We start from the raw sequence: 112,505 nt of genomic DNA, 5'->3' as shown, positions 1-112,505 counted from the left end.
GCCCCAGCACGGCGCCGAACGACGGCGCGTCGTCGAGTTCGGCGCGCGTGATGCCGTGGACGAGCGCCGGACCGGGTGGGATCCCGGCGCCGGGATCCACCAGCGTCGTCAGCTCGCCGACGATCGAACCGTCGGCGTGGACCCGCACCGCGGCGACCTCCACGACGCGCCCGGGGCGCAACCCGGTCGTCCGGATGTCGACGGCGGTGAAGTCCGTTCCGTGCGCGGGGTGGCCGCCCGCGCCGAGCAGCGAGAGGGATTCGATCACGCCGGCTGGTCGTTTCCCGGCCGCGCGTTGTGACAGCTTTTCCGCACGGAACCGTTGTTCGTGACGCGATCGTGACAGCAACAATCCGTCCGATAACGACTGATGGCCGATCACGAGCCGGTGCGTAACAAGGGCGGGAGTTTTCGCGAGTACACCGTCGGCACGTCGCGTCGAGGAACAAGGAATCCCGGGATGAAACGCTTTCCGAACTGGCTGAAGATCGTCTTGGCCGCCTTCGCCGTCCTGTTCGTACTGGGCGCGATCTTCGGCGAGGCCCCGGAACCGAAGCCCACGGCCGCCGCGTCGCCGGCACCCTCGACGACACCGACGACCTCGGCGACCAGCGCGGCTCCGGTGCCCGTCACCTACACGATCGGCACCGTGACCGACGGCGCGACCGTGGTCGTGAACGGCAGTGACGGCACCAGCAAAACGGTGCACGTCCTCGGTGTCACGGCGCCCGCCGGCACCACCGGGTGCTACTCGGTGGAATCGCTCGCCTGGGCCACCACGACGCTTTCCGGCAAAGCCGTGACGCTCGGCGCGGAAACGGCGCAAGGCATCGCGTTGACCTTGGCCGGCGGCGAGGACTACGCGGCTCTCGCCATTCAAAAGGGCTATCTCAAGTACGCGACGAACGCCGCGCTGCCTGCGCTCGCGGCCGCCGAGAATGCGGCGAAGCAGGCGACCAGCGGCCTGTGGGCGCCGCCGTGCAACGGAACCATCGACGCCCCGGCACCGACGCCCACTCCGACGCCGACGCCGGAACCGCCGGTCACGAAGGCGGCCCCGGTCGCCCCGCCGGTGCGGACCACCGAGGAAGAGCCCGCACCGGAGCCCGATTCCTCCGTGTACTACAAGAACTGCACTGCCGCGAAGGCCGCTGGAGCCGCCCCGCTGCACCGCGGCGAGCCCGGCTACCGCTCCGCTCTCGACCGTGACGGCGACGGCGTGGCCTGCGAACGGTGATCTAACCTGGGCCGATGACCACCGCCGACGAGCTGGTCGGCAGGCTCGCCGCCCTGGACCGCGAAGAGCTGGCGAAACTGCTGACCCACCGGCCCGACGTGCTGCAGGACCCGTGGCCACGGCGGCTCGACGTCGTCGCGGCGCGGCTTGCCTCCGCGGAGTCCGTGAACGAGGCCGTGCTCGGGTTGTCGTTGCCGCAGGTGCAGGTCGTGGGGGCCGTCCAGCTTTGTCACGCGCTCGGGCAGCGGCCGACGCCACTCCCGGAAATCGCGAGGCTTCTCGGCACTGACACCGAAACCGTCGAGTCCTTTGTGGACGAAGTCGTCGAGCGAGCCCTGCTGTGGCGCGACCCCGGCGGCGTCCGGCTCCCGGACCTCCTGCAGAAGAACAACTTCGGCGCCGAAGGCCTCGGTCAGCCCGTCGCGGACTTGCTCGAAGAGATCGGCCGGAGCCGCGCCGCGCAGCTGTCCCACGCCCTCGGGCTACCCGAGGGCCGCCAGGAGCTCCTGCGCTTCTACCGCGACGGCGACCGCGTGCGCGAGCTGTTCCGCACCGCTCCCGAACCGACGCGGAAACTGCTGCGGGACATGGCCGACGGCGTTCCCGAGGCCGAGGGCGTGCTGCCCTTCCACACCGCGGAGGGCTGGGCGTTCGAGCACGGCTTCCTGTTCGGCACCTACTACGGCAGCGCGGCCATGCCGATCGAGGTGTCGCTCGCCCTGCGCGGCCCGGACCACCAGCTGCCGTTCACCCCCGACGAACCGTCGTACGGCGTCACGCACATCGGTGCCGAGTCGGCCGAGGCCACGTCGTCGGCTGCCGCGCTGCGGCTGCTCGACCGCGTCTCGGCCGTCCTCGAACTCGCCGGCGCGGAGCCGCTCCCGCTGCTCAAGGACGGCACGATCGGCGCGCGGCTCGTCAAGAAGGTCGCCAAGGACACCGGCGCGACGCCCGCGGAAATCGAGCTGGCCATCGACCTCGCGGCTCAGGCCGGACTCCTGCTCGCCGACGAGCCGCCCGCGCCGCGCCGCGGCCAGAAGGCACCGCCGCCCACGCTGGCGCCGGACCCCGACCTCGCCCGGCCCGGGCCCGCGCTGCTCTACCGCCTGCTGCTGACGACCTGGTGGGAGCCGGTGCCGCCGGAGTACGGCACGGACGTCGACGCGCTGGTGCGCCGGCTGGTCGTGCGGTTGCTGACGCGGCTCGAGCCCGGCGCCGCGATCGCCGACGTCGACGCGCTGACGCTGCTCGCCGAGTGGCACGCGCCGATGCTGCCGGTCGAGGACTTCGCCGGGCACGTCCGGGACGCGCTCGAAGTGGCCGAGCTCCTCGGCGTCGTCGCGCACGGCGCCGTCACCGCGACCGGCCGCGCTCTCCTCGCCGGCGACGGGCTCGTCGAAGTCACCGACGAGCTGGTCGCCCGTGCGCGGACGACGGCGTTGTTCGGCACCGACCTGACCGCGATCGTGCCCGGGTCGCCGGACGCCCGGCTCGCCGCGTCGCTCGACCGCGTCGCCGACCGCGAGGCCCAGGGCACCGCGACCAGCTGGCGGTTCTCCCCGGCGAGCGTCCGGCGAGCCTTCGACCAGGGCGCGACAGCCGCCGAGCTGCTCGACGAGCTGGGCGCGATCGCCGCGGGCGAGCTGCCGCAACCGCTGGTGTACCTGGTCAACGACGTCGCGCGGCGCCACGGCGAGGCGCAGGTGCTCGACATCGCCAGCGTCGTCGTCGGCGAACCCGCGTTGCTCGCCGAGCTGGCCGCGCACCGCAAGCTGGCGAAACTCGGCCTGCGCGCGGTGGCGCCGACCGTCTTGACGTCCACAGTGGACGCATCGGGCACGCTCGAGGCGTTGCGGAGCGCGGGATACGCGCCGACCCACCACGCCGCCGACGGAACCATCGTGCTGCCCGCCCGCGAACCCGCCGAGCCCACGGTCGCCATCCGCGACGCCGGCCCCGGCGACCGGCCACCCGATCCCCTCGACCACGCGGAGCGGCTGCTCGCGGCGCCGGCGAGCGGCCCGGCCTTGCTGCGCGGGCAGCTCGCGCGGGCGATGAGCGACCGCTACGCCGGGCGTCTCACGCCGAAGCAGCAACAACTCTGCTGGCAGCTGGAAGCCGGCATCCCCGCGGACATCGGCTACCAGGCGCCGGACGGTCTCGCCCGGCTCGTGATCGCCTACCCCGAGCTCGACGGCGACGTCCTGGACGTCTGGTCGCTCGGCGAGCGTGCGTACCGGCGGCTCGAGCTGGCCCGGATCGAGCTCGGTTAGGCCTCGACGCCGGTGAGCCGCGCGTAGACCACGACGTTGTCGAGGTAGTTGCCGCTCGACCGGTCGAACGCCCCGCCGCAGGTGATGAGCCGCAGTTCGGGGTCGGCCGTGTCGCCGTAGACCTGGTCCGTCGGGAACTCCGCCTTGGCGTAGCGGTCGACGCGGTAGACGGTGAAGACCGCCGTCCGGCCGTCCGTGCGGCCGACCCTGGCCTGCTCGCCCGGGCGCAGGTCCTTGAGCCGGGAGAACGCGCCGGGCACGTGCTTGTAGTCGACGTGCGCCGCCAGCACCGCCGGGCCGGCCTCGCCGGGTGACGGCGCGCCGGTGAACCAGCCGACCGTCGTGGCGTCGCCGGGGACCTCGAGCTCACCGCCCGAGGTCAGCCCGAGGTCCTTGATCGCGTCGGCCCGCACGCCGATCACCGGGATGCTCAAGGAGGCCGGTTTCGCCGCCGGGAGCGCGTCGGCGGACGACGTGGTGACGGCCGACGGCGCGATCTCGACAGGCGTGGCGGACGGCGGGGCGACCGGCTCCGGCGGGTGCGGCGAGAAGGCGAGGACGGAGGCCACCACCAGGATCGCGCCGAGCGCGGCGACGACCGCCGTGACCGCCGGCCACAGGCGCGGGTGCCTCAACTCGTGCGCCGGCGCAGGTAGAGCACCATGCCGCCGGACGCCGCCGCGGCGAGCAGCGCGCCGCTCAGCACCAGGAAGGCGGGGACGTCCTCGTCCGGCTCACCGCCGCCGGTGGCGACGCCGCCGACCGGCTTCACCTTGACCTGGTTGCCCGTCGTGGACTTCTTGGCCGTGGTGGATTTCGGGGCGGTGTGGGTCTTCGTCGTGGTCGACGGCTGCTCGGCCGTCGTCGTGTTCTGCTGCGGACGGTGCGGCAGGGATTCGCAGGCGATTCCGTCGTGATCGGAATCGAGGTTGTTCGGGTCGCCCGGCGTCGCGTCGAGGACCGCCTGCGCCTCTTCCTGGTACTGGAAGTTCTTGCAGTTCAGGTCAGCCGCGAGCGGCGTCGCGAGCTGTGCGGAGGCAAGGGAAACGGGGCCGAGGAGAGCGAGCCCGGCGACGGCCGCGGCCGTCGTCAGGGCACGACGAAACAAGGACACCGGAAGGTCCTTTCAGGAAGAATGGGGGCGATTGCGAGGTAACTATCGTGGCTGGCGCGGGGTTGTTACGAACCATTCCAGAATTTCGGAAACGCCAGTGCCCCACCAAAATGCCGCCGGCTCGTGATTCTTCCCCATTCGCCGCTGACCTGCGGGATCAGCGCCGACAATGCATACCGGCGGGTTTGTTACGAGATCCGTGGTCACACTTTGGAGGTATTTGCCGGTGTGACGTGCGGACCAGCCGTCACCTCCGCGCGCGTGTACCCCGTAACCTGGGGATATGCCGATCCAGGTACTGCTCGTCGACGACCACGAACTGGTCCGCCGCGGGCTCCGCGACCTCCTCGGCGACGAGCCCGACATCGAGGTCGTCGCCGAGGCGAGCAGCGTCGAAGAGGCGCTCGCGGTGGCGATGCACGTCGAGCCGGAGGTCGCGGTGGTCGACGTCCGCCTCGGCGACGGTGACGGCATCACGCTCTGCCGCGAACTGCGGTCCAAGCCGAACCCGCCGGCGTGCCTGATGCTGACGGCGTTCGACGACGAAGAGGCGATGGTCGGCGCGATCATGGCCGGCGCCGCGGGATATTTGCTGAAGCAGGTGCGAGGGCAGGACGTCGTGTACGCGGTCCGCGAGGTCGCGGCCGGGCGGTCGCTGCTGGACCCGGTGAGCACGGCGCGGGTGCTGGACAAGATGCGGCACCCGCCGACGGACGAGCTGGCGGCGCTGACCGAGCGCGAGCGGGACGTGCTCGAGCTGATCGGCCAGGGCCTGTCGAACCGCGAGATCGCCGAGCGGCTGTTCCTCGCCGAGAAGACGGTCAAGAACTACGTCACGTCGGTGCTGGCGAAGCTCGGCATGCAGCGCCGGACGCAGGCCGCCGCCTGGATCGCGCGCCGGGAGAAGTAACTCCGCGCAGCCGCCACGTCCGCAAGCCGCCGTTCGCTGCGTCCTTTTCAGCGATCGTCACGGTCCGCCATCTCGATCGGCGGTTTTGCCGTGCCACTTTCACTCGAATGTGAGTCGAATGGGTGTTCGAAAAGCCGGTACGATCTTCGATGAGGGCGAGGAAGGGAGGCGGGATGACCCGAGAAGGGTAGATCGTGCTCAGGCAAGTGGAAGGTCGAACGCGACGAGCGTGCCGAGGCTGGGCGAGGAGTTCAGGAAGAACTTGCCACCGGCGGCGTCCGCGCGTTCGGCAAGATGGCGCAGGCCACGGGTGGCGACGCCTTGGGGGACGCCGGAACCGTTGTCCCGGACGCGGAGTTTCACGCCGACGGAGTCCCTGGTCAGGGTCACGCGGGTTTCGCTCGCGCCGGAGTGTCTGACCACATTGGACAGAGCTTCGCGCAGGGCGGCCCGGATGTGGTCGGCGCGTTCCGCGGGGATGTCGGCGAATTCGCCGGACAGCTCCAGGGTCGGCGGGTACCCGAGTAGCTCGCCGGCGATGCGGACCTCGCCGCGCGCCGACTCGGCGAGGTCGGTGGGCGTGCCGGTGTCGTGGCGAGGTTCGGGCGACCGCAGCGCGCGCACGGTGCCCCGGATCTCCTCGATGGTCTGGTCCAGCTGGTCGATGGCGTCCGAAAGGCGCGCGCCGTCGGCCTGGGCGAACCGCTTGCGCATGTTGCGCCGAACCCGGTCGAGCTGCATCCCGGCGCCGTAGAGGCGTTGGACGATGACGTCGTGGAGTTCGCGAGCGATCCGTTCCCGCTCTTCGTAGAGCGCGACGCGGTGGCGGGCGTTGGCGCCTTCGGCGAGTGCGAGGACGACCCCGGCTTGGGCGGCGAAGGCGACGAGCATCTCGACGGTGCCGGCGGAGAACGGCTCGCGCCCCTGCTTCCGGTAGACGGTGAGCGCCCCGAGAACCCGGCCCCCGGACCCGAACGGCGCGGCGGCGAAGGGCCCATAGCCGTGGAGCTCGGCGGGGACGTAGGGCGCGGTCCGCGGGTCGACGGTGAAGTCGGCGCTGGCGACGGGCTCTCCGCCGCGCGCCACCCGTCCGGCAGCGGAGTCCGCGGGGAGGGCAAGCCCGCGCAGGGTCGCGTCCGTCTCGCCTTCGGGTGTCGCCGGGTGGGCGGTGGCGTAGTGGGCGGCTTCGACCACCACCCGGCCGTCGTCGGCACTGACCATGGCCAGGCCCAGATCGGCGTCGGCGAGCTCGGCCGCGCGGGCGACGACCGTGTCGAGCACCGCTCCCGGGTCGTCGCCGGACAGGGCGGTGCTCGTGATCTCGGTGGCGGCGGACAGTGCCCGCGCGGCAAGCGTCGGATCCATGAGTTCCGTCATTATCGCGCGGCGCCGCGGCGGCGCGCCAAGCACGCTTCGAGAATCGATCACGGCACCGGCACCCGCTCGACAACCCGGCCGTCGCGGACCTCCAGGACCAGGTCCGCGCCGTCGGCTTCTTCCGCGCGGTGGGTCACGTGCACCACGGTCCGGCCGGCGAGCGCCACACGCAGGTGCGCGCGCACGACCTGGGCCGTCGGCTCGTCGAGGTGAGCGGTCGGCTCATCGAGCAGCACAAGCCCCGCCGACGACGCCCCTAGCAACGCCCGAGCCAGCGCGACGCGTTGTGCCTGGCCACCGGAAAGCCCGCTGCCGCCACTGCCCAGCAAGGTCGCCGGATCGAGCTCGGCAAGCCCGGCCTGCCGCAACGCTTCGCGCAGGTCTTCGGCAGTCGCAGTCGGCCGCGCAAGACGCAGGTTCTCGGCAACGGTGGTACCCGCAAGCATCGGCTCCTGCGGCGCCCAGGCAACTCCATCCGGGACGGAGACGACACCGCGCCGGGGAGCGAGAAAGCCCAGCAGAGCGGCAACAAGAGTCGACTTGCCGGCCCCACTCGGCCCCACGACGGCGGCGTAGGTGCCGGGCGCCAGGTCAAGATCGACCGCGCGCAGAACGACGGGCCCACCCGGCCAGCCAAGATCAGCCCCCCGCAAAGTCACGCGGCCCCCAGCCTCAACCGGCGCAGCGCGGCGCCGAACCTCGGCAGACTTGCCACGCGACCCAACCGGCATACGGCTCGGCCTGACCGGCGCATCACGGCGCCGAACTCCGACAGCTGCGCCACGCGAACCAGTCTCGACCGACTCACCCCGCGGCCGGACCCCAGCTTCCTCCGGCGCAGCGAGGTGCCGAGCCTCGACCGGCTCGCCACGCAACCCGACCCCGACCTCAACCGGCACACCGCGCGGCCCGACCCCGACCTCGATCGGCACACCGCGCTGCCGCAGCGCAATTTCCCTCGGCGCAGCGAGGTGCCGAGCCTCGACCAACTCGCCGACTTGCCCGGCCTCTGCCGCGTCCGGCGCGACCTGCTGCCGGTTCTCACCGATCCGCGGGCCCTGCGTTGGCGTGTCGGCCAGGCGTTGCCGAGCGGTCTGGAGCGTGTCCCAGTTCTGCGCTGCCGGCGGGAGGAGTGCCAGCACCTCCGTCAACGCCAGCGGCACCAATGCCAGCAACGGCGCGAGTACCGCGTCGAGCGCGCCAGCCGCGACTGCCTGGGCGGCCAGTGCCGTGCTGACCACCGCGCCCGCTCCGCAGGCCAATGTGATCAGTGCTTCCGCCGCCCCCGCGCCGAACGCCTGGCGGCGTGCCTGGCCCGCCAGGCGCGTGTCCGCCTGCGTGAGCGCCTGGCGGTGGTCGCGATCCGTGCCGAATGCCAGTAGCTCCGCCGCCGCCTCGAACAGCGACAGGACTCGCGTCGCCACTTCGCGACGGCCGTTCGCCAGCGCCGTCGTCGCGCGGCGCTCGGCCTGCAATGCCACCCACGGTGCGCACAACCCCACCGCCACCGCCGCCGCGAGCGCCATGCCCGCCGCAGGCAAGACCCATGTCTGCACGGCGATCGCGCCCGCCGCGACCAGTGCCACCACCAGCGGTGGCGACACCACCCGCGGCAGCAGGTCGCGGACCGTGTCGACGTCGGCGACCAACCGACGCTGCCCCTCGCCCGCGCGCAGGCCCCGGGCGGGACCGAGCCGGACGAGCGCGTTCCACAGCCGCACCCGGAGACGGCCGGCGATGCGGAACGCCGCGTCGTGCGTGGCCAGCCGCTCCACGTACCTCAGCCCGGCGCGCCCCAGGCCGAACGCGCGGACGCCGACCACCGCGACCGTCAACGTCAGGATCGGCGGCTGCTGCGACGCCCTGGCGATCAGCCAGCCCGAAGTCGCCGTCAGCGCCACGCCGGCCAGCAGCGCCAACGCGCCCAGTGCCGCGCCGCCGAAGAGCCGGCCGTCGAGCAGGGCCCGCCACGGGATCGGCGACGCCGGAGCGTCCACAGTGGACTCCGCAGCGAGAGGAGACACCTCGGACGGCAGGTCGACCGCCGCCGTGTGCTCATGGGCCGCGATGATCGCCGCGGCGCCGCCGTCGACCGCTCGCTGGACCGCGTCGAGGACCAGCCGCGCGTTGGCCTCGTCCAGGTGGGCCGTCGGCTCGTCGAGCAGGAGGAGCCAGGCACCGTCCCGAACTCGCTGAAGCGCCCGGGCGACCACCACGCGCTGGCGTTGCCCCAGCGAAAGCCGGGCCACCGGCCGGTCCGCGAGCCCGGTCAGGCCGAGTTCGTCGAGCAACGCGCCGGAGCCGATCTCGTCGCGGACCGTGCCGCCGGTGAACACCGGCGACTGCGGCACCCACGCGACCTGCTCGCGCCAGCGCGTGAGGTCGGCGTCGGCCAGGTTCGTCGAACCGACCGTGATGGCACCGTCGGCGGCCGGGACGAACCCGAGCAGCACCGAAAGCGTCGTCGACTTGCCGCCGCCGCTCGGGGCGCGGAGCCAGACCGTCTCGCCCGGGCGGACCGTGAACGTCTCGCCGTCCGGCGCGAACCCGCCGCGGCGCGCCACCCGCAAAGCGGAAACCCGCAGCTCGCGGCCATCAACGAGCGCGGCGCCGGCGGCAGGCACCGGCTCGGCCAGCAGGTCGGCGACGCGCCGGACCGCTTCCACGCCGTCCTCGCTGGCGTGGAACGCGGCGCCGACCGCGCGCAGCGGCTGGTAGCACTCCGGCGCGAGGATCAGCACGCCGAGCCCGATGGCCAGCGGCAGGTTCCCGCCGGCGAGCCGGACGCCGATCACCACCGCGACCAGCGCGACCGACAGCGTCGCGATCAGTTCGAGCACGAACGCCGAGGAGAACGCGACCTTCAACGTCTTGAGCGTCGCGCGGCGGTGGCGTTCGGACAGCTGCCGGACCGTCTCGCCCTGCGCGGCGGCGCGGCGGAACGCGGTCAGCACCGGCAGCACGCGCACGAGTTCCAGGAGCCGTTCGGACATCCGGTGCGTCGCGTCGGTCGCGCCGGCGACGCGCCCGGCCGTGTACTTGCCGACGAGGATCGCGAACACCGGGAGCAGCGGCACCGTGAGCGCGACGATCACGCCGGACGGCCAGTCGGCGAACAGGATCGCCGCGCCGGCGCCGAGCGGCACGACCGCCGCCGTCACCAGCGCGGGCAGGTATTCGCGGAAGTACGCGTCGAGCGCGTCGAGGCCGCGGGTGGTGAGCGCGGTCAGCTCGCCGTGGCCGCGGCGGGCGATCCACTCGGGGCCGAGGCGCAGCGCGTGCTCGACGGCTTTCGCACGCAGCTCGCGTTGCGCGGTCGCGGCGGCTCGGGCGGAAACCGTGCGCACCGCCCAGCCGGTCAACGCGCGCGTCACGACGAGCGCGAGCAGCGCGGCCAGCTGGGCGGTGCGTCCCCCGGATCCTGCTCCGACGATCGCCGCGAGGACGTCGGCGAGCAGGAATGCCTGGGCCACCAGCGCGGCGGCGTTCAAGAACGACAGGAACCCCACCAGGGCCAGCGCTCGGCGCACGGCCGGCACGAGGGCCGGCAATGCGCCGAGCGGGCCCTTTCCCGGCCGCGCCGAGTCCACTGTGGACTCCGAGGCGGAAAGGGGAGCGTGGCCGGGAAGCTCGGTCATGGCGCGTGCACCGCTGGGATGTGCTGGGTGCCGATGCGCTTGCGGAACACCCAGTACGTCCAGCCCTGGTAGACCAGCACGGCCGGGGCCCCGAAGACGGCGACCCAGGTCATCACGGTCAGCGTGTACGGGCTCGACGCGGCGCCTTCGATGGTCAGGGTGTTGGCGGCGTCGAGCGTCGAGGGCAGCACGTTCGGGAAGAGCGCCCCGAACATCGTGACGGCGACCCCGGCGATGACGACGGCGAGCGCGGCGAAGGCCTGGCCGTCGCGGTCGGCCCGCAGCCGCAGCCACGCGACCGCCGCGGCGAGAGCACTGATCCCGAACGAGAGCAGTGTCCACAGGGTGCCTTCGCGCCACTGGACGACCGACAGGAACGCGACGATCGGCACCATGGCGATCGGCAGGAGCCGCAGCGCCAGTCCGCGCGCACGTTCTCGCAGGTCACCGCTGGTTTTGAGGGCGAGGAACGCCGCGCCGTGCGCGAGGGAGAAGGCAGCGATGGCGACCGCGCCGAGGAGCGTGTCCCAGCGGAACGCGGCGAACGCGGAGCCGACGCGGTTGCCTTCGGCATCGAGGGGCAGGCCGAGGACGGTGGTCGCGAGGATGAGGCCGGCACCCAGCGAAGCGACCCACGAGCCGAGCATGATCACGCGGTCCCAGGTGCGCCGCCAGCGCTCGGAGTCGACCTTGCCGCGGTATTCGAACGCGACGCCGCGGCCGATGAGGGCGAGCAGCACGACCAGGAGCGGCAGGTAGGCGGCCGAGAAGAGGCCGGCGTACCAGGCGGGGAAGGCCGCGAACATGGCTCCACCGGCGACGATGAGCCAGACTTCGTTGCCGTCCCAGACGGGCCCGATGGTGTTGACCATGACGCGGCGCTCGGTGTTGTCGCGCGCGAGAACGGGCAGCAGCATGCCGACGCCGAAGTCGAAGCCTTCGAGGAAGAGGTAGCCGAGCCAGAAGAAGGCGATGACGACGAACCAGACCGTGGCGAGCGTCATCGGGCCCCTCCTCCGGCACGGTAGCCGTGAGTTATCCACAACCTGCCGAGTTGTCCACAGGTCGACTGTGGGTAACTCACGAGAGTGAAGACACCAGCACTGTGGGTGTCCATCGAGTCCACCACCTCAGTACGCGAAGGCGAGCGTGTCGCCTTCGGTCTTGTCGGAGTCCTTCTTCGGCGGCGGCATCACCGCGTCGACCCCGCCGCGGACGTACTTGCGCATCAGGTACAGCTCCACCACGCCCAGCGCCGCGTACACCGTGGTCAGCGCGATCAGGGACGTCCAGACCTCACCCGTCGTCAGCCGCGACACCGCTTGCGCCGTGAACATCCACACCCCGTCGACGCCCGAGGGGTTCGGGACGACCACGAACGGCTGACGGCCCATCTCCGTGAAGATCCAGCCCGCGCTGTTGCCCAGGAACGGCGTCGCGATGCCGCCCAGGACCAGCAGCGGGAACCAGCGGCCGCCGGGAATCCGGCCCCGGCGCGTCAGCCACAGGGCCAGCACGCCGATGCCCGCCGACACCGCGCCGAAGCCGATCATCATCCGGAAGCCCCAGTACGTCACCGGCAGATTCGGCACGTAGTCGATCGGCTTGCCGGCCAGCGACCCGAGCGCGGGGTCGTCCGGGTAGTTCGTGCCGTACTTCGCCTGGTACTCGGTGATCAGGTCCTCGACGCCCTTGACCTCGGTCTTGAAGTCGTTGTGGGCCAGGAACGAGAGCAGCGCGGGCACGTTGAACGTCTTGACGTCCTCGCAGTTCGACCCGGCCACGTCGCCGATCGCGATGATCGAGAAGCTCGCCGGCTTTTCCGTGTGGCACAGCGCTTCCGCCGACGCCATCTTCATCGGCTGCTGCTCGAACATCAGCTTGCCCTGCGTGTCACCCGTGATCGCGAGGACCGCGAACGCCGCGACGCCGACCCAGCCGCCCAGGCGCAGCGACGACCGCCACACGTCGGCGTGGTCGCCGCGGCGCCACAGGTGCCAGCCCGCGACGCCCACCAGGAACGCCGCCGCCACCGAGAACGCGCCGGCCAGGGTGTGCGGGATCGCGGCCAGCGCCGTGTTGTTCGTCAGCACCGCCCAGATCGAGTTCATCGTCGGCTTGCCGTTCTCGAACGTCACGCCGACCGGGTGCTGCATCCACGAGTTCGCGGCCAGGATGAAGTACGCCGACGCCATCGTGGCCAGCGAAAACGCCCACGCGCACGCCAGGTGCACCTTCTTCGGCAGCCGGTCCCAGCCGAAGATCCACAGGCCGAGGAAGGTCGACTCGACGAAGAACGCGACGAGCCCTTCCATCGCGAGCGGCGCGCCGAAGACATCGCCGACGAAGCGCGAGTACGCGCTCCAGTTCATCCCGAACTGGAACTCCTGCACGATGCCGGTCACGACGCCCATCGCGAAGTTGACCAGCAGCAGCTTGCCCCAGAACTTCGTCATCTGCAGGTGCCGCAGCTCGCCGGTGCGGACCCAGCGGGTCTGCACCGCCGCGACCAGGATCGACAGCCCGATGGTCAGCGGGACCATCAGGAAGTGGTAGACGGTGGTGATGCCGAACTGCCACCGCGCTAGCTCTAGGACCTCCACGTGGTCCAGCGTGCTCCGGGGCCGAGGTCACGGCCAGATCAAGTGGTCCCCTCTGGTGCAGGACCAACGTCCTGGGTGACTACAGCTGGTCGAGTGCCTGCCGCGCCTCGTCCGCCACCGTGCGCCGCGGCCCGGCGGAGCCCAGCCCGAGGACGTGCTCCAGCGCCAGCGCGTACGCCGTGTCGAACGCCCGGTCCGCGGCCACCGGCAGGTCCGGGCGGACGCCGGTGCCTTCCCAGTTCTCCCCCGTCTCCGGGTGGAACGAGCGCGCGATCGACACGGTCACGTCGAGGTAGGTGTCCACTTTGTACTGCTCACGCGGGTGGGCGCCGCCGCGGGTGGCCTCCCCGACCGTCTTCGCCCGGCCCTGCTGCTGGAGCGAGAACGCGAGATCCTCACCGCCGGAGAACGTCCGCGGCCCGGTCAGCACCCAGACCGGCTTGGTGCCGCCGAACCGCAGGCCCGGGACGTAGGGCAGCGTCCACATCTGGATGGTCTGGTGGCCCTCGCGCTCGTAGATGTCGAGGTAGTGGACCTGCTCGTCGACGAGGTAGGTCTGCAGCAGCGCGCTCGTGCCGGGGGTGCCGCCGCGGTTGCGGCGCACGTCCAGCAGGAGGGCGTCCGTGGGCGCGAGCAGCGTCATCGCCGCCGCGATCGCGGGGCCGGCCAGCTCCGGCGGGTAGAGCATGGTCGTGTCGAGGTAGCCGACGTTGCCGGCGAGTCTCTTGACCTCGGCGATGCCGAACCCCTCCAGCTCGGCCTCGACCCGGAACCCGTCGGAGTTCACGGCCGCGTCGCCGTCTTCGGCGACCGGGTCGACGTGGTGCCGCAGGCGCAGGTGCTGGTCGCCGTTCACCGACTGCAGGTCGGTTGTGACCAGCGTCGCGAATTCCGCGTCGCCCAGTCCGCTGTACGCGCCTTCGCCGAGACGCTCGCGAAGCACTTCTGCCAGCTTCGCCGCGACGTCCGGGAACACGTAGTGCGCTTCCAACCGGCGGATGACCTCTTCGACCTGCGCAGTACGCGCCTCAGACCCCATGGCCGACAACCTACCGCAGCCCACAATCGAATTTTCGGCATACCGAAGAAAATTGTGCGACGCGGCTTGATGACAAATTCATGACCGCCGATCCGGCAATTTCGCGCAAGCCATCAGCTTGCGCCGTTCTGAATCCCCCCTTTATCGTTGCAGTGAAAGGGGCGACAAATACTCATGACTTCCGCGATGGTGGCGCTGATCAGCGCGTTCGGCCTGGTCCTCGCCGTGGAGCTGCCGGACAAGACGCTGGTCGCGACCCTGGTGCTGACCACCCGTTTCCGAGGTGGCCCGGTATTCGCCGGGGTCTGCGCGGCGTTCGCCGTGCAATGCGTCATCGCGGTCGCGTTCGGCAGTGTGCTGACGCTGTTGCCGGACGTGGTCCTTTCCCTGGTCGTCGCCGCGATGTTCGGCCTCGGCTCTTTCATGCTCCTTCGCGAGGGATTCAGCGAAGCGGACGAAGCAGGCGAAGACGCTTCGCGTGTCGGCCCCGCCCCGCTGTCCTTCCTGCGCTCCGCGATGACGTCGTTCGGGGTGCTCTTCGCCGCCGAGTGGGGCGACGCCTCCCAGCTCGCGACGGCGAGTCTCGCCGCCCGCATCGGCAACCCCGTCGCCGTCGGCGTCGGCGCGTTCGCCGCACTCATCGTCGTGGCCGGGCTCGCGGTGTTCATCGGCGCGAAGATCCGCAGCCGGATCCGCCCGAAGCTGATCCAGCGCTGCGCCGGCTTCGTGTTCGCCGGGTTCGCGGCGTTCGCCCTGCTCCAGCTGGCCTTCTGACCGCTGGTTCACAGGTTCACCAGGTAACCTTTCGGAAACGAAAGGGTGGAAGCCAGGTGAACAAGCCATTGCCCGCGGTCTCGCCGCTGCACGGCCGGATCGCGCTCGGGGGCATCGGCCTCGCCGTGGCCATCTCGATCGACCTGCACCTGCGGCTCTCCGGCCAGGTCAGCCCGATCTGGCAGACGCTGTCGGAGTACGTCTACGGCAAGCTCGGCTCGGCGTCGGCCGCTCCCCTGTTCAGCGTGATGTGCCTGGCCCTGTCGCTCGGCTCGGTCGCCCTGCTCGCCGGCATCGCGAAGGCCCACCGGCCGGGCACCACCGCCGTCTGCGTGCTGGTCGGCGTCTGGTCGGCCGGGCTGCTCGTGTGCGGGCTCGTGCCCGTGGACCCCGACGGGCAGGCGCGTTCGCTCTCCGGACAGGTCCACAACATCGCCGCTCTCACGGCGTTCGTCGCGCTGCCGGCCGCCGCGTTCGTCCTCACGCGGAAAGGCCGCGAGCGCTGCCCGTGGGAGCCGCGCCGGACGACGATCCGGCGGCTCGCCACGGCGAGCTTCGCCGCCATCGGCGTGGTGCTCGCCGGGTTCGTCGTCACGCTGGTCGTCGGCCCCGCTCAGCAGGATGTCACGCTGGGCCTGTTCGAGCGCCTGCTGTTTTCGATCGACGTCGCCCTGCTGCTGACCATGGTCCGGCCGCTGCTGGCGGTTTCGCGCCGCTAAGCACGCAGGATGTCGGCCAGCCGCACGGCGGCCGCGACGACCTGCGGGCCCACCTCGGCGGCCTTGAGCGGCTCCATCGAGACGACGCCGACGCTCGCCTTCAGGCCCGGCACCCCGCGGACCGGCGCCGCGACGCCGGACGCGCCCGCCTCCAGCTCGCCCGTCGACGTCACCCAGCCGTCGCCGCCCGGGCGCAGGGACATCGCCTTGCCGGCCGCACCCGACGTCAGCGAGTGCCTGCTGCCGACGCGGTAAGCGACGTGGAAGCTCGTCCACGACGGCTCGACGACGGCCACCGCAAGCGCTTGCGTCCCCTGCGCGACCGAGAGGTGCGCCGTCGCGCCGACCTTCTCGGCCAGCTCGCGCAGTACCGGCCCCGCCGCGTCCCGCAGCTGCGGGAGCACCTGCCCGGCCAGCCGGAGCAGGCCGACGCCGAGCCGGACCTTGGTGCCGTCCCGCCAGACCAGCCCGCGCTCCGACAACGGCACCAGCAGCCGGTAGACGGCCGCGCGGCTGGCCCCGATGGCCACGGCCAGCTCGGAGATGGTCGCCGCGTCGCCGCCGGCGTCGGCCACTGCCTGCAGCAGCGCCAAGCCCCGGTCGAGCGTCAGCGACCCCTCCCGGCCGGTCACAGCAAGCCGAGTTCGCCCATGTCGGCGACCGGCTGCTCGAACGAAGCAGCCGCGTACGACGCGAAGAGCGCCCGGACGGCCTTCGCGGCCTGCTCGGACAACCCGCGAGCCTCTTCGGCCAGCGCTTCGGCATCGGTCGACTCCAGCGCGGCCCGGACGTCGCCGCCGGAGAGGCTGCGCCCGGAGGCCACGAGGAGGTTGAGGAAGCCGTGGTGCACGAAGCCGGTGTCGGGGTCGGCGTGCCGGACCGCGCGGTGCAGGCTGTTCGTCGCCTTGAACGACGCGCCGGTCGACCCGCTGACGACCGCGAGGAAGTCCGCCACCTCGTCGACGCTCGGGAAGTTCTCGCCCGCCTTGCCGCCGCAGCGAATCTTCGGCCAGCTGCCGTGCTCGATGACCTTCCGCACGCCGTCCAGCCAGCCGACGCCCCGCCGCGGCTCGACCACGCGGATGACGTCCTCCGGGACGAACTCCGAGACGCGCTCCAGCCAGACCTCGTCGACGTCCGACGGCGCCGGCATCTCGACCATCCGCAGCGCGAGCAGCTCGCTGCGCGACTCGACGATCGAGATCGCCTTCGGGACGCCGCCGAGGCCGGTGTCGATGATCAGCGAGAGCGGCAGTGGCTGCTTCGGCTTGATCTTGATCAACTCGGTGATCAGCTCCGGCAGCCGGGAGGCCTGGCAGAGGAAGACCCCCAGTACACCGGCGTGCTCGGACTCCCGGCTCGCGAAGTGCGCGCGCAGGGCTTCGGGCATGGCCGCATCGCCCGGAGGGAACAACGCCGAGTCGTCGACGAGCCTCGCGAACAGGGGAGGAATTCCACGGGGGCCGGGGGGCGTGAGTTCCACAGCGCTTGACACGACTGACACGCTAGTAGCGTACGACATGAGGACAAAATCGTTCGCACAACGGACAGGTCAGAAGGGGTCGGCGATGCCTTACTACCGGCGAGTAGGTGAGATCCCGCACAAGCGGCACACCGCGTTCCGGAAGCCCGGCGGAGGCCTCTACGCCGAGGAGCTGATGGGCGTCGAGGGCTTCTCCGCCGACTCCGCGCTGCTCTACCACCGCGGCCTGCCGACGGCGATCGTCGACGCCGTCGCGGTCGAGGAGGACCGCGGGCGGCTGACCCCGAACCACCCGCTCAAGCCGCGGGCGTTCCAGACCCGGGACCTCAAGTTCGGCGGCGAAGCCGATGCGGTGACCGACCGGCGCCGGCTCTTCGGCAACAACGACGTCACCATCGGGTTCGTCACCGCGACCGCACCGAGCCCGCTCTACCGCAACGCGGCCGGCGACGAGCTGTTCTACGTCCAGGGCGGCTCCGCGACCGTCGAGACGATCTACGGCAGCCTCGAGATCGGCGACGGCGACTACCTCGTGCTCCCGACGTCGTGCACCTACCGCGTCGTCCCGCACGGCGAGGTCGGCCTCTTCATCCTCGAGGCGCGCGGGCACATCGGGCCGCCGAAGCGGTACCTGTCGGCGAAGGGCCAGTTCCTGGAGCACTCGCCGTACTGCGAGCGCGACGTCCGCGGGCCGGCCGAGCCGCTGCTGGCAGACGGCGAGGACGTCGAGGTCCTGGTGCGCCACCGCGCGGGCCTGACCCGCTACACGTACGCGACGCACCCCTTCGACGTCGTCGGCTGGGACGGCTGCCTCTACCCGTGGGCGTTCAACATCGACGACTTCGAGCCGATCACCGGCCGCGTGCACCAGCCACCGCCCGTGCACCAGACGTTCGAGGGCCCGAACTTCGTCGTCTGCTCCTTCTGCCCGCGGAAGGTCGACTACCACGAGGACTCGATCCCGGTGCCGTACAACCACGCGAACGTCGACTCCGACGAGCTGATGTTCTACGTGCGCGGCAACTACGAGGCCCGCAAGGGCTCCGGGATCGGCGTCGGCTCGCTTTCGCTGCACCCGTCCGGCTTCACGCACGGCCCGCAGCCGGGCGCGGCGGAGGCGTCGATCGGCGCGGAGTTCTTCGACGAGACCGCGGTCATGGTCGACACGTTCGCGCCGCTGGAGCTCGGCGAAGCCGCCGACGCGTCCGAAGACCCCGGTTACGCGTGGACGTGGTCGCGCCGCGGCCCTAAGACATAGTCAAGTTTCGGAATTACCGTCCCCGTTCCGTTCCGCTGCCCGATAATGGTATTTCGGCGGTGGAACGGGGAGGGCTCGATGATCAATTCCCAACCAGCACGGCGAAAGAGAAAGATTCTCCCGTTCGTGGCCGCGATCGTGGTCGCCGCCGGCTTGATCATCGGGATCCGCGCCTGGACCAGCGACTCGGGCGACGAGGCGGACGCGCCGAAATGCACCGGCTCGGACGCCATCGCGCTCAACGTCGCGTCGTCCCCGGAAAAGGTCGGAATAGTCCAGGAGGCCGCGAAGGCCTACTCCGGACGGACCGTCGCCGGGCACTGCGTCGACGTCATCGTGAAATCGAAGTCGTCGGGCATCGCGATGCAGGCGCTGGCGAACGGCTGGAACGAGGCCACCGACGGGCCGCGCCCCGACGTCTGGACACCGGCCGCGAGCGGCTGGGTCAACCTGCTGCGCGTCAACGCGAAGGGCGACTCGGCGTCGATCGTGCCGGACGGTGACCCGCAGTCGATCGCGAACTCGCCGCTGACCGTGGCGATGCCGAAGCCGATGGCCGAGGCGCTGGGCTGGCCGGCCAAGCCGATCGGCTGGAAGGACCTCGCCACGCTCGCGACCGACCCGGCGGGCTGGGCGAAGTACGGCCACCCGGAGTGGGGGAAGTTCCGGCTCGGCAAGACGAACCCGAACATCTCCACCGCGGGGCTGAACGCCACCATCGGCGCGTACTACGCGGCCACCGGCACGTCGTCCGACCTCACCGCGGCCGCGCTCGAGAAGCCCGAGGCGAAGCAGTTCGTCACGAACATCGAGCAGGCGATCGTGCACTACGGCGACAACACGCTGACCTTCTTGACGAACCTGCAGAAGGCCGACGACCGCGGCGCGGCGCTGTCCTACATCTCGGCGGTGACCGTCGAGGAGAGCTCGCTGATCGGCTACAACCAGGGGAACCCGACGAACGACCCGGCCAAGGTCGGCCAGCACGCGCCGCCGAAGGTGCCGATCGTCGCGATCTACCCGGCCGACGGCACGCTCAACTCCGACCACCCGTTCGTCACGCTCAACTGGGCCGACCCGACGCGCAAGCAGATCGCCGCGGACTTCCTCGGCTACCTGCGGGGTCCGGAGACGCAGCAGCGGTTCGCCGCGCTCGGCTTCCGGTCGTTCGACGGCAAGCCGGGCCCGCAGGTGACGACGGCGAACGGCACCCAGCCGGACGCGAAGATCAGCTTCCTGCAGCCGCCGTCGCCGACGGTGCTTTCGAAGCTGCTGACCACGTGGACCGAGCTGCGCAAGAAAGCGAACGTGCTGCTGGTCGTGGACGTCTCGGGCTCGATGGGTGACGAGGTGAAGGGCACCGGAAAGAGCAAGATCGACCTGGCCAAGCAGGCCGCGATCGACGCGCTCGGCCAGTTCGTGCCGCGCGACCAGGTCGGGCTCTGGCAGTTCTCCACCCACCTCGACGGCGACAAGGACTACCAGGAGCTGCTGCCGGTCCAGCCGCTCGGCACCAGCGGCAAGGAGACGCTGGCGATGCGGCTGAGCGGGCTGTCACCGCAGGCGGGCACCGGGCTCTACGACTCGGCGCAGGCCGCGTACGAGTACATGAAGGCGCACGTCGACCCGTCGGCGATCAACGCGGTCGTGGTGCTGACCGACGGCCGCAACGAGGACTCCGGCGGCGTCGACCTCGACCACCTGCTGCCGCAGCTGCGGCCGGAGGGCAACGCGGAGACGGTCCGGCTGTTCACGATCGCCTACGGCTCGGACGCCGACCAGGGCGTGCTGAAGCAGATCGCCGAAGCGACCGAGGGATCGGAGTACGATTCGTCCAAACCGGACTCGATCAACCAGGTGTTCACTTCCGTGATTTCGAATTTCTGACATGAAGTTCGCCCGTGAGCTCGCCGAACCGTGGGGGCTGCTGCTGGCCGCCACGTCGGCGGGGGTGGCGTGGGCCGTCCAGCTGCCGGTGCTCCTCGCCCTCTTGATCGGGGTCGCGGTGCTGGCCGCCCGCGCGGGCGTGGCTTCGCTGGGCCGGGAGCCGGCGCCGGAACGCCGTGAGGCGCGCGTGCTCGACGTCGCACCGGGGTCCGACGAGGAGAACTGGCTGCGCCGGGCCGAGGGCGCGGCGGACGGGTTCGCGTCGCTGAGCTCGTCCCTCGACGCCGGCCCGCTGGCCGACCGCGTCGCGGACATGGAACCGGTGGTCCAAGAGACGCTGGCGACGCTGCGGCGGCTCGCGGGCCGCGCGTCGGCGACGGGGAAGGCGCTTTCCCGGGTCGACCTCGACGCCGTGACGCAGGAGCGGCGCCGGCTGGAGAAGTCGCTGAGAACCGCGCGCGAGGAGGTCCGCGGCGACCTCGAACAGGCGTTGACGTCGGTCAAGGCCCAGGCGGACGTGCACGCACGGCTTTCGGGAGCACGCGACAAGCTGCTGGCCCAGCTGCAGTCGGGCGCACTCGGCTTGGACAGCCTGGTGGCGCGCGTCGCGGAGCTGACGGCGGCGACGACGGACGTCGCGGTCGACACCGGCGCGGTGCGGGAGCTGAGCGACCAGCTGGAGGGCATCCGGCAGGGCGTGCTCGAGACCGAGGAGGCGACGCGGAAGTCGCTGGGCTGACGACGTGCTTCACTTTCGTCCCATGAAGGCAGATCCGCGGTCGATCGCGCGCAGTCAGTGGGTCCTCGAAGCGAAGGGGGTCGACGACGAGCCCGTGCCGCCCTCGGTGCTCGCCGAGTGGCAGCGCTACCAGCGGTCCTCGTGGGCCGCACGGCGCTGGCACTCGATCGTCGAGATGACGAGTCTGGTCGTGACGGCCACGATCCCCGCACTGGCGGCGTTCGCCCTCGACGCGCGGCTCATCGCGGCCGTCGGGTCGTTGGCGGTGCTGATCAACGGGATCCGCGCGCTGGGCGGCTACAAGGAGAACTGGACCAGCCGGACCCGGGCGCGCTACGCGATCGAGAAGGAGATCGCGCTGTTCGCCGCCAGGCACGGCAACTACGCGACTTCCGGTGCGGCGGCGGTCCTGGTGGAGACGGTCGAGGAGATCTGCGCGGGAGAACGCGACGGCTGGGTCGCCCTCCGGCTGTCGTACGGCAACAACCGCGAGAAGGCGGTGACGAGCTAGCTCGCCCAGCCGGGACGCCAGGTCGTGGCGGCCCGCGCGCCCGGCCTCAGATGAGCGCGCAGCTTGGCCAGCGCGGGGTGCGAACTGCCCCGGCGCCAAACGAGCGAATGGGGATACACGGGCGTCGGATCCTCGATCGGAACGCGCCGCAAGTCGTGCCCGGCCGGCCACCGGACCCGGCTTTCCGCTCCGACCAGGGTGGCGACCTCCGCCGACTCCGCGAGCATGTCCAGCACCACCTCGGTGCCGAAGTTCGGCCCGGCGGCGTCGATCGACAGTCCGAACGCGGCCATGAACTCGGCGTAGTACGCGCCCCACTCGGTCCCGGGCACCACGCCGGGCATCCAGATCCGATGCCCGGCCAGTACCTCAGGAGTCACCGAAGACGACGCGGCCAGTGGGTGTGCGGGTCCGCACAGCAGCTGGATCGGCTCGTCGAACACCCAGGCCGAATCCACGTCTTCGGGCAGCACGTCGACCGCGCGGAAGGAGGCATCGATGCTGCCTTCCCGGACGGCCGCGATCGCCGAAGCGGCGTCGAAGAGCGTCACCACCTCCAAGGCGATCTCCCGATGAGCCTCGTGGAATCCGCGCAGCAGCGTCGCCGGGCACAGCCGCCGGCCGATCACGTCGACCCGGAACGGCCTGGTGCCTACCGACGCCAGCGCTCGAGCCTCGGCCAGGAGGAGTTCCCGGGCGTGAGGTAGGAAGACCTCACCGTCACCGGTGAGCACGGCTCCACGCGCGATACGGGTGAACAACTGCACACCCAAGGCTTTCTCCAGCGCGGCGATGCGCTTCGAGACGGCTTGCTGCGTGATCGAGAGATGGACCGCGGCGTCCTGGAACCGGCCCGCCTCCGCGGCGGAGACGAACGTACGCACGGCATCGAGGTCCACAGCGGACAACTCTAGGTTCACAACGCGGTGTTGTGGCTCGCCGCCGCGTCGGTTGTTTGCTTCACCGGGCCGATCCCCGCTTTGATCCTCCGGTGATGCGCAGGCGGCTCGGGCGGCGGTTCAGGTGGCTGTGGACGGCTTACGCCGTGAGCGCGTTCGGGACCTGGCTCGGTTTCGGGGCCTTTCCCATGCTGGCGATCCTCGTGCTGCACGCCGGGCCCGCGGCCGTCTCCGCGCTCGCCGCCGTCGGGCCGGCCGTCGGGGCTCTCGTGGCCGTGCCGATGGGGCCTTGGGTCGATCGGCGGCGCAAGCGGCCGGTGCTCGTGGCCATGGACCTCGTCCGGTTCGCCGCATTGATCAGCGTGCCTGCCCTCTACGCGCTCGGGTCGCTGAGTTTCGGGCAGCTCCTCGTCGTGTCCGTGATCGTCGCCGCGGCGGACATCACCTTCACCTCCGCGAGCGGCGCCTACCTCAAAGGCCTGGTAGCGCCCGAAGACCTGCTCGTCGCGAACGGGCGGTTCGAGTCGACGAACTGGACGGCCACCGCGCTCGGCCCGCCGCTCGGCGGGGCGGCGTTCGCGCTCTTCGGCCCGGTGACGTCGGTGGCCGCCAACGCCGTCAGCTTCCTGCTCTCCGCGCTCGGGATCCGGGCCATCGGCGGAGACGAACCGCGCCCGCGGCAGACCACTCGCCTGCGTGCGCGGGACCTGGCCGAGGGGTGGCGCACGATCCTGACGCACCCCGGGCTGCGGCCGCTGTACTTCAACGTCCTGCTGTTCAACGGCCTGATCATGGGCACCGAGCCACTGCTCGCCGTGCTGATGCTGAACCAGCTCGGGTTCACGCCGTGGCAGTACGGACTCGCCTTCGCGGTCCCGTGCCTCGGCGGGCTCGCCGGTTCACGGCTGACGCCGCGGCTCGTCAGGCGGTTCGGCAGGCACCCCGTCTTGGTGGTGGCCGGCGCCGTCCGAGCGTGCTGGTTGCTCGCCTTGGCCTTCCTCCCGGCCGGCGCCGGCGGGCTCGCCTTCGTCATGGTCGTCGAGCTCGGCTTGATCGTCTCCTGCAGCGTGTTCAACCCGGTGCTCGCGACCTACCGGCTCGAGCAGCTGCCGGCCGACCGCGTGGCGAGCACGCTCTCGGCGTGGTCGGTCAGCACCAAGGCGTCGATCGCCACGTTGACGGCGCTCTGGGGCGTGCTCGCGAGCTTCACCGGCACGCGCGTCGCGATCGGCGTCGCCGGGGTGCTGGTGCTGGGGACGCCGCTCCTGCTGCCCCGCCGGGACCGGACGCCCGCTCAGCCCAGCCAGACCGTGCCGAGCACCGGATAACCCGGCACGCCCGTCTTCGCCGCGCCCGGCCGGGGAACTCCCGCGATCCACAGGCGGCCGGTCGCGGCGATGTTCGCTGCCATCGACGGATCGGCCCGGGGCAGGCGGAACCCGATCACCGTCCCGTCGGCGAGCATGGTCAGGCCGCTCAGCCGGGCCGTGCCGTGGCGGCCCATGCGGACCGGGCCGTCGAGGACCGCGCGCAGCTCCGTCCAGTGGTCCGCCGGCAGCGGGCGGCGGTAGGCGAACGCGCGCGCCGCGGTCACGAACGCGCCCAGCAGCGCGCCGGCCGCGAACGTCCACGCGACCCACCCCATGACCGGGAAGTCGAGCCGGACCCAGCTCGCGAAACCCGCGAGCACCAGCAGGAACGCGGCCGTCGCACGCTGCTCGCGGGCGATCTCGCGGCGGTGCGCGGTCAGCACGGGATCGAGCCTCGGCGAGGCGGACCCGGCCGGCTCCGGCACCACCACGGCACCTGCCGGCGGCGAGTCGTGGATGCGCGCGCGGCGGAGCCGCACCACGCCGGAGAAGCCGACGAACACCTTCGGGCCGCGGCCCAGCAGCCAGACCCGCCGGTGCCCGGCCACCAGCAACCGATGCGCCTCGTCGAGCCGGACGCGCAGCCACCGGCCGTCCGGCAGGCGCAGGCCGACCGTCCGCCCCGCCGCGACCAAGGCGTCGGCCGTGAGGTCGACCCGCCGGAACGCCTCCCGCTTCAGCCGCGTTTCGGGCACCCGGACGTACGCGCGGTAGAGCCACCACGCCTCGACCGAGCCGGCCAGGGCGATCGTGCCGATCGCCAGCGCCACCCCGGCCCCGGTGAAGAACTGGGCGACCCCGAACGCCAGGAAGAACCACGCCAGCACCCGCTGGTTCGCGATGTCACGACCGATCCGGTCGAGGTACTCGCCGAAGATCGGCAGCGCGCCGGACGGCATCGCGGGGTCGAGTTCGAACGCGGGCACGCGCTCGGGAACCGGGACGATCTGCACGCTGGCCCCCACCGTGTCGACACTGGTCACCGGTCTTTTCGGAATTTTGCACAGCGGTGTTACCGATACTCCGTTCGGCGGAACGCCCGCGTGACCCGGACCGCAATCGAGCGACTATCCAGACCGCAGGATTCAGGTTAGGCTCACCTAAGTAGGAGGTGAGCCGTGACCGAGGCCCCGACATCCATCCGCCGCCCGCCGGCGCCGAACCCCGCCGAGCGCGCCAAGACGATCGCGACCCGCAACGGTCCCGCGTCCTTGATGCCCACCTGCGAACGCGCCGGACTGGACGGCGAGCGCGTCGTCCCGGTCCTGCACCACGTGCACCACAGCGGCAGCGTGAGCGTGCTGCTGCCCGACGACCACGCGATGGTCCGCGCGGCCAAGGAGACCCAGCGCGGCGAGCTGGCCGTGATGGTCGAGCTCGCCGACCAGGCGCCGGTCGCCCTGCGGGAGCCGATCCGCGGGCTGCTGTGGATCACCGGCTGGCTGCGACCGCTCTCGCCGGTGTCGGCCCGCGCGCGGGCGGTGTCGATTGCCGAGTCGCGGCCGGACGAACGGCTCCTCGACGTCGGCCACGGCGTCACGCTGCTGCGGCTCACCCCGGCGTCGCTCGTGCTCGCGGACGCCGAAGGCACGCACTCGCTGCGCCCGCACACGTTCAGCGCGGCGCCACCCGACCCGTTCCACGACTACGAGGCCCAGTGGCTGCGGCACCTGGAGAGCGACCACTCCGACGTCGTCGAGCAGCTGGCCAAGCACCTGCCGGCGGAGCTGCGCGGCGGCCGGATCCGCCCGCTCGGGCTCGACCGGTTCGGGCTGCGGCTGCGCGTCGAGTCCGACGCCGGTGACCACGACGTCCGGCTGGCGTTCTCGAAGTCCGTCGAGAGCCCGCCGCAGCTCGCGATGGAGCTGCGGCGGCTCGTCGGCTGCCCGTTCCTGCGGGGTGCGTCAGGCTAGTTCGGCGGGGAACCCGCCCTTGGCCAGCGGGCCCCAGCTCTCGATCGTCACGCGGATGATGCTCTTGCCCTGCTTGACCATGGCCTCGCGGTATTCGTCCCAGTCCGGGTGTTCGCCCGAAATGGCACGGAAGTACTCCACGAGCGGCTCGACGGAGTCCGGGATGTCCAGGACTTCGGCGGTCCCGTTGAGCTGCACCCATTGGTCGTTCCACTCGTCGGAGAGGATGCAGGCCGAGACCTTCGGGTTGCGCTTGACGTTCACGACCTTGGCGCGCTTCGGGTAGGTCGAGATGACCAGCCGGCCCTCGGCGTCGACGCCGCAGGTCACCGGCGAGAGCTGCGGGCTCCCGTCGGCCTTCGTGGCCATCAGGATCGCGCGGTGGCGGGTGGACAGGAACTCGACGAGCGCGGCGCGGTCGACGGTTTCGTTGGTGGCGATGCTCCTCGGCATACCCCGAAGGTAGCGTGCGCACATGACGTTCACCGCGCGATCGTGGCTGGCCCCGGCCGCACCGGCGTTCCCGGAACCGGTCGACGACCCGCGGGAGCGCCGCGCGATCAAGCTGGAGCTGCTGATCGTCTTCGGCATCACGCTCGGGTTGTCCGGCGTGCGCAGCCTGCTGTCCCTTGTGGACTCCCTGCTGCAGCCGACGCCGTTGGCCCAGCAACAGGTCCAGCTCAACGTGCCCCAGGCCGCGGCGAGCCTGATCGACCTGCTCAAGCAGCTGCTCTCGGCCGCCCAGCTGGTCGGCTGGGGCGCGCTCGGGCTGTACTTCCTGTGGCGCGCCGGGATCAAGATCGCGCAGGTCGGGCTGGACCGCCGGTCCCCCGGCCGGGACGCGCTGCTGACGCTCGGGCTGGCCGCGCTGATCGGGATCCCCGGCCTCGCGCTGTACTTCATCTCCTACCACCTGGGGTTCAGCCTGGCGGTGCAACCGTCCACTTTGAACGACACGTGGTGGCGCCCGATCACGCTGACGCTGTCGGCGTTCGGCAACGCGTTCGCCGAAGAGGTCCTGGTCATCGGCTACCTGCTGACGCGGCTGCGGCAGCTCGGCGTCCGGGAGAACAACGCGCTGTTCGGCGCCGCCGTGCTGCGCGGGTCGTACCACCTCTACCAGGGCTTCGGCGGGTTCGTCGGCAACCTGATCATGGGCCTGGTGTTCGGGCGGCTGTGGCAGAAGACGAACCGGCTGTGGCCGCTCGTCGCCGCCCACACGCTCTTCGACTTCGTGTCCTTCGTCGGATATGCCCTGTTGAAGGGGCACGTTTCCTGGCTGCCCTGACTAAGCTCGGGGGGTGATCGACGAAACGACACCTCCCCGGGTGGACAGCGAAGTCGGACCCCTGCGCGCGGTGCTGCTGCACCGGCCCGGCAACGAGCTCAAAAGGCTGACGCCCCGCAACAACGACCAGCTCCTGTTCGACTCGATCCCGTGGGTCGACCGGGCCCAGGCCGAGCACGACGCGTTCGCCGACGTGCTGCGCAGCCGCGGCGTCGACGTCCTGCTGCTGGCCGACGCCCTCCGGACGGCCCTCGAAGACGACCGCGCCCACGCGGCCGGCGTCCACGCGGCGGTCGACGACCGGCGGCTCGGCGGCGACCTGGCCGACTCGCTGCGGTCGCACCTGTCCGGCATCACCTCGGCCGGCCTCGCCGAGGTGCTGATGGCCGGGATGACCTTCGAGGAGCTGCCGTCCGCGGAGGGCGCGTCGCTGGTGCGGATGATGAACCACCCGCACGACTTCGCCGTCGACCCGCTGCCGAACCTGCTGTTCACGCGCGACTCGTCGGCGTGGATCGCCGACCGCGTCGCGATCTCGTCGCTGACCATGCCCGCGCGCCGCCGCGAGACCGCGGTGCTCGACCTGATCTACGCCTACCACCCGTACTTCCGGCACGCGGCCCGCGCGTACGGCGCGCATTCGGCGCCGATCGAGGGCGGCGACGTGATGCTGCTGGCGCCGGGCGTGCTCGCCATCGGCGTCGGCGAGCGGACGACCGCGGCCGGCGCGGAGTCGCTCGCGCGCTCGGTGTTCGCCGACGGCATCGCGCACACCGTGCTGGCGGTGCCGATCGAGCAGTCCCGCGCGACCATGCACCTGGACACGGTGTGCACGATGGTCGACGCCGACGCCGTGGTGATGTACCCGCTGGCGCGCGACTCGCTGACGGCGTTCACCATCCGCCCGACCGGCGACGGCGGCGTCAAGGTGGCCGGCCCGACGCCGTTCCTGGTGGCCGCGGCCGAGGCGATGGAGATCGACCGGCTGCGCGTCATCGACACCGGCCTCGACCCCGTGACGGCCGAACGCGAGCAGTGGGACGATGGCAACAACACCTTGGCGCTGGCGCCCGGCGTGGTCGTGGGCTACGAGCGGAACGTCGAGACGAACGAGCGCCTGGAGGCGGCCGGCATCGAGGTGCTGCCGATCGCCGGGTCCGAGCTGGGCTCCGGCCGGGGCGGGCCGCGGTGCATGTCCTGCCCGATCCGCCGGGAACCGTTGCGATAAATAAAGTAAGCCTTCCCTAAATGGTTTCGACAATTTAGGGAAGGCTTACTTAAATTAGGTTCGTCTTCTTTAGGAATGGTAACCCTAATAGGTGGCAGATCACCAGTCCCGAGTGGCTTTCAGGCGAAACTTGATCTATTCTGATTCACATGGCCCTCACCAAGAAGAAAGAACCGCGCTCGAAGTTCTATGAACTGCTGCAGGCGCAGATCCACAACGAGTTCAACGCGTCCCAGCAGTACATCGCGCTCGCGGTCTGGTTCGACGCCGAGGACCTGCCTCAGCTGGCGAAGCACTTCTACAAGCAGTCCGTCGAAGAGCGCAACCACGCGATGGCGCTCGTGCAGTACATGCTCGACCGCGACCACCACGTCGAGATCCCCGGCACGGGTGAGGTCCGCAACGACTTCTCCGGCGTCACCGAGGTCATCGAGCTCGCGCTCGAGCAGGAGAAGGAAGTCGCCACCGACATCTCCGCGATGGCCAAGGCCGCCCGCGCCGAAGAGGACTACATCAGCGAGCAGTTCACGCAGTGGTTCCTCAAGGAGCAGGTCGAAGAGATCTCCCAGATGAGCACGCTGCTGAACGTCGTCAAGCGCGCGAACGGCAACCTGTTCGAGGTCGAGAACCACCTGCACCGCGAGTCCGTCGGCGACGGCGGCTCCGACTCGCAGATGCCGCCGGTGGCCGGCGGGGCACTCTGATACTTCCCACCACGAAGGCAGAAAACCCGGGCTCTCCCCCTGTGGACAGCCCGGGTTTCTGTATGTCGCCGGCGTTCAGCCGGCGCAGTCCTGGTTGACGCTCATCAGGCTGGTCTGCACGACCCCGGAGTCGCCGAGCCGGAAGTGGTAGTCGGCGGCGTCGGTGGCCGGGGCGACGACGCCTCCCGACTCGTCCTTCGCGGCGGGGTAGGTCGCGAGCACCTGCGCCTTGCTCGACCCGGCGCCGATGCCCTCGGCGGTGTGCGCGACCTGTTCGGGGGTGACGACCGTGAGCCCGACCGCCTTCGAGACCACGACGGTCGCGACCGACGGCACCCCGCTGCCCTGCGCGGTGTAGACGGTGCAGCTCGCGCCGGCCTGCGCTTCGGTGAGCGTGACGCCCTGCGCGGCGATCTGGGTCTCGGACATGCCGAGCTTGATGGTGCCGAAGCCGTCCGAGCCGAGCAGCGGCCCGCTCAGCACGGGCGGCAGCTTCGACGGCGGCTGGGCCGACGGCGGCCGGGAGGCCTTCGACGTCGGCGGAGCGGGAGGCGAGGACGCCTCGATGTCCTGGGTGCTGGTCGGTCCCGGGACCGAACTCTGCGCCTGCCGCCCGGCCGTGAGGTTCTCGGGCGGCTTGACGCTGATCGAAGAGCCATCGGCGGACATCACCGCGGTGCCGTCCTCGGCGTGCAGGCGCACCATGGTGAGCCCACCCGAGACGGCCACCACGGCCGCCGCGACCCCGGTCACGGCCAAGACGCCCTGGCGACGGCGACGACGCCGTCGCGCACCGGCGACGATGGTCGTGCCGGCCTCCGGCGGTGGCGGCAAGTCCAGCCGCTCATCGGCGAACAGCTCACGCAGGCGCTGCTCCAGCTCGTCCTCGGAGATGTTCAACCCGCGTCACTCCCTTCGCCTTGGATGTCGGCCACAGTCAGCTTCGACCGCAGTGACGTGATCGCCTTGCTGGCCTGGCTCTTGACGGTGCCCTGCGTGACGCCGAGGGCCCCGGCGATCTCCGCTTCCGAGAGACCTTCGTAGTAACGCAGGACCATGACGGCCCGTTGTCTCGGCGGCAGCGTTCGTAACGCGCGCCACAGTGGTTCGTGCTCGAACGGGTCGTCCGGCACGTGCGGGCTGGTGTCCGGCAGATCGGCCACGAGGTTCTCGCGGCGCGTGCGGCGCCACCGGCTGACGTGCGCGTTCGCCATCGACCGGCGGACGTAGGCCAGCGGGTCGCCGGTCTTCTCGTGCACGTACGTCCAGCGCGAACCGATCTTCTCCAGCACGGTCTGCACCAGGTCGGCCGCGTCGTGCGGGTTGCCGGTGAGCGCGTGGCCGTACCGCAGCAGCCCCGGCAGAGTGGCCTGCACGAAGTCGCCGAAGTCGACCAGCTCACCCGGCAACGTCGCGGCCCTCCCTCGGCCTGCGCTGGTCACCCAGGTATCTCCCCCGGTGAAGACGGGTGCCGCAGCGGTCACCGTATCGCCTCCCCCCGGGCTCGGACAGTCGCTTTCCCCCTGCACACGCATCACAGCCCCCTCAGGTTGCCTGCGTTCCCGCCCGGATTCGTAGACGCCCGGACGGGTGATGAGTTGCCCACGTCAGCGACGCGCGAGCGAGTCCGGCAGCCGGAAGCCACCGTCACCCGCTTCGGCGAACTGGTGCACACCGACGACGGCGGCGTGCGGAATCGGCCCGTAGACGTGCGGAAACCACACACCGGCCGGATGCGGCGGCTCGCCGTCCTCCCACCGGACGGCGACGTCGAGCTTGGCCGGATCGATCTCGAGCAGCACCAGATCGGTACGGCCCCGGTAGAGCGCGTTGGCCGGCAGGTGCGCCGTGCCGAAGTCGGAACAGTGGACGAACCCGACTTCCCCCAGTGAAGGAGGCTTGTACTCGCCGCCTTCGCCCACTTCGGCCCAGTCGGCCGCCCCGCAGATGTGAAGTATCACGCGAAGAATGGTCCCACCACGGCGATCCGGCGGCGGTGTCTCGTGCGCCACATAAGGCCTGGTTGAACGCTCATCGAGCGGTTTCCGGTCACCGGTACGCACCGGTGGTCCGGTGCTTTCCGACAGGGGGGCGCCCCGGTCGCGAAACCGCCGCCGGGCGTGGGCTCGGCGGCGGGCGTTGTTTCGCGCGCGGTCAGCGCAGGGTGAGCTGGCGGCCGATGAGGCCGTCGCGGGCGCGGCGCTCGGCCGCGTTCAGCGGTTCCGCGTCGAGGGACTTCAGGGCCGTCTCGAGGCGGGTGCCGAGGGCGTCCTTGGCGTCCGCCCACTCGCGGGCGTGGGCCTCGGGGTCGAGGTCCCAGACCGGGACCAGCAGGCCGTGCGCCCGGAACGAACCGGCGTAGCGGGAGCCCTCGCCGAGGCCGAGCTCGCCGGCCGCGGACAGCCGCGCCAGCGCCTGGAGCAGCAGGTTCTCCGGCTCCGGACGGACCCAGCGCAGGTGCGCCTTCTCACCGGCGAGGACCCAGTACGCACCCGAGCCCAGCCGTTCGGTCGGCATGATCGCGGCGTTCGCGCGCTCGAGGGACACCGCGACGTCGCCGGTCGCGTCGGCGTCCTCCGGCAGCCACCAGGCGAAGTCCTTGTGGAGCGTGACGTCGAGCTCGGCACCCGGCGTCAGCAAGTCCTGGAGGCGGGCGTTCTCGTCGGCGGACGGCGGGGTCGTCGTGTCCGGCACGCCGAGGACGTCACCCTCCTTGGCGTCCAGCAGCCACTTCAGCGAGCGGCCGAGGTCGCGGCTGATGTCGGAAGAGCGGGTCTGCACCTGCAGGCCGAGGTACCGCTCGCCGTCCGAGCGGACGAACGCGGCCGCGGCCATCGGCAGCACGGTGCCGAGGGTGACGTCGCCACCGTCGGCGAGGGTCAGCTTGGCCGTCGCGGACGGCACGAACTCACGCAGCGCGATCAGCTCGGGCTCCGCCACCAGTCCCTCGAACGGCTGGCCGACGAAGACGTCGCGCACCTTCGGCTTGCGGTCCGTCGCCTGCTTGGGACCCTTCTTGCGCGCGCCCTTGCCCACTGCTGCCTCCTCTGGCTCGGCTTTGAACGCTATCGAAGGGTTAGTCTCGCGACGTGTTCGACCCCCGCGATCCCGCGTTCCTGGAAGACCCGTACCCGGCGTTCGCCGCACTGCGCGAGCAGGGCGACGTCCATTTCCACGACGAGCTCGGCCTCGCCGTGGCCGTGTCGCACGCCGCGTCGTCGGCGGTGCTGCGGCATCGCGGCCTGGGCCGGATCTGGCAGGACGCGCAGCCGCTCGAACGGTTCGCGTCGTTCAACCTGCTCCACCGCAACTCGCTGCTGGAGAACGAGCCTCCGGCTCACACCCGCCTGCGCCGCCTGATCGCGGGCGCGTTCGGCCGCGGCCACGTGCAACGGCTGCGGCCGATGGTCGCGACGCTCGCCGACCGCATGGTCGGCGATCTCGCGGCCGCGATCGCCGCCGACGGCAGCGCGGACCTCCTCGAACACCTGGCCCAGCCACTGCCGGTCGCGGTGATCGCCGAGCTGCTGGGCGTCCCCGGCACCGACGGGCCACGGATGGTCGAACTGTCCAACGCGATCGTGAAGATGTACGAGTACGGCCTGCCCGAGGAGGGCCGCGACGCCGCTGAGCGCGCGGCCGCCGAGTTCGTCGAGTACGTCCGGTCGGTGGCGTCGGCACGCACCGACGCCCTGGGCGACGACATCATCAGCGACCTCCTGCGCAGCGAGCTGACACCGGACGAGCTGGTCGCGACCGCGGTACTGCTGCTGATGGCCGGCCACGAGGCGACGGTCAACGTGCTCGGCAACGGCATCACGGCGCTGCTCACGCACCGGGACCAGTGGGAACGCTTGCTGGCGGCTCCTTCCTTGCTGGATTCCTGCGTCGAGGAACTGATCCGGTTCGACGCGCCCTTGCAGCTGTTCGAGCGGACGGCGACCGAGGACGTGTCGATCTGCGGACATGTCGTCCCGCAGGGCCAGAAGATCGGCGCGTTGCTGGGTGCCGCAGCCCGTGATCCGAAGGTGTTCGACGCGCCGGACACCCTCGACATCGGACGGACGCCGAACGCGCACCTCGGCTTCGGCCTGGGGATCCACTACTGCGTAGGGGCTCCTCTCGCTCGGGTGGAGATCGCCGCGGCGTTGAGTGCGCTGGCCGCGAAGCTGCCGGGGTTGCGGATCGCCGAGACTCCGCGGCGACGGCCCGAGTTCGTGATCCGGGGCCTGCGGGAGCTTCGCGTCACCGTGTGAGCCGGGTCCGGCGTGATCCGGGGCGGCGCTGGGTGCGCCGAGGACGCTGCCGGGGTGCTCGCTCGTCGAAGAGCTGCGGCCGCGGAAACCCGAGCTTCGGTCCTTCGGGTCCGGCGTGATCCGGGGCGGATCTCGCGTGACCGGATGCGGAACTCGCTTGATTGAGGACGGAACTCGCGTGGCCGCATGCGCACGATCGTGTTGGGCAGGGGGCACCGCGGCACGGGGTCGCGCATTGCCGAGACTCCGCGGCGACGGCCGGAGTTCGTGATCCGGGGTCTGCGGGAGCTTCGCGTCACCGTGTGAGCCGGGTCCGGCGTGATCCGGGGCGGATCTCGCGTGATTGGACGGGCATCACGCGTGATTGGGGAGGCATCACGCGTGATTGAAGGGGCGACACGCGGTCTCATGGGGTTACTCCGGTGAAGAGGTCCTCCTCCAGGTTGGGGCCTGGGGTCGGGTGGGCCAGGTGGTAGTCCTCGTGGGGCCAGGCTTTTCGTTCGATTTCGCGGGAGTGGGCGAAGAACGGGTGGGCCGGGTCGACCTGGGTTCGGTGGGCCAGGAGGGCTTGGTCGCGGGTGGCGAAGTGGGACTCGCAGCGGATTCGGGTGGTGACCGGCAACGGGTCTTCGAGCGGGAGTTCGGCCAGGACGTCCGCCATTGCGGACTCCAGGCCGGCGGCCAGGGTCGCGTCGTGCAGGGCTTGGAACCACGCCCGGCTCAGGGTTGCCTGGTAGTACAGCTTTTGGGGCCGCCACGGCTCGCCGGTGCCCGGGTAGCGGGCGGGGTCGGCGGCCGCGGTGAAGGCTTCGAGCGTGACCTCGTGGGTGCGGATGTGGTCCGGGTGGGGGTAGCCGCCGGTTTCGTCGTAGGTGATCACGACGTGCGGGCGGAACTCTCGGATCAGGGCGACCAGCGGAGCGGCCGCTGCCGACAGCGGGAGGGCGGCGAAGCAGCCTTCCGGTAGCGGTTCGCCTTCGCCGGGCAAGCCGGAGTCGACCAGGCCGAGGAATCGCTGCCGGACGCCCAGGATCTCGGCTGCCGCGGCCATCTCGCGACGGCGGATCGCCGGGAGGTCGGCGCGGGTTTCGGGAGTGTCCACGGCCGGGTTGAGGATGTCGCCGCGTTCGCCGCCGGTGCAGGTGGCGACCAGGACGTCGACGCCCTCGGCCGCGTACCGGGCCAGGGTCGCCGCACCCTTGCTGGACTCGTCGTCCGGGTGGGCGTGGACGCTCAAGAGGCGGAAGGTCATCGAGTACTCCTCCGAGGGAAGAAAGCCGCGGGAACCAAGGTCAAGGCGGACAGCGCCAGCGCCCACGTGAACGTCGTGCCGAACGCTGTGGGAGGCGCCGACGACGTGAGAGCGTGGTGCAGGATCGCCGCCAGCAGGGCCGTGCCGAGCGAGCCGCCGACGCGGTTGATCACGTTGAACGCGCTCGTCGCGCGCGGGATGCGGGACCGCTCGAGGGAGCCGTACAGCGTGGTCATTCCCGGTGCCGTCGCCGCACCCAGGCCGGCTCCCCGGATCAGGAGCGAGACCGTCAGCAGGACTCCGCTGGGTGCCGAGCCGAGCTGGGTGAACGCGACCGTGCCCAGCAGGGACAAGCCGATTCCGGCCAGCATCATCCGCCGGGGACCGAACCGGGCCAAGAGCCGGCCGCCCGCGAGCAACACCGCCGCCGAGCCGACGGCCTGAGGAGCCAGCAGCAACCCCGCCTCCCACGGGCTCGCGTGCTCCACCTGCTCGTAGTACAGCGGCAACACCAACATCGAGCTGTACAGCGACGCGCCCAGCAGGAAAGTGCTGACCGAAGCCACCGAGAATCCCCTGTCCCGGAACAGTTTCAGGTCGAGCACCGGCGAGGGCGCCCGGGACGCGTGGATGCCGTACCCCAGGAGCAGCACAGCTCCGGCCACCCAGGCGACGACCACGCCCTCGGCCAGGCCGTAGACGAACGCGGCGAGCCCCGGCGACAGCAGCAGAATCCCGCGGACGTCCAAAGGAGAACGAGCACCGGAAGGCTCGGGGGCCGGGAGCAGCCGGCGCGCGACGGCGAACGTCGCCACGCCCAGCGGGACGACGCCGAAGAACATCCAGCGCCAGCCGAAGTCCGCCACCAGGGCACCACCGAGCAGCGGGCCCAGTACCGGCGCCACCGTGGCCGGCAGCGTGATCACCCCGATCATGCGCCCCAGCGCCGGCCCGGCCTCCTGCGCGAACACCGCCTGCCCGACCGGCTGCATCAGCCCGCCGCCCAGGCCGTGGATCACCCGGAACGCGATCAACGCCGGCGCCGACCAGGCGAAGCCGCACAGCAGCGTGCCCGCCGTGAAGACCGCCACCGCCGTCAGCCACACCGCCCGGCCGCCGAAGCGATCGGTCAACCAGCCCGACAGCGGGATCGCCGCCGACGCCGCGAGCAGGTACGCGCTCGCCACCCACTGCACCGTCGTCACGGGACTGCCCAGGTCACGGGCGATCGAGTCGATCCCGACGGTCACGATCGTCGCGTCGAGGATCGACAGCACCGCGCCCATGATCAGGACGCCGCCGAGCTTCCACAACGCCGCGTCGGGCCGGGCCACTGCCGTCGTCACATCCACCCCCCAGGAGATTAGGTCGAACCTCAGATTAGGTCCGACCCACTCACTGGGTCAAGCACAATCTTGGGTCCGACCCAGTAGAGTGACGCCCATGAGCGAGGGACTCCGGGCCCAGAAGAAGCACGAGACCAGGAAGACCATCTCGGACGTGGCGACGAAGCTGTTCATCCGCAACGGCTTCGAAGACGTGACGATCGCCGAGATCGCCGCCGAGGCGCGGGTCGCCAAGATGACCGTGACCAACCACTTCCCGCGCAAGGAAGACCTGGTCTTCGACATCCGCGTGGACTTCACGGCCTGGCCCGCCACCCTGGTCCGCGACAGCGTCTTCCACGACACCCGCGAGCTCTACTTCGAAGCACTGGGCGCCGAGCACGCGCTGGTCGGCTTCTCGGGTCCCGGCTTCGTGCGGATGATCAAGGAGAGCCCGGTCCTGACGAACGCCCTGCACGAGATGCACCGCGAGCGCGAGGCCGCCCTCACGCACCTCCTGGTCCGGCGCCACCCCGAGCAGGGGCTCGAGCCGGTGCTCGCCGCCGCGCACCTCGCCACCGTGCTGCGGGTGCTCTTCCAGGAGGTCTCCGACCGGACCCTCGAGGACGAGAAGGGGATCGCCGACGCGGTGTGGCCCACCGCCGAACTGGCCTTCGACCAGCTGGAACCGGTGCTCGGCCGGTACTAGCGCGCGGCGCCGGCCGGCCGCGCGTTGCGCAGCTCGGGCTCGGGCGCCCCGGCCACCTTCAGCACGCGCATCGAGCGCACGGCCCGCGCGTCCGACGGCGCCAGCAGCGCCGAGAACCGCCGCACGACCAGCGCCGTGACCACCGCCAGCAGAGCCGCGGCCAGGTCGGTCAGCGCGACGAGCACGACGCTGTCGGCCATCGACTGGACGTCGTCGCGGAAGCGCCAGACGATCGTCACGCCCAGCAGCACCCAGTTCAGCAGCCAGGCGCCCCACCACACGAGCACCTGCCGCGACGGCTTCGGCCGGACGTCGCGCGGGCGGCCCAGCACCGCGTGCTCCAGCTCGCCGGCGACCGACAACGCCATCGGCAGGTTCGCGATCGGGACGAGGACGCCGACCAGCACCTGCCACACCGGCCGCGGCGGGTCGTCGCCCGAGACGTCCGCCGCCGCCCGGCGGGCGACCAGCAGCCACCAGAGCGACAGCCCGGCAGGCAGCAGCGCGAGGATCGAGGCCAGCAGGCCCGCGGTGAGCACGAAGCCGTCGGAGAACGCCACCACCGAGCGGTTCAGCGCGGACTCGCGGCCCTGGACGAGCAGCACGTACCGCCAGACCTCCGCGCCCGCGGCGACCACGGAGAGGACGGCGAACGCGAAGAGGACGCCGATCAGGCTGCGGCTGAGTACCGGCATCCGGTCGATCGGGCGGACCTCGTCGGACGCCGTGCCGGGCACCGACGTCGGGCGGCGCCAGACCAGGTTGGGGAAGCCCCAGCGCGGCGGCACCGGGTACGACGGCGGCCCGAGGTAGCGCTCCGGCGGGGTCACGCGGCGACGCGGCCACGCGCCCGGCGGCGGGGTCGCCACCCAGCGCAGCTTCGGCCGGTGCGCGGGACGGCGGTGGTACGGGTACGACTCCGGCTGGGCGGCCAGCATCCGGCCCTGCTGTTGCTGGGCGTTCGGCAGCGGCGCTTGGCGCGGCCAGTACCCCGGGGGGTACTGCGGAGGCTGACCCGGCTGCAAGGCTAGATCACTTCGGGATCGATGCCGGGGTGCTCGCCGACCATCGGCCGGCCTTCGCGCTGCCACGCGCCCATGCCGCCGGCGACGTTCACCGCGTCCCAGCCGCTCTGGTTGAGCCACGCGGTCGCGCGGGCGGACCGGCCGCCGCTGCGGCAGATCACGTGGATCGGCTGGTCGTCGGGCAGGCCGGTCAGCTCGCCGACGCGGGCGGGCAGCTCCCCCATCGGGATGTGCACCGCGCCGGGCGCGTGTCCGGCGGCCCACTCGTCGTCTTCGCGGACGTCGAGCAGCACGAGGCCGTCCTTGGGCAGGTCGCGGACCTCGGCGGTCGGCAGTTCAGCAGGGCTCACCACGATCTCCATGCTGCCATGCGGGGGCGTTGCCCGCGCGTGAGGTGGACAAGAGAAAGGGCCCCCCGATCACCGGGAGGCCCTTTCGCCGGGAAATCAGTGCGTGACGGCCTTCTCGGCGCCCGCGCCGGTCAGCGCGCGCACCTCCATCTCCGCGTACTTCGCGGCGTTGCGCTCCTTCGACAGGACCGTGCCGAGCCAGCCGAGCAGGAACGCGGCCGGGATCGAGACCAGGCCCGGGTTGTCGAGCGGGAACCAGTGGAAGTCGACGCCCTGGATCATCGAAGCGCTCTTGCCGGTCTTCGCGTCCACCGGCTTGCCCGAGACCGCCGGCGAGAAGACGATCAGCACGATCGTGACGACCAGGCCGCCGTAGATCGACCACAGCGCGCCCTGGGTGTTGAACCGCTTCCAGAACAGCGAATACAGGATCGTCGGCAGGTTCGCCGACGCCGCCACCGCGAACGCCAGGGCCACCAGGAAAGCGACGTTCTGGCTCTTCGCCAGGATGCCGCCCGCGATGGCCAGCGCACCGATCACCAGCGCCGTGATCCGGGCGACGCGGACCTCGCCGCCGGTCGAGATCTGGCCCTTCTTGATCACGTTCGCGTAGACGTCGTGCGCGAAGGACGCCGACGCCGTGATCGTCAGGCCGGCGACCACCGCGAGGATCGTCGCGAACGCGACCGCGGAGATGAACCCCAGCAGCACCGGGCCGCCGAGCTCCAGAGCCAGCAGCGGGGCCGCCGCGTTCGTCGTGCCCGGGGCCTTGGAAATCTTGTCGGGCCCGACGATCGCGCCCGCGCCGTAACCGAGGACCAGCGTGAACAGGTAGAACACGCCGATCAGCACGATGGCCCAGACCACCGAGCGCCGCGCGTCCTTCGCGGTCGGGACCGTGTAGAAGCGCATCAGGACGTGCGGCAGGCCCGCCGTGCCGAGCACCAGCGCGATGCCGAGCGACAGGAAGTCGAGCTTCGTCGTGCCCGTCTTGCCGTACTGCTTGCCCGGGTCGAGCAGCGCCGCGCCGCCCTTGCCGCCCTTGTCGACGGCGGCCTGGAACAGGCTGGACAGGTTGAAGCCGTACTTGCCGAGCACCCACAGCGTCATCGCGAACGCGCCGACGATCAGCAGCGCCGCTTTGATGATCTGCACCCAGGTGGTGCCCTTCATGCCGCCGATCAGCACGTACAGGATCATGATCACGCCGACGACGGCGATCACGACGTCCTGCCCGGCCTCGCCTTCGATGCCCAGCAGCAGGTTGACCAGACCACCGGCGCCCGCCATCTGCGCCAGCAGGTAGAAGAACGAGACGACGAGCGTCGAAATGGCGGCCGCCGCGCGCACCGGTGTCTGCTTCATGCGGAACGCGAGGACGTCGCCCATCGTGAACTTGCCGGTGTTGCGCAGCAGTTCCGCGACCAGCAGCAGCGCGACGAGCCACGCCACCAGGAAACCGATCGAATAGAGGAAACCGTCGTAACCGTTGACGGCGATCGCGCCCGCGATGCCGAGGAACGACGCCGCCGAAAGGTAGTCGCCGGAAATCGCGATGCCGTTCTGGGGACCGGTGAACGCGCGACCTGCGGCGTAGTAGTCCGACGCCGTCTTGGTGTTCCGGCTGGCCCGGAACACGATCACCAGCGTGATCGCGACGAAGACCAGGAAGATGATGATGTTGAGCGTGGAGTTGCTGCCCTCCACGCCCGCCGCGAGGGTCATTTGCCGGGCACTCCTTCGATCTGGGCGCGGATCTCGTCGGAGACCGGGTCGAGCTTGCGGTTGGCGTAGCGGACGTAAAGCCCGGTGATGACGAACGTCGACACGAACTGCAGGAGGCCGAAGACCAGGCCGACGTTGATGTTGCCGACCAGCTTGGTGCTCATGAAGCCGTGCGCGTAGTCGGCGAGGAGCACGTACAGGAGGTACCAAAGCAGGAACAGCGCGGTCATCGGGAACACGAACACCCGCAATCGGCGGCGCAGGTCCGTGAATTCGGGGCTCCCCTGGATGCTCTCCCAGTCGGTCTGCGGCTCCGCGCCACCGACGTCGTGTTCGGTGCTGCTCACAGCGGATCTCCACCTCTTTTCCGTTCTGGTTCTGGCCGTACTGGCAGAAACCAACGGAACGTATGGGGCGACCGTGTTATTCGTAATCCCTCGATCGGGTAATAATTTCTTACTGACGGTCAGCGTGTTACTTGCGGTGCCGGCCCCGGCCGGCGATTCGCGTCTTTTCTTCGGCTTGTCCGAATCGCGCGACCGCCCTGTCCCGCATGAAGCCGAGCGGATCGGGCGCGTGCAGCCGCAGCATGATGTCGTGCACGTGGTCCGGGCGGCCGTACCCGGTCGCGCGGCTGACGAAGTACGTCGTCACGAACGCGGCCGGCACGGTGATCAGGGCCGGCTGGTTGACGAACCACGGCGCCCAGCCGCCGGTGTAGCCGCTCACGACGTTGACGATCAGCGCGGCCAGCACGAGCCCGCCGCCGACGAACATCCCGGCCAGCGCACCCGGCCAGGACAGCTTGCGCCACCAGATGCCCAGCACCAGCAGCGGGCTGAATGTCGACGCGGCGAGCGCGAACGTCAGCCCGATCGACAGCGAGATGTCCTCCGACCGCAGCGCGAGCGCCAGCGCGATCGGGAACAGCGCGACGAGCACGGTCGCGACGCGGAAGTCACGGACCCGGCCGGGCAGCAGGTCGGTCGACACCACCCCGGCGACGCTCACCAGCAACCCGGACGTGCTGGACAGGAACGCCGCGAACGCGCCCGCCGCGGTGACCGCGCCGAGGACCTGGCCCCAGATCCCCGGCAGCATCGCCGAGGGCAACCGCAGGATCGCCGCGTCCGTCTTGCCGGTGACCAGCAGCTCCGGGACGTACATCCGGGACAGCGCGCCCAGCAGCGTCGGGAACAGGTAGAACAGGCCGAGCAGCAGCAGGACGTGCACGGTGGTGCGGCGCGCGGCCTTGCCGTCGGGGTTGGTGTAGAAGCGGACCAGCACGTGCGGCAGGCCCATCGTGCCCAGGAACGTCGCGAACATCAGCGAGTACGTCTGGAGCAGGTCGGTGAAGCTGCCCGACCCCGGGTGCAGCCAGTTCGCGTTGTCCGCGCTCGCGTCGCTGACCACCGGTACCGGCGTGCCGGCCAGGAACTTCAGCGTGGTGCCTTCGGAAACCGTGTGCGGGGCCAGCGGGGTCCAGTGCGTCGGCCCGGCGGCCGGGCCGTTGTCGGTGCGCCCGTAGGCCCAGAGGTAGGTGTCGCTCCGGACGTGCAGGGTGACGTCGGTTTGGACGTCCACTGTGGTGTCGCTGGTGAACACCGGCGGCGCGGGCGCGCCCAGCGGGCGGAAGCCGTCCGGGCCGCCGCCGGCGAAGAAGACCATGCACAGCACGAACGCGGGCACCGAGATCGCGAACAGCTTGAGCCAGTACTGGAAGGCCTGGACGACGGTGATCGCGCGCATGCCGCCGGCGATCACGTTGAACGCCACCAGGATCATCACCACGACCGCGCCGGCCCAGACCGGCACCGGCAGGATCGTCGCCAGCGTCAGGCCGGCGCCCTGCAGCTGCGGGACCATGTAGAGGATCCCGATGAACACGACGAACGCCGTGGAGAACCGGCGCAGGCCCTTCGAGCCGAGCCGCATCTCGACGAAGTCGGGCAGCGTGTACGCGCCGGAGCGCCGCAGCGGCGCCGCGACGAAGAGCATCAGGGCGAGGTAGCCCGCGGTGAAGCCGATCGGGAACCACAGCGCGTCGGCGCCGTCCTTGAGCACGATCCCCGCGATGCCGAGGAACGACGCCGCGGACAGGTACTCACCGGAGATCGCGGCGGCGTTGCGGCGGGACCGCACGGTCCGCCGGGCGACCAGGAAGTCGTGCGTGCTCGTGGCCGAACGCGAAGAGCGGTGGCCGAGGAAGAACGTCACCACGGCGACCAGCACGATGCCGGTCAAGGCCCACGGGTTCAGCTGCACGGGGGAATCCTCGCACGAGTCGTGCGGAAACTAGTTTTCGATCATGTCCACGAACGCGCGCTCGTTGCGTTCGGCCAGGCGGTTGTACCAGATGCCCACGCCGAACAGGAACGGGAACGGCAGGACGCCCAGGATCAGCCAGGCCACCGGGATGCCGACCACGCTCAGCCGGGAGAACCCGGGCAGGAAGTAGAACAGCACCGGCAGCGAACCGAACACGACGACGACGAGGCCGGCCAGCAGCATCGCCGTGCGCAGCTGGACCTTCACCAGGTGGTCCTTCACGAGCAGCTTTCCCCAGCTGGTCTGCTCCTCCAGCTCGACGCGGGCGCGCAGGGTGCCGCTGCCGCGACGCGGGTCGTTGAGGATCACTCGTTCGCGCTTGGGCCGGGCGTGGTGGTCCGGCTTCGGCGCCGGCTCGTTCTCCGGCGCCGGCGGGAGCGACTCGACGACGGCCTGCTCCGACGGCTGGGGCAGCGGCCGCTGCGGGCGGACGCGCCTGCCGAGCGTCGGATCGGGCTCTCGCACGCCGTTCGCGCGGCGGTCGTAGAAGTCGTCGCTCATGACCTGGCCCGGCTCAGCCGTTCCGGCCCGAACCGACCAGCCGGTCCTTCAGCGCGCGGGTGTGCCGCCGGCTGACCGGCAGCACCTTCTCCTCGTTGCCGATGACGACCTGGTAGCCACCCTGGCCCATGCGCAGCTCGGTGATGAGCGGCAGCGCGACCAGGAACGACCGGTGGATCCGGACGAACCCGGCCTTCTCCCAGCGTTCCTCGAGCTGGGCCAGCGGGATGCGGACGAGGTGGCTGCCTTCGGTGGTGAACAACCGCGCGTAGTCACCCTGCGCTTCGACCCAGCGGACCGAGGAACGCGGGATGAGCTTGGTGGTGCCGGCCAGCTCGACCGGGATGACCTCGTCGTCGTTCTTCACGCCCGGCTCGCCGCCGAGCGCGCCGGGCGCCGGCGCCGCGGCCGAAGCCAGCTTCTCGATCACGCGCGTGATCGCGCGGTCCAGGCGATCCTGCTGGTACGGCTTGAGCACGTAGTCCAGTGCGCCGAGGTCGAAGGCGTTGACCGCCTCTTCGGCGTGCCCCGTGACGAACACGAGCGCCGGCGAGGGCCGGAGCGCGGCGAACACGCGGGACATCTCCATCCCGGACAATCCGGGCATGTCGATGTCGGCGAAGACGGCGTCGACGATCGGCAGGCCACGCTCCTTGCGGTCGCGTAGCCTCGGGTCGTCGGTCGACAGCAGCCGCAGGGCCTCCGACGCGTCGATCGCCGGGAACACCTTCGCGACGTGCGGGCTGTTGCGCAGGCAGTGGACTAGTTCGTCCAGACCTCGAGGCTCGTCGTCCACAGCCAGGACCACGAGCTTCCGGGTGTCATCGTGAGCACTCACAGTGAAACGCATCCTGCCCATTGCCGAGTGCAATGTCCAGCCCCCGTCTGCCTGATGTGGCGGGACCCCGCCGGTGACGCCGCCACCAGCGGGGTCCCTCGCTATCAATGCACGAACGTGAACCAGTTGAGGTTCACGAAGTCGGCGGGCTGGCCGCTCGTGAACGTCACGTACACGTTGTGCGTCCCGGTCACCCCGCTGATGTTCGCGGGGACGGTGCGCCAGCTCTGCCAGCCGCCGGTGTTGCCGACCGCGAAGCTGCCGATCGGGGCGTTGGACAGGCTGTCCAGCCGGACCTCGACCAGCCCGCTGACCCCGCCCGCGGCCCCGGACGCCACGCGCGCCTGGAAGTTCGTCGCCGCGCTGCCGCCGAAGTCGACGTTCGGGTAGAGCGCCCAGTCACCGTTGCCGGCCGGGCCGATGTTCTGGCCGCCGCCGGTGTCGCTGGTCGTCTGCTTGGCCAGGCCGTTCTGCTGGGTGTACGACTCGGCCTGGATCGTGCTGTACGCGCTGCTGCCGCCGCCGGGCGGAGTCGTCGTGGTCGGCGGGGTGGTCGTGCCGCCGCCACCTCCGCCGCGGGTGGTGACCGTCACGTAGTCGACGACCATCGGGCGGCCCGGCACGATCCCCGGCCCCGGCGTGGTCGTGCCGGAGTTGTTGTTGGGGAACGCGCCGCCGATCGCGACGTTCAGCAGCACGAAGTACCCGGAGTGGCTGGTCATGTTGGCCCACGTCGTCGCGTCGACCTGGTTCTGGCTGACGGAGTGGAACTGCTGCCCGTCGACGAACCAGCGGAACACCTGCGGGCTGACGCTCGCGTCCCATTCGAAGCGGTAGGTGTGGAAGGCCGACTGGCAGCTGCTGCCGGGGCACGCCCGGTTGGCGACGATGCCGGTGGTCTCGTTGCACGGGCCGCCCGGGTTGACGCCGCAGTGCAGGACGCCCCAGACGGAGTTGATCCCGTTGACGTTCTCCATGATGTCGAACTCGCCGACGGCGGGCCAGTTCCACCAGTTGCCCCGGTAGGGGCCGCCGAGGGCCCAGAACGCCGGCCAGTAGCCGAGCGCGGCCGCGCCGGTGACGTTCGGCATCTGGATCCGGCTTTCGATCCGCAGGACCCCACCGGACGGCGGCTTGAAGTCGGTGCGCTGGGTTTCGATCCGCGCCGACGTCCAGTTGCCGGAGCCGTCCCGCAACGGCGTGATGCGGAGGTTGCCGGCGCCGTCCTGGGAGAGGTTCGACGTGCTCGACGTGTAGTTCTGGATCTCGCCGGTGCCCCAGTTGCCGGGGCCGCCGGGGTAGGCGTGACCGGTGTCGATGATCCAGTTCGAGCCCGACGGCAGGGTGTTCGCACCGCCGGTGAAGTCGTCCGCGAAGACCGTGGTCCAGCCCGATTCGGGCGGCGGGATGGACGCGGCGGCGGGCAAGGTCAGCGGAATGGCGATGAGCGCGGCGCCGAGCACGGCACCGAGGGCGAGTCTTCGGGAGTGGGGCATCGGGTACGACCTCCTCGTCGTCCGGATTTGTTGCCGATCGCAACAAAGCCCGTTCACAAGGACACCCGACGCCCCACGGCAACTCCAGAGGGGTTACGCGGGGAGAGTGATACAGGTCACAAAGTCTGCCCGGAAGTACTCAAACCGGACACCTGGCTTCAGTGCTTCTCGGCTGACCCGTGCTCGCCGAGACGCCCCAGACGATCTGCCTGACCCGACCACCGACTGGCGGCGGTGCTGCGCCACTCCGTGACCGCCTGAGCAAGAACCGACCACTGCCCCAGCTCCGCGGAAGCCTGGAAAGCGCGCGCGAAGTCGTGGACGAACTGCGCCTGCTCGTCCTCGGACAGCACATCCGCCCGCGGAACTCCTCGAGGAGCGCCGCAGCCGCCACGCCCCGCGGCAGGTGGGCCAGCACATTGCGCAGGGCACGAGCCGCCGCGACCGATCCCTCGGAAGCCGAGTGAGCCCGATCCTCCCTGGTCAACAGGAGGGCAGCACCGTCACGGCGACGGACTCGGACGTCGCCCTCGTCAGCGAGGGCAGCGACGCTCGTCAGAGGCCGAAGCGGGACCACGCCGCCTTCTGGGTCACCGCGTCCAGCACCGCCGATGCCGCCGCCGGGGCTCCGACGCCGAGGCGGGCGAGGAGGGGTCGCTTCGGCTCGGCCACCGAGATGTCGGCGTCCGGGTAGCGCTCGGTGATGATCTGGCGGAGGCTGCCCAGGCCGTCGATCAGGCCGAGCTCGTGCGCCTTCGCGCCGAGCCAGACGTCGCCGGTGAACAGGTCCTCGGTGCCGGTCAGGCGGTCGCCGCGGCGTTCCTTCACCCAGCTCACGAACAGCTCGTGGAGCTGGGTGTGCATCTTCTTCAGCCACTCGACGTCTTCGGGCTTCTCGGGCGAGAACGGGTCGAGGCGCGACTTGTTCGCGCCCGCCGTGTGCAGGCGGCGCTCGATGCCGAAGCGCTCCAGCAGGCCGGTGAACCCGAAACCACCGCTGATCACGCCGATCGAGCCGACCATCGACGTGCGGTGCGCGTAGATCTCGTCCGCCGCGCAGGCCAGCCAGTACCCGCCGGAGGCGGCGACGTCCTCGCAGAACGCCAGGACCGGCACGCCCTTCTCGTCGGCCAGCTGCCGGATCCGCTCCGCGACCAGCCCGGACTGCGTCGGCGCGCCGCCCGGCGAGTTGATCAGCAACGCGACCGCCTTCAGCCGCTCGTGGCCGAACGCCCTGGTCAGCGCCGTTTCGACCGCGGCGAGGTTGATCGCGCCCCTGGCCAGCGGCGACGGCGACGGCGTGATCACGCCGTGCAGCTTCACCACGGCCACGACGTCCTTGCGCTCCACGCGGTCGGCGAGGACCGGGATCCGCGAAGCCAGCTTGTCCGTAACGCTCATAACGCCAGGCTAGCCGGGATTCAGCCCATGGGGAGGATGCCCGAACGGGTGCCGTTGACGCCGTTCACCTCGGCGCCGTTGAGCTGGGCCGGACCGCCCTGCGACGGGACCTCGGCGTCTTCCGAGCTGTAGTCCGGCATGTTCGGGCGGACGCCGGGGACGAACTTCGGCACCCGCAGCGTCACCTTCATGCCGGCGCCGGGCGCGGTCTCGACCATCACCGCGTAGTCGTTGCCGAAGACCTGCTGCATGCGCTGGCTGATGTTGCCGAGCCCGACGTGCGCGCCGGTGCTGTGCGCGTTCTTGACGTCCTTCAGGCGCCGCGGGTCCATGCCGATGCCGTCGTCCTCGACGCTGATCAGCGCCTCGGTGCCGTGGTCCTGCGCGATCACCGTGACGCAGCCGCCGCTGGGCTTGCTGGCCAGGCCGTGCTTGACCGCGTTTTCGACGAGCGGCTGGATGATCAGGAACGGCACGACGACGCTGAGCACCTCGGGCGCGATCTTCATCCGCACCTCGAGCCGGCCGCCGAAGCGGGCGTTCTCGATGGTCAGGTAGCGGTCGATGTTGCGCAGCTCCTCGGCGAGCGAGGTGAACATGCCCGACGAGCGGAACGAGTAGCGCGTGAAGTCGGCGAAGTCCTGAAGCAGCTCTCGCGCCTCTTCGGGGTCCGTGCGGATCAGCGCGGAGATCGTGTTGAGCGCGTTGTAGACGAAGTGCGGCGAGATCTGCGCGCGCAGGGCCTTGATCTCGGCCTGCTGGAGCTGCTGCTTCGACTCGTCGAGCCGGGACAGCTCGAACTGCGTGCAGACGAACTGGGCGACGGCGTCGGCCATCTGCACCAGGCGCCCACGGGTGCGGCCGACGACGATCAGCGCCGCCTCGGTCTCGCCCTCGACCAGCAGCGGCACGATGACGGCCGTCTTCATCCGGCAGGTGCCGCGGTGGTTGCACGGCATCCGGTCGTGCGCGACGACCTCACGGCGGTGCTTGCGGATGGCCGCGCCGATCGCGTCGACGAGGTCGACGTAGTGCTCGTTCGCCTCGCCGTCCCACGACAGCAGCGTGCCCTCGCTGTCGGTGATGCCGACGGCGACGCAGTCGAGCATCTGCAGCAGCTGGGTGGTGATCTTGTCGGCGGCGTCCTCGTCCAGGCCGGAGCGGAGGTTCGGCGCGGCCTTCGACATCCGGTGGACGGCCTGCAGCATGGCGTCTTCCACCACGCTGGCCGGCTTGCGCTGCTTGACGAGCAGCACGATCACCACGATGCCGAGCAGGGCCGCGACCCCCCAGGGGACGACCTGCGCAAGCGGAAACCCGGACACGGCGTCCATGCTCTGCGCTCGACCAACCGGGTGCAAGGCCTGATCCCACTTTCTGTCCAACTGTGATGACCGAGGGTTGGGGTGACCCTACTAAGAGTCGGTTGACCGGCCGACCGATCACTGTCCGCAACACGCGGGAGGCGCGTCCTGTTCCACCGGATCCGGGGAAAGTCCCAGGAAGAGGGCGGTTTCGCTGAGGGCGATCGCGGTCCGGCCGGGGTCTGGGCCGCCGGCGGCACAGCACCTGCGGCCGAACGGGGGAATCCCGGTGCGTGACGTGGCAACCACAGGTGTCACCCGGCTACTTGAGCAGCCGAGACATCCGCCGGTCGGCGAGTGGCTTGCCGCCCGTCTGGCAGGTCGGGCAGTACTGGAACGACTTGTCGGCGAACGAGATCTCGCGGATGGTGTCGCCGCAGACCGGGCACGGGAGGCCCGTGCGTGCGTGGACGCGCAGGCCTGAGCGCTTCTCGCCCTTCAGGCGCGCTGCCTTCTGGCCCACCGAGCGCCCGACCGCGTCGGACTCGATCTCGACGATCGCCTCGGCGAGGGTCTCCAGCGCGCCGTCGTCGAGCTTGCCGATCGTCGCGTACGGGGAGAGCTTCGCGCGGTGCATGATCTCGTCGGAGTACGCGTTGCCGATGCCCGCGATCAGCGACTGGTCGGTCAGCGCCCACTTCAACCGGGTGTTCTTCCCGGCGAACAGTTCGCGCAGCTGGACGGCGTCCACCGACAGGGCGTCCGGGCCGAGGCGGGCCACGCTCGCGATCTCCTGCGGGTCCTTCACGATCCACACCGCGAGGCCCTTCTTCGTGCCCGCTTCGGTGAGGTCGAAGCCGGGCCCGGTGGCGGACTCGAGGTGCACGCGCAGCGAGATCGGGCCCTTGCCCGGCTTGAGCGGCGCCGCGGCCAGGCCGTCGGACCAGCGCAGCCAGCCCGCGCGGGCCAGGTGGACGACCAGGTGCAGGTCGCCCGCGACGACGTCGAGGTGCTTGCCGTGCCGGGTCGCGCCGGTGATCTCGCGGCCGTGCAGGTCCGTCCACGGCGGGGTCGCCGTCTTCAGGACGCTCAACGATGCGACATCGATGCGGAAGATCGTCTGGCCGACCGCGTTCTCACGCAGGTGGTGCGCCAGCGCTTCGACCTCGGGTAGCTCGGGCATGCCCCCAGTTTCACCCCTTCGGCCGAATTCCGGTACCGGCTATTCGACCGGGTGCAGCGGCCCGTCGAAGTCCGGCAGCGAGTGGCGCTGGATCGTCTTGGAGATCTTCTTGACCTCGCCCTGCACGGTGAACATGCCGCGGATCGTGCCGACCCAGCGCTCGGACGGCCGGTCGCCGGTCATGTCGCCCTCGGTCTCCGCGACCACCGTCCACGGCCGGCGCAGGATCCACCGCAGCGGGAAGAACAGCACCACGAGCAGCAGCGCCAGCAGCACCCACGCGGGGATGTTCACCTCGTTCGGCGTCCACACGACGAGGATCACGGCCAGCAGCGCGGTGACCACGATCATCGCGATACCGGGGCCGTAGCTGCCGGCGACGTCGTGCTCGAAGTCGTCGGCCGTCGCCGGAGCACGCCATTCCATCTGGGCACGGACCACCCAGTCGCGGCCGTCTTCGCCGCGTACCAGCCGGTTCATTCAGTTGCCTCCCGGGGCGCCCGCAGGGTGAGCCCCACAACGGTACCGTGCGCGGGCTCGCCCGCGCGAGGGAGGAATCGGACATCCCACGCGGCGAAGTTGATCACCGCAGTTCAGGGAGCCGGCGAGTCCGTGGACGCCGAATCCGTCGATTCGCCCGAACCAGTGACGCTCGACGCGCCGCTCGGCCACGGCTTCCCGTACGTCGGCGTCACCGTCGTCGACGACCCGGTGGACGTCGGGTCGTCGCCGGTCGGCTCCGGCTTGCCCGGCGGGGTCGTCGTCGTGGTGCTCTCCGGGCGGCCGGACGGCGACAGCTCGGGGGCGTCCTCCGGCACCGTCTCGGTCGTCATCTCCGTGCTCGTCGAGTCCAGCCGCGGCGACGTCTCCGAGCTGTCGGGCGCACTGAACGTCGACGAGGAGATGTCGTCGCGCGGGGTGTCGCCGTTCGTGCCCTGGTCCGGCCCGGTGCCGACGCTCCCGCCGGGGACCTCGCCCACCGGCACGGACGGCACCTCGTTCGCCGCCACCGGCCGGTCGCCGGTGCGCTGCCGCGCCGGGACGGCGACCCCGGTACCCCGGCCGTTGAGCACGCCGATGCCGATCCGCGGGTCCTGCTGCGGCTGCGGGGGCGGCTGGTGGTGCTCGGTCGGCGGCACCACGACGAGCTCCGGCGCGCCGCCGGTCAGGCTGACGTCCTGCGCCGGGGTCGTCCCGAACAGGACGGGACCGGCCGCGACGCCGACGGCGCCCACGGCCGCGGTCGACGCCAGCGCGAGCCCGACCTTGACCTTCGACCCGACCAGCACGCCCTTGATCGTCGCGCCGAGGCCGGCCAGCACGCCGCTGCCGCTCGCGGCGGCACCCGCCGCCGGCACCAGCAGCACCAGCACCCCGGCGTGCGCGCGCAGCGACGAGCAGACGTCGCGCAGCTCGTCCTGGGTCGCGCGGCACGACGGGCAGCCGTGCAGGTGCGCCTTGATCCGCTCCGCCTCGGCGCCGGTGACGCTGCCCGCGGTGAACCCGCCGAGCTTCTCGACGACCGCGCGGCACGAATCCGGCCCACGGTTCACCGAAAGGTGTGCCTGCAAGTACGCCGCGCGGAGGCCCTGACGGGCACGCCGGGCCAGTGCGGCCGTGGCGTTCGCGCTCAACCCGAAGTGCGTGGCGACCATGGCGGGCTGCTCGCCCTCGACCTCGGTCTGCCACAGGACGGTCCGCCAGCGCTCGGGCAGGCTGGTGAACGCCGTCGTGATCAGGGTGTGCTCGGCCGTGCGGGCGTGCGTGTCGGCACCCGCCCCGGCGCGGAAGGTCAGCTCGTCGTCCGACACGGGGACGTCGCGGCGGGCACCGTGCCACTCCCAGGAGACCCGGCGGGCGACGGTCAGCAGGTAGGCGCGGACGTAGTCCCGGGGGCCGGAGCCGCGGCGAAGGGCCTGGAGCACGCGGAAGAACGTCTCCGCGGTGATGTCCTCGGCCTCGGACCGGTCGGAAGCGAGGCTCTGCGCCAGTCTCCGGACGGCGGCGGCGTGCAGCTCGAACAGCTCCCCGAACGCGGCGTCCTCGCCGTTTCGAAGTCGTTGCAGCAGCGCCTGCTCGTCGGATTCCGAGGCCGCTGGTGGCGGCGCAGTGCCCAGCTCGGTCATCCGGCCCGGCACCTCCTCCCCGAAGGTCTCCCCGTTCGGTCGAATGGGGACACCATACGGAGGGAATCAGCCGTCGTCACCCCTTGTACGCCAGCTGTGACGCCGAAGTACCGGGTCAGGGCACCGGGGGACCCGCTCATCGGAGCAGTTTTCAGTTGGTATAGAGTGCATCTCAACAGCAAGGCAGTGCGGATGTAGCGCAGCTGGTAGCGCATCACCTTGCCAAGGTGAGGGTCGCGGGTTCGAATCCCGTCATCCGCTCAAGATCAAAGAACCGCTGCTCGGGACACCCGGGCAGCGGTTCTTTGTCGTTGGGCCCAAGCTCTCGACGCACGGGTGACTGCCGTCACAGGCGAACGGTTACCTTCTGGCCGGATTCGTGCCGGTTCGGCAATGGTTTTCATCCGGTGTTCCGGCCGCGTTTTCGCGATGCCACCTCTTCGGGTGATGCTCGGACGTGATCGTGCTGAGCATGACCGAACTGACCCGTCGCCGTCTCCTCGGTGGGGCCGCCGGTGCCGCCGCCACCGCCGCTGCCGCCACCCTCATGCCGCCGAACGTCCAGCGGGCGCTCGCCCAGGGCGCCCCCAAGCACGGCTCGCTCGACGACATCGAGCACGTCGTGCTGCTCATGCAGGAGAACCGGTCCTTCGACCACTACTTCGGCACGCTGTCCGGGGTCCGCGGGTTCGGCGACCCGCACGCCGCGCGGCTGCCGAACGGCAAGCCCGTCTTCTACCAGCCCGACGCCGAGAACCCCGCCGGCTACGCGCTGCCGTTCCACCTGGACACGCACGCCACCAACGCGCAGAAGATCCCGTCGACGTCGCACGCGTGGCAGGTCCAGCACGACGCCTGGAACGGCGGGAAGATGGACAGCTGGCTGCCGGCGCACCGCAAGGCCGACGGCAAGAACGGCCCCTACGTCATGGGCTACCACACCCGCGCCGACCTGCCGTTCCAGTTCGCGCTGGCCGAGGCGTTCACCATCTGCGACAGCTACCACTGCTCGGTGTTCGGCCCGACCTGGCCGAACCGGATGATGTGGATGACCGGCACGATCGACCCCGACGGCGAGCACGGCGGCCCGATCCTCGACAACAAGGCCCCGGCCGGCGGCTACACCTGGACGACGTACGCCGAGCGGCTGCAGGCGGCGGGCGTCAGCTGGAAGGTGTACGAGCAGAGCGACACCTACGGCTGCAACATGCTGGAGAACTTCGCGAACTTCAAGAACGCGCCGGCGGACTCGCCGCTCGCGGTCAACGGCCTGACGCACCGGCCCGAAGGCCAGTTCGAGTACGACGCGCGCAACGGCAAGCTGCCGACGGTCTCCTGGATCATCTGCACCTCGACGGCGTCCGAGCACCCGCAGTACACGCCGGCCGAGGGCGCCGCGTTCGTCGCGTCGAAGATCGACGCGATCGCGGCCAACCCCGAGGTCTGGGCCAAGACGGTGTTCATCCTCAACTACGACGAGAACGACGGCCTGTTCGACCACGTCGTCCCGCCGACGCCGCCGGCCGGGACGCCGGGCGAGTTCGTCACGAAGACCTCTCCGGGAGGCACCCCGGGCAACGGCCTCCCGGTCGGCGCGGGCTACCGCGTGCCGGCGATCGTCGTGTCGCCGTGGACCGCGGGTGGCTGGGTGTGCAGCGAGAACTTCGACCACACGTCGACGCTGCAGTTCCTGGAGAAGGTGACGGGCGTGGCCGAGCCGAACATCTCGCAGTGGCGCCGGAAGACGTTCGGCGACCTGACCTCGGCGTTCCGGTTCGACGACCACAAGGCGCAGCCGCCGGTGCTGCCCGACACGTCAGGACCGCTGACGCTGTCCCGCTACGAGCAGGCGAACCTGCCGGCGCCGACGTTCCCGGGCACCGGCCAGAAGCCGCCGAAGCAGGAGCCGGGCGGACGGCCGCGGGTGCCGCGCCACTAGAGCTCGTAAACGTCCAGGACCGTCGGGGCGACCGGGGTCAGGTGCGGGTCTTCGCGTTCCGTGACCTGGCCCCGGGCCATCCGGTAGACGCGGAATTCGTTGTCGTGCTCGGTGTCCTGGTCGTCCCAGACGTGGAGCAGGCCGTACGAGCCCGCGGCCAGTTCGCCGACCCTGGTGAAGAGGTCGAGCAGTTCCAAGCCGGGACCGCCGTGCTTGTCGAAGCCCGCGAGGTGGAGCATCGGCATGCCCGCGCTCCAGCGGAGGTCGACCAGGTCGAAGCCGCCCGCGTCGCGGATGGCGCGCTGTACGCGGTCGACCAGGCGCTCCAGGAGCGCCGCGTCGTCATCGCCGCTCGCGGTCGCCTGGATGGTCACCCAGCCGTGATATTCGTACACCCGGAGAACGGTAGCAAGAGATCAACCGCGAGCTCAGCGGGCCAGCGCGGACGGCTTCCCGTCGCTGCGCAGGACGTTCGTCAGGACGCCTTCGCCGTGCCGCTCGAACGCCGGCACGAGCTTCTCGCCGAACACGCAGAGCGTGCGCTCCCAGGGGTGGCCGAGCGTGCCGAACGAGAAGTCCGCGGCCAGGAACAGGTGGTAGTCCGCACGCGGGAACACCGGCACCGGCCAGCGCGCGCCGGGGGTCATCCGGTGCGGGCGGAGGCGGTAGGACTGGTGCTGCCAGTGCAGTGCCCACATCCAGTCGTCGGGGCCGCAGGCCTCGCGGAACGCGGCCAGCGCGATGGCCGAGACCTGGTGCTCCTCGACCGCGTACGGGCCGAGGCGGAACTCGGCCGAGGCGCGGTCCAGGTCGCCGGGCGAAAGGTCCCAGGTCCGCGACGGCGCCGGCTCGCGGAAGCCCGGCCAGGCGTGCGCGTAGGTGCTCGGCCAGAACCCCAGCTTGTCGTACACCCAGTACCAAGCGGGTTCGTCGGCGACGCGGGAGACGGCTTCCCAGGCAGCATTCACTGTGAGGACCTCTGACTTGGCCGGGCACGAAAGAACACGCGAAAGCTTCGTGTTCGGCTTCCGGTTTGTCCAGCCCTCATTCGCTCGCCGCGAACTGTGTCACTCGACCGGGTGGGTTCGGGCAGATTGTCACCATGCGAGTCATCTTCGTCCACGGCGCGTTCGTCCGAGACGGCGCCTGGTGGTGGCGGCCGACGGCGGACGTCCTCGCCCAGCAGGGTCTGCGCAGTTCAGCCGTGGTGCTGCCGAGCTGCGAGGCCGAGCCGCGCGGCGACCTCCACGACGACGCCGCGGCCGTCCGCGCGCTGCTCGACGCCTCCGACGAGCCCGTTCTGCTCGTCGGACACTCGTACGGCGGGATGGTGATCAGCGAAGCCGGGAACCACCCCGCGGTCCGCCGGCTCGTCTACGTGACGTCGTTCCTGCCGGACGCCGGCGAGGCGCTCGCGGACTTCGGCGGCGCCGAGCCGTCGCCGTGGCACGTCAGCCACGGCGACGGGACGGCCGGGGTGCGGGAGGAGCTGGTGCGGCCGCTCTTCGCCCAGGACTTCGACGACGCCACCTACGCCGGCGCCGCGGTCCGGCTCACGGCCCAGAACGAAGCGGTGTTCGGCCAGCGGACGACGACGGCCGCGTGGCGTGAGGTCCCGTCCACCTACCTCGTGTGCGCCGAGGATCGGGCGACGCTGCCGGAGAAGCAGCGCGAACAAGCGGCGCGCGCGACCGCCGTCGTCGAGCTTCCCGTGGCGCACCACCCGTTCGTCACGCGGCCGGAGCTGGTGGCCGGCGTGCTTCAGGTGATGACGTAGCCCAGCGGAAGCTCCTTGGCCTTCCCCTCGCAGGCGGCGTCGAGCGAGTCGAAGTGGCTCGCGCCCGCGTTGCAGCGGTAGAGCGGCCGCGCGGCCGCCCATGATGGCGGGTTGGCGTAGATGTGGCCGAGCAGGCCGAGTGCCTGCTGGCCCTCGCACTTGCCGCTCTGGTCGGTCGAGGTGAACCAGTCCTTCTGGTCCTTCACCTTGCAGGCGAACAGCTTCCGCGTGCCCGGCTCGGGCGTCGCGACGAGGTTGCCGAACACGCCCTCCTTCGTGAACCCGGCCGGTGGGCCGACCTTCTTCGTGCCGCTGAAGTGCCCGCCGTCCGGCTGGTGGAAGCGGATCAGCGGCAGCTCGGCCGGGTGCGGCTTGTCGCCGGTGGTCGACGTCGGCGTGGAACTCGACGAGGACGCCGGCTTCTTGGACGTGGGTTTCTTGGTGGTCGAGGGCGTGGCGGAAGCCGAGTTCGACGTCGGGGTGGCCCCGGTGGCGGTGGGCGTGGTCCGGTCCGGCTTGAGCAGGAAGATCGCCCCGAGCGCCGCGACGACCGCGACCGCCACCCCGGTCAGCACCAGCGGCAGCCGGCGCTTCCCCTTCGGCGGGCCGTCCACTGTGGCCGGTGGCGGCGGCGCGAGCCACGCGGTCGGCGACGGCCGTGCCGGACCGCCGGTGCGCGCGGTTTCCAGCAGCCGCCGCAGGCCGGGCGCGGTCAGCCGGTCCGAAGCGGACTGCGTGAGCAGCCCGCGGACGGCGTCGGCGAGCGGGCCGCGGCAGCGCTCCAGCACCGGCTGGTCGTACATGATCGCGTGCAGGGTCGCGGCCGTGGTGGTGCGCTGGAAGGGCGCGCGGCCTTCGGCGGCGTGGAAGAGCGTCGCGCCCAGCGACCAGAGGTCCGACGCGGGCGACGGCCCGGCCCCGGCGAACAGCTCGGGCGCCATGTACCCGGGCGAGCCCATGACGCCGCCGGTCTGCGTCAGCGACGGGTCGTCCATCGCCCGTGCGATGCCGAAGTCGGCGAGCTTCACGCGGTCGCCGGGCAGCACCATGATGTTGCTGGGCTTGACGTCCCGGTGCACGACGCCGGCCGCGTGCGCGGTCTCCAGCGCGCCCAGCACCTGCAGGCCGAGGGCGGCGACGCGCTCGTTCGCCAGCGGTCCTTCGCGCTCGATGACGTCGGCGAGCGTCGGCGCGATCACCAGCTCCATGACGATGAAGGTCGCGCCCTGCTCGCTGACGACGTCGTAGACCGTGACGACACCGGGATCGTTGAGCCGCCCCGCGGTGCGCGCCTCGCGCATGACCCGCTCGAGGTGCGCCGGCGACGCGCCCGGCGGGGTGGCGAGCTCCTTCAGCGCGACGGGCCGCCCGAGCACCGTGTCTTCGGCGCGCCAGACGACGCCCATGCCGCCGCGGCCCAGCTCGGCCGAGATCGCGTACCGTCCCGCGACCAGTCTCATCGTCGCCCCCCTGAACGCTCGGGGGCGATGCTAAGGGAGGCGCCGGAGCGCCCCGGCGCCTCCCCGGCTCAGGCGGCGTCCCAGAGCGTGAGGAACGCCGAAGCCTCGCTGCGGGCCCAGGGCCGCAGCCGTTCACGGTCGCGGGCGGAGAGCTGGAACTCCTTGCTCCGGCGGACGTCGATCACCAGCGCGTGACCACCCGGCAGGACGTCCGGCATCGCCTGCTCCAGCACCCACAGCGCCAGCTGCGCCGAGTCCTTCGTCAGCGGTTCCTCCTTGAAGTAGAGCCAGGTCGCGTAGCGGCGGCCGTCGCTCTTGCGGAGCCCGAGCTGCGGGCTGACGCCGATCTCGAGGTCGCCGATCCGGCAGCGGCCGCGCCCGACCTCGACCAGCCGCGGCGACTTCCGGCCGAGGTAGCGCAGCCAGCCCTCGGCTATCGCCGCGTAGTGCGGTTTCGTCCGGTCGTCGGCGGCGTTGACGAGGGCGCGCAACGCCGTCGCGTCCTGCCCCGCCGCCCGCCCGGACCGCACGGCGTTCGCCGCCCGCCGGTAGTAGTTGAACGCCGCTCGCGCCGGGTCTTCGTACAACTTGCGCTGCCGCCGGACGAACGACGACCGCGACGGACCGGTACTCGCGCTGTAGCCCACGAACGTGGGCAGGGTGATGTAGGCCATGGCCCTGCCTTCCTCCATCGCACCACCCGCGCACGCGGGTGGCATCTCCCCTGGACAACGCCTATTTTAGAACATATGTACGACAGTTTTCGGCGGCCGACGAGGTGACGGGCGGCGGGGACTCCCGGATCGCGCTGACTTGCGCTAAGTTGCCGATCAACCTCGAACCGCAACCTCGCAGGTCGGCCCCACGTGCCAGACTGATGCCCCGAATGGTGGATGGGGGTCCATGGATGAGCTGGCAGGAAGAGCTTCGCCGCCTCGACGCGGAGCTTGCCGAAGGCCGCATCGAGCCTGCTGAACACCGCAAACAGCGCGACGAGCTGCTCGCGCAGGCCTCCGGTTCGACCGTGCCCTCACCCGTCCCCTCGCCGTTGCGCCGTCCGGGTGACACCTGGCGGAGCGCCAACCCCGCGAGCCACCCGGTGCCGCCGCCGCAGCGCGTCGAATCGCCGCGGCCCGCGATGCCGTACCAGAAGCCGCACCCGCCCTGGCAGCGCACCGGGCTGCCGGTGTCGGCGAACGCGAGCCCGGTGCCGGCCATCCCGGACCACATGACGACGGCGCCGAGCCCGGCCGACATCGTCCCGACCCGCTACCTGCGCATCGACGGCCCGGCCGGGCAGGAGCAGGGCAGCCGGTTCCCGCCGATCACCCCGCCCCGCGGCGAAACGCACCTGCCGCTGCCGCGGGACGCCGGCTCGGACGAGCCGCCGGGGAAGCACCGCTTCGGCGGCGGCTCGTCGTCCTGGCGCGCCTGGCCGTTCATCGCACTCGGCGTCCTGGTGGTGCTCGGCATGATCGTCGGCGCGACGATGTGGCTCGGGCAGGACGACCCGAAGCCCGACGACCCGCTGACCACGTTCGTGCCGCAGCCGCCGGCCGCCGCGACCCAGCCGCAGCTGGAGGACCAGGTTCCGCCGCTGCCCGGCAAGCAGTACCCGGAGAGCTCGACGATGTCGCTGGCCAAGGGCCTGGACCTGAACCTCTACCCCAAGGAGAGCGCCCAGGTCTTCTCGCAGCACGGCGTCACGCAGTTCGTCTACCGCGGTTCGGCCACCGGGGACACGGGGTACATCGCGTTCGCCCTCCCCACCCGCTCGCCCGACGACGCGAAGGCCGTCGTCGACTACCTGCGCGCGGCCGCCGACGCCGGCGGGTTCGTCCCGGTCGCCGCCGACCCGAAGGCCGTCACCGGCCGCAGTGGCGACCGGCGGATGGACGGCACCTGGTACACCTCGGGCAAGGTCGCGCTCGTGCTCTGGGCGTCACAGCCGTTCGCGCAGGACAAGAACGAGCTGAAGACCAGCCTGGACAACGCGCTCGCCGTGTTCCAGAAAGCGCTGCCGCCCGGCTGATCAGGCCGGCTGGTCGAGGAGCCCGCCCAGCGTGCGGCGGGCGACGTCGGCGCCGAAGAGGCGGTCCACCACGGTCTTGCCCTCTTCGGACAGCCGCTGCCACAGCTTGTCGTCCTCGATCAGGGTGACGATCTCCTCGGCGAGCTCCTCGGCCGTGGCGCCGACGAGGACGTCGCGACCGTGGGTCAGGTGCATGCCCTCGGCGGCCAGCGGGGTGACGACCGCCGGGACGCCGTAACCGAGGCTCTCCCCCAGCTTCCCCTTCACCCCGGCGCCGAAGCGCAGCGGCGCGACGACGACCCGGGCCTCGCGGTAAGCGCTGTCGAGGTCCGGGACCCAGCCGCGGATGACGACGCCTTCGCCGGCGAGGTCGAACACCTCCTGCGGCGGGTTGCTGCCGACGATCTGCGCCACCGCGTCCGGGCACCGGCGCCGCACGAGCGGCATGATCTCGGTGGCCAGCCAGCGCGCCGCGTCCCGGTTGGGCAGGTGGTCGAAACTGCCGACGAAGAGCACGCCCGAGCGGCCGTCCGGGACGGCGGGCACGGCGTCGGCGTGGTGCACGTTGGACAGCACCTCGACACGCGCCGAGGGCACGAGCTCCCGCAGCAGCGCACGCTCCACATCGGACACCGTGAACGTGACGTCGGTGGCGCGCGTGAGCCCGAGCTCGGACTCGCGCAGCACCTCGGCCCGCCGCCGCAGCGTCAGCTCCTCCCGGGTTTCGCCGAGCCGCGCGGCGAGGTCGGCCTGCCGGTTGAGCCGGACGAAGTGCAGGTCGACCGTGTCGTAGGCGATGACGCAGTCCGGCGCGTGCTCGCGGACCTGCTCCAGCAGCTGCCAGGCGACGTGCGGCCGCGACAGCACCGCCAGCCGCAGGTCGGCCCCGGCGTCGCGCAGGAACTCCTGCTGTTCGCCGAGCCCGGTCACCACCGTGACGCCCGCGCGGTACAGCGCGTCCGCGTACGGCTCGGGCAGGGCGTTGTTGAGCGGCATGAACACGACCCGGTGGCCGAGGCCGACGAGCAGTTCGAGGATGCGGAACATCCGCACCGAGCCGGAGTCCTTGTCCGGCATCGGCACCTGGTGGTCGGCGACCAGCACGGTGCCGCCGCGGTGGCCGTCCTTCGTGCGCTGCCGCCCGGCCCAGACCGCGCGCGGGCTCGCCTCGGGGAAGTGGTCGCGCAGCTGGACGCTCCACTTGTCGACGAAGACGCCGCGGTTGAGCTCCTGGTGGCGCTTCACTCCGGAGGAGACGTCCGTGCCGTTCGTGATGCCTTCGTGGTGCACGACGACCGACGCGGGCTGGACCATCGTGCGGTAGCCGGCGGCCCTCACGGCGAAGGCGAGGTCGGTGTCTTCGTAGTACGCGGGCGCGAAGCGCTTGTCGAAGCCGCCGACGCGCTCGAACAGCTCGCGGCGGACCAGGATGGCCGCGCCCGAGCAGTAGTCGACGTCGCGCAGGGCCTGGAACCACGGCGCGTCCGGCGACTGCAGCCTGCCGTAGTTCCAGCCGGTGCCGTCGGCCCAGATGATGCCGCCGCACTCCTGGAGGCGGCCGTCCGGGTAGACCAGCTTCGAGCCGACGAGCCCGACGTCGGGCCGGGACTCGACCACGGCGACCAGCTCGTCGAGCCAGCCCGGCCGGACCTCGGTGTCGTTGTTGAGGAAGAAGATGAAGTCGCCGCGCGCGTTCTCGGCGCCCAGGTTGCAGGCGCCGACGAAGCCCAGGTTCTTCGGCGCGCGCACCAGCCGGACCCCGGCGCAGCCGGCGACCCGGTCGGCCGAGTCGTCGCGGGAGGCGTCGTCGACCACGATCACTTCGAACGGCGTCGCGGGCAGGTGCCGCTGGATCGAGTCGAGGCAGGTCCGGGTGAACGCCCAGTTGCCGTAGACCGGGATGACGACGCTGACGATCGGCTGGTCGCTGGTGGTCACCGCGACCGGCCCCGGCACCGGCGGCGTGGCCGGCGCCGCGCCCGCCTGACGCCCCAGCGCCGTCTCGTAGAGGTCGCGCCGGCGCGTGCCGCGCGGGGCGAACTTCTCGATCGACCCCCGGTACTTGCCGATCAGCCGCTGGGCCAGGGCGGAGGTCTCCGCGCGCAGCTTGTCGTTCTCGGCGGCGAGCCGGCCGATCGTGTCGGCGAGCCCGGTGTTGTTGCCCGCCAGCCACGCGAGCCGTTCGGTGTCGTAACCGGCCTTGCGCTTGAGGAGGTTCAGCTCTTCGGCCGCGCGACGCCGGTCCACGCGGGCGCGTTCGGCCTGGCCGAGTGCCTCGTCGCGCTCGGCGGCGGCCTGCCGTCCGGTGGTGGTGGCCTCGGCCAGTTCGGCGGTCAGGCGCGTCTCGGCGGCCGCGGCCCGCTCGCGCTCGGCTTCGGTGCGGGCCAGCTCGGCGTGGAGACGCCCGGCTTCGGCCGCGGCGCGCGCGACGAGCGTCAGCTTCGGGTCGAGCATCGCGGACGTCGTGGGGACCTCGACCGGCCCGGCCGACGCGACGGCGATGAAGTAGGTGTGCGGCGCCCCCGGCTCGACGACCCAGCCGTCGGCGTCGTCCGGCCGCACCGTGAGCACTTCGGCGCCGGTGCCCGCGCCGTCGTCGTGGATCAGCGAACCGACCGCGACGTTCTGGCGCAGCACGACGACGTGCTCGAAGCTCTCCGAGAGCAGCGAGCGGAACGCCGGGCCGGTCAGCTCGTGCACGTGATACGGGTTCTCGTTGCCGTGGTCGTGGGAGTAGACCTCGACGTCCGGCGTGCTGCACAGGAAGATCCCGGACGGCGTGAGCCGGTTGCGGACCAGCTCCATGAGCCGGTCCTGCTCGTCGACGTGCTCGATCGCCTCGAAGCAGGTGATGACGTCGAAGCGTTCGCCGTCGAGGGCCGCGGGGTCGGTGATCGAGCCGGTCTCGAAGCGGACGCCCGGGTAGTTCTTCCTGGCGTGCTCGACGGTGACCGGGTCCAGCTCGAGGCCGACGACCTCGGCGCCCGACTTCGCCATCAGCGCGCTGCCGTAGCCCTCGCCGCTGGCCAGGTCGAGGACCCGCTTGCCGGCGACGAAGCGGGCCGCGAACGCGTAGCGGTGGTAGTGCTCGTAGATCACCTGGAGATCGTCGGTCCACGGCACGCACCGCTCGCCGGTCCACTCGATCAGCCGCTCGCCGTTCGTCCCCTTGCCCATGGCGGGCAGATTAGCCGTCCGAGCAGGGACGCGGGGCCGGGCCTCACCTTTCGAGGAGGCGCAGCCCGACCAGGATGTAGGACAGCGTGCGCCGGTCGGCACCGGAACCGGCGGTGATCGACCAGTCGGCGTCGAACGAGAGCCGGACCTGCCGGTGCGCGTCGATCGGGACCGGCACGACCTGCTCGACCAGCCCCGGCCCGACGTCCGCCTTCGCGACCGGCACGCCGTCGACCGCGATCGTCACGCTGCCGTGGTCGGCGGACTCGTCCGGGACGAAGGTCCGCAGCTCGAGCGCCCCGATCGCGGCCGTGGTGAGGAGCGGGAACTCGACCGACGGCGCGGCCCAGTCGTCGTGGTCGACGCCGTTCATCCGGCCGGTCACCACGCCGGCGCCGCGCACCAGCCGTTCCCCGGGATTGCCGCCGGGCCGGAACGAGACCCGCCCGGCCGGATCGACGACGCCGGTGTCGCGCACGGACCGTTCCGGCGTCCGCGAGCCGTGCACCCGCAGGGGCTGCCCGGTCGGGTGGAAGAGCCCGATGAGGTGCGTCGGGCTGACGACCCCCAGGTCGACGAGGGTGTCGTCGAGGGTGCCGAGGTGGTCGAGCAGGCGCACGTCCGCGGGTTCGCCGAGGTCGAAGCCGGGGCCGTAGATCCGGTCGACGAACGGGTCGATCACGTTGCCGTAGGGGAAGAAGAGGCTGGGGTGCAGGTGGTCGAGCAGCACCGGCAGCACGTCCTGGGCCCGGATGCCCTCGAACCCGTCGGCCGCGCAGTCGATGTCGACGAACCGCTCGTCGACCTCGCCGGTCATGGCGTTGCGGCGCAGCCGCGGCGGCAGCGTCGCCCAGATCCGGTCGATGACCTCCAGCGCCTCGGGCCAGCGGCGGTGGCCGTTGCGCCCGATCATGTCGTGCACGACGAGGACGCCGGCGGGATCGAGCCCCGCCCGGATCTGGCCGTAGAGGTGTTCGAGGTCGAGGACGTGGTGCAGCGCCTGGTAGCCGACGACGACGTCGTGGGCGGTGTCGGCGCGCCAGGTGTTGAAGTCGGCGGTGATCAGCTCGACCCGGCCGGCGAAGCCCAGCTCCCGCGCCGACGCTTCCGCGCGAGCCTGCATGTCGGGGTTCAGCTCCAGCAGCCGCAGCCGCACGTTGTGCTGCCCGGCCGCGGCCAGCGTGCGCAGCCAGCCGAGCTCCTGGTCGCCGTTGCCGCTGCCGAGCGAGAGCACGACGACGTCCCGGTCGAGCCGCTCCGCCCGCTCGGCGATCTCGCCGACGATCAGCTCTTCGATGCTCGGGACGCCGAGTGCTTCGAGCTTCGGCCGCGTGTGCCGCTCGGACCAGTGGTGCGCCGACGGCGGCAGGTTGCCGTGCACTTCGACCTGACCGGCGAACGTCTCCCGCTCGCGCGCCAGACGCTGCTCGTAGCCGGGTCCCCGGTCACTCATCGACATCCGCCGCCATCCCGCAGCCATCCCCGGTTCCGGCTCGTCCGGCTCCGGCCCGGCGCTAGGATACGGGCGTGCCGTCCCGACTCCGTCCGCAGTCACCCGCCGCCGGGAAACTGCCGCTGACGCCGGAGTCGTGGCTCCCGAAGGAGCACAACCTCTACCGCCCGCGGCACAGCAGCCGGCAGCGCACGGCGCTGACGTGCGCGATCGTCTTCTTCATGGCCCCGGTGCTGCTGTGGGTCTTCGGCGTGCAGCCGACGGCGTTCGAGAACCGCCCGCTGCGGCCGTTCCCCAGCCTCGGCGAGGGCTGGGGGTTCTTCACCGGGCTGACCGGCTGGGCCACCGACCACCTGCCGCTGCGGCAGGCCGGCGTCCAGGCCGCGGACGGCGTCGGCACCGGCGTCTTCGGCGACCCGCCCGGCTCCGGGCAGGGGACCAACCACGACACCGTCGGCATCGACCAGGGCCAGCGGCCCGCCGGCACCGGCGACGTCCCCGGGTACGTCTACCCGCAGGTGATCCCGGGCAAGGACGGCTGGCTGTACCTCGGCGAAGACGTCAACGCGAAGTGCCGGCCGGTGATGGACCTCGACCACGTCGTCTCCGCGCTGCAGCGACTGCGCGCGGCCGTCGAGAACTCCGGACGCAAGTTCGTGCTGGTCTTCGCGCCGGACAAGTACACCGAGGAGCCGTCCCACCTGCCCGACGACTACGTCGGCAAGTCCTGCGCCCAGGCCAGGACCACCGACTTCTGGAACCGGGTGCCGCGCGAAACCGGCGGGCTGGACCTGCGCCCCGCGCTCGCCGACGCCAAGCAGCGGCTCGGCCGGCCGCTCTACGACCCGAACGACACGCACTGGTCCTACGACGGCGGCCTGGTCATGACCTACGCGCTGGGCCAGGCGATCACGCCCGGCAGCACGACGAACTGGCGGGCCGCGCCCGACGGCGTCCGGCCGTGGCCGGCGGACCTGGCCCGGGTGCTCGGCCGCACCGAGCAGCGCCAGCTGCCGACGTACAGCCTCAGCACCGACGGCGGCGCGGACCGCACCCGCTACATCGCCAGCGACTTCCGGTCGCCGCTGCACCTGACGCAGCCGGACGGCGCGCGGCCGGTCGGTTCGATCGCCCCGAAGGTCGGCATCGTGGCCGACTCCTTCACGCAGTTCGCGACGCCCTACCTGGCCGCCACCTGCCAGGACGTCACCATCGTGCACGGCGACACCGTGGCCGAGAGCAACGAAGCCCAGCTGGCCGAGATGTTCGCCGACCGGGACGTCGTCACCTTCGAATTCGTCGAACGCAGCGTCACCGGCGGATCGTCGTCGCTGCTGCGCGACCAGACGATCGGCGAGCTGGCGAACGCACTCGCCCGGCACCCGCGCTGACCTCGCCGGTCGGCTACCGACTCACGTCGGTAACGACGGGGTGGTGGCCGCCACCGGGTGAGAGCACCCGTGCACAATGGCTGCGTGCGGCCAAGAGGGTGTGCGGCCGCGCACCCACGTTCGCATGGTTTCGGGACGACCTACCCGAAGGGGGTACCGGGGTGACCTGGCAGGAAGAGCTGCGCAGGCTGGACGAGGAGCTCGCAGCGGGGAGCCTGACCGCGGACGAGTACCGGACCCGGCGTGATCGCGTGCTGAGCATGGCCGTCACGGCCAACGACAGCCCGTCGCAGCAGCAGCCGTCGACCGCCGCGGAGACCCAGATCATCACGCCGGTGTCACCGCCGGCACAGCAGCAGCAGCACCAGCAGCACCAGCCCGGCGCCGACTCGGCGGGCTCGGCGGACGCCACGCAGGTCGTGTCCAACACCGACGCGGGCGGCGGGGAGCGCACCCAGGTCGTGCAGCCGTGGCAGCAGCAGCACCCGAACTCGCCCTCGGGCGGATTCCCCCAGCCGATGCAGCAGCCGAACTACAACCAGCCCTCGCCCGCCGGCGGGTTCGCCCGGCCGCAGCAGCCGGAACCGTGGGGCGCGGCCCCGCAGGACGTCAGCCCGCCGTGGGGCGGCTCGGACTTCCCGCCGAACGCCGCCAACGCGGGCTGGATCAGCCAGGGCCCCGAGACGTTCCAGACCCAGCCTTCGTCCGGCAAGGGCAAGAAGATCGCGTTCATCGCGATCGGGCTGGTCGTGCTGGCCGGGCTCGGGTTCGGCGTCTGGGCGCTGTTCATCAAGGACAACGGTGGCAGCACCCCGGTGGCCCAGCAGAGCACCAGCCAGCAGCCGCCGCCCGCGCCGACGACCAAGCCGCTGCCGGAGCCGCCCGCCGCCAAGTCCGAGCCGAGCGACAACGCGTCGTCGCTGGTGACGCCGGCCGGCAAGACCCGCGCCGGCGGGGGCACGTTCGACATCGCGAAGCTGCAGTCGGCGAAGTTCCTGCCGCCCACGGTGACCGAACGGCTCAAGCAGGGCGGGATGACCGAAGGCCTGCTCAAGACCACGACCGACGGCGACGTGACGCTCGGCCTGTACGCGCTCGAAATGCCGGACAAGCAGTCCACCGGACCGGTGGCCCAGGAGTACGCCAACGCCCAGCAGGAGGGTGGCCTGACCGCCAGCCGCGACCTGTCACTGCACGGCGTGCCCGTGTTCGCCGCGCCGGACGGCGGTGGCCAGACGGTCTACCGCGCGGTGTACGTCCTGTACAGCCGGGTGATCATCGTCGACGCGTACGGCACGGACAAGGACGCGACGCTCGACTCGTTCAAGACCCTGCTGAACGCGCAGATCCAGAAGGCCCCGCCGACCGAGCGCACGAACAACTGACATGCAGCTCGAGAAGCGGCTCCGCAAGCTGGTCAAGCGCTACGCCGTCGCCCGGAAGTCGTACGACGACCTCGAGGTCCGCGAAAGCCGGCTGACGGCGCGCTTGGACCAGCTGTCCGCGCGCTACGACAGCCTGATGAACCACCACGACGAGCTGCTGGCGCGCCACGCCGAGGTCGTCGAGGAGAAGCAGGCGTTCGAGGAGCAGTACCGCACGTGGGTACCGCCCGGGCACTTCTACTCGCCGTTCGCCTCCAAGGAGGAGATCGGGAACCGGGCCGCGGCGATGTTCGACACCACCGCCCGCCCCCCGGCGGTCGACCTGCGGGAGGCCGAGCAGATCAAGCTGTTCGGCACGCTCGCGGACCTCGCCGCCGACCTCCCGTTCACCGCCGAACGCACGGAAAAGCACCGGTACTTCTACGAGAACACCGCGTACTCGTGGTCGGACGCGATCATCCTGCACACGATGCTCCGGCACCTACGGCCGAAGCGGATGATCGAGGTCGGCTCGGGCTACTCGACGGCGATGACGCTCGACACGGCCGACGGCTGGCTCCCCGACCTGGAGCTGACCTGCGTCGAGCCGTACCCGCAGCTGCTGGAAAGCCTGTTCCGGCCGGGCGACGAAGAGCGCGTCCGGGTGCTCGGCCAGGCGGTGCAGGACGTCCCGCTGGCGACGTTCGAGCAGCTGCAGGCCGGTGACGTGCTGTTCATCGACTCGACCCACGTGGTCAAGGCGGGCTCCGACGTCAACTACCTGTTCTTCGAGGTGCTGCCCCGGCTCAACGACGGCGTGTGGGTGCACGTCCACGACGTCTTCTTCCCGTTCGAGTACCCGATGGACTGGCTGGTCGAAGGGCGCGCGTGGCAGGAGGACTACCTGCTCCGGGCGTTCCTGATGTACAACCGGCGCTTCGAGATCCGCTGGTACCAGCAGTTCATGTGGGCTTGCCACCGCGATCTGCTGGAGGGCCGGGTCCCCGAGCTGGCCGGCAACTCCGGCGGGAACATCTGGCTGCAGAAGGTCTCCGAGTAGCCCGAAGGTGTGACTTCCGCCGTGTCGGTGAACGCCGTCCCACTCCCGAACGCCCTGTAAGCAGAGCATCGGCCGTGGGAAGGAGGCGACATGATCTGGATCTGCCTGGTCGCCGCCCTCGCGGTGGTGTTCCTGTTCCGGGCGTTCCGCGTCGTGCGCCGGGTCAGGCGGAGTGGCGCGGGGTGACCAGCCCCGACTCGTAGGCCAGCACCACCAGCTGCGCCCGGTCGCGGGCGCCGATCTTCGTCATGATGCGGCTGACGTGGGTGCGGGCTGTCGCCGTCGAGATGACCAGGTGGGCCGCGATCTCGTCGTTCGACATGCCGCCCGCCACCAGGCCCAGCACCTCGCGCTCGCGGTCGGTGATCTCGCGGACGGCGCTCGTGTCGATGCGCCGGTTCTCCGGGCGGCCGACGAACTCCTGGATCAGCCGGCGTGTCACCGTCGGCGCCAGCAGGGCCTCGCCGCTCGCCACCACCCGCAGCGCGCGCAGCAGCTCGACCGGCTCGGTGTCCTTCAGCAGGAACCCGCTGGCGCCCGCACGCAGGGCTTCGTAGACGTACTCGTCGACGTCGAAGGTGGTCAGGACCAGCACTTTCGTCGCGGCGAGGTCGGGGTTCGCGGTGATCCGGCGGGTGGCTTCGAGACCGTCGACGCCGGGCATCCGGACGTCCATCACCACGATGTCCGGCCGGTGCTCGATCACCCCGGCCACGGCCTGCTCGCCGTCGCCTGCCTCGCCGCAGACCTCGAAGCCGTCTTCGGTCTCCAGCAGCACGCGGAACCCGGCGCGGACCAGGACCTGGTCGTCGGCCAGCAGGACGCGGATCATGCTTCCCCCTCGATCGGTAGCTCGACGCACACTTCGAAACCGCCGTCGACCGGCCCGGCGGTGCACCGCCCGCCCAGTGCGGCGGCGCGTTCGGACATGCCCCGCAAGCCGTGGCCCGGCGTCGGCGGGCTGGTGCCGCGGCCGTCGTCGCGCACCCGGAGCGTGAACGAGCCCGGGTGCCGCTCGAACCGGACGTCGACGTGTTCCGGCTGGTCGGCGTGCCGGACGACGTTCGTCAGCGACTCCTGCAGGATCCGGTAGGCGGCCGCGTCGACGGGCGCCGGGAGGTCGCCGGCCTCGCCGTGGACGTCGACCGTGAGCCCGGCGTCGCGCGCGTGTTCCAGCAGCTCGGCGGCCTGGGCGAGGCTCGGCGCCGGCGCTTTGTCCTCGCCCGAGCGCAGCACGGCCAGGGTCGCGCGCAGGTCCTTGAGCGCGGACGCGCTGGCCGCCTTGATGTTGAGCAGCGCCTCTTTCGCCTGCTCGGGCCGCCGGTCGGCGACGTGCGCGGCGACGCCCGCCTGGACGTTGATCATGGCGAGGCTGTGCGCGACGACGTCGTGCACCTCGCGGGCGATCCGCAGCCGTTCCTGCTCGGCGAGCCGGTGGCGGTGCTCGTCGGCCTGCTCACGCCGGGCGGCGAGCGCGTCGAGCTGGTAGCGGACGGCGGTCCCGACCCCGATCACGGCGACCAGCCACACCACGACGAACCCGGCGCCGGCCGCCAGCGTGAACGACCCGGTCAGCACGATGTGCGCGAGGTAGGCCGCGGCGAGCGCCGCCGAGCCCGTGCTGCCCGCCGTGAGCGGCCCCCGCTGCCGGGTCAGCACGAACAACGCGATGGTCGGCACGATGATGATCGGCCCGCCGGGCAGCCCCGAGGCGTAGTAGCCGAACGCGGACGCGGCCGTCACCAGGAACAACGTCAGCGGGAAGCGGTGCACGACGAGCAGGGTCAGCGTGGTGGCGACGAGCCACAGCCCGGCGCCCGGCGTCATCTGCGGCGAGCTGGGATCCCAGCGCGACGCCCCGCTGGTCGCCCCGAGCACGAACCCCGTGACCACGATGGTGCGCACCACGCGCCCCACCCACGGGGACCAGCCCGGTTGCCATCTCATGCCGCGAAAACTACCGGTCGCGGCGGGTCCGCGCGTCCGTCACAAAGCGACAGTCCGCGTACGTCGTCAGTCGAACATCAGCGGGAGCTTCGCCGCCGTCTCCTCGTCGGCCGGGGTGTACGTCGACACGGTGATCTCCGAGCGGCGGCCGTAGTAGAGGTACGTGAAGTTGAACTGCAGCAGGCCGACGTCCGGGTGCAGGTAGCGCTTGGTGCGGATCGGCTCGGAGTTGACGTCGTGGTGCGGCCAGAGCTCGGCGAACAGCGGCGACTCCGCCTTGAGCCGCTTGACCAGGTTCTTCCACGCCGGCTCGGCGACGTGCTCGGCCATCGCCGCGCGGAAGGACGCGATCACGCGCGGGATGTTCGTGTCCCAGTCGAGCATCCGCTCACGCCACTGCGGGTTGAGCAGGCACTGGACCAGGGTGTTGCGGTCCTCGAACGGGATCGCGTCGACGTCGCCCATCAGCCAGCTGTAGCCGCGGTTGTAGCCGAGCAGGTCGCAGCGGGCGTTGCGCACCGCGACCGGGTACGGCTCCAGCTTCTTCAGCATCAGCTCCAGCTGCGGCGAGATGACCTGGCAGTCCTTCTCGCTCTCCGGCTCGGGCGCGCCGGCCAGGCGGAAGAGGTGGGTGTGCTCGTGCGGGTCGAGCCGCAGCGTGCGGGCGATCGCCTGCAGCACCTGCTCGGACGCGTTGATGTCGCGCCCCTGCTCGAGCCACGTGTACCAGGTGACCCCGACGCCGGCGAGCTGCGCGACCTCTTCGCGGCGCAGCCCCGGCGTCCGGCGGCGGCCCAGCAGCGGGAGGCCGACCTGCTCGGGCGTGATCCGCTCACGCCGGCTGCGCAGGAACCTCGCCAGCTCCTGGCGGCGGAGTTCGGATTCGACGGCGGTGGTCATGGTGCCAGGATCGCACGCGCCCGAACCTGGTACCAGGTAGTGGCGGTACCTGGATAAACAACAACTGGTACCAGTTTCGACGAGGGTTGATCGTAGTACTCATGACCACGACTCAACTCGCGCCGAGCACCCTCGGCGCTCCTGCCCGGCCGGGACTGACCCCCGCCGGCCTGGTCACCGTGCTGCTGGGGGCAGCACTGCCGATCATCGACTTCTTCATCGTCAACGTCGCGCTGCCGACGATCGATGCCGACCTCCACGCGTCCACGGCGACCCTCGAACTGGTGGTGGCCGCCTACGGCATCGCGTACGCGGTGCTGCTGGTGGTCGGTGGGCGCCTCGGCGACGCGTTCGGCAGGCGGCGGCTGTTCTTCGCCGGCCTGTGGCTGTTCACGCTGACGTCCCTGGCCTGCGGGATCGCCCCGACGGCGACCACGCTGGTGATCGCCCGCGCCGCGCAGGGGGCGGCGTCGGCGTTGCTGCTGCCGCAGGTGCTCTCGATCATCCAGGCGACGACGTCCGGCGAAGAGCGGTCGCGCGCGCTGGGGCTCTTCGGCGCGACGGGCGGTTTGTCGACAGTGGTCGGCCAGCTGCTCGGCGGCGGCCTGGTGGCGGCCGACCTGTTCGGCACCGGCTGGCGGCCGATCTTCCTGCTGAACGTGCCGATCGGGCTGGTGGTGCTGGTGCTGGCCCGCCGGCTGCCGGAGAGCCGCGCGCACAACCCGCTGGGGGTCGACCGCCTCGGCACGCTCCTCCTGGCGGTGACCCTGCTGTCGCTGCTGGTCCCGCTGATGGAGGGCCGGGCCCTGGGCTGGCCGCTGTGGACGATCGTGCTGCTGGCGCTGTCGCCGTTCTCGGCCGCGGCTCTCGTGCACGTCGAACGGCGCTCGGAGCGGCTCGGGGGAACGCCGCTGCTGCCGCCGTCGGTGCTGCGCCTGCCGAGCGTCCGGCGCGGGCTGGTGGTGGCGGTGCCGTTCTTCGCCGCGTTCGGCTCGTTCATGTTCGTGTTCGCGATGACGCTGCAGGAGGGCCTGCACTTCGGGCCGCTCGGCGCGGGCGGCGCGCTGACCCCGCTGGCGGTCGCGTACTTCACGGTGTCGATGCTGAGCAGCCGCCTGGTGGCACGCTACGGCCAGAAGGTCGTGCCGATCGGCGGCGCGATCACGGCGCTCGGCATGGTGGCCCTGCTGTGCACGACGCTGGCGGCGTGGCCGCACGTGACGATCCTCGACCTGGCCCCGGCGATGGTGGCGATCGGCGTGGGCAACGCGCTCGCGATGACGACGTTGTTCCGGATCGTGCTGTCGCACGTGCCCACGGACCTGGCCGGGGTCGGGTCGGGCGTGATGACGACCAACCAGCAGACGGCGCTCGCGCTGGGCGTGGCAACGCTGGGGAGCCTGTACGCGTCGCTGTCGGGTTCGCTGGGGAGCCGGGACGCGTTTGCGCTGGTGATCGGCGTGGTGGCGGTGCTGGCGGCGATCGTCGCGGTCACCGGGCGGCGGCTGCCCGACCCGCGGGTCTGAAAAAGTCCGGGATTCACCCGTCGGAAAAGGTGCGCGCCGGACGACTATGAGGGTGTGACGGAACCGCGGGTACGACCGGACCCGGCCTTCGCGCTGCTCGGGCTCTACGAGACCGCGCTGCCGGAGGTCTACGGGTACCTGCTGTCCCGGTGCGGCGACCGCACGCTCGCCGAGGAGCTGACGTCCGAGACGTTCCTCGGGGCGGTCGCCGCCTGTCGCAAGGAGTACGCACCTCCAGTGAGCACCGGGTGGCTGATCGGCGTCGCCCGGCACAAGCTCGCCGACCACTGGCGGCGCAAAGAACGTGAGGAACGCGGGCTGCGGCTGGTGCACGACAGTGCGCCGGACGTCGACGACCCGTGGGACGAGCGGCTCGACGCCCTGCGCGCGAGACAGGTGCTCGAATCCCTCGGGTCGCACCACCGCGCGGCCCTGACCCTGCGGTACGTCGACGGCCTCGGCGTGCCCGAGGTCGCCGGCCACCTGGGACGCAGCGTGCACGCCACGGAGGCGTTGCTCGTGCGGGCCCGTGCCGCGTTCCGGCGCGCCTACGAGGAGAAGGAGGGTCGCGATGCCTGAGCCTTTCGACGCGCTTCGCCGGCCCTCCGAGCGGGTCGCCCCCGACCCGGACTTCGCCGCCGAACTGCGCGACAACCTGCGTCGCGTCATCTTGAACGGAGCCGATATGACGACCACTTCCGAGGCGCCGGCCACCGCCGCCGAACTGCGCTCGCTGACGCCGTACCTCGCGGTGTCCGACGCGCGCGCCGCGCTCGACTTCTACGTCGACGTCTTCGGGGCGACCCGTCGCGGTGAGCCGATCCTCATGGACGACGGCCGCATCGGGCACGCCGAGCTGGCCATCGGCGACGCGGTGCTGATGCTCGCCGAGGAGTACCCGGAGATCGGGCACGTCGCGGCGTCGGGCGGGGGCGCGTCGGTGCGGGTGGAGGTGCCGGACGTGGACGTCAGCGTGACCCGGGCCCTGGAGCTGGGCGCAACGCTGATCCGCGCGGTGAGCGACTCGCCGTACGGCCGCGGCGGCTCGTTCCGCGACCCGTTCGGCCAGCGCTGGCTGGTCTCCCAGGCAACACCGGCGCCGGCGCCGGTGTCGAAGCCGGGCGAGGCCATGTACTTCACGTTTCAGGTCCCGGAGGCCGAGCCCGCGAAGACGTTCTACGGCGCGGTCCTGGGCTGGGAGTTCACGCCGGGTTCGGTTTCGGACGCGTGGTCGTTCTCGGGCCCGGGCCTCGAAGGCGGCCTGTGGGCCGGGGATCGCCAGGTCGGCTGGAAGCTGATGTACGCGGTGGACGACCTCACGGCGGCTTTGACGCGAGTCCGCGAGCAGGGCGGCCGGGCGGGCGAGATCGAGCACCACCCGTACGGGACGACGGCCGACTGCACGGACAACCAGGGCATCGAGTTCTGGCTCTGGGAGCAGCCCGCGAAGTGAGGAATCCCATCCGCCGGGTCGTGCTTTCGGGCGCACACTCGAAAGCATGGCCGCCGGGTGGCGGTTGTGGCTCGAACTCGGCTCGTCGGCCTGGCCCCGGCCGGACTGGGAGCGCGGAAAGGGCTGCTGCGGCAAATCTGTGGATAGCCGCGGTCGATGTGGATAGCTTGGCCGTGCCGGCAAGACCGCTTTTAACGGTGGCTGGGCCTCGCTGACGCTTTAGCGACCCGCCGCGTAGCCCTGCATTCCGCGGGCGTTGGCCGCCGCGTGCAGGAGGCCGTCCGAGCGGGAGACCGCTGACAACCGGCCCAACGCCCAGTCTCCGGCGTCCACGAGCTGGTGGCCGCGAGAGCGGAGGGCGTCCAAAGTGGACGCGCCCAGGCGGGACTCGACCACCAGCTCGCGGGGGTTCCACGAGCGCGGGTAGAACGAGCTCGGGAACGCCGTCGTGTGCCAGGCCGGGGAGTCGATCGACTCCTGGAGGTTCAGGCCGCCGTACACGTGGGCCAGCCAGAAGCACAGCTGCCATTGGTCCTGCTGGTCGCCGCCCGGAGTGCCGAAGGCCAGCGTCGGCACTCCGTCGCGCAGGGCCAGGGATGGCGACAGCGTGATGCGGGGACGCTTGCGGGGCGCCAACGAGTTGGGCAGGCCCTGTTCCAGCCAGAACATCTGGCCGCGCGAATCGAGGCAGAACCCGAGTGACGGGATCGTCGGGCTCGACTGCAGCCAGCCGCCCGACGGGGTCAGCGAGACCAGGTTGCCCGCCGCGTCGACGACGTCGAGGTGGACCGTGTCGCCGCGGGTTGCGCCCTGGGGGCCGACCGTCGGCTCGCCCGTCGCGCCGCCTTCCGCTTTCACACCCTGCAGCGAGTCCAGGATCGCCGGGAGGCGGGCCGGGCCGCGTGCGTCTCCGGGACGGAGTTCGGCGGAGGCGGTGTCACCGATCAAAGAACGCCGGGAATCCGTATAAGACGCCGAAAGCAGCACGTCCAGCGGGACGTCCGTGTCGCCGTACCAGGCCTCGCGGTCGGCGAAGGCCAGCTTCGCCGCTTCGGTCGCCAGGTGCACCGTGCGTTCCGAGGGCACGCCGTCCACATAGGACAGCTCGTCGCGGAAGCCGTGCATCAGCAACGCCTGCTGCAGCAACGCCGGCCCCTGCGTCCAGCCGCCCATCTTCACCAGGCGCCAGTCGTCGACGTCCACGAACGCCGGGTCCTCGTACGACGCCGACCACGACGCCAGGTCTTCGCCGGTCAGCAGGCCGGCGTGGTCGCGGCCGGAGTCGTCGCGGAACGCCGTCCGGCTGAACGCTTCGATCGCTTCGGCGACGAACCCCTGTGACCAGGCACGACGTCCCGCGTCGATCTGCGCTTCACGGCCCGAGACGGACTCCGCCTCGCTCAGCAGCCGTTCCCAGGTGTCCGCCAGGGCCGGGTTCCGGTGCAGGCCGGACGCGGGCTTGCCGTCCGGCAGCCAGAGTGACGCCGACGTCGGCCAGTGCTCGACGAACAGGCGCTCGACGGCGCGGATCGTGTCGCCGACCCGCGGCACCAGCGGGACGCCGTTGCGCGCGTAGCCGATCGCGTACGACAGCACCGAGCGAAGCGACTTCGTGCCGTAGTCGCGAAGCAGCAGGAGCCAGCCGTCCCAAGCGCCGGGGACGGTCGCCGGGAGCAGGCCGCTGCCCGGGATGAGGTCCAACCCCAGCGAGGCGAAGTGCTCCGGCGTGGCCCCCGCGGGCGACGGGCCTTGACCGGCCAGCGCCCGCGGGGTCGGGTCGTCCGCCGTCACGAAGAGGCCGGGTACCTGGCCCGCCGGGCCGCAGAGGTGCGGCTCGGCGACCTGCAGGACGAACCCGGCGGCGACCGCCGCGTCGAACGCGTTGCCGCCGTCTTCCAGCACCGCCATGCCGGTGGCCGAAGCCAGCCAGTGCGTCGATGCCACCATCCCGAAGGTGCCGGCCAGCTCGGGCCTCGTCGTGAACATGCCCCGATAGTACGCAAAGCTAAGGAACTTACCAGCGAGCCGGGCGACGCCGTTCCGGTTCGTACGGCTGCGTGATGATTTCCATCCCGTTGCCGCCGGGGTCGAGGAAATAGACTCCCCGGCCGCCGTGGTTGTGGTTGATTTCGCCGATTTGCTTCCCCATCGGATCGGCGTGGTAGGTCACGCCCGTTTCGACGAGCCGCGCGAACACGGCGTCGAAGTCGTCCTCCGGGATCAGGAAGCAGTAGTGCTGCAGGCGAAGGTCCTGCTCAGGGATGGTCGCGAAGTCCAGCCGGACGCCGTTGCGCGTCTCGACGGGGATGAAGGGACCCCATTCCTCCCCGACTTCGAGGCCGAGCAGGTTCGCCAGGAATTCGGCGGATTCCCGGTTGTTCCGGGACGGGACGATCAGGTGGTTCAATTCAACGGAAACGGATACCGACACGAGTGAAATGCCTCCGGGGCACTCCCGCCACCTCCATGCCTCACCCAGCCGGTGACCGACACGCGATGCCGTGCCGATCACCCTAGCCAAGCGAAGCGCGTCAGGAAACCTTGATTCGCGCCGCCGCCCGCGGCCGCCCGACGCCCTGCCAGGACAGCCCCGCGTCGACGATCACCCGCGGGTCGAGCAGGTTGCGCGTGTCGACGACGTCGATGCCCTCCATGAGCTCGGCCATCGCCGCCCAGTCGAGGTGCTTGAACTCGGCCCATTCGGTCAGCACGACGACGGCGTCCGCGTCCTTCGCGACCTGGTAGGCGTCGTCGACCACGGTCATCCCGTCGATGCCGCCATCGATGGCCGGGTCGTAGGCGATCAGCTCGGCGCCCAGCGCGCACAGCACCGACGACACGGCCAGCGCGGGCGAGTCGCGCAGGTCGTTCGTGCCCGCCTTGAACGCCAGGCCCAGCACGCCGATGCGTGCGCCGGCCAGCGTGCCGCCGACCGCGCCGGCGATCTTCGCGACGATCCGGTCGCGCTGGGCGATGTTCTCGTCGATCGCCGAGGTCAGCATCCGGAAGTCGTAGTTGACCGACTCGGCCACCTTGACCAGCGCGCTCGTGTCCTTCGGCAGGCACGAGCCGCCCCAGCCCGGGCCGGGTTTGAGGAACGTCCGGCCGATCCGGCGGTCGTGGCCCATGCCTTCGGTGACGAGGTCGATGTCCGCGCCGAGCCGTTCGCAGAGCTCGGCGATCGAGTTCACATAGGACAGCTTCAGCGCGAGGTAGCAGTTCGCGGCGTACTTGACCAACTCGGCGCTGGCGGCGTCGGCGACGACGACCGGCGCGTCCAGCTCGGCGTACAGCTCGCCGACCCAGTGCGCGGCCGCGCGATCGTCCGAGCCGACGACGATCCGGTCCGGCCCGAGGAAGTCCGCGACCGCGGTGCCTTCGCGGAGGAACTCGGGGTTCGACACCACCGGCACGTCGGTCCGGCCGAGCATCTCTTCGATCCGCTTCGACGTGCCGACCGGCACGGTCGACTTGGTGACCAGCGCGCAGCCGGCGGGCAGGACGTCGCCGATCTCGGCGGCCACCGCCTCGACCGCGCGCAGGTCCGCGGAGCCACCCGCGCCCATCGGCGTCGGCACGCAGAGGAACACCGCCTGGGCGTCGCGGACCGCGTCGCGCGCGCCGACGACGAACTGGAGACGGCCGGCCGAGATCCCGCGGGCGACCAGGTCGGTCAACCCGGGTTCGAGGATGTCGACGCGCCCCGCGCTCAGCCGGGACACCTTCGCGCGGTCGACGTCCACGCAGGTGACGTAATGACCCAGACCGGCCAGGCAGGCCCCCGTGGTCAAGCCGACGTAACCGGTACCTACCACCACGATCCGAGCTGGTGTCATGGTGCTGAAGGTGACAGCCGGAGTTGACCACGACGCTAACGGAACCGGTCGTACCCGAAAGCGGTGAGCGAAGACACGAATCGCCCGTGCGAACGAGCGTTAACCTGTGTCCGGAGTCAGAGCAGCGAAGGGAACCGCACAGATGCAGATCACCGACACCGCGGCGCTCGTCACCGGGGGCGCGTCCGGCCTCGGCGGGGCGACGGCGAAGGCCCTCGCGGCCAAGGGCGCGCGGGTGTTCGCGCTCGACCTGGCGCCGTCCATCGAGAAGGCCGAGCAGGTCGACGGCATCACCTACGTCGAGGCCGACGTGACCGACGTCGAGCAGGTCGAGGCGGCCGTCGCGACCGCGGCCGGGTCGGGGGTGCCGCTGCGGACGGTGGTGAACTGCGCCGGCATCGGGCCGTCCGCGCGGATCCTGTCGAAGAAGGGCCGCCACGACCTCGCGCTGTACGCGAAGGTCATCCAGATCAACCTCGTCGGCACGTTCAACGTGCTGACGATCGCCTCCGAAGCGATCGCGAAGACCGAGCCGCTCGAGGACAACGCCCGCGGCGTCGTCATCAACACCGCGTCCATCGCCGCCTTCGACGGCCAGATCGGGCAGGTCGCCTACTCGTCGTCCAAGGGCGGGGTCGTCGGCCTGACGCTGCCGGCCGCCCGCGACCTGGCCTCGCACGGCATCCGCGTGCTGACCATCGCGCCGGGCATCGTCGACACCCCGATGCTCGCGACCGTCAGCGACGAGTTCCGCGCGACGCTCGCCGCCGGCATCCCGTTCCCGAAGCGCCTGGCGCGGCCGGACGAGTACGCGCAGCTCGCGCTGTCGCTCATCGACCACGACTACCTCAACGGCGAGGTCGTCCGCATGGACGGCTCGCTGCGGATGGCCCCGCGCTGACCGTCCCGCCGGGGCACCCCCAGGTGCCCCGGCGGTCGTGGTCAGCGGGTGAGGCGGACCTCCAGGCCGACGCCGTCGGCCGTCACCGAGCAGCCACCGAAAGCGCTCTCCGCGGCCAGCGCCTCGAACTGCTCCCGGGTGAACGCCCGGCGGCGCAGCCAGCCCAGCGTCTGCCGGACGGTGAACCCGGCGACCGCGCCGACGTTCATGCCGGCGACCTCACGGCCGATGTCCGCGCCGGTGGCCTCGTGGTTCAGGTCGTGGATCACCGCGAACCCGCCCGGGCGCAGCACCCGGTGCATTTCGTTCAGCGCGGCCACCGGCTGCCGGAAGTTCTTGAACGCGGCCTGGCAGACGAGGAAGTCGAACGACTCGTCGGCGAACGGCGCGTGCGTGACGTCGCCCTGCCGGAAGTCGACGTCCACCCCGGCCTTGCGCGCCTCTTCCAGCGCAATCTCGACCATCGTGTGGCTGATGTCGAGCCCGGTGACGTGGAAGCCGCGCTTCGCCAGCTCGACGGCGAAGAAGCCCGGCCCGGGGGCCACCTCCAGGACGTCGGCGCCGTCCGGCAGCCCGGACGTGACCTCGACCGCCTGCCGGCGGTACTGCGCGAGCTGCGGCTCGGTGCCGCGGTTCTTGGCGTACCAGCGTGCCTGGAAACCTTCCATCTCGGGCACGCGGTGCTTGCGGGTCGTCTCCATCGGTTCCTACCTCTCCACGAACTCCCCCAGGTCGTCCGGGAATTCGCCGGTTTCGCGAAAGCGCCGCCAGGCCTCGATGCCGGGCAGGGCGCCGGTGGTCAGTTCTTCGAGGAAGCCGCGCACCCAGCGCCCCTCGGCCTCCGTCATCGCGATGTCGTACTCGACCTCCACCAGGAACAGCCGCGGCATCAACGGCCGTAGCTGCTCCAGGGCCGCCCGTTGCGCCTCGACGTGCTCGTCGAGCTGGGCGAGCCGCTCCCGGAGCCGGCTGATCGCCTGGTCCGGGCCGAGGATGCCGATCATCGACAGCCCGGCCCGGAACGGCGGTGGCTCCTTCTCGACCGTGCCGACGAGCTCGCGGACCCAGTCCTCGAACTCCGCCCGCCCGGCCGGGGTGATCCGGTAGACGGTCCGCTCGGGCCGCCCGCCGTCCTTGACGCTCTCGACGGCCTCCAGGAAGCCGTGCTTTTCCAGGTTCGCGACGACCGTGTAGAGCGAGCCCCACTTGATCGGCATGTCGGCGTCCTTGCCGCGTTCCTTCAGCACGGCCGCCATCTCGTACGGGTGCATCGCGCGTTCCAGCGCGACGGACAACACGGCCAGGCCCAGCATGCTGGCGACTTTCCGCTTCTTGATGTCGACTCCTCGTTCACGAGTACTCGCAGACGAGTATACGCAAGACGTGCCAGCAGGCAAGTGTCTTAGTCGACGAACTACTCAGAGATCGAACATGTACGGCACTTCGGCCTGTGCCCGCGCGTCGATCCACTCCCGCAGCGCGTGGGTCGCCAGGACGTCGTCCTCGTTGTAGCGCAGCAGCCGCTCGCGCTGGCCGGCGTCCGGCGTCTCGCCGTCCATGCCGACGGCGTCGCGGTACCAGCGCATCGACGCCTCGCCGCCCGCCTCCGGGTCGCGCCAAGCGAACCCGGCGACCGGGGCGATCACCTTCAGGCCCTTGCCCTGGGAGCACAGGAACTGGTCGGTGACGCTGCGGAAGAGGTCGACCCACTCCTCGGAGTCCACAAAGGACTGGATTTCCTTTTTCGTGGGGACGCCGGGGTAGTCACCGAAGCGCTCGACCGACCCGAAGAGCCAGCGGTTCTCCGCAAGCGCGTTGTAGCAGTACGCGCGGAACGTCAGCCCCGCCGCCTCGGTGCGCTCGCGGACGTCGGTGAGCCAGGCCCAGAACTCGGCGAACGACCGGGCTTCGTCGCCGGTGGGCAGCGGATCCCACGTCGCGAAGGCGCGGTAGCCGGGCGCCAGCCCGATGTCGGCCCCGGTCAGCAGACAGCCCCAGAGGTACGCGCCGGCGTCGCCGAAGCTCTCCATGTCGACGTCGACCTCGACGTCGGCGCGCGGCACCTCGACGCGGTCGACGCGGCGCACCAGCGTCAGGTCGGCGAGCCAGGCGCGGGCGAGCACGACGGCGTCCGGGAACGTCACGCCGGTCCAGTTGATCTCCGGCGCCTCGCCAGCCGGGTCGAGCGCGGCCAGCTTGTCCACAGTGGACACGCCGGCGCGGCGCAGCTCCACCGCGTCCTCGCCGCGGACCACGAGGCTGACGTCGCGGGTCTCGGTGAGCACCACCTCGCACGTCGGCCACCACGGGCAGCGGCGGCACTCCAGCACGCGCGACGGCTCGGCCAGCGGCTCCTCGCCGTTCGCGGCCGCGCTGGCGATCGCGAGGCGGTCGGCGAACCGGACCTGGTACTCGGTGAGCGCGCTGCGCCCGCCCGGCCAGGTGCCCGCGGTGAGGTCGTGCCAGACGACGACGTCGGCGTCGAGGCCGATGACGCCGCCGAGGGTGAGGCTCTCGTCGGCCTGCCCGAGCGTCTGCAGCATGCGGCGGATGTGCACGAGCCGGAGCTGGTCACGCGGCTGCGACCGGACCTTGCGGCTCTCGTCGGCGCCGCGGTGCGCCGGGTCGAGGTCGGTCAGGTCCGTGACGATCGCGCCGGTGCCGCGGTCGGAGATCCGGTGGCGCACGACGAGCACGGGGACGTAACCGCGGCCCGTGCGCACGAGCAGGTCGATGCCGCCGCGCCGGTGCCCGGCCGGGTCGACCGGCAGCAGCGCGCCCCAGATGTAGGGCGCTTCGGCGGCGAAAGCCTGTTCGGTGCGCTCGACTCGTTCGTGGGCCGGGAGGTCGCGGCCGATCTTCACCCAGTGGCCGGGGTTGGCCGCCATCAGCCGCGTGACGATGTCCTCGCGGTGGGCGGCCGCGTCGTCGATCCGCTGCTGCGCGGTGGGGTCCGGCGGGGAAAGCGGTACCTCGCGCATCGCCGGGTCGTGCTCCAGGTGCACGCGACGGCGGCAGCGGCTCACCGCTCCCGCGTCGAGTACCACCTCGCCCTTCATGGAGATCACTCTAGATTCCCACCGCCGAGCCGACATGCCCGCCACCCGGGCGACCAGTAAGTTCGACCTCGACACGTCGCAGGAGGTGCCATGGCGCGCAAGGCCAAGGTCGAGGGTGAAGCCAGGTTCACCCCCAAGAAGGCGAAGAACGCGGTCGCGGTGGCGAAGGTGCTCGGCCCCGTCGTGATCCCGGTGGTCGCGCCGTTCGCGGTGCGCGCGGCGGGCTCCGCCCGGGAGCTGTACGACCGCTACCAGGCACGCAAGCTCGGCGTCGCGGTCGACCAGCTGGGGTCCTACACGGGTCGCGGCGCGGCCCTGCACGCCCGGATCGCCGGGCTGGCCGACGGGTGCCGGGACCTCGAGAAGTCGGAGAAGGCGTCGGCGGCGGACAAGACGTTCGTGAGCGAGTCGCTGAGCACGCTGGAGCAGCTGTCGGCGTCGGTGCGAGCGGCGGAGCGGATGCCGGCGGCGCGGCGCAAGGCCGTGCACCGCGCGGTGGCCGGCGAGCTGGAGCGGCTGGAAGGCAAGCTGCTCAACCGGCTGGGCATCTGACCCGGAAACGAAAACGGCCCCCGGTGCGCGCACCGGGGGCCGTTTCGGTCCGGGCTACTTCACGAAGCCCTTCGAGACCATCCAGTCGTGGGCGACCTTGCCCGCGTCCTGGCCGTCGACGTCCACCTGCTTGCACAGCTGGACCATCTGCTCGTTGTCGATCGCCGCGCTGATCTTCTCCAGCGGGCCGCGGATGTCCGGGTGCGCCTTCAGGAACTCGGTGCGCAGCGTCGCGACCGCGTTGTACTGCGGGAACGCCTTCTTGTCGTCCTCGAGCACCCGCAGGTTGAGCCCGGAGATCCGGCCGTCGGTGGTGAACACCTCGCCGACCGGGCAGGTGCCGCTGGCCACCGCCGAGTAGATCGTGCCGATGCCGAAGTTCTCGATCTTCGAGTTCTGGAAGCCGTACGCCTTCACCGCGGCCGGGAAGCCGTCCTGGCGGCTGGTGAACTCCGTCTCCAGGCAGAACACGTTCTGGTCCGGCTTCTGCTTGAGGAACGCAGCCAGGTCCGACGTCGTCTTCAGGTTGTTCTTCGCGCCGTACTCCTCGGTGACGGCGAACGCGTACTGGTCGTTGAGCGGCGAGTAGTTCAGCCAGCTGACGCCGAACTTCTCTTCGTCCGCCTTGGCCGTCGCGTCGTACTGGGCCTTCTCGCCGCCGGGCACCGGGAGCTCGTTGCCCTGGTAGTTGATCCAGCCCGTGCCGGTGTACTCCCACGTGACGTCCGTCTGGCCGGACAGCAGCGCCTGCCGCGACGAGTTGGAGCCCTTGATGTCGGACAGGTCGACGACGTCCGCGCCGGCCGCCGTCAGGCCCATCTCGGCCATGTACGCCAGGATGATGTTCTCGGTGAAGTCCTTCGACCCCACCGTCACCTTCAGGCCCTGCAGCGACGGGATCGGCTGGATCGTGCCCGGCTGGATGTCGTACGGCAACCCCTGGTTGAGCGTCAGCCCGCACGCCGAGAGGGTCACGCCCAGCACGGCCGCGCCGAGGACTGCCGTAATGCGCCGGAGTTTCATCGCAGCCCCTTCGGTCCGAAGAACTGTTCGGCGACCGCGCCCAGCCAGTCGACCAGCAGCGCCAGCGCGACGGCCAGCACCGAGCCGGTCACCAGCACCGAGGTCAGGTTTAGCTTGTAGCCGGTGTCGATCAGCAGCCCGAACCCACCGGCGTTGACGAACATGCCGAACGTCGCGGTGCCGACGGCCAGGACGAGCGACGTGCGCAGGCCGGCCAGGATCAGCGGGACGGCGAGCGGCAGCTCGACCCGCCACAGCACCGCGGTCGCCGACATCCCGATGCCGCGGCCGGCGTCGATCAGCGACTCGTCGACCTGCTGGATGCCGACCATCGTGTTCCGCAGCACCGGCAGCAGCGAGTAGAAGGCCAGCGGGAGCGCCGCCACCCACAGCCCGCCGACCGCGCCGGTGACGATGAACCACAGCACCAGCACGCCGAGCGCGGGCGCGGCCTGGCCGATGTTCGCGATGGCCAGGAAGATCGGCGCGAGGAAGCGCGCCCACGGCCGCGTGACGATCACGCCGAGCGGCACGGCGACCAGTACGACGATCGCCGTCACCACGAGCGTCATCAGCACGTGGTCCCCCAGCGCCGTGAACAAGGACGACGCGTTGAGCGTCTCCTTCTCGGTCGCGGTCAGCCCGCTGGAGAACACCCAGATCAGCGTGACGGCGACGATCACGAGCACCACGACGGGCTGGGCGAACAGCCGGACGCGTTCCGCGCGCTTGGAGCCGGACTCGGTACTGAAACCGGTATCGACGGCAGCCGTCATGCGGACACCTCTTCGCCGTTGGTGTGCTCCTCGCGCAGCTGCTGGATGGTCGCGATCACGGTGTCGAGCTGGATGGTGCCCGCGTACTCGCCGCGCGCGCCGGTCACCGGCACCGAACCGCCTTCGGCGAGCATCGCCTCGAGCGCGTCCTGCAGCGTCGACTGCAGGCTGACGATGTCCCGCAGCGGCTTGCCCGCGTTGGCCAGCGACGCACCCGGGGTCAGGTCGCGGGCGTGCACCCAGCGGGTCGGCCGGCGGCGAGCGTCCAGCACCAGCGCGAAGTGCTTGCGCTGGTCTTCGAGCTTCTTGCGGAGCTCGGCCGGGTCTTCGTCGACCCCGGCGGTCAGCGCGTCCTGGGCCAGCTCGACGTCCCGGACCCGCAGCAGCGTCAGCTGCTTCAGCGACGCGCCCGCGCCGACGAAGCCGGCGACCGTGTCGTTCGCCGGGTTGGCCAGGATCGCCTCGGGCGTGTCGTACTGCATGATCGACGACTGGTTGCCGAGCACCGCGATCTTGTCGCCGAGCTTCACGGCCTCGTCGAAGTCGTGCGTGACGAACACGATCGTCTTCTTCAGCTCGCTCTGCAGCCGCAGCAGCTCGTCCTGCAGGTTGCCGCGGGTGATCGGGTCGACCGCGCCGAACGGCTCGTCCATCAGCAGCACCGGCGGGTCCGCGGCGAGCGCCCGCGCGACGCCGACGCGCTGCTGCTGCCCGCCGGAGAGCTGGCGCGGGAAGCGGTCGCGGAAGTCGCCCGCGTCCAGCCCGACCAGGTCCATCATCTCCTCGACCCGGTCGTTGACCTTCTTCTTGTCCCAGCCGAGCAGGCCGGGCACCACGCCGATGTTCTGCGCGACGGTGAAGTGCGGGAACAGGCCGGCCTGCTGGATCGCGTAGCCGATCCGGCGGCGCAGGGTGTCGACGTCGAGCTTCAGCGCGTCGTCGCCGCCGATGGTGATCCGGCCGGACGTGGGCTGGACCAGCCGGTTGATCATCCGCATGGTCGTGGTCTTGCCACAGCCGGACGGGCCGACGAAGACCACGATCTTGCCGGCGGGCACGACCATGGAGAAGTCGTCGACCGCCGCTTCGCGGGTGCCGGGGTACCGCTTGGTCACGTGCTCCAGCTCGATCTCGACGCCGGAGACTTCCTCGTTCTCAGCCACGGACACCCCTAGAGATGGTGAAACGCTTGATCAGGACGTAAATGCCGTCGAGCAGCAGGGCGAGGATGACCACCCCGACCGTGCCGGTGACGGCCTGGTTCAGGGAGTTCGTGCTCCCCGCGTTCGTGAGCCCGGAGAAGACCTCGGCGCCGAAGCCCGGACCCTTCGCGTAGGCGGCGATCACCGCGATGCCCATCAGCATCTGCGTCGCCACCCGCATGCCGGTGAGGATCGCCGGCCAGGCCAGCCGCAGCTCGACCCGGGTGAGCACGCCGAAGCGGCTCATCCCGATGCCGCGCGCGGCGTCGGTGATCGCCGGGTCGACGCCGTCGAGCCCGACGATGGTGTTCCGGACGATCGGCAGGAGGCCGTAGAGCACCAGCGCGATCACGGCCGTCGTCGGCCCGAGCCCGGAGATCGGGATCAGCAGGCCCAGGAGGGCGAACGACGGGACCGTCAAGATCGTGCTCGCCAGCGCGGTCGCCACCGCCGAACCGATCGGGCTGCGGTAGACCGCCACCCCGATCAGCACGCCGAGCACCGCCGCGAGGATCGTGCACTGCACCACCATGCTGGTGTGCAGGTAAGCCTCCAGCCAGAGCTTGCTCGCCCGGTCGGAGATGTAGTCGAAGAGGTTCATCCGTGTCCGCTCTCCCGCCTTTGCGCAGGCCTTCACCCGATCGGGCTAGTTCCTGACCGACGGCTCAGTACCCAGCGCGACGCCGGACCAAACCCCCGTTTCGGCCTACCGGTTCCGCCAACCTTGGCCTTTCCGAGCGTGATCGGCAAGAAATGACCTGAACCACGGCGTGGCGCGGGCCGTGAACCGGGTGTGTGCTCACTTCACGGGATCACACGTTCAGCCGGGAGCAGGTCCCTTAGGCTGCTCCTCATGAGCGTTCCGGCCCGGCGTCCCGCCGCGCTCGGCGCTACCCGCGGTATGTCGCTCGCCGTGTGCGCCGGGGTGCTCTCCGTGACCGCGCACCGGCTCGCCGACGGCGGCCTGCCCGACCCGGCGATGACCGTGCTGCTGGCCGGCCTCTTCGGCTGGACCACGACGGCGCTGGCTCGCAAGGCCCGCGGGACGGTCGTCACGATCGCCCTGCTCGGCGCCGCCCAGCTCGTGATGCACCTGCTGCTCACCACGCTCGCCGGCCACCACGACATGTACGCGATGCCCGGCAGCACCGGGCTCGGCATGGTCGCCGCGCACGCGGTCGCGACCCTGGTCACCGCGCTCCTGCTCGCCCGCGCGGACGCGATGCTCCTCACCGTCCTCGCGGTGCTGCGCGCGATCCTGCCGCGGCTGCTCACCCCGCTGCCGGTCCCGGCGGCCCCCGCGCTCGTCCCGGTGCGCGTCGACGCTCCGAGCCACCTCGTCGGCGTCGACCTGCGCCGGATCCGCGGGCGGCGCGGCCCCCCTGTCCACTCCTGAACCCCAGCTCATCCCCCTCACCGGCCGGTCCCCGAACCGAGCCGTCCCCTTCTTGAGTTCATCAGGAGTGAACCCATGTCCCAGCACGTCTTCAAGCGCGCCGGTTTCCTCGCCGCCACCATCGGTGTCGCCGGTCTCCTCGGCACGGGCGTCGCCTCCGCGCACGTCACCGCCAACGTCTACGGCCCGCAGCCGACCAAGGGCGGGTACGCGGCGATCGTGTTCCGCGTGCCGAGCGAGGAGAAGGACCCCGTCACCACCACGAAGGTCGCCGTCGACTTCAAGGCCGACTACGGCATCGGCTCGGTGCGCACCAAGCCCGTCCCCGGCTGGACCGCCGAGGTCACGAAGTCGAAGCTGCCGACCCCGATCACCAAGGACAACGGCACCCAGATCACCGAAGCCGTCACCGCGGTGACGTGGACCGCGCAGCCGGGCAGCGAGCTCAAGGCCGTGAACTACCAGGAGTTCGAGGTCAGCTTCGGCCCGCTGCCGACCAATGTGGACCAGGTGGAGTTCCCCGCGCACCAGACCTACAGCGACGGCAAGGTCGTCGACTGGAACCAGCCGACGCCGGCGGGTGGCGAGGAGCCGGAACACCCGGCCCCGGCCGTGAAGCTGGCCGCGAAGGCCGCCGAAGGTGACGAGCACGCCGGGATGTCGGCGGACACGGCGTCGACGACCGGCGAACACACCCAGGCCGCCGCGGCGACGTCCGACAACACGGCCCGCTGGCTCGGCGGGGCCGGCCTGCTCGTCGGCGCCGTCGGCCTCGGCGTCGGGGCCGGCGCCACCATCCGGGCCCGCAAGGCCACGGCGAAGCCGGGAGGCAACAGCTAAATGCGGAAGGCGCTCGTCGCGCTGGCGTTGACGGTGGTGGCCGTGCTCGGCACGGCCACCACGGCGCTGGCGCACAACGTGCTGATCTCTTCGGACCCGGCGAACGGCTCGTCCGTCGCCGCCGGCCCGCAGAAGGTCAGCCTGACGTTCGACCAGTACGTGCAGGGTGCGGACGTCAACCAGATCGCGGTGACCGGACCGGGCGGCGGCCAGTGGGCCGAAGGACCGATCAGCGTGGTGAACAACGTCATCAGCGCACCCCTGCGGCCGCTCGGCCCGGCCGGGAAGTACACCATCGGCTACCGCGTGCTGTCCGCGGACGGCCACCCGGTGACCGGTGAGCTCACGTTCACGCTCACCGCGGCGGGCACCGGCACCCCGGCGACCGTCGACGCGGCGAAGTCGCCGGGCAGCTCGTCGTCCGCCGCCCCGCAGTCCGGCTCGACCGGCGTGCCGATCTGGGTCTGGATCGCCGGCGCGGTCGTCCTGCTGGCGATCGGGCTGACCGTGGCCCTGCGTTCGGGCGGCAAGGCCGTCGAAGAGAAGAAGTAAGCGATGACCCAGGCCGAGACCACCGCGAGACCCCGCTATTCGACGCTGCTGTGCGTCGTGACGGCGGGCCTGCTCGGCGCCCTGATCGGCGTCGCGCTCATGGCCACCACCCCGGTCCCCGGCGTGGTGCAGCCCAGCGCGGTGGTCTCGGCCGGCATCCCGATCGTGCGGGTGCTGCTCGATCTGGCCGCGGTCACGACCATCGGCCTGGCGCTGCTGTCGGTGCTCGTCGGCTACGACCGGCCGAAGCTCACCGAGCCGATCATGCGGCTGGCCCGGCCGGCCGGCGTCGCGGCCGCGCTCGTCTGGGCCACGACCGCGGTCGTCGCGCTGATCCTGCAGACCGCGGAGTTCAAGCCGGGCTCGTCGACGCTCTCGCCGGGCGACATCGGGGACTACATCGCGGCCGTCGGCGCCGGCAAGGCACTCGTCATCGTCGCCGTGCTCGCGCTCGTCCACGCCGGGATCGGCGCGCTGGCCCTGCGTTTCGGCGAGAAGGTGCCCGCCGAGGTCCGGGTCGGGCTCGGCCTGTTCGCGCTGCTGCCGCTGCCGGTCACCGGGCACGCGTCGAACTGGAACTACCACGACTACACGATGATCTCGATGGAGCTGCACGTCATGAGCGCCGTCGCCTGGACCGGCGGCCTCGGCGCGATGACCGTGCTCCTCGTCGCGAACCGGACGCTGCTGGCGCACGCGCTGCCCCGGTTCTCGAAGCTCGCGACGCTCTGCCTGGTCCTCTCCGCGGCGACCGGCCTGTTCAACGGGCTCGTCGAGATCTCGCTCAACCCGACCATCGGGTTCTGGGCGGCGATCTTCACGACGCCGTACGGGCAGCTCTTCGTCCTGAAGCTCCTCTGCACCGGCGTCATCGCGCTGCTCGGCGCGTACACCCGCTGGCGGCTGATGCCGCAGATCGTCCGGCACAACCGGACGGCGCTCGCCGCGTGGGCGACGCTCGAGCTGACCGTCATGGGGTTGGCGTTCGGTTTCGCCGTGGTGCTGACGCGGGCGCCGGTCGTCGCGTCCTGAAAGCCCTTCCTCGCTGGTAGAGCCGGTCTTAGGTCACGGCGAGTAGCTGCAACTTGCGCATTGGGATGAGGGGTAGACCATTGGGGGCGACCTGTCGGACCGAACTTTCTACCCAGAGCTGACCGCATTTCGGAAGCGACGAACGGTCATTTGCCGTCGTCGAATGCACGTGCAGATTGTGGCGCCGGTCACACGAAGTGACAGATCACGGTCAGCGGTAACGGGTCCACCGTGAGTCCGTCCGGCCGTTCCGGAGATCGTCCAAACGGCGGTAGAGCTCGGGCCGCACCCGCGGCCGGCTGCGCAGGATGGGCAGCACGCTCGTCGTCAGCTTCAGCTCGCGGATAGCCCGGAGCACGGCGAACCCGGGCCACGACGTGACGTCGAAGCCGTACGCCGCGGCGAACGTCCGGTAGCGCACCGCCGGGTCCCCGAACCGCTCACGGCCGACGGCGAGCGGCGTCAGGTCCCACTCCGGCGGGCCGACGCACGACGAGTCGAAGTCGCAGAGCACCGGACCGTCCGGACCGGGGATGACGTTGCCCGGGTAGGCGTCGCCGTGGACCAGGCCCCTGGGCAGCGGGAACTCCAGCTCGGCCAGCGCGGCTTCGAGCTCGGCGCAGCGGTCGAGGAGGAACTCGCGGTCGCCCGCGGTGAGCTCTTCGGCGTCGGAGACCCGGGCCCGCACCGCGGCGAACGGCGCCCACTCGGCGAGACCGTCGGGCGCGGGCAGCGCGTGCACCTGCCGCAGCAGCCGGGCCAGGTCGGGGGACGTCGCCGGCCGGCCGATGCTCGGCACCTGGTGCCAGACGGTCACCAGGTGCCCGCCGACCGGCAGCGGCTGCTCCACGGAGCCGAGCAGCCGGATCGCGGGGACGTCGTGGCGTTCGAAGTGCCGGGCCACGCGCACCACGGTTTCGACGCGGTGCCGGAGCCGGGTCGAGCCGACGATCCGGATCACGACAGGTGCGCTGACCAGCGCGTACACCGCGTTGTTGGTGAATCGCAGCAGCCGCGCGCCCGCCGGGTCGAAACCCAGCAGCGCGCACGTCTCGGCCAGTACGCCACGCAGCTTGCCGGAGGTGAACCGGCCGTCCAAGACGCCGGCGCCTTCGGCGCTATGCGGCGTAGAAAGCGTTGAGGCGGTCGGCGAGGTCACGGGCGTCGGCGTTGTTGCGGCGGCGCTCGGCCTCGTCCTGCAGAGGCCGCATGCGGTCCTTGACCCGCTCGGACTTGATGCCCTCGGCGCAGTCGATCGCCTTGCCGCCGACCTTGGCACCGTGGTCGAGGTCGCCGTCCAGCAGGTGGTTGGTGGCCAGCGCGCTCAGCATGAACGTCTTGGAGCGGGCCATCTCGTCGTCGTAGGACTCGACGGCCCTGGTCAGCGCCGGGATCGCGTACTTCGTGTGCTCGGCGTTCTGCTGAGCGAGGACCGTGTGGACGGTGCCGACCATGGCGTAGACGTCGGTCTCGGTGAAGAACTTCACCCACGACTCGGCCTCGGCCAGGTTGGCGCGCTCGAACTCGTCCTTGCTCCGGCCGAGCAGCTTCACCGCCTGCTCTTCGTTGCCCATCATCGCGTAGGCCCAGGCCTCGTTCGCGCAGAGCACGGAGACCGCCAGCTCGGAGCCGGATTCCTGGGCGGCGATCTGGCCCAGCTGGAACAGCTTCAGCGCGTCGTTCGGGGCGTCCTGGTGCAGGTAGACGCGGCCCATGCGGTAGAGGACGTTGGCCACCAGCGGGTGGTTCTCGCCCTGCTTGGCCAGGTCCAGCGCGTTCGCGAAGTGGCCGCGGGCGGAGTCCATCAGACCGGTGTCGAAGGACGTCCAGCCGGCCAGCGAGTGGAGGTCGGCGAGCGCCACGTACAGCCGGTTCTTCACCATGTCCGTGCCGTGCGCCTCGAGCATCTGCTGTCCCCAGGACAGCTGCGCGACGACGGCGTCGCGGCAGAACCCGCCGCCGTACTGGTAGTCCAGCGCGCGGAGGGCGCGCGTGGCGGCCTCCACCTGCCGCACGTCGGTCATGCCGATGCGCCCGGGCGCCGGTGTGCGCGCCGGCCCCGCCGACCACGTGCCGGATTCCGGACCGAACACCGCCGCACCCATCGTGACCTGGGCGGCGTGCGCGAGGAACCTCCGTCGCTTCACGGACTCGTCCTCCTCCGCCTGCTGGCCGTCGGCGGAGCCGACGACGCGTATCGCCGTGGCCTCGTCGTAGGCGAGGCCCATGTATCCACGGGGGACACCCAGGCCGTCGGCGATCCGCGTGAGGACGTCGTAGGCCATGACCTGGCGACCCTTGAGGATCTCCGACACCTCGGACTGGGATTGGCCGGTCATCGCGGCGATCTGGCGCTGCGAGACACCGTGCTTGCGCAGGAGCCGGTAGACGGCGCTGATCTCGCGGGACGCGAGAGCCGCTCTCATCTCCGGCTGCTCCCACGCGTCAGCGGGAACTGCGTGGCTCTGCCGGGCGTCGGCACTGCCACCGTTACTGGCGTCCATCGCGCCCCCTCCACTGTCCGGTCGGGCGTCTGTGAAACAGCGTAAGCAAAGCTGGTGGAGCGTGGGAATCGAGCCAACCGCGCCCCTGATCGGCCGGGGCGAAGTCCGCTGACCGCTTACCGTGCGACTAAGCCCAGTCACCGCTATGACGCCGGTTACAGCTTCTCTCGGCTCCGATTGCACCTCACTGTAGTTGTCAGACCTCCGTCACCGCCTGTGCACCTGCAGCGATCACGGAGATGTTGCAAAAAGCAAGGCTTACGGAACGACCAAGGCTTGGGACGACAGAGCGGAGAAGGGCGTGGAGTTCGTGGACTCGTTCGCAGTGGGACATGCCGGGACGGCGACCCGCGCCGTTCGGCCGGCGGCCTCCCCTCTCTCCGCCGTCCGCCCGGTCACCCCCGCCGCAGCGGTGGACCCCCGCACCGCGAACGTCCGGCACTACGAGGGCGGTCAGCTGGTGTGGCGCGTGCAGTGCGGCGACCTCATCAGCCGCGAACGCGCGGTGACGGTGTTCGTCGAGGACAACCAGGTGGTACTGGTCTCGCCCCCCGGTGAGACCGCGCGGTTGACGTCCGGCCAGCTCGGACAGCTGCGCGCCGCGCTCAACGAAGCCGCCAAGATGGCGGAAAGGTAACGGTGAGCTGATCATGGATCAGGTACTCGGGCAGGTCCTCCGCAATGCGGTCTGGGAGCGCCTCGACATGCTGACCGACCTGGCGAACCGCGCCGACGCCCAGTCGCTCGTCTCGGTCGCGCGCTCCGAACTCCCCCGCTTGACGGAGGCGTGGCGCGCGATGCTGAAGATGCACGAGCCGGACGAGCGTGGCGACTGCCCGACCTGTTCGACCCGGTGGCACCGCTGCAAGGCGCCGTGCTCGGTCTGGCAGGTCGCCCACGAACACCTGGTGGCCGGCGGACTCGCTCCGCAGCAGCAGGCCTCCGCCGACAGCCGCTTGCAGGGCCGCCGCAAGAGCCCCGTTCCGGCACAGGGACGGCCGGCCCCGGCCCCCACCGCGGCGGAGACGACCGGTCGCCACGCGCTGGTGAACCCGCGCCGAGCGGTCACGGCCTGACGGATCCGGGCCGTCGCCACCTCCCGCGGTGGCGACCCGGACCCCGTTCCGCCCGCCGGCGTTCGCACTCCGGCACACCGTTCCACCCCTGATCCGGCGACTGCGGCCGGGCCGATCGCCCCATCGACCCGCGCCGGCTCGCCCGGCCGGGGACTGTTTCGCCCGCACCCCCGAGCAGCGCGAACCGGTCCCCGGCCGCCTCACCCCGATCCCCACCGCGATTAATCGAAAAAATTACGCGTTAGGCCTAGCCCAGGCGGTAATCCCCCGCTAGATTGATCATCGAAGAGGCCTGGACCACTGGTTCGCCTCGACGTGACCCGCCTGTGAGCGGCCCCTGAATTCCGCGGGCCGGTGCCGTTGCACTCCCCTCCCCCGACCGGCACCGGCCCGCGGTTCCACTTCTCTAGCGAACCGCCTTCACGCGGAGCACGAGCACCGCGGCCAGCAGCGTCGCGACGGCCGAAGCCGCGAACAGTCCCGAGTAGCCGCCCAGGTAGGCGAGCACGAGCGGGGTCAGCAGCGGGGCGACCACCTGCGGCAGCGAGTTCGCGATGTTGATGACACCCAGGTCCTTCGCACGGTCCTGCGCCGTCGGGAGCACCTGCGTCAGCATCGCCAGTGCGACTGCCATGTACGCACCGAACCCGACGCCCAGCAGCGGGGACGCGGCGAGCGCGACCGGCCAGCTCTGCCAAATGACCAGCAGCAAAGCGGCCAACGCCATCACACCGGACGCCGCAAGGACGTACGGCTTACGCCGTCCGGACTTGTCGGAGAAGTGGCCGGCGAGCACGGCACCGATGACGAGCGCGACACCGTACAGCCCCATCATGATGAGCAGCCCCGTGTCCGGGTCCTCGTAGTGCACCGCGTCCTTGAGGAAGAACAGCAGGTAGAGCGTCCCGAACGCGTTGCCGAGGTTGATCATGAAGTGGCACGACCACGCCCACGCGAAGTCCGGGTGCCGCCGCGGCGAGACCCACAGGTTGCGCAGGACCTCGCCGGCCTGCGACGACGGCCGGAACTCGACCGGCAGCCGCGCGTCCGGCGTCCGCAGCACGAAGAACGCGGCGCCCACGACGACGATCACCGCGCAGACCGCGTACGCCAGCGGAATCCCGGCGATGCCGAGCATCACCACGACCACGACCGCGCCCAGCACCGTGCCGAGCATCTGCGCGATACCGACGAGCCCGCCGACCTGCGCGCGCTGCCCCACCGGGACGCGGTCGGCGATGGCGGACATGAGCGTGGCGAGCATGCCGTTGAGCCCGGCCTGCACGAGGCACCAGCCGACGATCAGCAGCGCGACGTTCGGCGCGAAAGCCAGCACCAGCAGCCCGACGGCCGCGACGGCGGCCCCGATGACCGTCCAGGGGTGGCGACGGCCGAACCGCGAGCACGTCCGGTCGGACAGCAGCCCGACGGCCGGGTTGACGACCAGCGCCACGATCGCGCCGACGCCCATCACCAGGCCGAGCACGAACTCCTTGTTCACCTGGTCGAGCAGTTCGGCCTGCTGGGGCAGCAGCACCTGGATCGGCGCGTAGATCCCCAGCCAGAGCGCGATGTTCGCGAAGAACAGCAGGCTCATCCAGCCGGGCCGCACCCGCACGACGGGTTCGGCGAGGGCTTCCGGCAGGCCGGTCGTCTCGGTCGTCTCACTGCTCATCCCGCACCAGCTTCCGGTACCAGTGGAACGAGTCCTTCGGCGTGCGCCGCAGGGTTTCGTAGTCGACGTGCACCAGGCCGAAGCGTGGCGCGTAGCCCTTGGACCACTCGAAATTGTCCATCAGGGACCAGCAGAAGTAACCCCGGACGTCGACGCCGGCGTCCATCGCCTCGCGCAGCGCGACGAGGTGGCTGTGCAGGAAGTCGATGCGCTCGGGGTCGTGCACGCCGCCGTCCTCGGCGACGACGTCGGCGAAGCTGCAGCCGTTTTCGGTGATCTGGACGGGCGGCAGCTTGTCGCGGTAGCGCCGGTGGAAGTCGAGCAGCAGCTCGCGCAGGGCGTGCGGGACGATCGGCGAGTCGTTGGTCGTCATCGGATAACCCTCGATCGGGCGAAGGTCGAAGGGCAGCGGGTTGCCCGGGCTGGGCTTCGCGACCCCCTGCGGCTCGTAGTAGTTGACGCCGTAGAAGTCGAGCGGCTGCGCGATGGTCGGCAGGTCGTCGGCGAACCCGGCGGGGAGGTGCTCGTGGAGCTGCTCGGGATAGCTGCCGAGCAGTACGGGGTCGGCGTAGAGCCGGTTGAGCAGCGCGTCGAGCCATTCGGCGGCTCGTTCGTCTTCGGCGGAGTCGTCCGACGGCCAGATCGGCGAGTGGTTGTTGGCGGTGCCGACCTCGGCCGCGCCCGCCGCGCGGAGGGCCTGGACGGCGAGGCCGTGGGCGAGGTTCTGGTGGTGCGCGGTCGGGATGGCGTCGAGCAGGAGGGTCTTGCCGGGCGCGTACTCGCCGATCGCGTAGCCGAAGATGGACATCACCATCGGCTCGTTGAGCGGAATCCACAGCTTCACCCGGTCGGCGAAGCGTTCCCCGAGGATGTGAGCGTATTCCGCGAAGCGCTCAGCGGTCGTGCGGGAGAGCCAGCCGCCGTCGTCTTCGATCGCCTGCGGGGTGTCCCAGTGGTAGAGCGTGACGGCGGGGGCGATCCCGGCTTCGCAGACGGCGTCGATGAGCTTGTCGTAGAAGCCGAGCCCCTCGGGGTTGGGTGCGCCCTTGCCGTCGGGCTGGATGCGGGGCCAGGCGATGGACATCCGGTAGGCGCCGACGCCGAGCTCCGCCATCAGGGCGATGTCTTCGGGGTAGCGGTGGTAGTGGTCGGCCGCTACGTTGGCGGTCTCATCGCGGGCGATCTTGCCCTCGGTCGCGGTGAACGTGTCCCAGATGGACGGTCCGCGCCCACCTTCGCTGGTGGCGCCCTCGATCTGGAACGCCGAAGTCGAAACACCCCAGAGGAAGCCGGGCGGGAAGATCGGGTTCTGCACCGGTGCTGACCCCTTCGTCAGGCCACCCGTCTGGGTGAACATGAAAAGTTCTCATATACTAGGTCTTCACTCGTCCGTGGGGAAGCCCGTCGGCACGATAAAGTCCCAGATCAGACGAGGAGGAGTGCCGTGTCCGACATCCAGGCCGCGAAGGTGCCGGCAGAAGCCACCCCCTTGCGTCGCCAGCCGGTCCAGCAGCGAAGCGCGAAGCGGGTCGAGCAGATGCTCGACGCGAGCGCGGCGTTGATCGACGAGCTCGGCTACGACGCACTGACGACGACCTTGATCGCCAAACGAGCGGGCGTGGCAGTCGGTTCGCTGTACCAGTTTTTCCCGGACAAGCGAGCGGTCGTGCAAGCGCTTACCGCCCGCAACCTGGACCGGTTCGTGGGCGCGGTGAACGAGCGCCTGAAGCAGCTCGGGCCCGAGCACTGGTGGGACGTCGTGGACTCGATCCTCGACATCTACCTGGAGATGCACCGCTCGGTACCGGGGTTCTCCAAGGTCCACTTCGGCGACATCATCGACCGCCAGCTGCTGGACGAGACCCGCGACAACAACGCGGTGATCGTCGATTCGCTGACGGACCTGGTGGCGACGCAGGTGGACCGGCCGGTGGAGGACCTCCGGTTCGCGATCGGCATCGCCAACGAGGTGGCCGACGCGCTGCTGAAGCTGGCATTCCGGCAGGAGCCGAGCGGGGACGAGAAGATCGTCGCCGAGGCGAAGTACGTGGTGAAGGGGTACCTGGCGGCTCGGTTCGGGGAGCAGTCCTAGCTGTCCACAGGAGTTGTCCACAGGTATGCACAGCTGTGGACAACCTCGTGGTCGCCCGTCCGGCAGCCGGAACAAGACGACCGCCGTGCGGCGAACACGTTGTTCCGCCGCACGGACGGGTGGCTCAGCCGAAGTTCTGGTGCTCGCCTCGGTACGTCGGGACCGTTCGCTCCACCCGGTCGCCCATCACCAGGTGGTAGTGCGTGAAGCGTTCCGCCAGCTCGCCTGCCTTGGCGTGCCTCAGCCAGACGCGGTCGCCCAGGTTCAGGGTGCGGGCCGCTCGGCCCGTCACCGGGGTCTGGACCTCGCCCGCTCCCTCGAAGCCGAGGAACTTCAGGCCCGTCGGGAGGTAGGGCGTCGGCTGGCGGGACGGACCCGTGGGCCCCGAAGCGATGTAGCCGCCGGAGTACAGCGTGGCGATCTTGCGCGTCGGGCGGCGGACCACCGGCAACGCGAACAGCGCCGCCGGGCGGGGCTTGAAGCGCGTGTACCCGTCGAAGAGCGTGGGGCCGATCAAGCCCGAGCCTGCCGCGATCTCCGTGACCACCGCGTCCGCACCCGTGGACTCGATGCTTCCCGTGCCGCCGCCGTTCACGAACTCCAGGGGCGTCACCGCCTCGACCGCGCGGACCGCTTCGCCGCGGCGGCGGTTCAGCTCCGCCGCGGAACGGCGTTGCATCCAGCCGATCACCGCCTGGTTCACCCGGCGGCCGGCCGCGTCGCCGAGGCCGGCGATCTGGCCCTCGTACGCCATCACGCCCACCAGGCGGAAACCCGGGCGCGCCACGACCTGCTGGGCGAACGCCGACGCCTGCTTCGGCGTGAAGATCGGGGAACGCCGGGTGCCGACGTGGACTCCCGGCAGCGGGCGCCACGACGCGTCCAGCTCCAGGCACACCCGGATCTCCGGGTGGCCGTGGCCGAGGGCGGCGTCCACCAGGTCCAGGTGCTCGGGCGAATCCACCATGATCGTGATCGCCGCGCGAGCGAGATCGGACGCGGCCAGGCGGCGGAGCGCCTCGTGGTCGGCCGTCGGGTAGGCGACGACGACGTCGTCCGTCGTGCCCTGCTCGACGTGCCAGATCGCTTCGGCCAGCGAGTAGCACATCAGGCCGTGGAAGCCCGGCATCGCGAGCACGCGCTCCAGCAACGCCCGGCAGCGGACCGACTTGCTGACCACGCGGATGGGCTTGCCGCCCGCGCGGCGGTGGAGGTCGTCCGCGTTCGCGTCGAAGGCAGCCAAGTCGACCACGGCCAAGGGCGGATCGAGGTCCTTGGTCGCCAAGTCGTACACCGTCGCACTGGTCACGAGGTCTAAAGTACGACACGAAGGCTTGAAACGCGAATACTGTTCACATACTGTTTCGGGCACTCGACGGATGAAGGGTGCGCGCATGACCCGGTGGACCAACTGGGCGGGCACGGCGTCCGCCTCGCCACAACACGTTCACCAGCCGCGCAGCGCGGCGGAGATCGCGACGACCGTCGCCGGCATCGCCGCGGCCGGCCGCACCGTGCGCCCCTGGGGCAGCGGACATTCCTTCACCGCGATCGCGGTCGCCGACTCCGACGCGCTCGACCTGCGCCACTGGACCGGCATCGACCGCGTCGACCTCGAAACCGGCCAGGTCACCGTCCGCTCGGGCACCACGATCAAGCAGCTCAACGCCGAGCTCGACGTGCTCGGGCTGGCCATGACCAACCTCGGCGACATCGACGCACAGACCATCGCCGGCGCGATTTCCACCGGCACCCACGGCACCGGCGCGCGCCTCGGCGGCATCGCCACCCAGATCGTCGCGCTCGAGCTCGTCCTGGCCGACGGCTCGGTCGTCACCTGTTCGGCGGAAGAAAAGCCCGACCTCTTCTCCGCGGCTCGCGTCGGCCTCGGCGCGCTCGGCGTGATCACCACCGTGACGCTCCAGTGCGAGCCGTCGTTCGTCCTGCGCGCACAGGAACGGCCGGAGCCGCTGGAGCAGGTCCTCGAGGGCTTCCACGACTTCGCCGACCAGAACGAGCACTTCGAGTTCTACTGGTTCCCGTACGGCAAGAACGCGCTGGTCAAGCGCAACAACCGGTGCGAGACTGCGGCGCCGCTGAGCAAGATCCGCGAGTTCGTCGACTACCAGATCATGGAGAACGTCGCGTTCGGCGGCCTCTGCCGGACGGGCCGGCTGATGCCGCGGCTCGTGCCGTCGCTGGGCAGCTTCGCCTCGAACGTCCTGAGCGCGCGCGAGTACAGCGACACCTCGCACCGCGTCTTCGTCACCGCGCGCAACGTCCGCTTCACCGAAACGGAATACGCTGTTCCACGTGAATCAGTGCTCGACGTGCTCGCCGAGCTACGGGCCGTAGTGCCGACACTGAAGGACCCGGTGATGTTCCCGGTCGAGGTGCGGGTCGCCGCGGCCGACGACATCTGGCTGTCGACCGCGCAGGGCCGCGACTCCGCCTACATCGCCATCCACCAGTTCACCGGCATGCCGTACCGCGAGTACTTCAGCGCGTTCGAGAAGATCGCCGGCGCGGTCGGCGGCCGCCCGCACTGGGGCAAGATGCACGACCTCGACGCCGGCGTCCTCCGCTCGCGCTACCCGCACTTCGACGACTTCCTGCGCGTGCGCAAGGAAACCGACCCGAACGGCGTCTTCACGAACACCTACCTGGACCGGGTGCTGGGCCCGGCCTAGAAGAGCGCCGAGACCGATTCGCCGTTGTGGATCCGGCGGATCGCCTCGGCCATGGCCGGCGCGATCGACAGGATCTTCAGCTTCTCGGTGCGTTCCTCCTCCGGCACCGGAACCGTGTTGGTGCAGACGATCTCCAGCACCTCCGCCCGGCTGCCGATCCGCTCGATGGCCTTCGCCGCGAACAGCCCGTGCGTGCAGGCGACGCGGACCGACCGCGGCTCCAGCTCGGTGAGCTTGTCCAGCAGTTCGATGACCGTGCTGCCCTTGGCGATCTCGTCGTCCAGCACGATGACGTCGCGGCCGGTGATCTCCCCGATCACCGAGCTGATCTGGACGCGGTCGTCGGGGAAGCGTTCCTTCGCGCCGGCCGCGACCTGGACGCCGAGCAGGCGCGCGAAGTGCGACGCCTCCTTCGCGTTGCCCAGGTCGGGTGAGACGACGGTGGTGCGCGAGAGGTCGTACTGGCGGAAGTGCTTGGCCAGCTCCTGCAGCGCGTGCAGGTGGTCGACCGGGACGCTGAAGAAGCCGTGGACCTGCGGCGAGTGCAGGGTCATCGCGAGCACGCGGTTCGCGCCGGCCGTCGTCAGCAGGTCGGCGACCAGCCGGCCGCCGAGGGAGATGCGCGGCGCATCCTTCTTGTCCGAGCGCGCGTACGAGTAGTGCGGCATCACCGCGGTGATCCGCGACGCCGACGCACCGCGCGCCGCGTCGAGCATCAGCAGCAGCTCGACCAGGTGCTCCTGCACCGGCTTCACCAGCGGCTGGATGATGAAGACGTCCCGCTCGCGGCAGTTCGCCTGCAGCTGCACCTCGAGGCAGTCGTTCGCGAACCGCCGGATCTCCGTCGGCTGCAGCGGGATGCCGAGGTGCTCACAGATCTCTTCGGCCAGTTCGGGGTGTGCGCTGCCGCTGAAGACGGCGATTTCTCGCGAAGCCTGAGTGATCACAGCGCGGAAATCGCTTCGTCGATCGCGACCTCACCGGAGATCAGCGTCAGGGTGCGCCGGGCGGTCTCGGGCGCGTCGAGCAGGCCGACGAGCACCGCGGCGACGTCGTCGCGCGGGATCGGGCCGCGGTCGGTCCGCTCGGCGAGCAGCACCAGGCCGGTGCCTGCGTCGTCGGTCAGTGCGCCCGGGCGAAGGATGGTCCAGTCGAGGTCGCGGGCCTTGAGGTCGTCTTCTGCCGCGCGCTTGGCGCGCAGGTAGTGCCGGAATTCCTCGGTGACGTCGGGGTTCTCCGGGTTGTCGGCTCCGATCGAGCCGACCTGGATGTGCCGGCGGACCCCGGCCCGCTCGGCCGCTTCGGCGAACAGCGCCGCGGCGCCCCGGTCCACAGTGTCCTTGCGGGCGGTGCCGCTGCCCGGGCCGGCGCCGGCCGCGAAGATCGCGGCGTCGGCGCCCTTCAGGACCTCGGCAACGGCGTCCACATCGGAGTTCTCGAGGTCGAGCACGACGGCTCGGGCACCGGCGGCCTCGAGGTCCGCCGCGTGGGCGGGATTCCGGATGATCCCGACCCCTTCGTCCCCGCGCGCGGCAAGCAGCCGCTCCAGCCGCAGCGCGATCTGACCGTGTCCACCAGCAATGACGACTCGCATGGAGCCGACCCTAGTGCGAAGCGGGCGCCTCTGCGGTCCGGAGGAGGTGGTCGTAGACGAGCTCGTTCACCAGGCGGGAGACCGGGTCCTCGGCCAGCAGGACGCGCTCGGTGCGGCCCTCGAGGTCGAGGTCGACGACCGCGTTCGGGTCGGCCGTCACGACGGCGAGGCCGTACGCGCGGGCACGCGGCAGGCAGTTGCCGACGTAGTCCTCGGTGAGGACGGCCGGCGACGGCAGCAGCATCGCGGCCTCGCCGTAGCGGGCGAACGGAACCGCGGAGGCCATCGCGGTGCGCCAGTGGCGCGCGACGGCCAGGACGCCGACGATCTCGGCGGCCGGGGCGGGGGCGGTTCCGGCCAGCTCCGGCCAGGTCCAGGTGTCGACGGTGGCGCGGTCGGCCACCGGGCCGGCACCCATCGCGATGCGTTCGGCGTGCACGTCGGTGCGAAGCTTGGCGACCACGCAGACCTTGCGGCCGAGGATCGTGGTCTCGGGGAGGACGACGCCGTTCCAGCCCAGCTGGGCGGCGGCGGTGCGGGCGAGTTCGTCGACGCTCGCGGGGAGCTCGATCGGCGGCACCACCCGGCTCGGCATCGACCGGCTGCGCTTCGCGCCACCGGCGACCGTCGAGCGCTCGGTGTTCTGAGGTGTAGCCGCCACGAGTCCGCCTCCTTCTAACCTGCACCGCTTCGTGACCGGTGAAAACCGGCACTCAACCTGTCTAACAGCGTGGCGGCGCGGCGTCGCCGGGTAGTGCGAGTGGCTGCGATCGGCGGCGCCCAGCGGTCGATGACCGGTCGGTAGGCGGTCATCCGACTTCGGTCGAACGGTGCGGCCAACCGAGTGATCGCGAGGTGAGTGGCACTACCGTCCGCCTGCGACCGACTACCGGGGGCAGGAATCGCCCTCCGCGCCCGACTGGTCCGTTCGGCGCAACCCGGGGAAAATCCACAGTGGACGCAGGCCGCTGAGCTGCGCATGTCCACCGTCACCCACATGGCGGTGACTTGCGCCGCAGCGGTGCCGGGCCCCCCGGACTAAAGTTACCGATCAGTCACTTAGTCGTCGCCGTGGAGGACCGATGCGCTCCCCGAAGGACTTCTTCGCCCCGCTCGCCCTGGGCGCGCCCGCCCCCGTGCGGGAGATCCCGGTGACGCCGTCCCGGATGATCCACTTCTTCGACCCGGGCAACGAGAAGATGGCCGCGAAGGTGCCGGACATCGCGAAGAAGGTCGACGTCCTGCTGGGCAACCTCGAGGACGCCGTGCGCGCCGACCGCAAGGAGGCCGCGCGCGCCGGGCTCGTCGCCATCGCCAAGGCGAACGACTTCGGGAAGACGCAGCTGTGGACCCGGGTCAACAGCCTGGATTCGCCTTGGGTGCTCGATGACCTGGTGACGCTCGTCACCGAGATCGGCGACAAGCTCGACGTGATCATGGTGCCGAAGGTCGAGGGCGCGCAGGACATCCACTACGTCGACCGCCTGCTGGCCCAGCTCGAGGCGCGCGCCGGGCTGACGAAGCCGTTGCTGGTGCACGCGATCCTCGAGACGGCGAGCGGCGTGGCCAATGTGGAGGAGATCGCCGGCGCGAGCCCGCGCATGCAGGGCATCTCGCTCGGCCCGGCCGACCTGGCCGCGAGCCGTCGCATGAAGACGACCCGCGTCGGCGGCGGCCACCCCGGCTACCTGGTGCGCACCGACCCGACCGGCGACGACCTGACCGAAGGCCGGACGACCTACCAGCAGGACCTCTGGCACTACACGGTCGCGCGGATGGTGGACGCCTGCGCGATGCACGGGATCCTGCCGTACTACGGGCCGTTCGGGGACATCCGCGACGTCGTCGCGTGCGAGGACCAGTTCCGCAACGCGTTCCTGCTGGGCTGCGTCGGCGCGTGGAGCCTGCACCCCGTGCAGATCGACATCGCGAAGAAGGTGTTCTCGCCTTCGCCGTCCGATGTGGCCTGGGCGCGTCGCGTCATCGCGGAAATGGGCGACGGCACCGGTGCCGTGATGATCGACGGGAAGATGCAGGACGACGCGTCGGTGAAGCAGTGCCGCGTGGTCGCCGAACTGGCCGACGCCCTCGCGGCGGACGACCCCGAGCTCGCGGCCGCCTACGACGCCGCCACCAAGGAGGCCCTCGGATGACCGAGCTGAAGCCGAGACGTTCCGTTCTCTACATGCCCGGCGCGAACGAACGCGCGCTGGAGAAGGCCAAGACCCTCCCGGCGGACGCGCTGATCCTCGACCTCGAGGACGCCGTCGCGCCGGACGCCAAGGAAGCCGCGCGCGAACGCGTCTGCGCGGCCGCGTCCTCAGGGGACTACGGCGACCGCGAGGTGACGATCCGGGTCAACGGCCTGGACACCGAATGGCACGACGCCGACCTGCGCGCGGCCGCGTCCGCCGGCCCGGCCGCGGTCGTCGTGCCGAAGGTGAACTCGGCGGCGGAGGTGCACAACATCGAGCGTGCGCTGGAACTCGGCGGCGCGCCGGAGCGCACGAAGATCTGGGCGATGGTCGAGACGCCGGTCGCGATGCTGCACGCGGAGGAGATCGCGGCGGCGTCCGAGCGGCTGACCGTGCTGGTGATGGGGACCAACGACCTGGCCAAGGAGCTGCACGCGGAGTTCGTCCCGGGCCGCGGCCCGCTGCTCGGCGGGCTGTCGCTGTGCCTGCTGGCCGCGCGCGCGACCGGCAAGGTGATCCTCGACGGCGTCTACAACGACGTGAAGGACCTCGCCGGGTTCGAAGACGAATGCCGGCAGGGCCGTCAGTACGGCTTCGACGGCAAGACGTTGATCCACCCGGGCCAGGTCGAGCCGTGCAACCGGATCTTCGCGCCGTCCGAAGAGGAGATCGACCGGTCCCGGCGGATCATCGAGGCCTTCGAGAAGGCCGGCAGCGGCGTGGTCACCGTGGACGGCCGGATGATCGAAAACCTGCACGTCGACAACGCGCGACGGGTGCTGGCACTGGCCGAGGCCGTCAAGAGCTGACGGCCTCGGCCGGGTCACTTCGGCAGGTCGTCCGTCCACTCGCCACTGACCGCGTACGTGTCACCGTTCGCGGTGGTGACCGGTTTGCCGTCCGGGCCCAGGAACACCGACGAGCTGTCCACCTGGCCGGTCGCCGGGTCGACGACGAGCCGGCCGCCGCCCGGCAGCCGCACGCTCCGGTCGTCCAGCGGGTGCACGCCCGGGTCGGCGGCGATCGCGCGGAACGCCGCCGCGCGGACCGCCGGGGGCGACGGCACAGTGGACACCAGGTCGATCAAGCCCTCGAGCACTGCGATGTCCAGCTTGTTCGCGGGGGTCCCGTGCCGTGTCAGCCCGTCCGCGAGCCAGTTCCGCAGGGCCGCCGGGTCCGGGGGCAGCGCCAAGATCGTGCTGAGGGTGACGTCGTCGTCGCCGTTGATCCGGATGGGCCGGGCGTGGGGCAGGAGCCTGGGTTTGCCGTGGTCTTTCTCGTCGCGGTACCACTCCTGCCCGTCGGTGGTGGTCCAGTACTCCCAGGTTTCCTTCCCCACCTTCGTCGTCGTGTGCCAGTACTTGCCGGTGCCGGCCTGGGTGCGCTCGGCGGCCGTGGCCGCCGCGAGCAGGACCTGCGGCCCCAGATAGACCGGTGCCACCGCCTGGGGCGGCGGCGCCACGGGCGGCGGGCCGGGCAAGGTCGCCACGACCACCGCGACCGCCGCCGCGGCGGCGACGAGCCCGGCGCCGATGGCCGGCCGGCCGGCGCGCTTGCGGCGTCCGCCCAGCATGTGGTTCCGAAGCTGGTGCCGGCTGCGGTCGACGACGTCCTGGGCAGGCTCGTCCGGGAGCAGCGCGGTGCGCAGGGTTTCCAGGTCAGTCATCGGTGGCCTCCGGGGAGAGAACGGGAGCGAGCTTCTTGCGGGCGCGCGTGAGCCGGGAGCCCACCGTGCCCGGGGAGATGCCGAGTGCCTCGGCCACTTCCGCGTAGCCGAGGTCGGCGAGTGCCACCAGCAGCAGCACGTCGCGCTCGCCCGAGGTCAGCCGCGACAACGCTTTTCCCAGCTGTCCGCTCATGACGACGCGGTTTTCGTGCCCCTCGACGGGCCGGGGCACCTCGATCCGCGCGAGCGCGCGGTAGTGGCGGGCTTCCTTGCGGCGGTGGCGCGACACGAGGTTCGTCGCGATGCCGAACAGCCACGCCCGCACCTCGCCGCGGCCGGCGTCGAACGTCTTCCGCCGGTCGTAGGCGACGAGGAACGTCTCGGCGGCGACGTCCTCCGCGGTCTGGGCGCCGAGCCGCCCCGCCACGTACCGGTAGACGGCCGGGAAGTACCGGTCGTGCACCTCGGTGAACGGCTCGACGCCGGTCACCGGGGTTGCCTCTGTCATGGAAATCCTTCCCGTCGGCGACAGTTCCACCACCACTTCGCCGCGGGCCCGGATCTTCTTCCCTATCCGATCGGCCAGGGACGCTGCGGGTCGCGAAGGCCCTCGTACGCCGCGGCCGCGCGCAGGACACCGGTGTCGTCGAAGCGGCGGCCCGTGAGCTGGAGGCCGATCGGGCGGCCGTCGTCGGTGTAGCCGCAGTTCAGGGACACCGACGGCTGGCCGGACATGTTGTACGGCACGGTGAACGCGATGTGCTCGAACGGCCTCGCCGGGTCGTTCGTCGGCGACGCCCACTCCGCCGGCGGGGCCGCGACCGGGCACGTCGGCGACAGCACGACGTCGAACGCCGAGGTCGCGCGCAGGGCCGCGACGCTGATCACGTCGATCTGGGCGAAGCCGCGGTAGACGTCCACCCCGGACACCTCGGCGCCGCCCGCGGCCCAGTCCGCGATGTACGGCAGGACCTTCGCGCGCCGCTCGGCCGGCAACGCGAGCATGTCCGACCAGGCACGCGTGCGCCAGAAGACGTCCAGCCCGCTGAGCATCTCGCGCGTGAGGAACGGCCCCACCGGCTCGACGACCGCGCCCGCGGCTTCGAACGTCCGGGCCGCGGCCGTGACGGCGTCGCGCGTCGCCGGGTCGACCGGGAGGCCCACACCGGGGTCGAGGTGCAGGCCGACGCGCAGTCCTTCGAGGGAGCCGTCGAGGGAAGACCACGGCAGGTCGGCCGGCGGCAGGCTCAGGTGGTCACGCGCGTCCGGCGCCGACAGCACGCTCATCAGCAACGCCGTGTCGGCGACCGTGCGGGTCATCGGGCCGGCGACGCGGCCGAGGAACGGCGGGTCGACCGGCACGCGCCCGAAGCTCGGCTTCAGCCCGACCAGGCCGCACCAGCCCGCGGGCAGCCGGATCGAGCCGCCGATGTCGGTGCCGACGTGCAGTGGGCCGTACCCCGCGGCCGCCGCCGCTCCGGCACCCGCGCTCGACCCGCCCGGGCTCGCGGACGTCACCCACGGGTTCCGCGCCGTCTCGTGGAAGCTCGACAGCCCGGACGTCAGCATCCCGTAGTCCGGCATCGTCGTCTTGGCCAGCAGGACGCCGCCGGACTCGCGGACGCGTGCGGCCGCCGGTGCGTCCTCGGCGGCCGGGACCAGCGCGGTCGCCGCCGTGCCCAGCGGCACCGGGGTGCCGCGCGTGGCGATGTTCTCCTTGAGCGTCAGGGGGACGCCGTCGATCGGGCCCAGCGGTTCGTCGGACGCCCAGCGAGCTTCGGACGCCTTCGCGTCGTCGAGAGCCGCCGAAGGGTCGTACGCGTACAACGCGTGCAACTCGGGCTCTCGCGCCTCGATGCGCGCGAGAACGGCTTCGGTCACCTCGACCGGCGAGAGCGTCTTCGCGCGGTACTGCGCGACGAGTTCGACAGCGGTCAGGTCGGGCAACTCAGGCATGAACGCTCCTCAAGAGGCGGGCGGTTCGAAGCGGCCGTCGACGGCGGTCCAGCCACCGTCGACCGCGAGCACGGAGCCGGTCACGAACGACGAAGCGTCCGAAGCGAGGTAGACGACGGCGCCGGCCAGCTCGTCCGGCCGCGCCCAGCGCCCCAACGCGCCCTTCTGCGCGTACGCGTCGTACCACTCCGGGTTCGCCTTGATCTGCGCGGTCAGCGGGGTCTCGACGACGCCGGGGGCGATCGCGTTGACCCGGACGCCGGCCGGGCCGAACTCCGCGGCGGCCGTCCGGAACAGCTGGACGAGCCCGGCTTTCGTCGCCGCGTACGGGCCCTGACCGGGCTCGACGGTCGTCCCGCGGATCGACGAAAAGCCGATGATGCTCCCCCGCCCGCGCGCGACCATGTCGGCACCGAAGACGCGGACGACCTCGAACGACACGCCGAGGTTCAGCGCGAGGACGCGGTCGAACTCCTCCCGCGTGTAGTCCAGCAACCGTTTGCGGACGTTCGTCGCGGCGGTCAGCACGACGATGTCCTGCGGGCCGAGGTCCGTCGCCGCGCGGTCGATCGCGCCGGGTTCGAGCAGGTCGACCTCGTACGCTTCCCCGACGCCGGACTCGCGTGCGGCCTCGACGTCCCGGTCGGCGCACACGACTGAGGCGCCGTGCGCGGCCAAGGCCCGCGCGGCTTCGCGGCCGATGCCGCCCGCACCGAGCACCACGGCCCGGCGGCCGTCCAGCCGGAAGAGGTTCTCGTAGTTCACGGGCGCAGCACCGCCATCCTCGTCACGGTCAGCTCTTCGACGGCGAACCGCGGCCCTTCGCGGCCGATGCCGGAGTCCTTCACGCCGCCGTAGGGCATGGTGTCCGAGCGGAAGCCGGGCACTTCGTTGACGACGACGCCACCGACGTCCAGCTCGTCGAGCGCACGGAACGCCGTGTTCAGGGACTTGCTGTAGACGCTGGCGTGGAGGCCGTAGCGGGACGCGTTCACCGCGGCGAACGCTTCGTCCACATCGGACACTGTGCGCAGGCAGACGACCGGACCGAAGATCTCCTCGTCCCAGGCTTCGACGCCGTCCGGGACGTCGAGCAGGACGGTTGGCCGCAGGACCGTGCCGTCGATCCCCCCGCCGACCCGGCGAGCACCGGCCTTCTCGATCCACGCCCGCACGCGCTCGGTGGACGCCGGGTCGATCAGCGCGGATACCCGCGTCTTCTCGTCGCGGGGATCGCCGATGACGACCTCGTCCAGCCGCGCCAGCAGCCGTTCGGTGAACTCCTCCGCGACCGACGAGACGACCAAGACCCGCTGCACAGAGATACATGCCTGGCCGGACGCGTAGAAGCCGCCGCGCACCACGGCGTCCACCGCGGCGTCGAGATCGGCGTCTTCCGCGACGACGAGCGCCGCGTTCGAGCCCAGCTCCAGCAGCGTTTTCGTCGGGGCCGTGTCCCGCGCGATGCGGTGGCCGACGGCGGCCGAGCCGGTGAACGACACCGCGCCGATCCGGCGGTCGGTCGTCAGCGCGGCGCCCACGGCCGCGTCGCCGGTGACCAGCTGGACCATCGCGGCGATCGGGGCCGCCGAACGCACGAGGTGCACCAGCCACAGCGTGGCCAGCGGCGTCTGCGGAGCCGGCTTGACGATCACCGGGCAGCCCGCGGCGATGGCGGGCGCGATCTTGTGCGACGCGAGCAGCAGCGGGTAGTTGAAGCCCGCGATGCCGACGACCACGCCGATCGGCTTGCGCTTCCAGAACCCGACCAGGCCGTCGCCGGAGGGCAGGAGGTCCAGCGGCACGGTCTCGCCATGCAGCCGCGACACCTCTTCGGCCGCGGCTTCCCACGTGACGATCGTGCGGGCGACCTCGACACGGCAGTCGACCAGCGGTTTGCCGGTCTCCAGCACGAGGAGGTCTTCGAATTCGGAGCGGCGCGCGGAAAGTGCGGCAGCGACGTCGTTGAGCAGCTTGCGACGAACCCGCGAAGGCAGCGAAGCCACTTCGCGCGCAACAGCGACAGCCTCGTCGACAGCGCGCTTCGCCAGCTCAGGCGTCCCGACGGGCGCGGTGCCGACGACGCTCCCGTCGTAGGGGAAAACGATTTCCGCGGTATCCACAGTGGACACCCAGGCCGCGCCGACCGGCAGGCCGTCCGGGTACTCAGCCATCGTCACCTCCGCTCAACCGGGCCAGTTCCGCACGCAGGTTCGGCGCGGCGGCCAGGAGTTCCCGGGTGTATTCGTGCTCGGGTGCGTCGTAGACCTGCGCCACGTCGCCCAGCTCGACGATCTCGCCGCGGCGCATCACCGCGACGCGGTCGCAGACGTGCCGGACGACGCCGAGGTCGTGCGACACGAAGATCAGCGTCAGCGCGAACTGCTCCACCAGCGACGCGAGCAGGTCGAGGATCTGGCCGCGGACGGAGACGTCGAGGGCGCTGACCGGCTCGTCGGCGATCAGCACGCTCGGGTTCGGCGCGAGCGCGCGGGCGATCGAGATCCGCTGCCGCTGACCGCCGGAGAACTGGTGCGGGTACCGCCCCGCCGCGTCCGCGGGGAGCCCGACCGCGGCCAGCAGCTCGTCGACGAGCTTCGGGTTCCGGCGGCCCAGCGGTTCGGAGATGATGTCGGCGACGCGCATGCGCGGGTCGAGCGAACCCATCGGGTCCTGGAAGACGATCTGCAGTTCCGAGCGCAGGAAACCCAGCTTGCGCTCGGGCAGGTTGTCGATGCGCTTGCCCTGGAACGAGACCGTGCCGGCGGTCGGCTTGTCGAGCGCGGCCAGCAGCCGGACCAGCGTCGACTTGCCCGAACCGGACTCGCCGACTATGCCGAACCGCTGCCCGGCCTCGACGTCGAAGCTGACACCGCGCAGCGCGTGGACGTCCCGCCGGGCGTAGCGGCGTTCGAGTTCACGGACTTCGATGATCATCGCCGGGCCTCCAGGTCCGAGGCGTCCAGGAGCTTGCGCGTGTACTCGTGCTTCGGCTGCGTCAGCACTTCGCGCGTCGAGCCTGCTTCGACGATCTCGCCGTCGAGCATCACGAGGACGCGCTCGCACACCGACGCCACCACGGCGAGGTCGTGCGTGATGAACAACAACGCGCTCTCGGCGGGCAGAGAAGTCTTGATCAGCGAGAGGATCTGCGCTTGGACCGTGACGTCGAGGGCGGTCGTCGGCTCGTCGCAGATCAGCAGCGACGGCTCGTTGGCCAGCGCCATCGCCAGCACCACCCGCTGCCGCTGGCCGCCGGACAGCTGGTGCGGGTACGCGCGAGCGGTGCCCTCCAGGCCCACGGAGGACAGCAAGTCTTCGGCGCGGTGGCGACGGCCGTGGATCCGGCCGGGCTCGGTGACCTGGCGGCCCACCCGCATCGCCGGGTTGAGCGCCGTCATCGGCTCCTGGAAGACCATCGCCAGTTCGTCGCCGCGCAGCCGAGACAGGTCCTTTTCGGACATTCCGAGCAGCTCTCGATCGCCGAGCCGGATCGAGCCGGACGCGCGCAGCTCCTCGGGCAGCAGGCCCATGATCGACAACGCCGTCAGCGACTTCCCGGAGCCGGACTCGCCGATCAGCCCGACGCGCTCACCCGCGCCGATCTCGAACGAGACGTCGCGGACGAGCGAAGAAACGCTGAGCCCCGAGACCGAGAGCGTCATACCTTCGCCGCCAATCGGGGGTCGAGGCGGTCGCGCAGGCCGTCGCCGAGGAGGTTGAAGCCCAGCACGGCCACCGCGATCGCGATGCCCGGCACGAGCGCCAGCCGCGGCTGCACGGTCAGCAGTTCCTGGGATTCCTGCAGCATCCGGCCCCACGACGGCGTCGGCGGCCGCGTGCCGAACCCGAGGAACGACAGCGCCGCTTCGGCGAGCACGGCGATCGCGAACGACACCGAGGCCTGCACGATCAGCAGTCCCGAGATGTTCGGCAGCACGTGCCGCACGGCGATGGTCAGCCGCGACCGGCCGCCGGCCCGCGCGGCGAGCACGAACTCCGTGCTCATCACCTGCAGCGTCCCGGACCGGGCGATCCGCGCGAACGACGGGATCGTCGCGATGCCGATCGCGACCATCGCGGTCAGCGTGTCCGCGCCGAACACCGCGCCGAACATGATCGCCAGCAGCAGTGCGGGGAACGCGAGCACGAGGTCGTTGACGCGCATGACGAACTCGCCGAGCCACCGCGGCGACATCCCGGCGAGGATCCCCAGCGGCGTGCCGATCACCGCGGCGATGCCGACCGCGACCACACCGACGTACAACGTGGTCCGCGCGCCGACCATGATCTGGCTGAGCACGTCCCGGCCGAACTTGTCGGTGCCGAAGAGGTTCGACCCGCCGAAGCCGAGCAGCCGGTGGGCGGCGTCGACCTTCACCGGGTCGAACGGCGTCCACACGAACGACAGCAGCGCGGCCAGCACGACCAGGCCGACGAGCACCCCGCCGATCACGAGATTGCGCATCACGAACCTCGCAATCGCGGGTCGAGCACGGTGTAGAGGACGTCGACGACGAAGTTGACCAGCAGCACGCCGACCACCAGCACGAGCACGATCCCCTGCACGGTCAGCAGATCGCGGGACGCGACGGCGTCCAGCAGCATCGAACCCAGTCCGGGAAGCACGAACACGCGCTCGACGACGACCGCGCCGATCAGCAGCGTCGCCAGTTGCAGGCCGAGCACGGTGACCACCGGGACCGACGCGTTGCGCAAGCCGTGCCGCACCAGCGCCTGCCCGGGCCGCAGGCCCTTCGACCGCGCGGTGCGCAGGTAGTCCTGGCCGAGCGTGTCCAGCACGGCCGAGCGCACATAGCGCGTGAGCACCGCGCCCTGCACCAAGCCAAGAGACAACGCGGGGAGGATCAGGCCGCGGAAGAACTCGCCGAAGTCCTGGTCCGGCGGAGTCCAGCCACCGGAAGGCAGCCAGCGCAGCTGCACGGCGAAGATCTGCACCAGGATGATCCCGGCGAGGAACGCGGGGATCGCGACGCCGATCTGCGACAGCCCGGAAACGCCCGCGCCGGCCGCCTTCCGATGCTTCACCGCGGCGAACGTGCCCGCGGGGATCGCGATCACCAGCGCCACCAGCATCCCGGCGCCGACCAGCCAGAGCGTGACGCCGAGGCGGTCGAGCAACTGCGGGCCGATGGTGTCGCGCGTGACGTACGAGCGGCCGAAGTCGCCGTGCAGCACGCCGCCGATCCAGTCGAAGTACTGCGTGACCAGCGGCCGGTCGATGCCGAACTCGGCGCGGGTCTTGGCCAGCAGCTCCGGCGTCGCGTTGACGCCGAGCGCGACCTGCGCGGGATCACCCGGCAGCACGGCCATGAACAGGAACACCACGATCGACGCGACCAGCACGCTGACCACGAAGATCGCCACCCGACGCAGCACCTTGGCGGTCATCGCGGGGCCAATCCGGTGAGGTCGAACGACTCGCTGACTTGGTTCTGCACGAACCCGCCGACCTTCGCCTTCGCGACGATGACGTTGGGGAACAGGAACAGCCAGTCGGCGGCGGCGTCGGTGTTCAGCTGCCGCGCCACCTGCTTCATGTCCGCGACCTGCTGCTCCGGCGTCCCGCTGTCGGCTTCGGCGAGCAGCTGCTGGACGCGCTTGCTGTCGTAACCCCAGTAGTACTTCGGCTTCCCGAACGTCGTGATGTCACGGGCCTCGACGTGCTGGATGATCGACAGGTCGTAGTCGTGGTCGGTGAACACCTGCTTCAACCACACCGCCGGGAAGTCGAGCGGCTCGATCGTCGTCCGCACGCCGACGTCGGCCAGCTGCGACTGGACGACCTGCGCGGCCGACACCGCGTACGGCAGGTTCGGGATCCGCATCCGCAGGTTCAGGTTCGCCGCACCCGCCTCGGTCAGCAGCGCCTTCGCCTTCGCGGGGTCGAACGGGTAGACGTTCGCCAGGTCCTCGTACCAGGGGTCGGTCGGCGGGACCATGCTGCCGATCAGCGTGCCGCGGCCCGCCCACGCCGTGTCCAGCAACGCCTTCCGGTCGATCGCGTACGTCAGCGCCTGACGCACCCGGACGTCGTTGAGCGGCGCCCGCGCGTTGTTCATCGCCAGCGTGACCTCGCTGTTCGACGTGCCCTGGACGACCTGGAACCGGTCGTCGGCTTGGAATTGCGGGATCGAGTCGGGCGCGGTGATGGCCGAAATGACGTCGATGCCGTTGCTGTAGAGCGCGTTGTTCAGCGCCGTCGGGTCCTTGATGTACTTGAGGACCACCGTTTTGTACGCCGGCTCCCGGCCCCAGTACCCGGGGTTCGCCTTGAGCACCACGGAGTCGCCGCGCTTGCGGGCCGCCACGACGTACGGCCCGGTGCCGATCGGCTTGTTCGCCAGGTCGGCGACGCCGGTCGGGCTGAACATCGCGCCAAGCCGGCTGGTGAGGCTGAACAGCCAGCCGTTCGACGGCTTCGAGAGCACGACCCGCGCGTGGTCCGGCGCGACGACGTCGACGTGGTCGACGACGTCCATCGTGGACTTGATCGAGATCGTCCAGTCGGTCTTCACGCGCAGCAGCGAGAACTTGACGTCCTCGGCGGTGAACGGCGCGCCGTTGCTGAACTTCACGCCCGGCTGGAGCTGGAAGTCGTAGGTGCGCCGGTCCGGGCTGATCGTCCACGACTTCGCGAGCAGCGGGACCACGCGACCCTGCGAGTCGAGCTTCACCAGGCCTTCGTAGACGTTGTAGAGCAGCGCCTGCGGGATCGCGGCGCCGTCGGTCTTGGTGAAGTCGAAGTTCGCCGGCTCCGCCGTGAAGCCGACGGAAAGCGTGTCCGGACCAGCGGAAACGCTCGCCGACGAGCCGGCCGAGCAGCCGGACACCACGAGCAGCAGCACCGCTGCCAGCAGGGGAATCCGGGCTTTCATCTGGCCTCCAGGTCGGTACACTGGTCTGACCAGTAGCCTGCACGCGACGGACGTCGAGGTCAAGGGATGCGGTTCGAACCGGTGGCTCCGGTCCGCGCGTACGAGCGGGTCGTCGAGCAGATCGAGCAGGCCGTGGTCAGCGGCGCGCTCAAGCCGGGGGAACGCCTGCCGAGCGAACGCGAGCTGATGATCCAGTTCGGCGTCGGCCGCTCGACGATCCGCGAAGCTCTGCGAGTGCTCCAGGCTGCCGAAATGATCCGCTCGCGGCCCGGCGACCCGCGCGGACCCGAGGTGCTGGCCGCGTCGCCCGCCGCGTTGCACCGCTCGATGCACCGGCTCGCGCGCGCCGACCACGTCGGACTCGCCGAACTGCTGCAGTTCCGGATGATCCTCGACGGCTCGGCCCACCTGCTCGCCGCCGAGCTGCGCACCGAAGACGACCTGACCGGCCTCGACACGGCGTTGGAGGCGATGCGCGAAGGCGTCTCGCACGGCTATGCGGAGTTCAGCCGCGCCGACGTCGCCTTCCACGAAGTCATCGCCCGCATCTCGCGCAATCCCCTGCTGGTGGTCAGCGAAGAAGTCGTGCGCGGGGTTGTCCTGGAGCTGATCGAAGACAAGCTCGAACACGCCAGCAACCGGACGTCGCTGATGCGCGCGTGGCTTTCCCACCACGCCGAAGTGCTCGACGCGATCCGCTCGGCCGACGGCGCCGGCGCGGCGCACC

General features: G+C 71.0%; 107 protein-coding genes and 1 tRNA gene (2 of these 108 cut by a window edge). 39 read left to right on the top strand and 69 right to left on the bottom strand.

From position 1 onward, the window contains the following. Window positions 1-268: the beginning of a 3'-5' exonuclease gene (locus QSK39_RS12915; protein WP_285477824.1), read on the bottom strand. It extends 1,118 nt beyond the left edge of the window; the window shows 268 of its 1,386 coding nt (coding positions 1-268); the start codon lies at window positions 266-268; the stop codon falls past the left edge of the window. A gap of 192 nt (window positions 269-460) precedes the next feature. Between QSK39_RS12915 and QSK39_RS12910 the strand changes: the two genes are divergently transcribed. Together QSK39_RS12910 and QSK39_RS12905 are read left to right on the top strand one after the other, a co-directional pair. After that, on the top strand, window positions 461-1,237 hold the full coding sequence (locus tag QSK39_RS12910) for an excalibur calcium-binding domain-containing protein (protein WP_285477823.1): 777 nt from the start codon (window positions 461-463) through the stop codon (window positions 1,235-1,237). Between the two features lie 14 nt (window positions 1,238-1,251). Next, window positions 1,252-3,510 carry a helicase-associated domain-containing protein gene (locus QSK39_RS12905; protein WP_285477822.1) on the top strand — a complete coding sequence of 753 codons (2,259 nt, stop codon included), beginning with the start codon at window positions 1,252-1,254 and terminating at the stop codon, window positions 3,508-3,510. Here the strand turns inward: QSK39_RS12905 and QSK39_RS12900 are convergent. Further along, a complete protein-coding gene (locus QSK39_RS12900) occupies window positions 3,507-4,145 on the bottom strand; it encodes a class F sortase (RefSeq protein WP_285477821.1) in 639 nt (212 codons plus the stop codon). The genes QSK39_RS12905 and QSK39_RS12900 overlap by 4 nt on opposite strands. Continuing rightward, entirely contained in the window at window positions 4,142-4,624 is a 483-nt protein-coding gene (locus tag QSK39_RS12895) for an excalibur calcium-binding domain-containing protein (RefSeq protein WP_285477820.1), read from the bottom strand. The genes QSK39_RS12900 and QSK39_RS12895 overlap by 4 nt, the downstream gene beginning before the upstream one ends. A 283-nt stretch (window positions 4,625-4,907) precedes the next feature. Here QSK39_RS12895 and QSK39_RS12890 point away from each other — a divergent pair, with 283 nt between their 5' ends. Next, the gene (locus tag QSK39_RS12890; protein WP_284749973.1) at window positions 4,908-5,534 is read left to right on the top strand and encodes a response regulator; all 627 of its coding nucleotides are present in this window, start codon (window positions 4,908-4,910) and stop codon (window positions 5,532-5,534) included. Between the two features lie 198 nt (window positions 5,535-5,732). Here QSK39_RS12890 and QSK39_RS12885 read toward each other — a convergent pair whose 3' ends face one another. From QSK39_RS12885 to QSK39_RS12865, 5 genes are all read right to left on the bottom strand, one after another. Then, entirely contained in the window at window positions 5,733-6,899 is a 1,167-nt protein-coding gene (locus tag QSK39_RS12885; protein WP_285477819.1) for a GAF domain-containing sensor histidine kinase, read from the bottom strand. A gap of 59 nt (window positions 6,900-6,958) precedes the next feature. Further along, window positions 6,959-10,549 (bottom strand): thiol reductant ABC exporter subunit CydD/CydC, encoded by a 3,591-nt coding sequence (locus QSK39_RS12880; RefSeq protein ID WP_285477818.1) that lies wholly within the window; start codon window positions 10,547-10,549, stop codon window positions 6,959-6,961. Then, entirely contained in the window at window positions 10,546-11,553 is a 1,008-nt protein-coding gene (gene cydB, locus QSK39_RS12875) for a cytochrome d ubiquinol oxidase subunit II (RefSeq protein ID WP_285477817.1), read from the bottom strand. The genes QSK39_RS12880 and cydB overlap by 4 nt, the downstream gene beginning before the upstream one ends. A gap of 126 nt (window positions 11,554-11,679) precedes the next feature. After that, window positions 11,680-13,152, bottom strand: a complete 1,473-nt coding sequence (locus QSK39_RS12870) for a cytochrome ubiquinol oxidase subunit I (protein WP_285477816.1) — start codon at window positions 13,150-13,152, stop codon at window positions 11,680-11,682. Between the two features lie 79 nt (window positions 13,153-13,231). Further along, window positions 13,232-14,191: a S41 family peptidase gene (locus tag QSK39_RS12865; RefSeq protein ID WP_285477815.1), complete on the bottom strand. Its 960-nt coding sequence runs from the start codon at window positions 14,189-14,191 to the stop codon at window positions 13,232-13,234. Between the two features lie 186 nt (window positions 14,192-14,377). On the opposite strand from QSK39_RS12865, the gene QSK39_RS12860 reads away from it, so the two are divergent. Both QSK39_RS12860 and QSK39_RS12855 read left to right on the top strand, forming a co-directional pair. Beyond that, window positions 14,378-14,965 carry a TMEM165/GDT1 family protein gene (locus tag QSK39_RS12860; RefSeq protein WP_284749995.1) on the top strand — a complete coding sequence of 196 codons (588 nt, stop codon included), beginning with the start codon at window positions 14,378-14,380 and terminating at the stop codon, window positions 14,963-14,965. 56 nt (window positions 14,966-15,021) lie between these two features. Continuing rightward, window positions 15,022-15,684 (top strand): DUF998 domain-containing protein, encoded by a 663-nt coding sequence (locus tag QSK39_RS12855; protein WP_285477814.1) that lies wholly within the window; start codon window positions 15,022-15,024, stop codon window positions 15,682-15,684. Here the strand turns inward: QSK39_RS12855 and QSK39_RS12850 are convergent. Together QSK39_RS12850 and QSK39_RS12845 are read right to left on the bottom strand one after the other, a co-directional pair. Further along, window positions 15,681-16,316: an IclR family transcriptional regulator gene (locus QSK39_RS12850; protein WP_285477813.1), complete on the bottom strand. Its 636-nt coding sequence runs from the start codon at window positions 16,314-16,316 to the stop codon at window positions 15,681-15,683. The two genes, QSK39_RS12855 and QSK39_RS12850, sit on opposite strands and share 4 nt — an antisense overlap. Beyond that, complete coding sequence (locus tag QSK39_RS12845) at window positions 16,313-17,167, bottom strand: hypothetical protein (RefSeq protein WP_285478011.1); 855 nt, start codon at window positions 17,165-17,167, stop codon at window positions 16,313-16,315. The genes QSK39_RS12850 and QSK39_RS12845 overlap by 4 nt, the downstream gene beginning before the upstream one ends. Window positions 17,168-17,252: 85 nt before the next feature. Between QSK39_RS12845 and QSK39_RS12840 the strand changes: the two genes are divergently transcribed. The 4 genes from QSK39_RS12840 to QSK39_RS12825 all read left to right on the top strand — a co-directional run bounded on the left by QSK39_RS12840 (window position 17,253) and on the right by QSK39_RS12825 (window position 21,562). Further along, window positions 17,253-18,425 carry a homogentisate 1,2-dioxygenase gene (locus QSK39_RS12840; RefSeq protein WP_285477812.1) on the top strand — a complete coding sequence of 391 codons (1,173 nt, stop codon included), beginning with the start codon at window positions 17,253-17,255 and terminating at the stop codon, window positions 18,423-18,425. Between the two features lie 78 nt (window positions 18,426-18,503). Then, the gene (locus QSK39_RS12835) at window positions 18,504-20,312 is read left to right on the top strand and encodes a substrate-binding and VWA domain-containing protein (protein WP_353051044.1); all 1,809 of its coding nucleotides are present in this window, start codon (window positions 18,504-18,506) and stop codon (window positions 20,310-20,312) included. 1 nt (window position 20,313) lies between these two features. Further along, a complete protein-coding gene (locus tag QSK39_RS12830) occupies window positions 20,314-21,051 on the top strand; it encodes a hypothetical protein (RefSeq protein ID WP_285477810.1) in 738 nt (245 codons plus the stop codon). A 22-nt stretch (window positions 21,052-21,073) separates the two neighbouring features. Further along, the gene (locus tag QSK39_RS12825) at window positions 21,074-21,562 is read left to right on the top strand and encodes a DUF4231 domain-containing protein (protein WP_285477809.1); all 489 of its coding nucleotides are present in this window, start codon (window positions 21,074-21,076) and stop codon (window positions 21,560-21,562) included. Here the strand turns inward: QSK39_RS12825 and QSK39_RS12820 are convergent. Then, the gene (locus tag QSK39_RS12820; RefSeq protein WP_285477808.1) at window positions 21,559-22,461 is read right to left on the bottom strand and encodes a LysR family transcriptional regulator; all 903 of its coding nucleotides are present in this window, start codon (window positions 22,459-22,461) and stop codon (window positions 21,559-21,561) included. The genes QSK39_RS12825 and QSK39_RS12820 overlap by 4 nt on opposite strands. 95 nt (window positions 22,462-22,556) lie before the next feature. Between QSK39_RS12820 and QSK39_RS12815 the strand changes: the two genes are divergently transcribed. Then, complete coding sequence (locus QSK39_RS12815; RefSeq protein ID WP_502873265.1) at window positions 22,557-23,789, top strand: MFS transporter; 1,233 nt, start codon at window positions 22,557-22,559, stop codon at window positions 23,787-23,789. Here the strand turns inward: QSK39_RS12815 and QSK39_RS12810 are convergent. Beyond that, on the bottom strand, window positions 23,756-24,814 hold the full coding sequence (locus QSK39_RS12810; protein WP_285477806.1) for a hypothetical protein: 1,059 nt from the start codon (window positions 24,812-24,814) through the stop codon (window positions 23,756-23,758). The genes QSK39_RS12815 and QSK39_RS12810 overlap by 34 nt on opposite strands. A 135-nt stretch (window positions 24,815-24,949) precedes the next feature. Here QSK39_RS12810 and QSK39_RS12805 point away from each other — a divergent pair, with 135 nt between their 5' ends. Continuing rightward, window positions 24,950-25,744 carry a DUF2470 domain-containing protein gene (locus tag QSK39_RS12805; RefSeq protein WP_285477805.1) on the top strand — a complete coding sequence of 265 codons (795 nt, stop codon included), beginning with the start codon at window positions 24,950-24,952 and terminating at the stop codon, window positions 25,742-25,744. Here QSK39_RS12805 and QSK39_RS12800 read toward each other — a convergent pair. Beyond that, window positions 25,736-26,197, bottom strand: coding sequence for a PPOX class F420-dependent oxidoreductase (locus QSK39_RS12800; RefSeq protein ID WP_285477804.1), 462 nt, complete (start codon window positions 26,195-26,197; stop codon window positions 25,736-25,738). The genes QSK39_RS12805 and QSK39_RS12800 overlap by 9 nt on opposite strands. 22 nt (window positions 26,198-26,219) lie before the next feature. On the opposite strand from QSK39_RS12800, the gene QSK39_RS12795 reads away from it, so the two are divergent. From QSK39_RS12795 to QSK39_RS12785, 3 genes are all read left to right on the top strand, one after another. Beyond that, on the top strand, window positions 26,220-27,032 hold the full coding sequence (locus QSK39_RS12795) for a CPBP family intramembrane glutamic endopeptidase (RefSeq protein ID WP_285477803.1): 813 nt from the start codon (window positions 26,220-26,222) through the stop codon (window positions 27,030-27,032). A 40-nt stretch (window positions 27,033-27,072) separates the two neighbouring features. Beyond that, a complete protein-coding gene (locus QSK39_RS12790; protein WP_285478010.1) occupies window positions 27,073-28,260 on the top strand; it encodes an arginine deiminase in 1,188 nt (395 codons plus the stop codon). 149 nt (window positions 28,261-28,409) lie between these two features. After that, a complete protein-coding gene (locus QSK39_RS12785) occupies window positions 28,410-28,964 on the top strand; it encodes a ferritin (protein WP_284743303.1) in 555 nt (184 codons plus the stop codon). Window positions 28,965-29,039: 75 nt separating this feature from the next. On the opposite strand, the gene QSK39_RS12780 is transcribed toward QSK39_RS12785, so the two are convergent. The 4 genes from QSK39_RS12780 to QSK39_RS12765 all read right to left on the bottom strand — a co-directional run bounded on the left by QSK39_RS12780 (window position 29,040) and on the right by QSK39_RS12765 (window position 32,000). Next, window positions 29,040-29,864 (bottom strand): hypothetical protein, encoded by an 825-nt coding sequence (locus tag QSK39_RS12780; RefSeq protein WP_285477802.1) that lies wholly within the window; start codon window positions 29,862-29,864, stop codon window positions 29,040-29,042. Next, entirely contained in the window at window positions 29,861-30,373 is a 513-nt protein-coding gene (locus tag QSK39_RS12775; protein WP_284743520.1) for a SigE family RNA polymerase sigma factor, read from the bottom strand. The genes QSK39_RS12780 and QSK39_RS12775 overlap by 4 nt, the downstream gene beginning before the upstream one ends. Before the next feature lie 198 nt (window positions 30,374-30,571). Beyond that, on the bottom strand, window positions 30,572-30,925 hold the full coding sequence (locus QSK39_RS12770) for a DUF952 domain-containing protein (RefSeq protein ID WP_285478009.1): 354 nt from the start codon (window positions 30,923-30,925) through the stop codon (window positions 30,572-30,574). Between the two features lie 193 nt (window positions 30,926-31,118). Continuing rightward, window positions 31,119-32,000 (bottom strand): DUF5926 family protein, encoded by an 882-nt coding sequence (locus QSK39_RS12765; protein ID WP_285477801.1) that lies wholly within the window; start codon window positions 31,998-32,000, stop codon window positions 31,119-31,121. A gap of 53 nt (window positions 32,001-32,053) precedes the next feature. Between QSK39_RS12765 and QSK39_RS12760 the strand changes: the two genes are divergently transcribed. After that, window positions 32,054-33,220, top strand: coding sequence for a cytochrome P450 (locus QSK39_RS12760; RefSeq protein WP_285477800.1), 1,167 nt, complete (start codon window positions 32,054-32,056; stop codon window positions 33,218-33,220). Window positions 33,221-33,626: 406 nt separating this feature from the next. Here QSK39_RS12760 and mca read toward each other — a convergent pair whose 3' ends face one another. Next, window positions 33,627-34,472 (bottom strand): mycothiol conjugate amidase Mca, encoded by an 846-nt coding sequence (gene mca / locus QSK39_RS12755; RefSeq protein ID WP_285477799.1) that lies wholly within the window; start codon window positions 34,470-34,472, stop codon window positions 33,627-33,629. After that, window positions 34,469-35,824, bottom strand: a complete 1,356-nt coding sequence (locus QSK39_RS12750) for an MDR family MFS transporter (RefSeq protein ID WP_285477798.1) — start codon at window positions 35,822-35,824, stop codon at window positions 34,469-34,471. The genes mca and QSK39_RS12750 overlap by 4 nt, the downstream gene beginning before the upstream one ends. A gap of 91 nt (window positions 35,825-35,915) precedes the next feature. Here QSK39_RS12750 and QSK39_RS12745 point away from each other — a divergent pair, with 91 nt between their 5' ends. Next, window positions 35,916-36,506, top strand: coding sequence for a TetR/AcrR family transcriptional regulator (locus QSK39_RS12745; RefSeq protein ID WP_285477797.1), 591 nt, complete (start codon window positions 35,916-35,918; stop codon window positions 36,504-36,506). Here the strand turns inward: QSK39_RS12745 and QSK39_RS12740 are convergent. The 13 genes from QSK39_RS12740 to QSK39_RS12680 all read right to left on the bottom strand — a co-directional run bounded on the left by QSK39_RS12740 (window position 36,503) and on the right by QSK39_RS12680 (window position 50,783). After that, the gene (locus QSK39_RS12740; RefSeq protein ID WP_285477796.1) at window positions 36,503-37,531 is read right to left on the bottom strand and encodes a DUF4328 domain-containing protein; all 1,029 of its coding nucleotides are present in this window, start codon (window positions 37,529-37,531) and stop codon (window positions 36,503-36,505) included. The genes QSK39_RS12745 and QSK39_RS12740 overlap by 4 nt on opposite strands. A 2-nt stretch (window positions 37,532-37,533) precedes the next feature. Beyond that, on the bottom strand, window positions 37,534-37,893 hold the full coding sequence (locus QSK39_RS12735; protein WP_284743312.1) for a rhodanese-like domain-containing protein: 360 nt from the start codon (window positions 37,891-37,893) through the stop codon (window positions 37,534-37,536). Window positions 37,894-37,977: 84 nt separating this feature from the next. Further along, on the bottom strand, window positions 37,978-39,606 hold the full coding sequence (locus QSK39_RS12730; protein ID WP_285477795.1) for a monocarboxylic acid transporter: 1,629 nt from the start codon (window positions 39,604-39,606) through the stop codon (window positions 37,978-37,980). Further along, window positions 39,603-39,953: a DUF485 domain-containing protein gene (locus QSK39_RS12725; protein ID WP_285477794.1), complete on the bottom strand. Its 351-nt coding sequence runs from the start codon at window positions 39,951-39,953 to the stop codon at window positions 39,603-39,605. The genes QSK39_RS12730 and QSK39_RS12725 overlap by 4 nt, the downstream gene beginning before the upstream one ends. A 127-nt stretch (window positions 39,954-40,080) precedes the next feature. Beyond that, the gene (locus QSK39_RS12720; RefSeq protein ID WP_285477793.1) at window positions 40,081-41,871 is read right to left on the bottom strand and encodes a sodium/solute symporter; all 1,791 of its coding nucleotides are present in this window, start codon (window positions 41,869-41,871) and stop codon (window positions 40,081-40,083) included. A gap of 30 nt (window positions 41,872-41,901) precedes the next feature. Then, window positions 41,902-42,435: a DUF485 domain-containing protein gene (locus QSK39_RS12715; RefSeq protein ID WP_285477792.1), complete on the bottom strand. Its 534-nt coding sequence runs from the start codon at window positions 42,433-42,435 to the stop codon at window positions 41,902-41,904. Window positions 42,436-42,448: 13 nt separating this feature from the next. Continuing rightward, window positions 42,449-43,285 (bottom strand): LytR/AlgR family response regulator transcription factor, encoded by an 837-nt coding sequence (locus QSK39_RS12710; protein ID WP_196425823.1) that lies wholly within the window; start codon window positions 43,283-43,285, stop codon window positions 42,449-42,451. A 92-nt stretch (window positions 43,286-43,377) separates the two neighbouring features. Then, complete coding sequence (locus QSK39_RS12705; RefSeq protein ID WP_285477791.1) at window positions 43,378-44,769, bottom strand: carbohydrate-binding protein; 1,392 nt, start codon at window positions 44,767-44,769, stop codon at window positions 43,378-43,380. Between the two features lie 555 nt (window positions 44,770-45,324). Next, window positions 45,325-46,170, bottom strand: a complete 846-nt coding sequence (locus QSK39_RS12700) for a S49 family peptidase (protein ID WP_285477790.1) — start codon at window positions 46,168-46,170, stop codon at window positions 45,325-45,327. A gap of 20 nt (window positions 46,171-46,190) precedes the next feature. Further along, window positions 46,191-47,504 carry a histidine kinase gene (locus QSK39_RS12695; protein WP_285477789.1) on the bottom strand — a complete coding sequence of 438 codons (1,314 nt, stop codon included), beginning with the start codon at window positions 47,502-47,504 and terminating at the stop codon, window positions 46,191-46,193. Window positions 47,505-47,796: 292 nt separating this feature from the next. Continuing rightward, window positions 47,797-48,657: an Fpg/Nei family DNA glycosylase gene (locus tag QSK39_RS12690; protein WP_285477788.1), complete on the bottom strand. Its 861-nt coding sequence runs from the start codon at window positions 48,655-48,657 to the stop codon at window positions 47,797-47,799. Window positions 48,658-48,696: 39 nt separating this feature from the next. Continuing rightward, on the bottom strand, window positions 48,697-49,137 hold the full coding sequence (locus QSK39_RS12685; protein ID WP_257922856.1) for a DUF983 domain-containing protein: 441 nt from the start codon (window positions 49,135-49,137) through the stop codon (window positions 48,697-48,699). Window positions 49,138-49,250: 113 nt separating this feature from the next. Beyond that, entirely contained in the window at window positions 49,251-50,783 is a 1,533-nt protein-coding gene (locus QSK39_RS12680; RefSeq protein ID WP_285477787.1) for a sigma-70 family RNA polymerase sigma factor, read from the bottom strand. A gap of 188 nt (window positions 50,784-50,971) precedes the next feature. Here QSK39_RS12680 and QSK39_RS12675 point away from each other — a divergent pair. Next, a tRNA-Gly gene (locus QSK39_RS12675) sits at window positions 50,972-51,044 on the top strand. Between the two features lie 211 nt (window positions 51,045-51,255). After that, a complete protein-coding gene (locus tag QSK39_RS12670; protein WP_285477786.1) occupies window positions 51,256-52,722 on the top strand; it encodes a phosphocholine-specific phospholipase C in 1,467 nt (488 codons plus the stop codon). Here QSK39_RS12670 and QSK39_RS12665 read toward each other — a convergent pair. Together QSK39_RS12665 and QSK39_RS12660 are read right to left on the bottom strand one after the other, a co-directional pair. Continuing rightward, on the bottom strand, window positions 52,719-53,117 hold the full coding sequence (locus QSK39_RS12665) for an immunity 7 family protein (protein ID WP_285477785.1): 399 nt from the start codon (window positions 53,115-53,117) through the stop codon (window positions 52,719-52,721). The genes QSK39_RS12670 and QSK39_RS12665 overlap by 4 nt on opposite strands. A gap of 33 nt (window positions 53,118-53,150) precedes the next feature. After that, window positions 53,151-53,690: a DUF2716 domain-containing protein gene (locus tag QSK39_RS12660; protein WP_285477784.1), complete on the bottom strand. Its 540-nt coding sequence runs from the start codon at window positions 53,688-53,690 to the stop codon at window positions 53,151-53,153. A 134-nt stretch (window positions 53,691-53,824) separates the two neighbouring features. On the opposite strand from QSK39_RS12660, the gene QSK39_RS12655 reads away from it, so the two are divergent. Continuing rightward, the gene (locus QSK39_RS12655; RefSeq protein ID WP_285477783.1) at window positions 53,825-54,499 is read left to right on the top strand and encodes an alpha/beta fold hydrolase; all 675 of its coding nucleotides are present in this window, start codon (window positions 53,825-53,827) and stop codon (window positions 54,497-54,499) included. Here the strand turns inward: QSK39_RS12655 and QSK39_RS12650 are convergent. Together QSK39_RS12650 and QSK39_RS12645 are read right to left on the bottom strand one after the other, a co-directional pair. Continuing rightward, complete coding sequence (locus tag QSK39_RS12650; RefSeq protein ID WP_285477782.1) at window positions 54,484-55,959, bottom strand: serine/threonine-protein kinase; 1,476 nt, start codon at window positions 55,957-55,959, stop codon at window positions 54,484-54,486. The two genes, QSK39_RS12655 and QSK39_RS12650, sit on opposite strands and share 16 nt — an antisense overlap. Window positions 55,960-56,027: 68 nt before the next feature. Next, window positions 56,028-56,651, bottom strand: a complete 624-nt coding sequence (locus QSK39_RS12645; protein WP_285477781.1) for a hypothetical protein — start codon at window positions 56,649-56,651, stop codon at window positions 56,028-56,030. 215 nt (window positions 56,652-56,866) lie between these two features. Here QSK39_RS12645 and QSK39_RS12640 point away from each other — a divergent pair, with 215 nt between their 5' ends. Next, the gene (locus QSK39_RS12640) at window positions 56,867-57,991 is read left to right on the top strand and encodes a hypothetical protein (RefSeq protein WP_285477780.1); all 1,125 of its coding nucleotides are present in this window, start codon (window positions 56,867-56,869) and stop codon (window positions 57,989-57,991) included. On the opposite strand, the gene QSK39_RS12635 is transcribed toward QSK39_RS12640, so the two are convergent. Next, entirely contained in the window at window positions 57,992-61,168 is a 3,177-nt protein-coding gene (locus QSK39_RS12635; protein ID WP_285477779.1) for a glycosyltransferase, read from the bottom strand. A gap of 43 nt (window positions 61,169-61,211) precedes the next feature. Continuing rightward, the gene (locus QSK39_RS12630) at window positions 61,212-62,621 is read right to left on the bottom strand and encodes an SAM-dependent methyltransferase (protein WP_285477778.1); all 1,410 of its coding nucleotides are present in this window, start codon (window positions 62,619-62,621) and stop codon (window positions 61,212-61,214) included. Window positions 62,622-62,695: 74 nt separating this feature from the next. On the opposite strand from QSK39_RS12630, the gene QSK39_RS12625 reads away from it, so the two are divergent. The 3 genes from QSK39_RS12625 to QSK39_RS12615 all read left to right on the top strand — a co-directional run bounded on the left by QSK39_RS12625 (window position 62,696) and on the right by QSK39_RS12615 (window position 66,436). After that, window positions 62,696-64,012, top strand: coding sequence for an alginate O-acetyltransferase AlgX-related protein (locus tag QSK39_RS12625; RefSeq protein ID WP_285477777.1), 1,317 nt, complete (start codon window positions 62,696-62,698; stop codon window positions 64,010-64,012). Between the two features lie 161 nt (window positions 64,013-64,173). After that, window positions 64,174-65,397: a DUF1707 domain-containing protein gene (locus tag QSK39_RS12620; protein ID WP_285477776.1), complete on the top strand. Its 1,224-nt coding sequence runs from the start codon at window positions 64,174-64,176 to the stop codon at window positions 65,395-65,397. A 1-nt stretch (window position 65,398) separates the two neighbouring features. Then, window positions 65,399-66,436: a class I SAM-dependent methyltransferase gene (locus tag QSK39_RS12615; RefSeq protein ID WP_285477775.1), complete on the top strand. Its 1,038-nt coding sequence runs from the start codon at window positions 65,399-65,401 to the stop codon at window positions 66,434-66,436. A 163-nt stretch (window positions 66,437-66,599) separates the two neighbouring features. Here QSK39_RS12615 and QSK39_RS12610 read toward each other — a convergent pair whose 3' ends face one another. The 3 genes from QSK39_RS12610 to QSK39_RS12600 all read right to left on the bottom strand — a co-directional run bounded on the left by QSK39_RS12610 (window position 66,600) and on the right by QSK39_RS12600 (window position 69,283). Further along, window positions 66,600-67,268 carry a response regulator gene (locus QSK39_RS12610; RefSeq protein ID WP_285477774.1) on the bottom strand — a complete coding sequence of 223 codons (669 nt, stop codon included), beginning with the start codon at window positions 67,266-67,268 and terminating at the stop codon, window positions 66,600-66,602. Then, complete coding sequence (locus tag QSK39_RS12605; RefSeq protein WP_285477773.1) at window positions 67,265-68,383, bottom strand: sensor histidine kinase; 1,119 nt, start codon at window positions 68,381-68,383, stop codon at window positions 67,265-67,267. Before QSK39_RS12605 ends, QSK39_RS12610 begins: the two co-directional genes overlap by 4 nt. 66 nt (window positions 68,384-68,449) lie before the next feature. Continuing rightward, window positions 68,450-69,283 (bottom strand): helix-turn-helix transcriptional regulator, encoded by an 834-nt coding sequence (locus QSK39_RS12600; RefSeq protein ID WP_285477772.1) that lies wholly within the window; start codon window positions 69,281-69,283, stop codon window positions 68,450-68,452. A 101-nt stretch (window positions 69,284-69,384) separates the two neighbouring features. On the opposite strand from QSK39_RS12600, the gene QSK39_RS12595 reads away from it, so the two are divergent. Genes QSK39_RS12595 through QSK39_RS12585 form a run of 3 tightly spaced genes read left to right on the top strand, consistent with a single transcriptional unit; the run spans window position 69,385 to window position 72,262 of the window. After that, on the top strand, window positions 69,385-70,809 hold the full coding sequence (locus QSK39_RS12595) for an MFS transporter (protein WP_285477771.1): 1,425 nt from the start codon (window positions 69,385-69,387) through the stop codon (window positions 70,807-70,809). 54 nt (window positions 70,810-70,863) lie between these two features. Next, window positions 70,864-71,388, top strand: a complete 525-nt coding sequence (locus QSK39_RS12590; protein ID WP_285477770.1) for an RNA polymerase sigma factor — start codon at window positions 70,864-70,866, stop codon at window positions 71,386-71,388. Then, window positions 71,381-72,262, top strand: a complete 882-nt coding sequence (locus QSK39_RS12585) for a VOC family protein (protein WP_285477769.1) — start codon at window positions 71,381-71,383, stop codon at window positions 72,260-72,262. Before QSK39_RS12590 ends, QSK39_RS12585 begins: the two co-directional genes overlap by 8 nt. Before the next feature lie 219 nt (window positions 72,263-72,481). Here QSK39_RS12585 and QSK39_RS12580 read toward each other — a convergent pair whose 3' ends face one another. The 3 genes from QSK39_RS12580 to QSK39_RS12570 are packed head-to-tail and all read right to left on the bottom strand — an operon-like array spanning window position 72,482 to window position 76,098. Beyond that, window positions 72,482-74,248: a gamma-glutamyltransferase family protein gene (locus tag QSK39_RS12580; protein WP_285477768.1), complete on the bottom strand. Its 1,767-nt coding sequence runs from the start codon at window positions 74,246-74,248 to the stop codon at window positions 72,482-72,484. A 28-nt stretch (window positions 74,249-74,276) separates the two neighbouring features. Continuing rightward, window positions 74,277-74,774 (bottom strand): VOC family protein, encoded by a 498-nt coding sequence (locus tag QSK39_RS12575; protein ID WP_285477767.1) that lies wholly within the window; start codon window positions 74,772-74,774, stop codon window positions 74,277-74,279. Between the two features lie 19 nt (window positions 74,775-74,793). Continuing rightward, window positions 74,794-76,098 carry a UDP-glucose dehydrogenase family protein gene (locus QSK39_RS12570; RefSeq protein ID WP_285477766.1) on the bottom strand — a complete coding sequence of 435 codons (1,305 nt, stop codon included), beginning with the start codon at window positions 76,096-76,098 and terminating at the stop codon, window positions 74,794-74,796. 142 nt (window positions 76,099-76,240) lie between these two features. Between QSK39_RS12570 and QSK39_RS12565 the strand changes: the two genes are divergently transcribed. After that, complete coding sequence (locus QSK39_RS12565) at window positions 76,241-76,999, top strand: SDR family NAD(P)-dependent oxidoreductase (protein WP_285477765.1); 759 nt, start codon at window positions 76,241-76,243, stop codon at window positions 76,997-76,999. 41 nt (window positions 77,000-77,040) lie between these two features. Here QSK39_RS12565 and QSK39_RS12560 read toward each other — a convergent pair whose 3' ends face one another. The 3 genes from QSK39_RS12560 to QSK39_RS12550 all read right to left on the bottom strand — a co-directional run bounded on the left by QSK39_RS12560 (window position 77,041) and on the right by QSK39_RS12550 (window position 80,058). Then, window positions 77,041-77,700 (bottom strand): class I SAM-dependent methyltransferase, encoded by a 660-nt coding sequence (locus QSK39_RS12560; RefSeq protein ID WP_285477764.1) that lies wholly within the window; start codon window positions 77,698-77,700, stop codon window positions 77,041-77,043. Window positions 77,701-77,706: 6 nt separating this feature from the next. Continuing rightward, entirely contained in the window at window positions 77,707-78,336 is a 630-nt protein-coding gene (locus tag QSK39_RS12555) for a PadR family transcriptional regulator (protein ID WP_285478008.1), read from the bottom strand. An 81-nt stretch (window positions 78,337-78,417) separates the two neighbouring features. Continuing rightward, window positions 78,418-80,058 carry a TM0106 family RecB-like putative nuclease gene (locus QSK39_RS12550; RefSeq protein ID WP_285477763.1) on the bottom strand — a complete coding sequence of 547 codons (1,641 nt, stop codon included), beginning with the start codon at window positions 80,056-80,058 and terminating at the stop codon, window positions 78,418-78,420. Between the two features lie 90 nt (window positions 80,059-80,148). Here QSK39_RS12550 and QSK39_RS12545 point away from each other — a divergent pair, with 90 nt between their 5' ends. Next, window positions 80,149-80,610 (top strand): DUF6474 family protein, encoded by a 462-nt coding sequence (locus tag QSK39_RS12545; RefSeq protein ID WP_284743346.1) that lies wholly within the window; start codon window positions 80,149-80,151, stop codon window positions 80,608-80,610. A 54-nt stretch (window positions 80,611-80,664) separates the two neighbouring features. On the opposite strand, the gene QSK39_RS12540 is transcribed toward QSK39_RS12545, so the two are convergent. The 4 genes from QSK39_RS12540 to QSK39_RS12525 are packed head-to-tail and all read right to left on the bottom strand — an operon-like array spanning window position 80,665 to window position 84,212. Then, the gene (locus QSK39_RS12540; protein ID WP_285477762.1) at window positions 80,665-81,633 is read right to left on the bottom strand and encodes a glycine betaine ABC transporter substrate-binding protein; all 969 of its coding nucleotides are present in this window, start codon (window positions 81,631-81,633) and stop codon (window positions 80,665-80,667) included. Further along, window positions 81,630-82,409 carry an ABC transporter permease gene (locus QSK39_RS12535; protein ID WP_285477761.1) on the bottom strand — a complete coding sequence of 260 codons (780 nt, stop codon included), beginning with the start codon at window positions 82,407-82,409 and terminating at the stop codon, window positions 81,630-81,632. Before QSK39_RS12535 ends, QSK39_RS12540 begins: the two co-directional genes overlap by 4 nt. Further along, window positions 82,406-83,572, bottom strand: a complete 1,167-nt coding sequence (locus QSK39_RS12530) for an ABC transporter ATP-binding protein (protein ID WP_284743349.1) — start codon at window positions 83,570-83,572, stop codon at window positions 82,406-82,408. Before QSK39_RS12530 ends, QSK39_RS12535 begins: the two co-directional genes overlap by 4 nt. Further along, on the bottom strand, window positions 83,565-84,212 hold the full coding sequence (locus QSK39_RS12525) for an ABC transporter permease (RefSeq protein ID WP_284743350.1): 648 nt from the start codon (window positions 84,210-84,212) through the stop codon (window positions 83,565-83,567). Before QSK39_RS12525 ends, QSK39_RS12530 begins: the two co-directional genes overlap by 8 nt. Window positions 84,213-84,464: 252 nt before the next feature. Here QSK39_RS12525 and QSK39_RS12520 point away from each other — a divergent pair, with 252 nt between their 5' ends. The 4 genes from QSK39_RS12520 (at window position 84,465) to QSK39_RS12505 (ending at window position 87,431) form a co-directional block, all read left to right on the top strand. Continuing rightward, window positions 84,465-85,007, top strand: a complete 543-nt coding sequence (locus tag QSK39_RS12520; RefSeq protein WP_285477760.1) for a hypothetical protein — start codon at window positions 84,465-84,467, stop codon at window positions 85,005-85,007. Between the two features lie 75 nt (window positions 85,008-85,082). Next, a complete protein-coding gene (locus QSK39_RS12515; protein WP_285477759.1) occupies window positions 85,083-85,847 on the top strand; it encodes a YcnI family copper-binding membrane protein in 765 nt (254 codons plus the stop codon). After that, the gene (locus tag QSK39_RS12510) at window positions 85,848-86,399 is read left to right on the top strand and encodes a copper resistance CopC family protein (protein ID WP_285477758.1); all 552 of its coding nucleotides are present in this window, start codon (window positions 85,848-85,850) and stop codon (window positions 86,397-86,399) included. A 3-nt stretch (window positions 86,400-86,402) separates the two neighbouring features. After that, the gene (locus QSK39_RS12505; RefSeq protein WP_285477757.1) at window positions 86,403-87,431 is read left to right on the top strand and encodes a CopD family protein; all 1,029 of its coding nucleotides are present in this window, start codon (window positions 86,403-86,405) and stop codon (window positions 87,429-87,431) included. Window positions 87,432-87,642: 211 nt separating this feature from the next. On the opposite strand, the gene QSK39_RS12500 is transcribed toward QSK39_RS12505, so the two are convergent. Beyond that, window positions 87,643-88,530, bottom strand: a complete 888-nt coding sequence (locus QSK39_RS12500; RefSeq protein ID WP_285477756.1) for an aminoglycoside phosphotransferase family protein — start codon at window positions 88,528-88,530, stop codon at window positions 87,643-87,645. A 19-nt stretch (window positions 88,531-88,549) separates the two neighbouring features. After that, window positions 88,550-89,935 (bottom strand): helix-turn-helix transcriptional regulator, encoded by a 1,386-nt coding sequence (locus QSK39_RS12495; RefSeq protein ID WP_285477755.1) that lies wholly within the window; start codon window positions 89,933-89,935, stop codon window positions 88,550-88,552. A gap of 301 nt (window positions 89,936-90,236) precedes the next feature. On the opposite strand from QSK39_RS12495, the gene QSK39_RS12490 reads away from it, so the two are divergent. Further along, window positions 90,237-90,572 (top strand): hypothetical protein, encoded by a 336-nt coding sequence (locus tag QSK39_RS12490; RefSeq protein ID WP_285477754.1) that lies wholly within the window; start codon window positions 90,237-90,239, stop codon window positions 90,570-90,572. A 13-nt stretch (window positions 90,573-90,585) separates the two neighbouring features. Beyond that, the gene (locus QSK39_RS12485; protein ID WP_285477753.1) at window positions 90,586-91,011 is read left to right on the top strand and encodes a hypothetical protein; all 426 of its coding nucleotides are present in this window, start codon (window positions 90,586-90,588) and stop codon (window positions 91,009-91,011) included. A 406-nt stretch (window positions 91,012-91,417) separates the two neighbouring features. Here the strand turns inward: QSK39_RS12485 and QSK39_RS12480 are convergent, their stop codons facing one another. Beyond that, on the bottom strand, window positions 91,418-92,686 hold the full coding sequence (locus QSK39_RS12480) for an MFS transporter (RefSeq protein ID WP_285477752.1): 1,269 nt from the start codon (window positions 92,684-92,686) through the stop codon (window positions 91,418-91,420). Further along, window positions 92,676-94,001, bottom strand: coding sequence for a GH1 family beta-glucosidase (locus QSK39_RS12475; RefSeq protein ID WP_285478007.1), 1,326 nt, complete (start codon window positions 93,999-94,001; stop codon window positions 92,676-92,678). The genes QSK39_RS12480 and QSK39_RS12475 overlap by 11 nt, the downstream gene beginning before the upstream one ends. 129 nt (window positions 94,002-94,130) lie before the next feature. On the opposite strand from QSK39_RS12475, the gene QSK39_RS12470 reads away from it, so the two are divergent. Beyond that, a complete protein-coding gene (locus QSK39_RS12470) occupies window positions 94,131-94,778 on the top strand; it encodes a TetR/AcrR family transcriptional regulator (protein WP_285477751.1) in 648 nt (215 codons plus the stop codon). Between the two features lie 124 nt (window positions 94,779-94,902). Here QSK39_RS12470 and QSK39_RS12465 read toward each other — a convergent pair whose 3' ends face one another. Beyond that, a complete protein-coding gene (locus tag QSK39_RS12465; protein ID WP_285477750.1) occupies window positions 94,903-96,087 on the bottom strand; it encodes an amino acid deaminase/aldolase in 1,185 nt (394 codons plus the stop codon). Window positions 96,088-96,172: 85 nt separating this feature from the next. Between QSK39_RS12465 and QSK39_RS12460 the strand changes: the two genes are divergently transcribed. Further along, a complete protein-coding gene (locus tag QSK39_RS12460; protein WP_285477749.1) occupies window positions 96,173-97,468 on the top strand; it encodes a D-arabinono-1,4-lactone oxidase in 1,296 nt (431 codons plus the stop codon). Here the strand turns inward: QSK39_RS12460 and QSK39_RS12455 are convergent. Genes QSK39_RS12455 through QSK39_RS12445 form a run of 3 tightly spaced genes read right to left on the bottom strand, consistent with a single transcriptional unit; the run spans window position 97,465 to window position 99,723 of the window. Beyond that, a complete protein-coding gene (locus tag QSK39_RS12455) occupies window positions 97,465-98,415 on the bottom strand; it encodes a ribose-phosphate diphosphokinase (RefSeq protein WP_284743363.1) in 951 nt (316 codons plus the stop codon). The two genes, QSK39_RS12460 and QSK39_RS12455, sit on opposite strands and share 4 nt — an antisense overlap. After that, complete coding sequence (locus QSK39_RS12450; RefSeq protein ID WP_285477748.1) at window positions 98,412-99,062, bottom strand: NAD(P)H-binding protein; 651 nt, start codon at window positions 99,060-99,062, stop codon at window positions 98,412-98,414. Before QSK39_RS12450 ends, QSK39_RS12455 begins: the two co-directional genes overlap by 4 nt. Before the next feature lie 10 nt (window positions 99,063-99,072). Further along, entirely contained in the window at window positions 99,073-99,723 is a 651-nt protein-coding gene (locus QSK39_RS12445; RefSeq protein ID WP_285477747.1) for a hypothetical protein, read from the bottom strand. 421 nt (window positions 99,724-100,144) lie between these two features. On the opposite strand from QSK39_RS12445, the gene QSK39_RS12440 reads away from it, so the two are divergent. Continuing rightward, window positions 100,145-101,215 carry an HpcH/HpaI aldolase/citrate lyase family protein gene (locus QSK39_RS12440; protein WP_086841768.1) on the top strand — a complete coding sequence of 357 codons (1,071 nt, stop codon included), beginning with the start codon at window positions 100,145-100,147 and terminating at the stop codon, window positions 101,213-101,215. Next, entirely contained in the window at window positions 101,212-102,066 is an 855-nt protein-coding gene (locus tag QSK39_RS12435; protein WP_285477746.1) for an HpcH/HpaI aldolase/citrate lyase family protein, read from the top strand. Before QSK39_RS12440 ends, QSK39_RS12435 begins: the two co-directional genes overlap by 4 nt. Before the next feature lie 14 nt (window positions 102,067-102,080). On the opposite strand, the gene QSK39_RS12430 is transcribed toward QSK39_RS12435, so the two are convergent. The 10 genes from QSK39_RS12430 to QSK39_RS12385 all read right to left on the bottom strand — a co-directional run bounded on the left by QSK39_RS12430 (window position 102,081) and on the right by QSK39_RS12385 (window position 111,778). Next, the gene (locus QSK39_RS12430) at window positions 102,081-102,923 is read right to left on the bottom strand and encodes a CU044_5270 family protein (RefSeq protein WP_285477745.1); all 843 of its coding nucleotides are present in this window, start codon (window positions 102,921-102,923) and stop codon (window positions 102,081-102,083) included. After that, entirely contained in the window at window positions 102,916-103,431 is a 516-nt protein-coding gene (locus QSK39_RS12425; RefSeq protein WP_285477744.1) for an RNA polymerase sigma factor, read from the bottom strand. The genes QSK39_RS12430 and QSK39_RS12425 overlap by 8 nt, the downstream gene beginning before the upstream one ends. A gap of 62 nt (window positions 103,432-103,493) precedes the next feature. After that, window positions 103,494-104,879, bottom strand: a complete 1,386-nt coding sequence (locus QSK39_RS12420) for an amidase (RefSeq protein WP_285477743.1) — start codon at window positions 104,877-104,879, stop codon at window positions 103,494-103,496. Window positions 104,880-104,888: 9 nt separating this feature from the next. After that, entirely contained in the window at window positions 104,889-105,644 is a 756-nt protein-coding gene (locus QSK39_RS12415; RefSeq protein ID WP_285477742.1) for an SDR family NAD(P)-dependent oxidoreductase, read from the bottom strand. Then, window positions 105,641-107,053, bottom strand: coding sequence for an aldehyde dehydrogenase family protein (locus QSK39_RS12410; protein ID WP_285477741.1), 1,413 nt, complete (start codon window positions 107,051-107,053; stop codon window positions 105,641-105,643). The genes QSK39_RS12415 and QSK39_RS12410 overlap by 4 nt, the downstream gene beginning before the upstream one ends. Further along, window positions 107,046-107,816 (bottom strand): ABC transporter ATP-binding protein, encoded by a 771-nt coding sequence (locus QSK39_RS12405; protein ID WP_285477740.1) that lies wholly within the window; start codon window positions 107,814-107,816, stop codon window positions 107,046-107,048. The genes QSK39_RS12410 and QSK39_RS12405 overlap by 8 nt, the downstream gene beginning before the upstream one ends. Then, complete coding sequence (locus QSK39_RS12400; protein ID WP_285477739.1) at window positions 107,813-108,544, bottom strand: ABC transporter ATP-binding protein; 732 nt, start codon at window positions 108,542-108,544, stop codon at window positions 107,813-107,815. The genes QSK39_RS12405 and QSK39_RS12400 overlap by 4 nt, the downstream gene beginning before the upstream one ends. Beyond that, on the bottom strand, window positions 108,541-109,347 hold the full coding sequence (locus QSK39_RS12395; protein WP_285477738.1) for an ABC transporter permease: 807 nt from the start codon (window positions 109,345-109,347) through the stop codon (window positions 108,541-108,543). Before QSK39_RS12395 ends, QSK39_RS12400 begins: the two co-directional genes overlap by 4 nt. Continuing rightward, window positions 109,347-110,291 carry an ABC transporter permease gene (locus tag QSK39_RS12390; protein WP_285477737.1) on the bottom strand — a complete coding sequence of 315 codons (945 nt, stop codon included), beginning with the start codon at window positions 110,289-110,291 and terminating at the stop codon, window positions 109,347-109,349. The genes QSK39_RS12395 and QSK39_RS12390 overlap by 1 nt, the downstream gene beginning before the upstream one ends. Next, entirely contained in the window at window positions 110,288-111,778 is a 1,491-nt protein-coding gene (locus QSK39_RS12385) for an ABC transporter substrate-binding protein (protein ID WP_285477736.1), read from the bottom strand. The genes QSK39_RS12390 and QSK39_RS12385 overlap by 4 nt, the downstream gene beginning before the upstream one ends. Window positions 111,779-111,844: 66 nt before the next feature. Between QSK39_RS12385 and QSK39_RS12380 the strand changes: the two genes are divergently transcribed. Next, a protein-coding gene (locus tag QSK39_RS12380) for a FadR/GntR family transcriptional regulator (RefSeq protein ID WP_285477735.1) crosses the window boundary here: on the top strand, window positions 111,845-112,505 show its 5' portion. Its footprint extends 86 nt past the window's final position; 661 of the gene's 747 nt are visible here — the first part of the coding sequence; its start codon is at window positions 111,845-111,847; the stop codon falls past the right edge of the window.

It is taken from the genome of Amycolatopsis sp. NBRC 101858 (genome assembly GCF_030269325.1).
Classification (GTDB): domain Bacteria; phylum Actinomycetota; class Actinomycetes; order Mycobacteriales; family Pseudonocardiaceae; genus Amycolatopsis; species Amycolatopsis ponsaeliensis.
The sequence above is the reverse complement of the archived record's forward strand: the minus strand, read 5'-3'. Positions and strand labels throughout refer to the sequence as shown.

Excerpts from the sequence above, each read along its gene's own strand:
- QSK39_RS12910 (WP_285477823.1), top strand. The coding sequence starts at position 461 with ATGAAACGCTTTCCGAACTGGCTGAAGATCGTCTTGGCCGCCTTCGCC.
- QSK39_RS12905 (WP_285477822.1), top strand. The coding sequence starts at position 1,252 with ATGACCACCGCCGACGAGCTGGTCGGCAGGCTCGCCGCCCTGGACCGC.
- QSK39_RS12890 (WP_284749973.1), top strand. The coding sequence starts at position 4,908 with ATGCCGATCCAGGTACTGCTCGTCGACGACCACGAACTGGTCCGCCGC.
- QSK39_RS12885 (WP_285477819.1), bottom strand. The coding sequence starts at position 6,899 with ATGGATCCGACGCTTGCCGCGCGGGCACTGTCCGCCGCCACCGAGATC.
- QSK39_RS12880 (WP_285477818.1), bottom strand. The coding sequence starts at position 10,549 with ATGACCGAGCTTCCCGGCCACGCTCCCCTTTCCGCCTCGGAGTCCACA.
- cydB (WP_285477817.1), bottom strand. The coding sequence starts at position 11,553 with ATGACGCTCGCCACGGTCTGGTTCGTCGTCATCGCCTTCTTCTGGCTC.
- QSK39_RS12865 (WP_285477815.1), bottom strand. The coding sequence starts at position 14,191 with ATGGGGTCTGAGGCGCGTACTGCGCAGGTCGAAGAGGTCATCCGCCGG.
- QSK39_RS12860 (WP_284749995.1), top strand. The coding sequence starts at position 14,378 with ATGGTGGCGCTGATCAGCGCGTTCGGCCTGGTCCTCGCCGTGGAGCTG.
- QSK39_RS12840 (WP_285477812.1), top strand. The coding sequence starts at position 17,253 with ATGCCTTACTACCGGCGAGTAGGTGAGATCCCGCACAAGCGGCACACC.
- QSK39_RS12835 (WP_353051044.1), top strand. The coding sequence starts at position 18,504 with ATGATCAATTCCCAACCAGCACGGCGAAAGAGAAAGATTCTCCCGTTC.
- QSK39_RS12830 (WP_285477810.1), top strand. The coding sequence starts at position 20,314 with ATGAAGTTCGCCCGTGAGCTCGCCGAACCGTGGGGGCTGCTGCTGGCC.
- QSK39_RS12825 (WP_285477809.1), top strand. The coding sequence starts at position 21,074 with ATGAAGGCAGATCCGCGGTCGATCGCGCGCAGTCAGTGGGTCCTCGAA.
- QSK39_RS12815 (WP_502873265.1), top strand. The coding sequence starts at position 22,557 with ATGCGCAGGCGGCTCGGGCGGCGGTTCAGGTGGCTGTGGACGGCTTAC.
- QSK39_RS12800 (WP_285477804.1), bottom strand. The coding sequence starts at position 26,197 with ATGCCGAGGAGCATCGCCACCAACGAAACCGTCGACCGCGCCGCGCTC.
- QSK39_RS12795 (WP_285477803.1), top strand. The coding sequence starts at position 26,220 with ATGACGTTCACCGCGCGATCGTGGCTGGCCCCGGCCGCACCGGCGTTC.
- QSK39_RS12785 (WP_284743303.1), top strand. The coding sequence starts at position 28,410 with ATGGCCCTCACCAAGAAGAAAGAACCGCGCTCGAAGTTCTATGAACTG.
- mca (WP_285477799.1), bottom strand. The coding sequence starts at position 34,472 with ATGACCTTCCGCCTCTTGAGCGTCCACGCCCACCCGGACGACGAGTCC.
- QSK39_RS12745 (WP_285477797.1), top strand. The coding sequence starts at position 35,916 with ATGAGCGAGGGACTCCGGGCCCAGAAGAAGCACGAGACCAGGAAGACC.
- QSK39_RS12735 (WP_284743312.1), bottom strand. The coding sequence starts at position 37,893 with ATGGAGATCGTGGTGAGCCCTGCTGAACTGCCGACCGCCGAGGTCCGC.
- QSK39_RS12730 (WP_285477795.1), bottom strand. The coding sequence starts at position 39,606 with ATGACCCTCGCGGCGGGCGTGGAGGGCAGCAACTCCACGCTCAACATC.
- QSK39_RS12715 (WP_285477792.1), bottom strand. The coding sequence starts at position 42,435 with ATGAGCGACGACTTCTACGACCGCCGCGCGAACGGCGTGCGAGAGCCC.
- QSK39_RS12710 (WP_196425823.1), bottom strand. The coding sequence starts at position 43,285 with ATGCGTTTCACTGTGAGTGCTCACGATGACACCCGGAAGCTCGTGGTC.
- QSK39_RS12705 (WP_285477791.1), bottom strand. The coding sequence starts at position 44,769 with ATGCCCCACTCCCGAAGACTCGCCCTCGGTGCCGTGCTCGGCGCCGCG.
- QSK39_RS12700 (WP_285477790.1), bottom strand. The coding sequence starts at position 46,170 with ATGAGCGTTACGGACAAGCTGGCTTCGCGGATCCCGGTCCTCGCCGAC.
- QSK39_RS12695 (WP_285477789.1), bottom strand. The coding sequence starts at position 47,504 with ATGGACGCCGTGTCCGGGTTTCCGCTTGCGCAGGTCGTCCCCTGGGGG.
- QSK39_RS12690 (WP_285477788.1), bottom strand. The coding sequence starts at position 48,657 with ATGCCCGAGCTACCCGAGGTCGAAGCGCTGGCGCACCACCTGCGTGAG.
- QSK39_RS12685 (WP_257922856.1), bottom strand. The coding sequence starts at position 49,137 with ATGAACCGGCTGGTACGCGGCGAAGACGGCCGCGACTGGGTGGTCCGT.
- QSK39_RS12680 (WP_285477787.1), bottom strand. The coding sequence starts at position 50,783 with ATGACCGAGCTGGGCACTGCGCCGCCACCAGCGGCCTCGGAATCCGAC.
- QSK39_RS12670 (WP_285477786.1), top strand. The coding sequence starts at position 51,256 with ATGACCGAACTGACCCGTCGCCGTCTCCTCGGTGGGGCCGCCGGTGCC.
- QSK39_RS12655 (WP_285477783.1), top strand. The coding sequence starts at position 53,825 with ATGCGAGTCATCTTCGTCCACGGCGCGTTCGTCCGAGACGGCGCCTGG.
- QSK39_RS12650 (WP_285477782.1), bottom strand. The coding sequence starts at position 55,959 with ATGAGACTGGTCGCGGGACGGTACGCGATCTCGGCCGAGCTGGGCCGC.
- QSK39_RS12645 (WP_285477781.1), bottom strand. The coding sequence starts at position 56,651 with ATGGAGGAAGGCAGGGCCATGGCCTACATCACCCTGCCCACGTTCGTG.
- QSK39_RS12640 (WP_285477780.1), top strand. The coding sequence starts at position 56,867 with ATGAGCTGGCAGGAAGAGCTTCGCCGCCTCGACGCGGAGCTTGCCGAA.
- QSK39_RS12635 (WP_285477779.1), bottom strand. The coding sequence starts at position 61,168 with ATGGGCAAGGGGACGAACGGCGAGCGGCTGATCGAGTGGACCGGCGAG.
- QSK39_RS12630 (WP_285477778.1), bottom strand. The coding sequence starts at position 62,621 with ATGAGTGACCGGGGACCCGGCTACGAGCAGCGTCTGGCGCGCGAGCGG.
- QSK39_RS12615 (WP_285477775.1), top strand. The coding sequence starts at position 65,399 with ATGCAGCTCGAGAAGCGGCTCCGCAAGCTGGTCAAGCGCTACGCCGTC.
- QSK39_RS12610 (WP_285477774.1), bottom strand. The coding sequence starts at position 67,268 with ATGATCCGCGTCCTGCTGGCCGACGACCAGGTCCTGGTCCGCGCCGGG.
- QSK39_RS12605 (WP_285477773.1), bottom strand. The coding sequence starts at position 68,383 with ATGAGATGGCAACCGGGCTGGTCCCCGTGGGTGGGGCGCGTGGTGCGC.
- QSK39_RS12600 (WP_285477772.1), bottom strand. The coding sequence starts at position 69,283 with ATGACCACCGCCGTCGAATCCGAACTCCGCCGCCAGGAGCTGGCGAGG.
- QSK39_RS12595 (WP_285477771.1), top strand. The coding sequence starts at position 69,385 with ATGACCACGACTCAACTCGCGCCGAGCACCCTCGGCGCTCCTGCCCGG.
- QSK39_RS12585 (WP_285477769.1), top strand. The coding sequence starts at position 71,381 with ATGCCTGAGCCTTTCGACGCGCTTCGCCGGCCCTCCGAGCGGGTCGCC.
- QSK39_RS12580 (WP_285477768.1), bottom strand. The coding sequence starts at position 74,248 with ATGTTCACGACGAGGCCCGAGCTGGCCGGCACCTTCGGGATGGTGGCA.
- QSK39_RS12570 (WP_285477766.1), bottom strand. The coding sequence starts at position 76,098 with ATGACACCAGCTCGGATCGTGGTGGTAGGTACCGGTTACGTCGGCTTG.
- QSK39_RS12565 (WP_285477765.1), top strand. The coding sequence starts at position 76,241 with ATGCAGATCACCGACACCGCGGCGCTCGTCACCGGGGGCGCGTCCGGC.
- QSK39_RS12560 (WP_285477764.1), bottom strand. The coding sequence starts at position 77,700 with ATGGAGACGACCCGCAAGCACCGCGTGCCCGAGATGGAAGGTTTCCAG.
- QSK39_RS12550 (WP_285477763.1), bottom strand. The coding sequence starts at position 80,058 with ATGAAGGGCGAGGTGGTACTCGACGCGGGAGCGGTGAGCCGCTGCCGC.
- QSK39_RS12545 (WP_284743346.1), top strand. The coding sequence starts at position 80,149 with ATGGCGCGCAAGGCCAAGGTCGAGGGTGAAGCCAGGTTCACCCCCAAG.
- QSK39_RS12540 (WP_285477762.1), bottom strand. The coding sequence starts at position 81,633 with ATGAAACTCCGGCGCATTACGGCAGTCCTCGGCGCGGCCGTGCTGGGC.
- QSK39_RS12535 (WP_285477761.1), bottom strand. The coding sequence starts at position 82,409 with ATGACGGCTGCCGTCGATACCGGTTTCAGTACCGAGTCCGGCTCCAAG.
- QSK39_RS12525 (WP_284743350.1), bottom strand. The coding sequence starts at position 84,212 with ATGAACCTCTTCGACTACATCTCCGACCGGGCGAGCAAGCTCTGGCTG.
- QSK39_RS12520 (WP_285477760.1), top strand. The coding sequence starts at position 84,465 with ATGAGCGTTCCGGCCCGGCGTCCCGCCGCGCTCGGCGCTACCCGCGGT.
- QSK39_RS12515 (WP_285477759.1), top strand. The coding sequence starts at position 85,083 with ATGTCCCAGCACGTCTTCAAGCGCGCCGGTTTCCTCGCCGCCACCATC.
- QSK39_RS12510 (WP_285477758.1), top strand. The coding sequence starts at position 85,848 with ATGCGGAAGGCGCTCGTCGCGCTGGCGTTGACGGTGGTGGCCGTGCTC.
- QSK39_RS12505 (WP_285477757.1), top strand. The coding sequence starts at position 86,403 with ATGACCCAGGCCGAGACCACCGCGAGACCCCGCTATTCGACGCTGCTG.
- QSK39_RS12495 (WP_285477755.1), bottom strand. The coding sequence starts at position 89,935 with ATGGACGCCAGTAACGGTGGCAGTGCCGACGCCCGGCAGAGCCACGCA.
- QSK39_RS12485 (WP_285477753.1), top strand. The coding sequence starts at position 90,586 with ATGGATCAGGTACTCGGGCAGGTCCTCCGCAATGCGGTCTGGGAGCGC.
- QSK39_RS12480 (WP_285477752.1), bottom strand. The coding sequence starts at position 92,686 with ATGAGCAGTGAGACGACCGAGACGACCGGCCTGCCGGAAGCCCTCGCC.
- QSK39_RS12460 (WP_285477749.1), top strand. The coding sequence starts at position 96,173 with ATGACCCGGTGGACCAACTGGGCGGGCACGGCGTCCGCCTCGCCACAA.
- QSK39_RS12450 (WP_285477748.1), bottom strand. The coding sequence starts at position 99,062 with ATGCGAGTCGTCATTGCTGGTGGACACGGTCAGATCGCGCTGCGGCTG.
- QSK39_RS12440 (WP_086841768.1), top strand. The coding sequence starts at position 100,145 with ATGCGCTCCCCGAAGGACTTCTTCGCCCCGCTCGCCCTGGGCGCGCCC.
- QSK39_RS12435 (WP_285477746.1), top strand. The coding sequence starts at position 101,212 with ATGACCGAGCTGAAGCCGAGACGTTCCGTTCTCTACATGCCCGGCGCG.
- QSK39_RS12430 (WP_285477745.1), bottom strand. The coding sequence starts at position 102,923 with ATGACTGACCTGGAAACCCTGCGCACCGCGCTGCTCCCGGACGAGCCT.
- QSK39_RS12425 (WP_285477744.1), bottom strand. The coding sequence starts at position 103,431 with ATGACAGAGGCAACCCCGGTGACCGGCGTCGAGCCGTTCACCGAGGTG.
- QSK39_RS12420 (WP_285477743.1), bottom strand. The coding sequence starts at position 104,879 with ATGCCTGAGTTGCCCGACCTGACCGCTGTCGAACTCGTCGCGCAGTAC.
- QSK39_RS12410 (WP_285477741.1), bottom strand. The coding sequence starts at position 107,053 with ATGGCTGAGTACCCGGACGGCCTGCCGGTCGGCGCGGCCTGGGTGTCC.
- QSK39_RS12405 (WP_285477740.1), bottom strand. The coding sequence starts at position 107,816 with ATGATCATCGAAGTCCGTGAACTCGAACGCCGCTACGCCCGGCGGGAC.
- QSK39_RS12400 (WP_285477739.1), bottom strand. The coding sequence starts at position 108,544 with ATGACGCTCTCGGTCTCGGGGCTCAGCGTTTCTTCGCTCGTCCGCGAC.
- QSK39_RS12395 (WP_285477738.1), bottom strand. The coding sequence starts at position 109,347 with ATGCGCAATCTCGTGATCGGCGGGGTGCTCGTCGGCCTGGTCGTGCTG.
- QSK39_RS12390 (WP_285477737.1), bottom strand. The coding sequence starts at position 110,291 with ATGACCGCCAAGGTGCTGCGTCGGGTGGCGATCTTCGTGGTCAGCGTG.
- QSK39_RS12385 (WP_285477736.1), bottom strand. The coding sequence starts at position 111,778 with ATGAAAGCCCGGATTCCCCTGCTGGCAGCGGTGCTGCTGCTCGTGGTG.